Here is a 112,569-nt window from a genome sequence, read left to right as displayed (position 1 = left end):
CGAGCGGGCCTTCGAAGCGCAGGATGTCGCGTTCCTTCATCGCGCCGAACACGTGGTCGGTGAACTTGCCGCCCGGCATGTGGCGGATGTGCAGCTCGATCGGGCCTTCCTCGTGCGGCGCGTTCGCCATCGAGTAGCTGCGGCGCGAGCCGTCCTTCAGGATGAACTCGACGTACTGGCCCGCGAGGTATTGCAGGCGCTCGTTGGCCGGCAGCTGCAGCTTCACGACCATCACGTCGTCGGCGCGGCGCTCGAGCGCGGCGATCCGGCACGGCAGCTTCTTCACCTGCACGCCGTCGACACCGGCGATTTCACGCACGTCGATCTCGAGGTCGCATTGCGCCTTCGAGCAGCACAGCAGCGCGAGGCCGCGCGTGCGCTCGTCGTTGGACAGTGCCGACGCGGCGTGCGGGCCCTGTTCGATCTGGCCCGACACGATCTGGCCCTTGCAGGAGCCGCACGCGCCGTTCTTGCACCCGTACGGCAGATGGACGTTCTGGCGCAGCGCCGCCGCCAGCACGGTTTCGTCCGACTCGACCTGGAACTGCCGGCCGCTTTGCTTGAGAGTAACGTTGAATGCCATAGAACCAAATAGAACAAAATGTGGGGACCGTGCATATCGCGCACGGCAGCTACAATGCAAACCCGTTGCGCGCCGCGCAACGGTGGCTACTGATTTCGCAACCAACATGATCGCGACTCGAATCCTGCGCCGGCCGCGCGTCCTGATCGTCGGCTGCGGCGACGTCGGCCTGCGCTGCGTCGCGCAATGGCGCGATGCGCGCCGCAACCTGCGCATCGTCGCGCTGACGAGCCATCCGGGCCGCCGCGACGAACTGCGCGCGGCAGGCGCGACGCCGCTCGTCGGCGACCTCGATCGCCGGGCGACGCTCGGACGTATCGCGGGCCTCGCCCGCACGATCCTGCATCTCGCGCCGCCGCAATCCGACGGCCGCGACGATCGCCGCACCCGTGCGCTGATCGCCGCATTGTCCGTGCCTGCGCGGCGGCCGTCCGCACCGGCGGTGTCGTCGGTCGGCCGGCTCCGCACGCTGCGCGCCGCGACCCGACAGGCCGGCGTGCCGGTGCGGGAAGCGCGTATTGTACCCGACGCCCTTCGCGCGCCGACGCTCGTCTACGCCAGCACGACGGGCGTCTACGGCGACTGCGGCGGCGCGCGAATCGACGAAACGCAGCCGCTGCGCCCCGCGAATCCGCGCGCGTTCCGGCGCGTCTCGGCCGAGCGTCAGCTGCGGGCGGCGACGGTGCGCGGCGTGCTGTCCGCGCGCATCGTGCGCATTCCCGGCATCTACGCGGCGAACCGGCTGCCGCTCGCGCGGCTCGAGCGCGGCACGCCGGCACTCGACGCGGCCGACGACGTCTACACGAACCACATCCACGCCGACGATCTCGCGGCGATCCTGCGTCGTGCGGCCGTGCGGGGCAAGCCGGCGCGCGCCGTGCACGCGTCGGACGACAGCGAACTGCGGATGGGAGAGTATTTCGACCGGGTCGCGCAGGTGTTCGGCCTGCCGCCGCCGCCGCGGATCAGCCGCGCGGACGCCGAGCAGCAACTCGAGCCGGCGCTCCTGTCGTTCATGCGCGAGTCGCGGCGCCTGTCCAATGCGCGGCTCAAGGCCGAATTGTGCGTGACGTTGCGCTATCCGACCGTAGACGAATTCCTTCAAACGCTCGCGCCGCGCGGCGCGTCAGGTCAGCGCCGGTAACGCCTCGATCAGCAGGAAGCACAACAGCGCGCCGATCAGCGCGCCGATCAGGTTCGGATGGTATTTGTGCTTCATGTGCATCGCGGCCAGCAGCGCGCCGATCACGATGGCGCCCACGACCGCGAACGCGATCGTCACGTACGACAGTTCGAAAGAATGGTTGAAGTTCATGATGTCTCCCCTGCATTGCTGCTCGTACAGCTTGTGATTTCAGTATAGCGGGGGATCGGGCGGCCGCGACGCGGCCCGACATCGAACGATCGTGCGGATTTTCCCTTACAGGGTTTTGACGGGATTGCGCAGGGCTGAAAGGTCGTCTTCCCCGAGCCAGCGCCACGCGCCCGGCGCCAGGTCGTCCGGCAGCGTGAACCCGCCGATGCTTTCGCGGTGCAGCGCCTCGACGCGATTGCTCGCGGCCGCGACCATGCGTTTCACCTGATGATATTTGCCTTCGAGGACGGTCAGCGCGAGCGCGTGCGTGTCGCGCGCGTCGGCGGCGACCGCCGCGATCGGCTTCGGCTCGCCGTGGAGCTGCACGCCGGCGCGCAGCGCGTCCAGCTGCGTGTCGTCGAGCGGGTGGCGCACGGTGGCGACGTAGGTTTTCGGCACCTTGCGCTTCGGCGACGTGTACGCGTGCACGAACTGACCGTCGTCGGACAGCAGCAGCAGGCCCGTCGTGTCCTGGTCGAGGCGGCCGACGCATTGCACGCCGCGTGCGACGAGCGGCGCGGGCAGCAGGCTGAACACGCTCGCGTGGTGTTGCGGCTCGCGCGAACACTCGTAGCCGGCCGGCTTGTTGAGCGCGAGATACGCGCGGGCGTGGAACGGCCACGCGGTGTCGTCGACCGTGAACACGAGGCCGTCGGTGTCGAACGACGCGTCGGGGTCGGTCGCGCTCGCGCCCGCGACGGTGACGCGGCCCGTTTCGATCAGGCCGCGGCACTGGCGGCGCGAGCCGAAGCCCTGCGTGTAGAGAATGCTTTCGAGATCCATAGCGCGCGCATTCTATCAAGCCACGCGCCGGCACCGGCACGAACCCGCCCGCGCTGGTAAGCTGCCGGAGCGCCGCGCCGCACGTTTGTTCTTCACGGAAAGTGGACGTCGCATGCAAGGGGCGTACGGCTTCAGCGTGAAGTCGCGCCACGACGGCGGCACGCCCGTACCCGGGCTATCGCCGTCTCCATCCGACACGGAGTTCGCCGCATGAATCCGACGACGCTCGATGCACTCGCCGATTTCCCCCGTCAGCTCGAAGCCCATTTCGCCGCCGTGCCGGACGGCTACGCGCGCTGGACCCCCGACGACTGGAGCGGGATCCCGAGCGAGCATTTCTCGCCGCTCGGGCAGCTCTGCCACGTGCGCGACATCGAAATCGACGGCTACCACGTGCGGCTGCGGCGGATGCTCGACGAAGATCACCCGCTGCTCGTGTCGGTCGACGGCGATGCGCTCGCGCTCGAGCGCCGCTACGACGCCGCGTACGCGTCCGACGTGCTCGCGGCGATTCGCGACGCGCGGCGCGAGACGCTCGACCTCGTGTCGCGCCTCACGCCCGGGCAGTTTGCGCGCACCGGCGAGTTCGAAGGCTACGGCGCGCTGACCGTGCGCGGTCTCGTCCATTACCTGTGCAGCCACGACCAGCAGCATCTGGCCGGCATGCAGTGGCTGCTTGGCAAGATCGACGCGGCGCTGTACGCGCGCTGAACCGTACGGCCCGGCGGCCGTGCATCGTGTCGCGTCGAGCGGATTTCGTCGCGTTCGTCGGTGGGGCAGCCCACCGTTCCGGATGCCTGATTGGATCGTTTTTCTGGATAATTCATCCAGCCGTGCCCGGCTGACCGGCACGTCGCGCGTGCCTACACTCCTAGCTTCATTCAACGCAAACAGGAGTCAACCGTGGCTACTCATACGCTCGCAGACAAGGTCGTCCTGATCGCAGGCGGCGCCAAGAATCTCGGCGGGCTGATCGCCCGGGACCTGGCCGGCCACGGCGCGAAGGCGGTGGCGATTCACTACAACAGCGCGGCATCGCAGGCGCAGGCCGAAGAGACGGCCGCTGCCGTGCGCGCGGCCGGCGCGGAAGCCGCGACGTTCCAGGCCGACCTGACGACGGCCGCCGCGGTCGAGAAGCTGTTCGGCGATGCGAAGCAGCGCTTCGGCAAGATCGACATCGCGATCAATACCGTCGGCAAGGTGCTGAAGAAGCCGTTCACCGAAATCACCGAGGCCGAGTACGACGAGATGTTCGCGGTGAACAGCAAGTCGGCGTTCTTCTTCATCAAGGAAGCGGGGCGGCACCTCGAGGATCACGGCAAGCTCGTCACGCTCGTGACGTCGCTGCTCGGCGCGTTCACGCCGTTCTATGCAGCCTACGAAGGATCGAAGGCGCCGGTCGAGCACTTCACGCGCGCGGCGTCGAAGGAGTACGGCGCGCGCGGCATCTCGGTGACGGCGGTCGGGCCCGGCCCGATGGATACGCCGTTCTTCTACCCGGCCGAAGGTGCCGACGCGGTCGCGTATCACAAGACGGCCGCCGCGCTGTCGCCGTTCAGCAAGACGGGCCTCACCGACATCGAGGACGTCGTGCCGTTCATCCGTCATCTCGTGACCGACGGCTGGTGGATCACCGGGCAGACGATTCTGATCAACGGCGGCTATACGACCAAGTAACCGACGCGGTAACGGGCCGTGCCGGCGGTCGTCGTGTGCGCGGCGACCCGCAATGGACCGTTTGCATGGACAATGGACGGGCGCGCGGACACAACGCCGCGCGCCCGTTTCATCTGTGCCGCCGGAATCGGCCGCGACGCGCGGCGCCTGCCGGCCGCGGTCGTCCGAACCCACGTTCTCTGCCTGCCGATGGACAAGCTGGATCAGGTCAGAATCTTCCTTCAGGTTGCCGAGATGGGCAGCTTCATCAAGGCCGCCCACGCGCTCGACGTGCCGCGCGCGACCGTGTCGGCCGCCGTCCAGCAGCTCGAGACCGCGCTCGGCACGCGCCTGTTGCACCGTACGACGCGGCAGGTCCAGCTGACTGCCGACGGCGCGCTGCTGCTGGAGCGTGGCCGGCGCCTGCTCGCGGAAGCCGACGAGCTCGACCGGCTGTTCCGGCGTCGCGATCGCGACGTGATCGGGCGGCTGAACGTCGATGCGCCGAGCCGGATCGCGCGCCGCGTGATCGCCCCCGCGCTGCCGTCGCTGTTTCGCCGCTACCCGAAGCTGCAACTGTCGCTCGGCTCGACCGACCGCTCGATCGATCTCGTGCAGGAGGGTGTCGACTGCGCGATCCGGGTCGGGCGGCTCGCGGACAGCAGCCTCGTCGTGCGGCCGCTCGGGCAGTTCGCGCTGATCAACTGCGCGAGCCCCGACTACCTGCGCGAATGCGGCGTGCCCGAGCATCCCGATGCGCTTGCGCACGGGCACTGGGCGATCGGCTATGCGTCGCCGACGACCGGCCGCGAGCTCGGCTGGGAATACTGCGCGGACGGCGGGCGGCATACGCTGACGCTGCCGAGCCGCGTGATCGTCAACAACGCTGAAACCTATATCGCGAGCTGCATCGCAGGCATGGGGCTGATCCAGATTCCGCGCTTCGACGTCGTGCATCTGCTCGACAGCGGAGCGCTGGTCGAGGTGATGCCCGGCCATCGGGCCGCGCCGATGGACGTGTCGGCCGTATATCCGCATCGGCGGCACCGGTCGAGACGGCTCAACGCGTTCATCGAATGGTTCGGGGAGTTGATGGCGGATGCATTGAACGACACGGGCGCGGCCGGCAGCGGCGACTGAAAGCGGCGTCGTGGCCGCAACTGCGGGCCGCCCGCCATTCGCCGGCCGGTGACGCCGATCGATCGGCGTCGGTGCGACGCGGCATGCGCGGTACGTCCGGCACGTGCGGCCATCGCGTCGCGCACTCAGGCGGCGAACTGCCGCGTGCGCCCGGTCGCCCGCACCGCGTCGATCAGCGCGGCGCAGGCGCCGTCGGGCTTCGACGCGAACGCGTAAAAGCACGCGGCCGGCAACGCCGGCAGGCCGTCATTCGCCCCACATGCGCGCAGGCCGTCGCGCAGCTGGCTGCGCGCGAGCGCCGTGACCGCGAAGCCGGCCAGCGCGGCCGATATGCAGCCGGCCATGCTGGCGCTTTCGAACAGCACGCGAAACGGCCGCAGCGCGGCGGCGAGCGAGGACACCGCGGCTTCCCGGTACACGCACGGCTCCGGGAACAGCGCGAGCGGCACATCGCCTTCGGTGTCGATTGCCATATCCGACGCGAACGCCCATACCAGTGGTTCTTCCCACAGCAGTTCGCCCGGCGCGTCGACCTGCCTGCATTGCTTGCCGAACACGACGTCGAGCCGGCCCAGCGTCTGCTCGCGCAGCAGCGCCGCGGTGATCCCGACCTTCAGTTCGATCGATGTGCGCGGATGACTGTCGCGAAACGTGCGCAGCACCTGCGGCAACCATGCGCCCGCGAAATCCTCCGACGCGCCGACCCGCAGCCGGCCATGCGCCGGCGCGCCGCGCAGCCTCGCGCGCACTTCGCGCTCCATGTCGACGATGTTGCGCGCGTACGCGTACAGCGTGTCGCCGGCCGGCGTGAGCGCGATGCGGCGCGTCGTGCGCGCGAGCAGCACCGTGCCGGCCGCCTGCTCGAGCCGCTTGATGTGGCCGCTGACCGCGGACGGCGTCAGCGCGAGGCGCTCCGCGGCCGGCGCGAAGCCGCGGCTGTCGACGACTTCGAGGAAGGTACGCAACAGCGCGATGTCGAGCGCGGTCGACGCGGGATCGGTCAGCGGTTCCATCGGTTGATTCACCACGATACTTGAAGAATGAGTCATGATACGCCGCGAATCGTGATGAGAGACGGGCCTACTATCGGGCATTCAGGCTGACCAACCGGAGTGCACATGACCGCTTACCGCTATGCGACAACCGCGTCGCTCGAACTCGCCTATCTCGAATGGAACCCGCGCGGCGAACGCGTGGCCGTGCTGCTGCACGGCTGGCCGGACAGCCCGGTCGGCTGGGAGGCCGTGGCTCGAACGCTGGCCGCACGCGGCTACCGCGTGCTCGCGCCCGCGCTGCGCGGTTTCGCGCCGACCCGCTTTCGCGATCCCGCGACGCCGCGCAGCGGCCGGCTCGCAGCGCTTGGCCGCGACTTGCTCGAATTCATCGACGCGCTCGGCATCGAGCGGCCCGTGCTGGTCGGGCACGACTGGGGTGCGCGCGCGGTTGCGAACGCGTGCGGGTTGCGCGACGGCGCGGCCTCGCATCTGGTGATGCTGTCGGTGGGATACGGCACGAACGACCCGGCCCAGCCGTTGTCGCTGCCGCAGGCGCGCAACTACTGGTACCACTGGTTCCTGGCGACGCCGCGCGGCGAGCAGGCGCTGCGCGACGATCGCCGGGCGTTCGCGCGCCTGATGTGGGATACGTGGTCGCCGGCCGGTTGGTACGACGAACGCGACTTCGACGCGGCCGCGACTGCCTTCGACGGCCCGGACTGGATCGACGTGGTGCTGCACTCGTACCGTTATCGCTGGGGATTCGTCGACGGCGGGGCCGCATACGCGGAAGACGACGCGCAACTGATACCCGCACCGGTGCTGTCGGTGCCGACGCTCGTGCTGCACGGCGGCGCGGACGCCTGCACTGCACCGGAGACCTCTGCAGGGCGCGAGCGGTTCTTCACCGGCCGCTACGAGCGCGTCGTGCTGGACGGCGTCGGGCATTTTCCGCAGCGCGAGGCGCCGGCGGTCGTTGCCGACGCGATTCTGCGGTTCTGCGAGCGCGGTTGACGGGCCGGCCGGCGCGGCGCGCAAACGGCGCTCAACCGCCGACCCGGGGCGCGAGCAGATCGGCGAGCCCGATATTCCTGAACATTTCGCGGCGGATTCGATCGCCGATGCGGAACACTTCCTCCGCGCCGTCCTGCGACGGATCGACGAATACGCGGTAGGGGCGCTTGCCGGGCTGCGCCGCGACGAGCTCGACAATCGCCGTCGCGACGGCGCCGGCGTCGGCGTCCGCCGGTTCAAGCGCGGCGAGGCCGCTCAACGCCTGATCGGCGACGCCCGCGTACGGCCCGCTGTCGTAGGCAGCCTGCACGGCGGTATCGGCCGGCTTGCCCGCATGGAGGAAGTGATTCGTGCCGCGGGTGAACGCGCCCGGCACGACGATCGATGTTTCGATACCCCAGCGGGCGAGTTCGGCGGCGTAGGACACCGCGAGCGAGTCCATCGCGGCTTTCGCGGCGAAGTAAGGGGCAAGGAACGGCGGGGTGCCGCCGCGCGCCGACGACGACGAAACCCACACGAGCAGACCGCGGCCCTGACGGCGCAGGTGCGGCAGCGCCGCGCGGTTGACGCGCTGGGTCGACACGACGTTGACGTCGTAGAGCTGCGTGAGCTGCTCGGGCGTGAATGCTTCGGCCGGCCCGAACGCCATGTGGCCGGCGTTGTGAATGACGACGTCCAGACGATCGTTGTCGGCGATCACGCGGTCGATTGCTGCGCCGACCGATGCGTCGTCGCCGACGTCGAGTTCGAGGCTGCGCAGGTCGACGCCGTGTTCCTGCGCATAGGCAGCGATGGCGGCGACGCGCGGCGCATTGCGCCCGGCGCTCTCGCGCATCGATGCATAGACCGTGTGACCGGCGCGGGCGAGCGCCTGGGCCGTCAGCAAGCCGAAGCCGCTGGACGCGCCGGTGACGAGGACAACTTGCTTCATGAGCGATCTCCTGGAGGAAAGCGAGGCGGCTGCGAGCGGTCCGTCAGCACATCCCGCCGTTGGCGCGGAGGATCTGGCCGTTGATCCACGCGCCGTCCGGGCTGGCGAGGAAGGCGACGACGCGCGCGATGTCGTCGGGCTGGCCCAGCCGCTCGAGCGGGTTCAGCTTCGCGAGCCGATCGACCAGCTCGGGGCTCTTGCCCTGCAGGAACAGTTCGGTGGCGACCGGCCCCGGCGCGACGGCGTTCACGCGGACACCGCGCCCGCGCATTTCCTGCGCGAGTACCTGCGTGAGGCTTTCGACCGCCGCCTTGCTTGCCACGTACACGCCGTAAGTCGGCATGCGCATGCCGATCACGCTGGTCGACAGGTTGATGATGCGTCCGCCGTCGCGCACGCGCCTTGCCGCTTCGCGGCATACGTTGAACGCGCCTTTCACGTTGATGGCGATTGTTTCGTCGAAGAGCGCATCGTCGCAGTCGGCGATCGCCGCCAGCTTCATCACGCCCGCGGAATTGACCACCACATCCAGGCCGCCGAATGCCTCGTGGGCGGCGTCGAACAGCGCGGCCACGGCCGCCGGGTCGGCGACGTTCGCCTGCACGGCGACGGCATGGCCGCCGTCGGCGAGGATCGCATCGACGACTTCGCGGGCCGGCCCGGCGCCGCCGGCATAGTTGACGACGACCCGGAAGCCGTCCCGGGCGAGCTGGCGGGCGATTTCCGCACCGATGCCGCGCGACGAACCTGTGACGAGGGCGACCTGTTCCGATGTGCTCATTTCCTGCTCCTGATGAGGGTTGAATGCCGTTCCATCCGGCGACAGGACTAATGTAGGCTTCTTCGATCAATAAAAATAATGAATAATGGTCAGTCAATGAATGACTGGAAGTATGTCTTATGGGGTTCGACAGCAGGCTGCTCAGCGGTATCGGCGTGCTCTCCGCGGTGATCGAGGCCGGCACCTTCGCGCGGGCAGGCGAGGCGATGGGACTGACCCAACCGGCAGTGAGCCGCGCCGTCGCCCGACTGGAACAACGCGTCGGCATCCGCATCTTCAACCGGACGGCGCGTGCGATCACGTTGACCGACGAAGGGCGACGCTTTTACGAGGCGGTCGCGCCGCTGCTGGCCGGCATCGAGGAGGCGGCGCTCGACGCCGGCCAGTCGAAGGCGCGCGTGAGGGGGCGGCTGCGCGTGAACGTGGACGGCACGTTCGGCCACTACGTGCTCGCGCCGCGGATGGCGGAATTCCTCGACCGCTTTCCCGACCTGTCGGTCGAGATCAGCGCGCGGGATCGGATGGGCGACCTCGTCGCCGACGGATTCGATGTGGCAGTGCGCTTCGGCATCCCGGAGCCGTCGTCATATCGTGCGCGACTGCTGCTCGAGACGCGCGTGCTGACCTGCGCGTCGGCCGCGTACGTCGCGCGTCATGGCGAACCGCGACACCCGCGGGATCTCGCGGCCGGTCACCGGTGCGTGCTGATTCGCGATCCGGTGACGGGGCGACCGTACGAATGGGAATTTCATCGCGGCAAGGAAGTCGTGCCGGTCGACGTCGCCGGCAGACTGATGGTGAATGACACCGGCGGGTTGCTCGGCGCGTGCGTTGGCGGCGTCGGCATTGCGCAACTGCTGGAACTCTATGCCCGCGACGTCGTGGCCGAAGGGCGGTTGGTCCAGCTGCTGCCGGAATGGGCGGACGAGACGTTCCCGCTTTATGCGTATCACCATGCGTCGAACCTCGTTGCCGCGAAAGTGCGGGTGTTTCTGGAGTTCGTCCGCGAGTTGATGGCCTGAGTGCGTCGGGCGGCGGGGCGCCATCGGTTCACTCGGTGCGGTGCGGGATGCTGTCCGGGAACGGGTAGGGCGCGTGCGGCCCTGGCCAGTCGGGCACGGGCGGCTCGCGCAGCAGGTCGCATCCGCCCAGCATGATCGACAACAGCGCGGCAAGCACGCAGCGGCGGATCGGGCTCGAAAAGAAGACGCGCGTGGACATGAGCGGCCTCCGTGCTTGCGTGTCCTGATGCTTGGACCGCCGGGCAAGGGCGTGCGTTGCGGCGTGCGTGGCGCGCGCAACAAACAAAAAACCCGCGAAGCGGCGAGCTTGCGCGGGTTTCGACAGTGCAGCGCATTGACGCTGCGAAAGACTGGTGCCCAGGGCCGGAATCGAACCGGCACGCCTTGCGGCGGGGGATTTTGAGTCCCCTGCGTCTACCAATTTCACCACCTGGGCTTTGATCCTGGCCGCGCGTGCGATTCGTACGGATTGTGCGCGGCGAAACGCGAATTATGGCGGAAAACGGGGCACCGGGCAAGCTGTCCGGCGACCGCCCGTGCGTTACTGGCTCAGATAGACGAATCGGCCCTGCTTCACGATCCCCATCACGCTCGCGCGCTGATCGAGCCCCACGTGATCCTTGTCGCTGGTGTTGACGACGCCGTTCGGCACGACGAGTTCGTGCGCGCGTTCGAGTTCGCGCCGCAGCGCCGCGCGGAAGCCCGGCGTGCCGGGCTGCGCGGCCTTGAGCGCGCGGCCGACCGCGTCGGCGAGGCGCGGGTACACGCCCGCCGCGTCGCCCGCGAACTGGGTGACCGTGCCGGCGCCGTATTTCGCTTCATACGCATCGACGAACGCGAGCGCGGCCTTGCGTGCCGGATGGTCGGCAGGCAGCGTGCGCGCGACGACCACCGGCTGGGTCGGGAACAGCGTCCCGTCGACGTCCTTGCCGCCGAGCTTGATGAATTCCGGCGTGGCGATCCCGTGCGTCTGGTAGATCGCGCCCTTGTAGCCGCGCTCGATCAGCGTGCGTTGCGGCAGCACGGCCGGCGTGCCCGAGCCGGCGATCAGGATCGCGTCGGGCTTCGCGGCGATCAGCTTCAGTGCCTGGCCGGTGACGCTCGCGTCGGTGCGGTTGAAGCGTTCCGTCGCGATCACGCGGATCTTGCGGACTTCCGCGAAGCGCGTGAATTCGTTCAGCCAGCTGTCGCCATAGCTGTCCGCGAAGCCGATGAAGCCGACCGTCTTCACACCGTGGTTGGCCATGTAGCGCGTCATCACGTCGGCCATCGCGCTGTCGCTCTGCGCCATCTTGAATGCCCAGGTCCGCGCGCCTTCCTGCGGCTCGACGATCGCGCCGGAGCCGACCAGCGTGATCATCGGCGTCTGGGCGGCGGCTACCGCGTCGAGCGCCGCGAGCGCGGCCGGCGTGATGTTCGGCCCGACCACGACGTCGACGCGATCCTCGTCGACCAGCTTGCGGATGTTGCGCACGGCCGCGCCCGGGTCGGACGCGTCGTCGAGCACCGTCACCTGCACCGGCTGCCCGGCGATCGTCTTCGGCCACATCAGGATTGCGTTCTTGCTGGTGATGCCGATCGCGGCGGCCGGGCCGGTCGACGACAGGTCGACGCCGACCTTCAGGTCGGCATGCGCGGCCGCGCAGGCGAGCATGAGGGCGGCGCCGGCGGCGCGGCGCAACAGGGCGGGAAGCGTCATGCGGAAATCTCCGTCGGGCAATAAAAAGGGGCGCGATTTGCGCCCCTGTCGTTATACCTGTCTGTCAAAGCTCGTACGATTCGGATTCGCCCTTGAGCGCCTGCTCGATCAGCTTGCGGTTCAGCGTCGGCGACAGCAGCTCGACGAGCGTATACACATAGCTGCGCAAATAGGCGCCCTGCTTGAGCGCGACACGCGTCACGTTGCTGCCGAACAGGTGGCCGACCGGAATCAGCCGCAGGTTGCGGTCGCGCTCCGGGTTGAATGCGATGTCGGCCATGATCCCGACGCCCAGGCCGAGTTCGACGTAGGTCTTGATCACGTCGGCGTCGATCGCCTCCAGCACGATGTCCGGCGACAGCCCGCGCAGCGCGAACGCATGATTGATCTTCTTGCGGCCGGCGAACGCGTCGTCGTACGTGATCAGCGGGTACTGCGCGAGATCGTCCAGCGTGACCGGCTTGCGTTCGAGTAGCGGATGGTCGGCCGGCACCACGGCCGCGTGATGCCACTGGAAGCAGGGCAGCGACACGAGTTCCTTGTAGTCGGCGATCGCCTCGGTCGCGATCGCGAGATCGGCCTGGTCGTGGATCACCATCTCGGCGACCTGCGTCGGGCTGCCCTGCAGGATCGACAGGTGCACCTTCGGGAAGCGCTTCTTGAACTCGGCGATCGCGGCCGGCAGCGAGTAGCGGGCCTGCGTGTGGGTGGCGGCGATCGTCAGGTTGCCCTGATCCTGCGCCGCGTAATCTTTTCCGACCCTTTTAAGGCTTTCAACTTCCTGCAGGATCCGCTCGACCGATGCGAGGATGATCCTGCCCGGCTCGGTGAGCGAGCGCACGCGCTTGCCGTGCCGCGTGAAGATCTCCACGCCGAGCTCGTCCTCGAGCTCGATGATCGCCTTCGACACCCCCGGTTGCGACGTGTAGAGCGCCTTGGCGGCCTCGGTGAGGTTGAAATTCTGCCGGACGGCCTCGCGCACGAAGCGAAATTGGTGCAGGTTCATTTATAACCCTTCCGCATATCAACAGAATTTTTTAGTCGTTTGAAATATAAGGCGAGTTTATTACGATTCACCGGAGTTTTTCAAATATGGATATCTGTTTTCGTCATTAGCAATCCAGCCGGGCCGCGCAAGGCCGGCGATGGCGGCGGAACGGAGATTCGGGCGCGACGTGGCTAGGACGTCGCGCGGTCACCACGAAAACCCCTGGGGTCCCCGAATGTATCAGTACGACCAATACGACCAGACGATCGTCGACGAGCGTGTCGCGCAGTACCGCGATCAGGTGCGCCGCCGGCTGTCGGGCGAGTTGAGCGAAGAAGAATTCCGTCCGCTGCGCCTGCAGAACGGCCTGTACATGCAGCGCCACGCATACATGCACCGCATCGCGATTCCGTACGGCAACCTGCGCAGCGACCAACTGCGGATGCTGGCGCGCATCGCCCGCGAACACGACCGCGGCTACGGCCACTTCTCGACCCGCTCGAACATCCAGTTCAACTGGATCCAGCTCGAGGAAACGCCGGAGATCCTCGCGAAGCTCGCGTCGGTGCAGATGCACGGCATCCAGACCTCGGGCAACTGCATCCGCAACATCACGGCGGACCAGTTCGCGGGCGTCGCCCAGGACGAGGAAATCGATCCGCGTCCGTGGTCGGAAATCCTGCGCCAGTGGTCGACGTTCCATCCCGAATTCGCGTGGCTGCCGCGCAAGTTCAAGATCGCGGTGTCGGGCTCGACGCACGACCGCGCGGCCGTGCAGATCCACGATCTCGGCGTGTACCTGAAGAAGAACGCGCAGGGCGAGGTGGTCGCGAGCATCCTCGCGGGCGGCGGCCTCGGCCGTACGCCGATCATCGGCGCGGTGATCAAGGAAGACCTGCCGTGGCAGCACCTGCTCACCTATTGCGAAGCCGTGCTGCGCGTATACAACCGCTACGGCCGCCGCGACAACCTGTACAAGGCGCGTATCAAGATCCTCGTGAAGGCGCTGTCGCCCGCGAAGTTCGCGCAGCAGGTCGAGGAAGAGTGGCAGCACCTGAAGGACGGCCCGTCGACGCTCACGCAGGCGGAAGTCGACCGCGTGTCGCAGTACTTCCAGCCGCCCGTCTACGAGAAGCTGGCCGACACCGACGCGTCGTTCGAACAGCACCTGCTCGAGAACAAGGCGTTCGCGCGCTGGGTCGAGCGCAACGTCGCGCCGCACAAGGTGCCGGGCTATGCCGCGGTCACGCTGTCGCTGAAGGACCACCGCGTCGCCCCGGGCGACGCGACCGACGCGCAGATGGACCTGGTGGCCGACTGGGCAGACGCGTACTCGCTTGGCGAACTGCGCGTGTCGCACGAGCAGAACCTGATCCTCGCGAACGTGAAGAAGCGCGACCTGTTCACGGTGTGGGAAAAGGCGAAGGCGGCCAGCTTCGCGACGCCGAACGTCGGCCTGCTGACCGACATCATCGCGTGCCCGGGCGGCGATTTCTGCTCGCTCGCGAACGCGAAGTCGATCCCGATCGCGCTGGCGATCCAGCAGCGTTTCGAAGATCTGGACTACGTGTACGATCTCGGCGACCTGTCGCTGAACATTTCCGGTTGCATGAACTCGTGCGGTCATCATCACGTGGGCAACATCGGCATCCTCGGCGTCGACAAGGACGGTGCCGAGTGGTACCAGGTGTCGCTCGGCGGCGAGCAGGGCACGGGCCGCAACGGCGCGCGCCTCGGCCGCGTGATCGGGCCGTCGTTCTCCGCGGAGGAAGTGCCGGGCGTGATCGCGAAGCTGATCGACACGTTCGTCGAGGCACGCATCGACGGCGAGCGCTTCATCGACACGTACGACCGCATCGGCATCGCTCCGTTCAAGGAGCGCGTGTATGCGGCGCGCCAGGCAGTCAACGCGTAACCAACCGGGTAGAAGGAATTTGCAGATGGCTTCGATTATCAAGAACCGCGCAGTGATCGACGACGCATGGCAGGTCGTGCGCGCGGCGGAAGACGGTGCGCTGCCCGCGGTCGACGCATTGCCGGCCGGCAAGGTGCTGGTGCCGTTCACCCTGTGGCAGGCCGAGCGCGCGGCGCTCGTCGCCGCGAAGACGAAGGACGAACTCGGCGTGTGGCTCGCGCCGGACAGCGAGCCGGCCGATCTCGTGGCCGACTTCGGTGCGATCTCGCTGATCGCCGTCGATTTCCCGCGCTTCGCGGATGGCCGCGGCTACAGCATCGCGCGCCTGCTGCGCGAGCGCCACGGCTGGACCGGCGAGCTGCGCGCGATCGGCGACGTGCTGCGCGACCAGCTGCTGTACATGTCGCGTTGCGGCTTCGACGCGTTCGCGGTGCGTGCCGACAAGGACATCCACGATGCGCTGAACGCGTTCGGCGAATTCACGCAGCGTTACCAGGGCGCATTCGACGAGCCGGCGCCGCTGTTCCGCCGCCGCGCGGCCGCGGCCGACGCGAAGGTGAGCGCATGAGCGCCGCGACCGCACTGACGCCCGAACTGGCCGCGAAGGTCGAGCGCCTCGACGCGCTGCTCGCGCAGATCGGCGCGCGCCACGAGAAGGTGAAGTTCGCGAGCAGCCTCGCCGCGGAAGACATGCTGCTCACGCACGCGATCCTGTCGAAGGGCGTGTCGATCGGCATCTTCTCGCTGAACACCGGCCGCCTGCATGCGGAAACGCTGGGCATGATCGACCGCGTGCGCGAGCGCTACGGCTACGAGATCGAGCAGTTTCATCCGCAGCAGGACGCGGTCGACCAGTACGTCGCCGAGCACGGCCTGAACGCGTTCTACGAAAGCGTCGAGCTGCGCAAGTCGTGCTGCCACATCCGCAAGGTCGAGCCGCTGAACCGCGCGCTGGCCGACGTCGGCGCGTGGGTCACGGGCCAGCGTCGCGAGCAGTCGGTCACGCGTGCGGAGCTGCACGAGGAAGAACAGGACGAAGCGCGCGGGATCGCGAAGTACAACCCGCTCGCAGACTGGACGGAAGCCGACGTGTGGGCGTACCTGAAGGCGTTCGACGTGCCGGTCAACCCGCTGCACGCGCGCGGCTATCCGAGCATCGGCTGCGAGCCGTGTACGCGCGCGATCCGCCCGGGCGAGGACAGCCGGGCGGGCCGCTGGTGGTGGGAGTCGCGCGACACGAAGGAATGCGGGCTGCACATCACGATCACGCCGATTCCCGCGAACGCCGAAGCCGGCGCCGCGCACTGAAAGCCGACAAGAAACCGAATATTGCGCCGCCCGCGACAGCGGGCGGCACGAACCCAGAAGAGAAGGACTGAAATCATGAGCACGACGCTCGAGCAATCCGCCTTTGCCCCGCCCACCGGTGCCGACGACCGCATGGGCCACCTCGACTGGCTCGAAGCCGAGTCGATCCACATCCTGCGCGAACTCGTTGCCGAATGCAGCAAGCCGGCGCTGTTGTTCTCGGGCGGCAAGGACTCGGTCGTCGTGCTGCACCTTGCGCTGAAGGCGTTCGGCCTCGGCGCGAACCGCAAGACGACGCTGCCGTTCCCGCTCGTGCACATCGACACGGGCCACAACTACGAGGAAGTGATCGACTTCCGCGACCGCCGCGCGCAGGAGCTCGGCGCCGAGCTGGTGGTCGGCCACGTCGAGGATTCGATCAAGCGCGGCACCGTCGTGCTGCGCCGCGAAACCGATTCGCGCAACGCCGCACAGGCCGTCACGCTGCTCGAGACGATCGAACAGCACGGCTACACGGCGCTGATCGGCGGCGCGCGCCGCGACGAAGAGAAGGCGCGCGCGAAGGAGCGGATCTTCTCGTTCCGCGACGAATTCGGCCAGTGGGATCCGAAGGCGCAGCGCCCGGAACTGTGGAGCCTGTACAACGCGCGCCTGCACAACGGCGAGCACCTGCGCGTGTTCCCGATCTCGAACTGGACGGAACTCGACGTGTGGCAGTACATCGCGCGCGAAAACCTCGAACTGCCGTCGATCTACTACGCGCACCAGCGCGAGATCGTGCGTCGCAACGGGCTGCTCGTGCCGGTCACGCCGCTCACGCCGATGCGTGACGGCGAGACGAGCGAACTCGCGCAGGTGCGCTTCCGCACGGTCGGCGACATCAGCTGCACGTGCCCGGTCGAGAGCGACGCGGACGACGTCGAGAAGATCATCGCCGAGACGGCGGTGACCGAGATCACCGAACGCGGCGCGACCCGGATGGACGACCAGGCATCCGAAGCCGCGATGGAACAGCGCAAGAAGCAAGGTTATTTCTGAAGCACACGAGGACATTCACATCATGAGCATCATCGAGAACACCGAAGACCTCGGCGTGTTGCGTTTCATCACGGCGGGCAGCGTCGACGACGGCAAGAGCACGCTGATCGGCCGCCTGCTGTACGACAGCAAGGCCGTGTTGTCGGACCAGCTGTCCGCGCTGTCGCGCGCGAAGAACAAGCGCACGGTCGGCGACGAGATCGACCTCGCGCTGCTGACGGACGGGCTCGAAGCCGAGCGCGAGCAGGGCATCACGATCGACGTCGCCTACCGCTATTTCGCGACCGCGAAGCGCAAGTTCATCATCGCCGACACGCCGGGCCACGAGCAGTACACGCGCAACATGGTGACGGGCGCATCGACCGCGCATGCGGCGATCATCCTGGTCGACGCGACGCGCGTGACGATCGAGAACGGCGTGGCGGAACTGCTGCCGCAAACGAAGCGTCACAGCGCGATCGTGAAGCTGCTCGCGCTGCAGCACGTGATCGTCGCGATCAACAAGATGGACCTGATCGACTACAGCGAAGCACGCTTCAACGAGATCCGCGACGCGTACGTCGCGCTCGCGAAGCAGCTCGGCCTGAAGGACGTGCGTTTCGTGCCGGTGTCGGCGCTGAAGGGCGACAACATCGTCGGCGCGAGCGAGCGCATGCCGTGGTACGCGGGCGAGCCGCTGCTCGACGTGCTCGAATCGCTGCCGGTCGAGACGCAGGCGCATGACGCGCTGCGCTTCCCGGTGCAGTGGGTCGCACGCCAGGACGGCAGCTCGGCCGACGATTTCCGCGGCTACATGGGCCGGATCGAATCGGGCGAGGTGAAGGTCGGTGACGAAATCGTCGTGCTGCCGTCGAACCGCACTGCGACGGTCGCCGAGATCATCGCGCCGGTGCCGGGCGGCACGGCGGCGGTCGCGCACGCGTTCGCGGGCCAGACGGTGACGATTCGCCTCGAACAGGACGTCGACGTGTCGCGCGGCGACATGTTCGTCACGACCGCCGAGACGGTCGCGCCGGCGAAGAAGCTCGAGGCGGACCTGTGCTGGTTCGACGAGACGCCGCTGTCGCCGCAGCGCAAGTACCTGCTGAAGCAGACCACGAGCACGGTGTTCGCGAAGATCGGCGCGGTCAAGGAAGTGCTCGACGTGCATACGCTGTCGCACGCGACCGACCGCCAGGAACTGAAGATGAACGACATCGGCCGCGTCGCGCTGACGCTGCAGAAGCCGATCGTCTGCGACACCTACGATGCGCACCCGGGCACGGGCGCGTTCGTGCTGATCGACGAGGCGACGCACCACACGGTCGCCGCCGGCATGATTCGGGCGTTCTCGGCGTAACGGGCTTAACCGGCGGTCAGCGCCGCCCTCGCGGCGGCGCGGGCCGGCCGCCGTCCGCACGAGCAGGACCCCAAGCGAAGCGACAAACATGGGCAAGGTATATCTGATCGGAGCAGGGCCGGGCGCCGCGGACCTCATCACGGTGCGCGGCATGCGGCTGCTCGAACAAGCCGACGTCGTGCTGCACGACGCGCTCGTCGAGCCGGCGATGCTCGACTACGCACCGAACGCGCGCAAGATCGCGGTCGGCAAGCGTTGCGGGCAGCGTTCGACCGCGCAGCATTTCATCAACAAGCAGATCGTCGACGCGGCGCGCGAGCACGCGTGCGTGGTGCGCCTGAAGGGCGGCGACCCGATGCTGTTCGGTCGCGCCGAAGAGGAAATGCGCGCGCTCGAAGCGGCGGGCATCGACTACGAGGTCGTGCCGGGCATCACCGCGGCGCTGGCCGGCGCGGCGACGCTGAAGCGCTCGCTGACGTTGCGCGGCGTGTCGCGCAGCGTCGCGTTCGCGACGCACAGCCGCGCACCGGGCAGCGACGAGATTCGCGAGGCCGCGCGCGCCGATTCGATCGTCTACTACATGGGCCGCGACAGTGCGCCGGGCATCGCGCAGGAACTGATCGACGCGGGCCGTGCGAGCGCGACGCCGGTGGCGATCGTCGAGGCTTGCAGCACCGCGCGCGAGCGCACGCTGACGCTGACGCTCGGGCAGATGGCGGCGGGCGGCGCGCAGGCGTGGCTCGACCCGGCGGAACCGAGCCTGCTGATGATCGGCGATGCGTTCGCCGAACGCGTGCGGCACGTGAAAGAGGGCGGTGCGTTGCAGGATGCGGCCTGAGTCAAACGTGCGATCCGCAGGCAAAAAAAGCGCCGGCTTCCGAAGCCGGCGCTTTTTCGTTTGGGCTCGCCGCTTCGGCCAGCGATGCGCTTACGCGTCGCGGCCGACCTGGTCGATGCAGTAGCGCGCGATCGCATCGAGCACGCCGTCGTCTTCCCCGACAGCCGTCGCGCAACGGATCTCGACGCCCGGATGCGTGGCGCGGCACGCGTCGACGAGCTGCGGCAGGTCGCGGCGGACGTGCCCGCCCTGACCGAAGAACACGGGCACCACGGTGATGCGCGTGCAGCCGGCCGCGACTTGCGCGGCGACGGCCGTATCGAGCGACGGCGTCATCAGTTCGAGAAACGCGAGCGACACGTGCGGAGCAGGGGAGCCGGCCCCGCGCAGCCGCGCGGCGAGCCGCTCGAACGGCTCGGCCCAGCGCGGATCGCGTGCGCCGTGGCCGAACAGGACGATGCCGTGCGAACTCATGTCGAAGCCTCCGTCGTGACCGCGCTCAGTGCCGGTCGACCCACTTGAGCGCGAACAGGCCGAGCGCGAGATAGATGAGGCCCGGCGTCGCCGCGGTCAGCGGCGCGGGCCACGTGTTCAGCGTGCCGATGTGCGAGAACAGCGTGTTGAGCAGCTGGAAGCTCATGCCGAGCATGATGCCGCCGAACACCTTCACGCCGACCACGCCGGCACGCGTGTGCAGGTACGCGAACGGCAGCGACAGCACGAGCATCACGAACACCGCGAACGGGTAGAGCAGCTTGCGCCACAGCGCGATGTCGTAGCGCTGCGTGTCCTGCTGGTTTTCGCGCAAGTGCTGGATGTAGCGGAACAGGTTGATGAGCGACATCCGTTCCGGCGACACGAGCAGCACCGACAGGATCTGCGGCGTCAGGTCCGAGCGCAGCCGGTATTCGGGCAGCGTCACCTGCTGCGACCGGTACACGGGGTTCAGCGCGTCGGCCGGTTCGCCGCCGATCGGCTTGATCGGCGTCAGTTCGGTTTCCGTGACGCCCTTGAGCAACCAGTGGCCGGGCGGCTCGTAGCGGCCCGTCTGCGCGATCCGCACGTTCTGCAGCTGGAATTTCGAGTCGAACTCGTAGATGCGCACGTTGCTGATCGTCGAGTCGGGCGACAGGCTGCCGACGTTCACGAAGCGCGTGACCTGCTCGCCGTTCTCGCGGGCCGCGAGCGTGTCCTTCACCCACACGCCCGACTGGAAGTTCGACGACACCGACGCGCCGAGCGCCTGCAGCCGCACGCGTTCGGACAGCTGGTCGGCGTACGGGCCGACGAACTCGCCGATCAGGTAGGTGATGATCACGAGCGGGACGCCGATCTTCAGCAGCGAGCGCAGCGCCTGGTTGGTCGCGAGGCCCGACACGCGGAAGATCGTGAATTCCGAGTTCGCGGCCATCTGCGCGAACACGTAGATCGCGCTGATCAGCGCGGCGACCGGGATGATCTCGTAGAAGCGCGACGGGGTTTGCAGCGCGACGCGCAGCACCGCGTAGCCGAATTTGTAGTTGCCGTGCCCGACCGAGTTCAGTTCGCTGATCAGGTCGAAGAAGAAGAACAGGCCCGAGAACGCGAACAGGATGAAGATGAACGTGACGTAGATCTGCCGCGCGAAGTATTTTTCATAGAGCCGCATCGATCATGCTCCCGAGCGGCCGAACAGCGCGCGTGTAAACAGCGGACGATTGCGCACGCGCAACCAGAAGATGAACGCGACGATCGCCGCGACGACCAGGTGCAGGCCGACGAGGCCGACGCCGAACGACATCTTGCCCTGCTCGATCTGTGCCTGCACGACGTTCAGCAGGTTCGAGTACGTCAGGTAGATCAGCACGGCCATCACGAGGTTGATCGTGCGGCTGCGGCGTGGGTTCTGGTACGACAGCGGAATGCCGAGCACCATCAGGTTGATCGCGATCAGCGGCAGCCCCGCGCGCCACGCGAATTCCGCGAGGTTGTCGCGCGTCGGGTTGCGCAGCAGGTCCGGTGTCGGCGTGCTGTTGGTGGTCGGCACGTTGGTGACCGGGGTGCTCGTGATCTTCACGCCGTAGCGCTGGAACTCCATGATCTTGAAGTTCGGCTGGCCGGGCGTGCCGTCGTAGCGGCGGCCGTCTTCCAGTACGACGAAGCGATCGCCGTCCTTCGTTTCGGTATGGCCGGTGTGCGACACGACGACGTTGACCTTGCCGTTCTCGGTCGACGTGACGAACACGTTCTGCACCTTGCTCTGGTCCGGCGACATCTTCTCGATGAAGAACACGCGATGGTTCGAGGCCGATTCGCGGAACTGGCCCGGCGCGAGCAGCGAGATCTCGTCGCGCTGCTGGAAGCGCGCCTTGATCATCTTGCTCTGCTGGTTCGACCACGGCCAGCCGACGAACGCGAAGAACGCGATCAGCAGGACGATCGGCGTGGCGAACACGCCGATCGGCTTGATCAGGCGCGTGAGGCTCACGCCGGATGCAAGCCAGACCACCATTTCGGAGTCCCGGTACCACCGGGTCAGCACGAACAGGATCGACACGAACAGCGTGACGACGAGCATCACGGCGAGGTAGCCGATCACGGTCAGGCCGATCAGCACGAGCACGTCGCGCGGATCGATTTCGCCGGACGCGGCATAGCCGACGATGCGGATCATCATCGTCGTGAGCATGATCGTGAGCAGCACCATGAACACGGCGCCAGCCGTATACGCAAGCTCGCGCTGGAGGGAGCGTTCGAAGATCATTCTTGATGAGAAGAGGGCGGGAGGCTGCGCACGCGTGGTGGAGCGCTCGCGCCGCCACGGGAAAAATAGCGGATAATTGCGGCTTTCATCCTTAGCCCAGATTTTATCCGAGGACAAGCGCGATGGACTTTAGCATAAAAGGCTGTGATTGGAGCAAAGGCGAGGCCAAGGGGTTCCTGACCGGGAAGTCCGACTGCATCGTGCTCGGCATCTTCGAGGCGCAGACTCTCTCGGGCGCGGCGCTCGACATCGACACGGCCACCAAGGGGCTGATCTCGCGCGTGGTGAAGGCCGGCGACATGGACGGCAAGCGCGGCAAGACGCTGTTCCTGCACGAAGTGTCGGGCATCGGCGCATCGCGCGTGCTGCTCGTCGGCCTCGGCAAGCAGGATGCTTTCAATCAGAAAGCCTACAACGACGCAGTGACGGCCGCATGGCGCGCGCTGCTCGCGACCAAGGTCGGCCAGGTCACGTTCTCGCTCGCGCAACTGCCGGTCGACGAGCGCGGCTCCGACTGGGGTGTGCGGGCGGCGATTCTCGCGCTGCGCAACGAGACCTACCGCTTCACGCAGATGAAGAGCAAGCCGGAACCGGCGTCGCACACGCTCAAGCGCGTCGTGTTCAGCGTCGATCCGGCCGATGAGAAGGCCGCCAAGCTGGCGGTCAAGCAGGCCGTCGCGCTGGCGAACGGGATGGATCTCACGCGCGACCTCGGCAACCTGCCGGGCAACGTGTGCACGCCGACCTATCTCGGCAACACCGCGAAGAAGATCGCGAAGGATTGGGGTCTGAAGGTCGAGGTGCTCGGCCTGAAGCAGATCCAGGCGCTCAAGATGGGCTCGTTCCTGTCGGTCGCGCGCGCGTCGGTCGAGCCGCCGCAGTTCATCGTGCTGCACTACCAGGGCGCCGCCGCGAAGGCCGCGCCGGTCGTGCTGGTCGGCAAGGGCATCACGTTCGACACGGGCGGCATCTCGCTGAAGCCGGGCGAGGGCATGGACGAGATGAAGTACGACATGTGCGGCGCGGGTTCGGTGCTCGGCACGATGCGTGCGGTCGCCGAAATGGGCCTGAAGATCAACGTCGTCGCGATCGTGCCGACCTGCGAGAACATGCCGGGCGGCAACGCGACCAAGCCGGGCGACATCGTCACCAGCATGAAGGGGCTGACGATCGAGGTGCTCAACACCGACGCCGAGGGCCGCCTGATCCTGTGCGACGCGCTCACTTATGCGGAGCGCTTCAAGCCAGCCGCGGTGATCGACGTGGCGACGCTCACGGGCGCCTGCGTGATCGCGCTCGGCGCCCACAACAGCGGCCTGTTCTCGAAGGACGACGCACTCGCTGGCGAACTGCTCGACGCATCGCGCGAAGCGAACGATCCGGCATGGCGCATGCCGCTCGACGATGAGTACCAGGATCAGCTGAAGTCGAATTTCGCGGACATCGCGAACATCGGCGGGCGTCCGGCCGGTGCCGTGACGGCGGCGTGCTTCCTGTCGCGCTTCACCGACAGCTATCCGTGGGCGCACCTGGACATCGCCGGCACCGCATGGAAGGGTGGCGCGGCGAAGGGCGCGACCGGCCGTCCGGTGCCGCTGCTCGCGCAGTTCCTGATCGACCGCGCCGGCCAGTGATGGCAGGTCTCACGACGATGCGGGTACGCGGGCAATGACGCGAATCGATTTCCATTCGAACGTCGGCGATTCGCTCGCATACGCATGCCGGCTGCTGCGCAAGGCCTACCAGGCCGGGCAGCCGGTCGTCGTGCTCGCGGAGCCCGCGCGCCTGCGTGCGCTCGACGAGCGGCTCTGGACGTTCTCGCCGCTCGATTTCATTCCGCACTGCGGCGTCGACAGCGCGCACGCGGCCGGCACGCCGATCGTGCTGGCCGCCGATCTCGACCAGGCGCCGCATCATCATGTGCTGCTGAACCTCGGCGCGGCCGTACCCGCGCAGTTCGCCCGCTTCGAGCGCCTGCTCGAAGTGGTCGGCAATGCGCCGGACGAGCTGGCCGCGGGCCGCGACCGCTACCGCTTCTATCGCGATCGCGGCTACGCGCTGAACAACTACAAGCAGGGCAGTTAGCCGAAACCGTCGACGGAGCGTTCCCGTGACACAAGCCGAATCCTCTTCGATCCCGACGCTGACCGACGTGCTGGTGCCGGGCAAGCCGGTGCCGGCGCGTTCGTCCGCGGCCGACGCGCCGCCGCACGACGTTGCCGCGGTGCCGGTGCTGACCGACGTGCTGGTATCAGGCCATCCGGCTCGGGCGTCCGCCGCGCCGGAGCAGCCGGGCACCGACCCCGAGTTCGTGGTGGTCGAGCCGGTGCCGACGCCGGACATCCCGACCGTCGAATTGCCGGGCGACAGCGATGCGCCGGCGCAACCCGGTGCCGCCGGGCACGTCGTCGCCGAGGAGTCGGCCGCGGCGCAGGCGCCGCTGCGCTCCGCGCTGGCCGCCGACGACGCGCAGCAGGCCGGCGTTGCCGCGATGCCGCGCGATGCTGGCGAAGCGATGCTGTCCCACGTGATTGCACCGGCTGCCGGCGGGCTGGCTACCGCTCAACTCACCGGCGCGTCGCATCCGGACGCGCATGTAGCCGCCGCGCTGACGGTGGAGGACACGCAGCATATCGCCGAGCGTCTGCGCAATCGGCTGACGAATTATCTGACCGGCGAAGGGCGCGAGGCCATCGAGGCCCGCTGTCGCGACGCGTTGCACGACCATACGGCCTGGCTCGTCGGCCAGATCACGCGCGAAGTGGCGCTGGCGCTCGAAACCGAAGTGATGGAGTGGGTTCGCGACGCGGTCGATGCGGAGATCGCCCGCCGCCGGACCGGTCATTCAGGCTGAGCCCGCCGCACGTTTCGTGCGCAGGGGCCGCGGGCGCGGCTCCAGTCATCGTCGCTGACGATTGCCGGCCGGTTGCAACGACAAGCGCGGAACGCTGCCGGGCGCAAGGCGCGGTGTACGCATCCGGTCATCCGGTTCAGCGCAGCGACAGCACCCATTGCGAGAGCGTGTGCGCTTCTGCGCTCGTCAACTGCGTATTGGCGGGCATCGGCACGCCACCCCACACCCCGACGCTGCCTTTCACGATCGATTGCGCGAGGTAATCGACGGCGTCGGTGCGCGCCACGTACTTGCCGGCGATGTCGTGGAACGACGGGCCCATCAGCGGCTTGCCGACCGCATGGCAGGCCATGCAGTTCTTGCGCTGCGCGAGCGCGAACCCGTCGCCGGCCGAGTCGGCGTGTGCCGCCGCCGCGCTGCCGGTCAGCAGCGCCACGAGCAGCGCGCGCAATATCGTCTGTTTCATGCGGTTCTCCGCCGGCGGAGACGGCCGGCTTCACGGTCCGCGCATTATAAAAGCAAAGGGAAAGCGCGTTTTGCGCGTTTCCCCGGCGGCCGTTCGCAATGGGGTCGCATGCCCCGCGCGCCGCATCAGCCGGTGACGGCGCCCTGGTTCGCCGGACGCGCGAGCGCCGCGAACTTGGCGAGCACGCCGCGCGTGTAGCGCGGCGCCGGCTGCTTCCACGCGGCGCGCCGGCGCGCGAGTTCCGCATCGTCGACGTTCAGCTGCAGCACCAGCCGGTGCGCGTCGATCGTGATCGAGTCGCCTTCCTGCACGAGCGCGATCGTGCCGCCGACGAACGCTTCGGGCGCGACGTGCCCGACCACCATCCCCCAGGTGCCGCCCGAGAAGCGGCCGTCGGTGATGAAGCCGACCGATTCGCCGAGCCCCTTGCCGATGATTGCCGACGTCGGCGCGAGCATTTCCGGCATGCCGGGGCCGCCTTGTGGGCCGAGATAGCGCAGCACCAGCACGTCGCCCGCGCGGATCCGGTCGCCGAGGATCGCGTCCATCGCGCTTTGCTCGTCGTCGAACACGCGCGCCGGGCCCGTGATCACCGGGTTCTTCAGACCGGTGATCTTCGCCACCGCGCCGTCTTCCGCGAGATTGCCCTTCAGGATCGCGAGATGGCCTTCCCTGTACAGCGCGCGATCGATCGGGAAGATCACTTTCTGGTCCGCGCGCGGCACGCCCGGCACGTCCTTCAGCTCCTCGGCGATCGTGCGGCCGGTGATCGTCATGCAGTCGCCGTGCAGCAGCCCCGCATCGAGCAGGATCCGCAGCACCTGCGGGATGCCGCCGGCCTGGTGCAGGTCGGTCGCGACGTACTGGCCCGACGGTTTCAGGTCGCAGATCACCGGCACGCGCTTGCGGATGCGCTCGAAGTCGTCGATCGTCCAGTCGACCTCGGCCGCGTGCGCGATCGCGAGATAGTGCAGCACCGCATTGGTCGAGCCGCCGGTCGCCATGATCAGCGATACCGCGTTCTCGATCGACGCCTTGGTGATGATGTCGCGCGGCTTCAGGTCGCGCTTCACGGCCTCGACCAGCACGCGTGCCGATTCGGCGGCCGAATCGACCTTCTCCTGATCGGGGTTCGCCATCGTCGACGAGTACATCAGCGACATGCCGAGCGCCTCGAACGACGAGCTCATCGTGTTCGCGGTGTACATCCCGCCGCACGAGCCCGACGTCGGGCACGCGTTCTTCTCGACCCCTTCGAAGTCTTCCTGCGACATCCGGCCCGCGGTGAACTCGCCGACCGCCTCGAACGACGACACGATCGTCAGGTCGCGGCCCTTCCAGTGGCCGGGGCGGATCGTGCCGCCGTACACGTAGATGCCCGGCACGTTCAGGCGCGCGAGCGCGATCATCCCGCCCGGCATGTTCTTGTCGCAGCCGCCGACCACCACCACGCCGTCCATCCACTGGCCCTGTACGCAGGTCTCGATGCAGTCGGCGATCACCTCGCGCGACACCAGCGAGTACTTCATCCCCTCGGTGCCCATCGACATGCCGTCCGAGATCGTCGGCGTGCCGAAGATCTGCGGGTTGGCATCGGCCGCCTTCACCGCCGCGACGGCGGCATCGGACAGCCGCTGCAGGCCCGAGTTGCACGGCGTGATCGTCGAGTGGCCGTTCGCGATGCCGATCATCGGCTTGTCGAAATCGTCCTTCTGGTAGCCGAGGGCGTAATACATCGAGCGGTTCGGCGAACGGGCCACGCCTTGCGTGATGTGCTTCGAGCGACGGTTGTACGGCATGGGGGACTCCATCGTTGTATTGGCGACGCCCGCGATCGGCGCACCGGTTCGGATCAGTCAAGCATGGAGTTTCCGGTTTGGGATGTCCAATATATTATTTGTCGCTTATTAAGTCGTTTTACGAATGAGTGAGAGATGGCCGAACCGACGCCGGACCTGCGCCAGTGGCGCTATTTCGTGACCGTGGCCGACGAGCGCCATTTCGGCCGCGCGGCCGAGCGCCTGTCGATGACGCAGCCGCCGCTGTCGCAGGCGATCCGGGCACTGGAGGACACGCTCGGCGTCGCGCTGTTCGCGCGCACCAAGCGCTCGGTCGCGCTGACGGCGGTCGGTGCGGCGCTGTTGCCCGACGTGCGCCGGCTGCTCGCGTCGGCCGACGCGCTGCCGCCGCTCGCACGGCGCCTCGCGCGCGGCGAAGCCGGTTCGCTGTCGCTCGCGTTCGTGTCGACCGCCGATTACGGGCTGCTGCCGTCGCTGCTGCGCGCGTTCGGCGCGCGTTATCCGCAAGTGCGGCTGCAGCTCGCGGAGGCGACGAGCGACGTGCAGATCGACGAACTCGTCGCGGGCCGCATCGACGCGGGGCTCGTGATTCCGCCGGTGCCGCCGCGCCACGCGGCTGGGCTGTCGTACCTGCCGGTCGTGCGCGAGCCGCTGGTGGTCGCGATGCCGGCGGCCGCGGCGCACGGCGTGTCCGAAGACGAACCCGTGCATCTGGCCGACCTGGCCGCGCTGCCGCTCGTGATCTTCCCGCGTCGTTTGGCGCCCGGCTTTTATGACATCATTACGGGCTGCTACGGCGCGGCGGGGGAAACCCCGCGCATCGGCCAGGAGGCGATCCAGATGCAGACGATCGTCAGCCTCGTGTCGGCCGGCATGGGTGTCGCACTGGTGCCGCAGTCGCTGCGTAACCTGCGGCGCACCGGCGTGGTCTACCGGCCGCTCGCCGGCGACGCGCCGGTCGTCGAAACCGGCCTCGTGTGGCGCACGGGCGACGTCAGCCCCGTGCTCGCCGGCTTCATCGACGTCGTGCGCGCGCAGGGGCTGGCCACGTGACGCGAACGATGGCGCGCCGGCGCCGTCCAATGCGCGGTGCGGCGCCGGTGCGAGCGCCGTACCGCATTCGAAAACTTCATCGCTAACCCATGATCATTCACCCGAATTTCGACCCCGTAGCGATCCACCTCGGGCCGCTGGCCGTGCGCTGGTACGGCCTCATGTATCTCGTCGGCTTCATCGCGGCGATCGTCGTCGGCCGGATCCGCCTGAAGCTGCCGCACGTCGCGGCGCAGGGCTGGACCGCGAAGGACATCGACGACATGATGTTCTACGGCGTGCTCGGCACCGTGCTCGGCGGCCGGCTCGGCTACGTGCTGTTCTACAAGGCCGACTTCTACTTCTCGCATCCGCTCGACGTGTTCAAGGTGTGGGAAGGCGGGATGTCGTTCCACGGCGGCTTCCTCGGCGTGACGCTCGCGATGGCGCTGTTCGCATGGCAGCGCAAGCGCCACTGGCTGCAGGTCACCGACTTCGTCGCGCCGATGGTGCCGACCGGGCTCGCGGCCGGGCGGCTCGGCAACTTCATCAACGGCGAGCTGTGGGGCCGCGTGACCGATCCGAACGCGCCGTGGGCGATGCTGTTCCCGGGCGCGATGCGCGATGACGCGGCATGGCTGCCGAAGCATCCGGCGCTCGTCGAGAAGTGGCATCTGGCCGACGTGTTCATGCAGTACCAGATGCTGCCGCGCCATCCTTCGCAGCTCTACGAAATCGCGCTCGAAGGCATTGCGCTGTTCTTCGTGCTGTTCTTCTTCTCGCGCAAGCCGCGGCCGATGGGTGCGATCTCCGCGCTGTTCCTGATCGGCTACGGGCTCGCGCGTTTCACGGTCGAATTCGCGCGCGAACCGGACGACTTCCTCGGCCTGCTCGCGCTCGGCCTGTCGATGGGGCAGTGGCTGTCGTTGCCGATGATCCTCGCGGGCGTCGCGTTGCTGGTGTGGGCGTATCGCCGTCGCGCGGCGAATGCGGTCGCGTGATGTCGCGGCGTGATGCGGTTGCGTCACGTGCGAGTCGTGTGATGCATGGCACGTGATGCGTGATGCCTGATGCGATGCGGACGCGCACGATCGGCGTGCGCGTCGATCGCAGGATCGCAAACGAAAAACGCCGGCCCGAGGGCCGGCGTTTTCACATCTGCCGCGTGTTGCGCAATGCGCGTTACTTCATCTGCACCGAGCCGTTGACCGTGACCGACACGGTCGCCTTGCCGCCTTCGACCGAAATCGGCGCGCTCATCTTCGCGCTGTCCATCGGTGCGGCGGCCATCGCCATCATGCGCGGGTACGGCTGCACGTTGCGGCTGCCGCCGACGTTCACGTCGCGAATCGAGTAGCTGTTGTAGCCGAACGCCTTCGCGGCTTCGTCCGCGCGTGCGCGGAACGACTTGATCGCTTCGGTCGTGAGCTTCTGCTCGGCCGCGCGCTGCGCTTCGGGTGACAACGAGAACTCGACGTTCGCGATCTGCATCTGGTTCGACAACTGGCCCGCGAGCTTCGACGCCGCCGCGAAATCGCGCGATTCGAGCACGACTTCGGTACGACCGCGCCATGCGGAGATCTTCCCGTCGCGATCGGTGCTCGGATAGACGGAGAACGCGCCGGTGTGCGCGGTGACGCCCGACACGCCCTTCGCCTGCGCGAGCGCGGCGTCGGCGCGCTGGTTCAGCGCCGACGTCAGGCTGCCCGGGTCTTTCGCCTGCTGTTCGTAGAACAGCGTGATGTGGATGATGTCCTGCGGCACGTCGGCGCTGGCCTGCGACGACAGCGACAGCACGCCCGCCGGCTCCGGGAAGTGCGGGTTCGCGGTCTGCGCATGCGCGGCGGGCGACGCGAGCGTCAGCGCGACGGGCACGGCGGCGGCGAGGGCGAGCGACAGCGCGAGTGCGGATTTCTTGGTCATTGTTGGACTCCTTGTGCGAGGGCGCGCACGCGGATCACGCGTGCGCGACGCGGGCGTACCGCGCGACGAAAAACGGCCGCCGCCCGATCGCGGCGACAGCGGTTGCTTAGGCTGCGCGAACGCGCCGCGAGTTCCGTGGCGGTGGCGCGTGTTGACCGGATTTGACCTTTGGCGTGTGCTTGCTGCGTACGCCTACTTCATCAGCTTTTCGGTGATGAAGCGCCACTCGGCACGCGTGACGGGCGTGATCGACAGCCGGTTGCCGCGTGCGAGCACGCGCATGTCGGCGAGTTCGTCGTGTTCGCGCAGCGCGGCGAGCGGCACGAGCGGCGACTTCTTCACGAAGCGCACGTCGACGAGCAGCCAGCGCGGTGCCTCCTGCGTCGACTTCGGATCGTAATACGGGCTTGCCGGATCGAACTGGGTGGGGTCGGGGTAGGGCGTCGACGAGACTTCGGCGAGGCCCGCGATGCCCGGTTCCGGGCAGCTCGAATGATAGAAGAGCACGCCGTCGCCGATCTTCATCGTGTCGCGCATGAAATTGCGCGCCTGATAGTTGCGCACGCCGGTCCACGGCAGCGAGTGCTGCGGCGCGTGCGCGAGATCGTCGATGCTTGCTTCGTCCGGTTCGGACTTCATCAGCCAGTATTGCATGGATCGTGATCGACGCAGAAAGGGCTGCTGCAAAAGGAAACGGCATCGGGACTTCCCGATGCCGTTGAATAGGCCCCCGCCTTGGCCGCTAGGCCGGCATCCTGAACCTGGGGTTCAGAATTGGTCGCAGTTAGCAGCACTTCGGGTACATCAGACAGAGTGACGCGCGCGCCCGTGCTACAAATTTCCGCAACCGTGCACATGGCATTGGTTCAAGGAATATATGACCTTGGCGAACCAGGCAGGGAAGCTGACTGAACTGTGTTTCGTTGCGCCAATTTGACCACCGTTGATCGCCGAGATCAAGGGGAATCGACGCATCGATCAAACGTTACTGCGTCTCGTGCTGTGCGAGCACCGCGCCGAGTTGTTCGTTCATCTGGTGCATTGTACGACGGATTTCTTCCGCCGGAAATGCTTCACCGTGACGCACGCTCGTTTGCAGCCGCAGCAATTCGGACGCGAGCGACAGCGCGGCCATGACCGCGATGCGGTCGGTGCCGCGCACCGAGCTGTTCGCGCGGATCTTCGACATTTCTGCGTCGACGCGTGCGACGGCCTCGAGCAGCGCCGCTTCGGTCTCGGCCGAACAGGCGAGCCGATAGGGCTGACCGAGAATCGAGACTTCGATCTGCTTGGTGCTCATGCATGTTCTCCGTGGCTGGCCGCGTCGTCGCTGTCCGTGCGCGCCTGCGCATCCAGCAGGTCGAGCTGGTTGTCGGCTTGCTCCGCGCTCTTCGTGCGCGGCAGCTTTTCGAGAATCGCATTCAGTTTGACCTGGGCGTCGTCGATCTTTGCCGACAGCGTGTCGCGCTCGGCCGCGAGCGCATTGCGTTCGTCGCGCAGTTGCGCGAGTTCCGCGCGGACCGTGTCCGCTTCCGCGCGCAATTGCGCGACCTGCTCCTCGAGCGCGAGCCGTTCCGAGTGATAGCGCTTGTTCAGCGAGATCAGACGGCCAATATTTTGAGATAAAGTTTCGAGTTCGTTGAGCATTTGCTGCGTCCTCTAAAGACCCAGCATTTTAGCGCGGAATAACGCGCATTCCGACATCTGTAACGTTTCCAGTCGTAACACCCCCGCTTCTTGCCGCGAATACACGGGTCCGGCACGTGTTCCGCATGCGTCCGGACGCTTCCTTGACGCTCGCGCGGCCCGCTCCTAAACTGGCGCCGCCTCGGTGCTCGCGCGTGCGTCGCGCGGTTAAACGGGAAGCAGGGCGCGTGCTCCGCCCGGAGTTCGCCAACCTGCGCTGCCCCCGCAACGGTAAGCGGCCGCGTCGCATGACGCAGGCCGGCTCGGGTGCGTTTCGCGTGCAGGTCGCACGCTGGCGCGGGCCACTGCGCGTGATACGCGCGGGAAGGCGAGCCGGTACGCCGCCAGCCCGGATACCGGCCGAGGCGAGGAGCCTGCACGGCTTCATGACGCACGGCCCGCGGGGAAGCGGGGCGCGCAGTGCTTCACGGGACTTGTCTTCGATGCTGACCCCAATCGTTCGCACGGCGTGCGGCGCACGCTGCGCAATGTCGCCTGCCGCCATCGCGCGGAGCGCAGCGCACGCCGATTCGTCCGGATCGGCGACGACGCCGGTCGTCGCGGCACCGCGCCCGGTCGCGTGGCGCGACGCTGTCCCCTTGCTGCCGGCCGCCGTGGTTGCCGCACCGAGCGTGCCTGACGGTGACGCAAGCGCGATGCCGATCGACCCGCTGCGGCGGCTTCCACTATATTGCGCAGAACGTGGGCCGTGCGAGGATGCGGCGCGACGGATCGCGCGCGTGTCACGTCGGTGCGACCGGCACGCGGCCGGCCGCCGCATCGCGGGTCCCGGGCGACGAAATGCGGAATCCGGGTGCCGATCGTCGCGCGCGGTATGGGGCGTCGCCGGCCGTGAATCATGCGTCATGCCGCGCATGGCATCCTGACCGTGCGTGCGATGACATCACCGGGCACGGTTCGTCCGTGCACGCATCAACAACCTGTTCGACGAGGATGACGAGCTTGCGTATGCCTACGACACGCCGGAGCGCGACGCCGGTGCCGCGCCCGGCCGGCCATGACGGTCAGCGAAAGCGTCACGCGTCATGCGCGATGCCGTGCGGCGCATGAGCGCCGCACGTGCCGCCGCGATCTGGGTCGCGCTCGCGGCCGTGGTCGCGTTGCTGTTCGTCGCGTCGCTGTCGATCGGCAGCGTGCCGATGTCGCCGTGGCAGGCGCTCGCGTCGCTCGTGCCGCACGGCGGCGACGCACTGCTCGCCGACATCGTGCGCACGTTGCGGCTGCCGCGTGCGCTCGCGGGCTTCGCGTGCGGCGCGCTGCTCGCGCTGGCCGGTGCGCTGCTGCAGGTGCTGTTGCGCAATCCGCTCGCGGAACCGTACGTGCTCGGCGTGTCGGGCGGCGCGGCCGGCTTCGCGCTCGTCGCGATGATCGCGGGCGCCGCGTGGTGGCTCGTCGATGCGGCCGCGTTCGCCGGCGCGCTCGTGTCGGTCGCGCTCGTGCTCGGGCTTGCGCGCCGCGAACTGTGGCGCGGCGATGCGCGCGACGCGTCGCCGCGGCTGCTGCTCACGGGGGTCGTGATCGCGGCCGGGTGGGGCGCGCTCGTCACGCTGCTGCTGTCGCTCGCGCCCGACGCGCGGCTGCGCGGCATCATCTTCTGGCTGACGGGCGATCTGAACGGCGTGACGGCGCCCTGGTTCGCATGGGGCGCGCTGCTGCTGGCCGCCTGCGTCGCGCTGCCGGCCGCGCCGCAGCTCAACGTGCTGCTGCGTGGCGACGCGACCGCGCTCGCGCTCGGCGTGCCGGTCGCGCGGCTGCGCATGCGGATCTACCTCGTCGCGTCGCTGGCCGCCGCGGCCGCGGTGACGACGGCCGGCACGATCGGTTTTGTCGGCCTCGTCGTGCCGCACGCGCTGCGGCTCGCATTCGGCAACGACCAGCGCATGCTGCTGCCCGCCGCGATGCTCGCGGGCGGCGGCGGCGTGATGGCGGCCGACCTGCTCGCGCGCACCGCCATCGCGCCCGCGCAATTGCCGGTCGGCGTGATGACCGCGTTGATCGGTGTGCCGGTGTTCCTGTGGATGTTGCTGAGGAGACCGATGCGATGACGCATGTCTCGCCGCACACCGCCGGCGACATGACCTATGCGGCGCTCGACCTCACGCTGAGGGCCGGCGCACGGACCCTGCTCGACGGCTTCACGCAGGTGTTCCGGCCCGGCGAGATCTGGTGTGTCGCGGGGCCGAACGGCGCCGGCAAGACGACGCTGCTCGCGACGCTGGCGGGCCTGCAGCGGCCCGCCGGCGGGCAGGTCGAGATCGACGGCCGGCCGCTCGCCGCCTGGCCGCCCGAACAGCTCGCCCGGCGCCGCGCGCTGATGCCGCAGCAACTGCACGACGCTTTTAGCGCGACGGTATTCGACACGGTGCTGCTCAACCGCTTTCCGTATCTCGGCGGCTGGGGCTGGGAGCGCGAGGCAGACCGCGCGGCAGCGCGCGACGCGCTCGCGACGTTCGGGCTGAGCGCGCTCGCGTCGCGCGACGTGCTGTCGCTGTCGGGCGGCGAGCGGCAGCGTGTCGCGCTGGCCGCGACGCTGTGCCAGGACGCGCCGCTGATGCTGCTCGACGAGCCGCTCGCGCATCTCGACCTGCATCACCAGATCGACGGCCTGACCGCGTTGGCCGCGTGGCTCGACGCGGGCCCGCGCACGGTGCTGTTCTCGTGTCACGACCTGAATCTCGCGCGGCGTTTCGCGACGCACGCGCTGTTGCTCGACGGCCGCGGCCATGCGTGGGCGGGCCCCGTGCTCGACGTGCTGACGCCGGCGCGCGCGAGCGACGCGTTCGGCTATCCGCTCGTGCTGATCCGCGAGAACGGTCGCGATGCGCTGCTGCCCGCGTGGCCCGAGCGACGATGAACTTCCTTCTTTCGATGCGCGGCAGCGGCCGCACCAACGAGGCAACCTTCCGATGACGAACCCGACCGACTTCCCGCCCGCGATCGCGCCGCTCGACGACACGCTGCGCAAGCGTCTGCAGCATGTGATCGATCACAAGACCAAGCCGCCCGGCAGCCTCGGCCAGCTCGAGGCGCTCGCGCTGCAGATCGGCCTGATCCAGCGCACCGAGCGGCCGCACGTGCAGCGTCCCGTGACGATCGTGTTCGCCGGCGACCACGGGATCGCGGCCGAGGGCGTGAGCCCGTATCCGCAGTCGGTCACCGCGCAGATGGTCGCGAACTTCCTGGCCGGCGGCGCGGCGATCAATGCGTTCTCGGGCGTCGCGCAGAGCGTGCTCGAGATCGTCGATGCGGGCGTCGCGTCGCCGCTGCCGGTGTCCGACCGGCTTGTGTCGCTGCCGGTCGCGCGCGGCACGCGCAATTTCGCGGTCGAACCCGCGATGACGCACGACGAGGCGAAAACGGCGCTCGCCGCGGGTGCCGCGCGCGTGCGCGTGCACGCGTCGCTCGGCACGAATGTGATCGGCTTCGGCGAAATGGGGATCGCGAACACGTCGTCGGCCGCGTGCCTGATGAGCCGTCTGCTCGACGTGCCGATCGACGCGTGCGTCGGGCGCGGCACGGGTCTCGACGACCAGGGGCTCGCGCACAAGCGCGCGGTGCTCGGCCGCGCGCTCGTCCGGCATTCGCATGCGATCGCGCCGCTCGACGTGCTCGCGACGTTCGGCGGCTTCGAGATCGCGATGATGACGGGCGCGTATCTCGCGGCTGCGAGCGAGCGGATGACGATCCTAGTCGACGGCTTCATCGCGACGGCCGCGTTGCTCGTCGCCGAGCGCATCGCGCCCGGCGTGCGCGACTACTGCGTGTTCTCGCATGCGTCGCACGAGGCCGGGCACCGGCGCATGCTCGAGCATTTCGGCGCGAAGCCGCTGCTCGCGCTCGACCTGCGGCTCGGCGAGGGCACGGGCGCCGCGCTCGCGCTGCCGCTGGTGCGCGCGGCGGCTGCGTTCCTCACCGAGATGGCGAGCTTCGAATCCGCGGGCGTCGACAATCGTGACGCCTGAACGCGCGCAGGGCGTACGCGCCGAACTGCGCTACTTCTTCGTCGCGCTCGGCTATTTCACGCGCGTGCCGGTGCCGCGCGCGATCGGCTACGCGGCCGGCGATCTCGATCAGGCCGCACGCTACTTCCCGCTGGTCGGTGCGTGCGTCGGCGCATGGGGCGCGCTCGTCTATCTCGCGGCGCTGCGCGTGCTGCCGGCGTCGATCGCGGTCGGGCTGTCGATGGCCGCGACGCTGCTCGCGACCGGCGCATTCCACGAGGATGGCCTGGCCGACAGCTGCGATGCGTTCGGCGGTGGCTACGCGCGCGACGACGTGCTGCGGATCATGCACGATTCGCGCATCGGCACGTTCGGCGCGGCCGCGCTCGTGATCGCGCTCGGCCTGAAATGGCAGGCGCTCGCGGCCATGCCGCCGCTGCGCGCCGCGTGGACGATGATCGCCGCGCATGCGGCGAGCCGCGCGGCGGCCGTGAGCCTGCTGATGTCGCTCGACTACGTCCGGCCGGAAGGCAAGGCAAAACCGGTTGCACAGCGCATGGGCGCGCGCGCGGCCTGCGTCGTGGCCGCATTCGGGTTGCCGTGGCTGTTCTGGCCGGACTGGCGCGCGGGCGTCGCGGCCGTCGTCGCGCTCGTGCTCGTGCGCGCATGGGCGGCCCGCTATTTCGTGAAGCGGATCGGCGGTTATACGGGCGACTGCCTCGGCTTCGCGCAGCAGTTGAGCGAGCTGGCGATCTATCTCGTGGTGCTCGGATGGATCTCGTCCTGATTCGCCATCCGGCCGTCGCTGTCGAGCAGGGCGTGTGCTACGGACGCAGCGACGTGCCGCTCGCCGCACCGGCCGAGGCGGGGGCGCGGACCATGCGCGAGCGTCTGGCGGCGCTCGGGGCGCCGTTGCCCGCGCAGGTCTGGACGAGTCCGCTCACGCGTTGCGCGTCGGTCGCCGAGCGGCTTGCGCACGCGTTCGACGTGCCGCTGCGGCGCGACGCGGGCTGGCAGGAAATGGACTTCGGCGCGTGGGAACTGCAGCGCTGGGACGACATCGACCGCGCCGCGCTCGATGCGTGGGCGGCCGACCTGATGCATGCGTGCGCGCATGGCGGCGAAAGCGTCGCGCGGTTCGTCGAGCGCGTGGCGCGCGTGGCCGGCGAGGTCGCACAGGCCGACGCGCCGCAATGGGCGATCACGCACGCGGGCGTTATTCGCGCCTTCGCATCGCATGCGCTGCGCGTGCCGCTCGATACGCTGCTGTCACGACCGGTGCCGACGGGCGGCGTCGTCTGGTTGCGCATGGAGGATGCCGCCCGCACGTGGGAAGTCGTCCACTGGGACGCGTAGGCAGTCGCGTGCTCGTCTGACGCGGGCGAGCGCATCAAGGCCCGAAATCAGCGCGCCGGCCGCCGCGTCCGCGCCGCGTCGAGATCCTCGCACAGCGCGGCCGCGCCTTGCGCGATCCGCGGCGACGGCCGCGTCAGCAGATCGCCGTCGATCGCGAACAGGTTGTTGCGCGCCACGGCCGTCAGCGCGGGCCATGCACGCCAGCGCGCGAGGCTCGGCAGCGGCGCGTCCGAGCGTGTCGCGCCGGCGCTCGTCGTCACGATCGCTTCCGGATTCGCCGCAAGCACGGCCTCGTCGGTGACGGTCGGCGCGAGCGGCTTCAGCGCCGCGAACACGTTACGGCCGCCGCACAGCGTGACGACGTCGTTGAACAGATGCGCGCCGTTGAGCGTCGTCAGCGGCCGGTCCCATACCTGGAAGAACATCGTGACGGGCGGGCGCGCCGCGTAACGCGCGCGCAGCGCCGCGATGTTGCGCGAAAACGATGCCGCGGCCGCGTCGGCGACCGGTTCCGTGCCGAGCAGCGTGCCGAGACGGCGCAGCGACGTCGCGACGTCGTCGAGATGCTTCGGTTCGCTGAAGAACAGCGGAATGTGCAGCGCACGCAGCGCATCGGTCTGCCGCTCGGCATTGCCGTGCCGCCAGACGACGATCAGGTCGGGCTTCAGTGCGGCGATCCGCTCGAGGTCGAGCGCCTTGTTGTCGCCGACGCGCGGCACGGCCTGCGCGGCGGGCGGGTAGTCGCTGTACGTGACCGTGCCGACCAGCTTCGTGCCGCCGCCGGCCGCATAGACCAGTTCGGTCGCATGCGGCGCGAGGCTGATCACGCGTTGCGCCGGTGCGGGCAGCGTGACGGCATTGCCTGCATCGTCGCGGGTCGTGATGTCGGCGTGAGCGAAGGGCGCGAGCGCGACCAGCATCGCGAGCGCCGGCAACCGGCGCAACGGGCGGGCGTTCATGCGGATGCCCGTTGCAGCGTCGGCACGCACTGCGCGAGCGCGTCGGCGACGCGCAGCCATTCGGCTTCGTTGCCCGGCAGGCCGACGCGCACGCTCGACGGTTGCGCGAAGTGCCGCGTCCAGATTCCGTGCGTGGCGAGTGCCGTATGCAGCGCGGCGGCGCGCGGGTCGTCTGTCCAGCTGAACAGCGGCGTCGCGTGCACCGCGAAGCCGTGTGTGCGCAGCAGCGCGGCGAGGCGTGCGCCGTCGGCCGCGAGCCGCTCGCGCGCGGCGGCCTGCCATGCGCGGTCGGCGAACGCGGCGGCGACCGCGTGACGCGCGGGGCCGCTGACGGTCCACGCGCCGAGCATGTCGCGCAGCGCGGCGATCAGCTCGGGACGCGCGAGCACGAAGCCCGCGCGAATGCCGGCGAGCCCGAAGAACTTGCCGACCGAGCGCAGCACGACGAGGCCCGGACGATCGGCGTACTGCGCGAGCGATGGCGTGGCGCCCGTATCCGCGAAGGCCTCGTCGACGATCAGCGTGCCGCCGCGTGCCGACAGTTGCGCATGCCAGCCGAGCAGCCGTTCGGTCGGAACGAACTCGGCAGTCGGATTGTTCGGATTCCCGACGATGACGTGACGCAGCGTCGCAGGCAACGCGTCCGAGGCGATGTCGAGCGGGACGACACGATGGCCGTGGCGCGCGAAGGCAGGCGCGTATTCGCCGTACGCGAGCGGCGCGACGCCGGCGTCGCCGGCCGGCAGCAGCGCGGGCAACGCGCGGATCGCGGCCTGGCTGCCGGCGACCGGCAGCACGTGCGCGGCATCGGGTGCGCCGTAGTAGCGGGCCGCGCATGCGGCGAGCGTGTCGCCGTCGTCGGGCAGCCGGCGCCATGCGTCGGCCGGGACCGGCGGCACCGGATAGCCGACCGGATTGATGCCGGTCGACAGGTCGAGCCAGGCGTCATACGGAATGCCGTGGCGGCGCGCGGCTTCGTGCAGGTTGCCGCCGTGCGGGATGCGTGCGTCAGACATGATGGGTTGCGAGGATGAGTGCGCCGCTCGCGACGAGCAGTGCGAGCCACAGCGCGAGCGTGCGCGTGACGAGCGACAGCGCGGCGACGACGTGCGCGGCCGTCGCCGGTGCGCCGGTGCCGAGCGCGGGACGGTCTTCGATTTCGCCGTGATAGACGGCCGGGCCGCCGAGCTGCACGTTCAGGCTGCCGGCGCCCGCGGCCATCACGGGGCCCGCGTTCGGGCTGTCCCAGTGGCGCGCCTGCGTGCGCCAGCAGCGCCACGCGGCGGCCGTGTCGCCGAGCAGCGCGTAGCTCGCGGCGGTGACGCGTGCGGGAATCCAGTTGAGCGCGTCGTCGAGTCGCGCGGCGGCCCAGCCGAAGGTCAGGAAGCGCGGCGTGCGATAGCCCCACATCGCGTCGAGCGTGTTCGCGAGCCGGAACAGCAGCGCGCCGGGGCCGCCGGCGACGACGAACCAGAAGAGCGCGCCGAAGATCGCGTCGTTGCCGTTCTCGAGGGCCGATTCGACGGCCGCGCGCGACAGCGCGCCTTCGTCGGCTGCGCTCGTGTCGCGCGACACGATCCGTGCGGTCAGCGCGCGTGCGGCATCGAGATCGTGCCGCAGCAGCGCGGCGGCGATCGGCGCGACGTGGTCGGCGAGGCTCTTCGCGCCGAGCGCGAACCACAGCAGCGCGACGTGCAGCGCGGCCGCGAGCGGCCAGGGCAGCACGGCCGCGAGCCACGCGGCGACGGCCACCGGCGGCACCACGGCCGCGACCCATGCGGCGACGCCGACCACGCGGCCGCGCCGGCCCGTGTTCAGCGCGCCTTCGATGCGCGCGGCAAGCCGGCCGAACGCGACGAGCGGATGCCAGCCGGCCGGTTCGCCGATCACACGATCGACGATCGCGGCCGCGACCGCGAGCATCGCGACGAGCGGCAGCGACAGCATCAGCATGACGGCGCTCCGGCCTTGAGTTCGAGCGGCAGCCCGGCGACCAGCAGCGTCACGCGCGTCGCGAGCGCGGCGACGCGCTGGTTCAGGCGCCCGAGTTCGTCGACGTAGCGGCGCGTGACCGACCCGAGCGGCACGACGCCGAGCCCGATTTCGTTGCTGACGACGATCACCTTCGCACGCGCGCCGCGCAATGCGTGCTCGAGCCGCCCGACCTGCGCCGCGTACTGCGCATCGTCGAGCGGTTCGCCGTCGAGCGGGCACAGCAGGTTCGTGAGCCACAGCGTCAGGCAGTCGACGAGCAGGCACGCGTGCGGATCGTCGAGCCGCGCGAGCGTGCCGGCGAGGTCGACGGGCGCGTCGGCGAAACCCCAGTCGGCCGGCCGGCGCGCGCGGTGATGCGCGATGCGCCGTTCGAATTCGGCGTCGGCGGCCGTCGCGGCCGCGGTCGCGATGTAGGTGACGGGGCGGCCGCTGTCGGCGGCGAGCCGCTCGGCGTGCGCGCTCTTGCCCGAGCGCGCGCCGCCGAGGACGAAGGTGAGGTCGTGCGGAATCATCGCGTGATTGTAACGGCGCGGGCGGCCGCACGCGGGCGATAATGCGCGTTTGCTTCGCCACGACTTTGCACACGATGAACGCACCCGAACCGCAGCCGCACGGCACGTTGATGATCCAGGGCACGACGTCCGACGCGGGCAAGAGCACGCTCGTCGCGGGCCTGTGCCGCCTCGCGCGCCGTGCGGGCGCGCGGGTCGCGCCGTTCAAGCCGCAGAACATGGCACTGAACAGCGCGGTGACGGCCGACGGCGGCGAGATCGGCCGCGCGCAGGCGCTGCAGGCGCTGGCCGCCGGCGTCGCGCCGCATACGGATTTCAATCCGGTGCTGCTGAAGCCGACCAGCGACCGCGGCGCGCAGGTGATCATTCACGGCAAGGCGCGCATGAACCTCGACGCGCGTGCTTACCACGACTACAAGCCGGTCGCGTTCGACGCGGTGCTCGAGTCCTACGCGCGGCTGCGCGCCGGCTACGACACGGTGCTCGTCGAAGGCGCGGGCAGCCCGGCCGAAATCAACCTGCGCGAAGGCGACATCGCGAACATGGGCTTCGCCGAGCGCGTCGACTGCCCGGTCGTGCTGGTGGCCGACATCGACCGCGGCGGCGTGTTCGCGCACCTGGTCGGCACGCTCGCGTGCCTGTCGGACAGCGAGCGCGCGCGCGTGCGCGGCTTCGTCATCAACCGCTTTCGCGGCGACATCAGGCTGCTCGAACCGGGCCTCGACTGGCTGCGCGCGCAGACGGGCAAGCCGGTATTCGGCGTGCTGCCGTACCTGCACGGGCTGATGCTCGATGCCGAGGACATGCTGCCGTCGCAGGCGCGCAGCGCCGCCGCGCGCGGCGATGCCGGCGTGCTGCGCGTGGTGGTGCCCGCCTTGCCGCGGATCAGCAACCATACCGATTTCGACCCGCTGCGTGCGCATCCGCAGGTCGAGTTCACGTACTGGAAGAGCGGCCCGGTGCCGGACGCCGACCTGCTGATCCTGCCCGGCTCGAAGAGCGTGCAGCGCGATCTCGCGTGGCTGCGCGACGCGGGCTGGGACGCGGTGATCCGCCGGCACCTGCGCTATGGCGGCAAGGTGATCGGCATCTGCGGCGGGATGCAGATGCTCGGCCGCACGCTGGACGATCCGCTCGGCCTCGAAGGGGCGCCCGGCAGCGTGGCGGGGCTCGGGTTGCTCGATTTCGACACGACGCTGCAGCCGGACAAGACGCTGAAGAACGTGACCGGGCAGCTCGCGCTGCCGGGCGCGGCCGCGGTGCACGGCTACGAAATCCACATGGGCGACACGCGCGGGCCCGCGCTCGCGGCGCCCGCGCTGGAACTGGCGACGGGCGACGCACCGGGCGGCGTGCGCCCGGACGGCGCACGGTCGGCCGACGGGCAGATCCTCGCGACCTACGTGCACGGGCTGTTCGACGCGCCCGACGCGTGCGCGGCACTGCTCGCATGGGCGGGGCTCGACGGCGCGGAACGCATCGACTATCCGGCGCTGCGCGAGGCGTCGCTGGAGCGGCTGGCCGATTCGTTCGCCGAGCATCTCGACCTGCGCGCGCTGTACGCCGAGTTCCGCTGACGCATGGCGTGCCGGCCTGGCATTTTGCGGCGGATCGCGTACAACTCAGATGGGCGGAGGTCCGCCCGAAGGAGCGCGACGATGAAGGGTCGATGGTGGTTGAGTGTGCTGCTCGCGGTGCTGCTGGGCGCGTCGGCGTTTGCGCACGCGTGTGATTCGTATGCACCGGGCGGCGGGCCGGCCGGCTCGGGCGACGCCGCCCAGGGCAAGAGCGGCGGCTGAGGTTCGCAGGGGTGCAGGCATCGGGGCATGATCGGTCATGCCCTTTTTCATGATCCGATTCGTTCCATTCGGGAATCAGTTAAAGCCGAAATGCATATTTATTGGTCGAATCGATTCGAATAGAGTGCGATCCATTCCCATCCACTCACGAAGGAATTCGCCATGAACCCCAATCGCCTGAACGATCTCGGCGCGACGCTGCTGCGTGTCGCACTCGGCGTGCTGTACCTCGCGCACGTCGCGCAGAAGGTGTTCGTCTTCACGCTGCCCGGCACCGCGCAGTTTTTCGCGTCGATCGGCCTGCCGGGCTGGCTCGCGTATGTCACCACCGTCGTCGAACTGGCGGGCGGCCTCGCGCTGCTCGCGGGCTTCCGCGTGCGGATCGCCGCACTCGTGCTGCTGCCGTTCATGCTCGGCGCGGTGTCCGCGCATCTGCCGAACGGCTGGAGCTTCGCGTCGCCGAACGGCGGCTGGGAATACCCGGCGTTCTGGGCCGTCACGCTGGCCGTGCAGGCGCTGCTGGGCGGCGGTGCGTTCGCGCTCGGCGCACCGCGCGCCGCGACGCGGACCGCATAAACGGGGGGGCTTCGGCGCAACCCGTTCCGGTGACACCCCGTTTGCCGATATCATCGCTCCCTGTATCCGCAATCGAGCGGCGCCTGCCAGGGCGGCAGGCGCCGCACGGCTTTTTCGGGGGAATTCATGACGGTCATCGTGGTGGCGAATCCGAAGGGCGGCGTGGGGAAGAGCACGCTGTCCACCAATCTTGCCGGCTATTTCGCGGCGCAGGGCGCATGGGTCGCGCTCGCCGATCTGGACCGGCAGCAGTCCGCGCATGCGTGGCTCGACCTGCGGCCGGCCGGCCTGCCGCCGATCGAGGCGTGGGAGCTCGACCCGGATGCGCCGTCGAAGCCGCCGCGCGGCCTCGAATATGCGGTGATCGACACGCCGGCCGGGCTGCACGGCAACCGGCTCAACGTCGCGCTGCAGCTCGCCGACAAGGTGATCGTGCCGCTGCAGCCGTCGATGTTCGATATTCTCGCGACCCAGCAGTTTCTGGAGCGCCTCGCCGGCGAGAAGGCCGTGCGCAAGGGCAGCGTCGAGGTCGGGATCGTCGGGATGCGGGTCGACGCGCGCACGCGCTCGTCCGACCAGCTGCACCGTTTCGTCGAAGGGCTCGGGCTGCCGGTGCTCGGCTACGTGCGCGACACGCAGAACTACGTGCAGATTGCCGCGCACGGCCTGACGCTGTGGGACGTCGCGAAGAGCCGCGTCGAGAAGGATCTCGAGCAGTGGCGGCCGATCGTCGAATGGGCCGAGCGCCGTGCACCGAAAGCGGAGAAGGTCGCGAAGGCGTCCTGAGCGCGCGAGGCGAACCCGCGCGGCGCAGCCGGTCGAATTCGGTCGGTTCCCGCTCCAATGAAGAAGGGCCTGATTCGGCAGCGTGCCGGATCAGGCCCTTCGTACGTATGCGGCTGCGCGGCTTCGGCCGCCCCGGCGCGCGGGGCGCCGCGGCAGCGATCCGGCGCGCCGCGATACGCCGGCCGCCGCGTGAATCAGGTCCAGTTCTGCGTCGGCACGTGGTCGCGGTGGCCCTTGATCTTGTTGCCTTCGTCGATGAACACGAGCTTCGGCTTCCAGCCGGCCTGCAGCTCGGCTTCGTCGACCATCGCGAACGCAGCGATGATCACGAGGTCGCCGAGTTGCGCGCGGCGCGCGGCCGAGCCGTTCAGCGAGATCATCCCGCTGCCGCGCTCGCCCTTGATCGCGTAGGTCGAGAAGCGCTCGCCGTTGTTGATGTTCCAGATGTCGATCCGTTCGTTTTCGATCAGGCCCGCCGCTTCGAGCAGGTCTTCGTCGATCGCGCACGAGCCTTCGTAATGCAGCTCGCAGTGCGTGACGGCCGCGCGGTGGATCTTCGATTTGAGCATGTGGCGCTGCATGGTATCTCCGTGATGCGTGTGAGGCGAGGGCGGGCGGCCCGTCAGATTTCCAGGTTGTCGATCAGGCGCGTCGCGCCGAGCTTCGCGGCCGCGAGCACGACGAGCGGCTCGCCGGCTTCGAGCTCGGCGGCGCTCGGCGCGATCAGGTTCGCGCGGCGGCGGATCGCGATGTAGTCGGGCGCCCAGCCGCGCTCGGCCAGATGCGTGCGCGCGTGCTGCTCGAGCGTGCCGAGGTCGCGCTCGCCGCCGAGCACGCTCTCGCGCACGCGTTGCAGCGTCTTCGCGAGCTCGGGCGCTTCCTTGCGCTCGTCGGTCGTCAGGTAGCGGTTGCGCGACGACAGCGCAAGGCCGTCCTCGTCACGCACGGTCTCGGCCGCGATGATCTCGACCGGCAGCGCGAGCTGCTGGCACATGCGGCGCACGATCATCAGCTGCTGGTAATCCTTCTTGCCGAACACGGCGACGCGCGGCTGCACGCAGGACATCAGCTTGGTGACGACCGTGCACACGCCGGCGAAGAAGCCGGGGCGGAACTCGCCCTCGAGAATCCCGCCGAGGTCGTCGGGCGGCAGCACGCGGTACTCCTGCGGCTCCGGATACATGTCGCGCTCGGTCGGCGCGAACAGCACGTAGACGTTTTCCTTCTGCAGCTTCTCGATATCGTCCTGCAGCGTGCGCGGATATTTGTCGAAATCCTCGTTCGGGCCGAACTGCAGCCGGTTGACGAAGATGCTCGCCACGACCGGGTCGCCGTGCTGGCGCGCGAGGCGCATCAGCGACAGGTGACCTTCGTGCAGGTTGCCCATCGTCGGCACGAACGCCGTGCGGTTCTGTCCGCGCAACTGGTCGCGCAGTTCCTGGATCGAGCTGATGACTTTCATGATCGGGTAGCGGGTTCCTCGCGCAGGCGCGCGTTGGCGCCGCAACAGCGGCGTCGGGGTCGAAGCGGAGAACGCCGGCGCGCGGGCGGCGCATCGGGCGTCGGCGGATTGTAGAGGATTTGGCCGCCGGACGCATCGAAAAAAGTACGATCGTTCACTTTTTACGCGGGCGCGCCGCAGGCAGTCCGCGCGGGCGGGCCCGGCGGCGGGATGCGGCGTGTTTCGGTGTGCGGGGTGAGGCGGGGGCGGCGGGCGCCTTACGCGGGCAGGTACGCGAGGCGCACGTAGATCGGCGCGAACGGTTCGGGCTGCGTGATCTCGACGAGCGATTCGCGCGCGAGTTCGAGCATCGCGATGAAGTTCACGACCACGACCGGCACGCCGCGCGACGTGTCGAACAGGTCGGCGAACTCCATGAAGCGTGCGTTCTGCAGCTTGCGCAGGATCAGGCTCATGTGTTCGCGCACCGACAGCTCCTCGCGGGAGATCTTGTGGTGCTGGACGAGCTTCGCGCGCTTGAGCACGTCGGCCCACGCGGCGCGCAGGTCGTCCGAGTTCACGTCGGGAAAGCGCGGCGTGATGCTCTGCTCGATGTAGACCTCGGCGCGCAGGAAGTCGCGGCCGAGCTGCGGCAACTGGTCGAGACGTTGCGCGGCGAGCTTCATCTGCTCGTATTCGAGCAGGCGGCGCACGAGTTCCGCGCGCGGATCCTCGGCTTCCTCGCCCGTGTCGGCCTTCTTGACCGGCAACAGCATCCGCGACTTGATCTCGATCAGCATCGCGGCCATCAGCAGGTATTCGGCGGCCAGCTCGAGGTTCGACGTGCGGATCTGGTCGACGTAACCCAGATATTGCGCGGTGACCTGCGCCATCGGGATGTCGAGCACGTTGAAGTTCTGCTTGCGGATCAGGTACAGCAGCAGGTCGAGCGGGCCTTCGAACGTCTCGAGGAACACCTCGAGCGCATCGGGCGGGATGTAGAGGTCCTGCGGCAGCTTGAAGAGCGGCTCGCCGTACAGGCGTGCGAACGCCGCGACACCGTCGACCGTGTCGGGCGTCGAATCGGCGCCCGCGGGCGCGGCGATCGCGTCGTCCTGCCGGGCGGCGCTGGCCTCGTCGGCGGCGCTCACGTCGTCAGAAGTTCTGGTAGTAGACGTAGGACGTTTGCTTCACGCGCGATTCCTGCTGCTCGGCACGCTCGTCGAGGTCGATCGGCTGCTTGTCCCACAGCAGGGAGCGGCCCTTGCGCTGCTCTTCTTCGAGCGTCGGCTTCTGTTGCTTGAGCTGGTTCAGGAATTGCGTGACGTCGGACTGGTACGGCATGGCTTGGCTTTCCGTTTCGGGCGGCGCACGATGCGCCGGATTCGCGATGGCGGGATTTTACCGCATCGCGGGGAACAGCCGGCGGCAATCGCGCGTCGAATCCGCTGGCCGGTGCCCGCGGCGCGGCCGGCCGCGCCCGTGCGCGCGTCGTTGCGCGCAAGCGTCAAAGCGGGGCCCGCGCGGGCAGGGCCGCCGCCTTGTGGTCAAATACAGGGTTTTCCACGGAATCACGACAACCGAGGGTGAGGTCATATTTGGCGGGTCACGCGAACCAGCAAGCACACACGACGCATGAGACGAGCCCGCGCGCGGCCCGACACCCCGGTCGTCGCGCACGGCGCGGCGCCGGTGCGGCGGCCCGGGCAGCCCTCGTCGGCTGTCTCGCCGCGTTCGTCGTGCTGCCGGCCTACGCGAAGTACGACGTCGACATCGACGCGCCGCGCTCGATCCGCAAGCTCCTCAAGGCCCATCTCGACATCGCGCGCTTCGCGAAGCGCGACGACATCAGCGACGACCAGTTCGACTTCCTCGTGACCGCGACACCGCAGCAGGTGCGCGACCTGACCGCGACGGCCGGCTATTTTTCGCCGGTCGTGCGCACCGACGTGCGCACGCGCGACGGCAAGCGGGACGTGCGCGTCGCCGTCGATCCGGGGCCGCAGACCGTCGTGTCGACGGTCGACCTGACGTTCAAGGGCCCGGTCGGCACCGAGGATCCGAAGCAGGAGGCCGCGACCCGCTTCGCGTTTTCGCTGAAGCCGGGCGACCCGTTCACGCAATCGGACTGGGACGTCGCGAAGGGCGCGGCGCTCAGGCAATTGCAGGCGCGCCGCTACCTGGGCGCGAAGATCGCGTCGTCGGAGGCGCGCATCGACCCGCGCACGCAGCGCGCGACGCTGGCCGTCACGTTCGACAGCGGCCCGACATTCACGATCGGCAAGGTCGATGTCGATGGCGTGCGCCGCTACCCGGAGAAGATCGTCACGAACGTCAATCCGCTGTCGGAAGGCGAGATCTACGACGTGCAGCGGATCACCGAGCTGCAGCGGCAACTGCAGAACACGCCGTACTACGCGAGCGTCGCGATCGACGTCGGCGACGATACGTCGAAGCCCGAGCGTACGCCCGTGCACGTGAAGGTCAGCGAGTTCCCGTACAACAACATTCGCGGCGGCGTCGGCTACGCGACCGATACGGGCCCGCACGTGCAGGGCTCCTACACGTATCTCGACACGTTCGGCGCCGCGTGGCCGTTCACCGTGTCGGGCCGGCTCGACCAGATCCAGCAGTACGGCCAGGTCCAGCTGTCGATGCCGCCCGGCGCGAAAGGGTGGACCAACAGCGTGCTCGCGTCGTACACGAACACCAACGTGTCGGACACGCGCATCTACAGCGCGCGGGTCGGCGTGCAGCGCACGCGCACCGGCCAGTTCATCGACTACGCGTACTCGCTGATGTTCTACCAGGACCGGCTCGACCAGAACGGCGCCGGCCCGACCACGAGCCGCGCGCTGGTGCCGCAGTGGGCATGGACGCGCCGCAACGTCGACGATCCGCTGTTCCCGCGCTCGGGCAACCTGATCCACGCGGAGGCCGGCTTCGCGATCAAGGGCGTGTTGACCGACCAGACCTTCATCCGCGGTTACGCGCGCGGCCAGCAGTACGTGCCGATCGGCAAGCGCGACCTGTTCGTGTTCCGCGCGGAGCTCGGCGGCGTGTTCACGAGCGGCAGCTCGACCGGCGTGCCGGCATCGCTGCTGTTCCGCGCGGGCGGCTCGAACTCGGTGCGCGGCTACGGTTACCAGAGCATCGGCAACAGCGTCGCCGGCTCCGTGCTGCCGACCAAGTACCTGATGACGGGCACCGCCGAATACCAGCACTGGTTCAACCGCGACTGGGGCGCCGCGACCTTCTTCGACATCGGCACCGCGACCGATGCGTGGGGCGAGCGCGTGTTCTACCCGGGCGTCGGCATCGGCGCGCGCTGGCGCAGCCCCGTCGGCCCGATCAACGTCGACGTCGCGTACGGACTGCGCAACCACAGCGTGCGCCCGTACCTGACGCTCGGCATCGCCTTCTGACCTTGTTGCACGAGCCACGACGAACCGCATGACGAAGGACCCGAACGACACGCCGCCGCCGAACGATCCGGACTCGCCCGAGCGCGCGCCCGGTGCGCCGCCGCGCGGGCCGCGGCGCGGGCGTGCGGGCCGGATCGTCGCGTGGACGCTCGTGACGGCCGTGCTGCTCGTCGTGCTGGCGGCCGGGCTCGTGCTGGCCGCGGCGACGACCGAGCGCGGCACGCGGCTCGCGTGGCAGACGGCCGTGCGCGTACTCGGCGGCCGGCTGGCGGGCACGCTGGACGGCGGCGCGCTCGCGACCGGCGTGCGGCTGCGCGGCTTCGCATGGACGAGCCCCGGCGGCACGAGCACCGAAGTGCGGATCGACCGGCTCGAGGGCCGCTGGGTGCTGACCCGCGCGCCGTGGCGGCTGTCGGTCGCTTACCTGCGCGCGGGCACGGTCGACGTGCGGATCGTGCCGGGGCCGTCGAAGCCGGCCGCGACGCCGCAGGACCTGAGCCTGCCGCTGCAGTTGCGGATCGACGACCTGCGTGTCGACCACCTGGCGATCCACGAAGGCGGCTCGACGACGCAGCTCGACCATCTCGCGCTGAACGGCCGCAGCGACGGCCGTCACCATGAACTCGCGCTCGATGGCGTCGACACGCCGTACGGCGCGCTGACCGCGCGCGCGAAGCTCGACGGCGCGAAGCCGTTCGCGCTGACGGGCAACGCGACCTACGTGGGCAAGCTGGCCAACGAAGCGGTCAACGCGAGCGCGAACGTATCGGGTTCGCTCGAAGCGCTCGTCGCCGACGTGACCGCGAGCGGGATGAAACTGAACGGCCGCGCGCACGTCGAGGCCGCGCCGTTCGGCACGGTGCCGCTCACGCGCGCGTCGCTCGCGTTCGATCACGTGAACCCGCAGGCGATCGCGCCGGGCGCGCCGGCCGCCGATCTCGCGGTGCGCGCGGAGCTGGCGCCCGTGACCGCGCCGGCCGGCACTGCCCCGGCGAAGGGGTTCGCGGTGACCGGCCCCGTGTCGATCGTCAACGCGAAGCCCGGCACGTTCGGCGAGCACCTGCTGCCGGTCGTCGACGCGCATGCGACCGTCCATCTCGACGCGCACGCGCAGCGAATCGACGGCCTCGCGCTGAAACTGATCCGCGACGGCAGCGTGACCGGCAACGGCACGCTGACGGGCGGCAAGGGCCGCTTCGACCTGAAGGTCGCGAATCTCGACCTGAACGCCTTCATTGCCGAGTTGCGGCCGATGCGCCTGGGCGGGCCGCTCGGCGTGACGCTCGCCGGCGACGTGACGACCGTCGATTTCGACCTGAACGATCCGAAGCTCGCGCTCGGCGCGCGTGCGAAGGTCGCGCTGACGCCGCAGCAGACGGTGCTGACCGATGCACGCGTGACGGCGGGCAAGGGCCGTATCGACCTGACCGGCGTGTTCCGTCACGATGCGCATTCGAGCTACGACGCGAAGGCGACGCTGACCGCGTTCGATCCGCTGCTGCTCGCGGCGATGGGCGCGCCGAAGGCCGGTAGCGGCAAGCCGGCGGCAAAAGTGGCCAAAACAGCGACCAAAACAGCGACCAAAACCGCCGCCGCGGCCAAGGCGCCGGCCAGGCGCGGCGAGACGCGCGTATCGGGCACGCTGACGGCATCCGGCGCGTTCGCGCCGCAGGTGTCGACGAAGGCGACCTTCAAGCTCGGCGACAGCCTGTACGACGGCGTGCCGCTGACCGGCGCGGGCGTCGTGCAGTTCGCCGGCTCGCGGATCCTGCCGAGCAATGCGACGCTGTCGATCGCGGGCAACCACGTCGATCTGCGCGGCAGTTTCGGCGCGCCGGGCGACCGGCTGCGCTTCGTCGTCGACGCACCGGAGCTCGACCGGCTCGGCTTCGGCGTGCAGGGGCTCGTGCAGGCGCAGGGCGAGCTGACCGGCAGCTTCGCGCATCCGAACGTGACGGCCACCTACAAGGCCCAGCACGTCGTGGTCGGCTCGAACCGGATCGGTGCCGCGCAGGGGCGCGCCGACATCCGCGACGGCGCGCACGGCGCGCTCGTATTCACGGCCGACGCGACCGACATCGCACTCGGCTCGCTGCAACTGAAATCGCTGCGCGCGAACCTCGACGGCACGCGCGCGAAGCACACGCTCGACGCGTCGGCGATGGGGACGGCCGGCGGCCGCGTGATCGACCTGACGCTCGCGGCGAACGGCGGCGTGGTCGAGAGCCGCGACGGAACGCGCTGGGACGGCACCGTCACGCGCCTCGCGAACCGCGGCACGCCGGCGGTGGCGCTGCAGGCGCCGCTTGCGGTGTCGGCCGGCGCCGGCCGCGTGACGCTCGGCGCGACGCGGCTCACGCTCGAAGGCGCGGCGATCGACCTGAAGTCGTTCGTGTTCGACCACGGCCAGATGCGCTCGGCAGGTGCCGTGCGCGATGCATCGGTCGCCCGTTTCCTCGAGATCCGCCAGGAACTGACGGGCCAGCGGCCGCCGGTGCGCACCGACGTCGTGCTCGATGCCGACTGGGATTTCTCGCTCGGCGCGAACGCGACGGGCTACGTGCAGGTGAAGCGGCGCGGCGGCGACGTGACGATCGAGACCGGGCGCGGTATTGCGTCGCTCGGGCTGACCGACCTGTCCGCGCGCGCGAGCTTTGCACCCGGCAACCGGCTCAACGTGGTGGCGCTCGCGAAGGCGAACCGGGTCGGCACGCTCGACGCGAACGTCACCGTGCCGTTCGCGCTGCGCGACGGCGTGTTCGGCGTCGTCGACGACGGCCCGCTGTCGGGCCGCATCGACGCCGACATTCCGTCGCTGAAGGCGACCGGCAACCTGTTCGGGCCGAGCTACCTGCTCGGCGGGCGCGCGGCGTTGAAGCTGACGGTCGCGGGCACGCCGGTGAAGCCGAACGTGTCGGGGATGCTGACCGGCGACGACCTGTCCGCGACGCTCGTCGATCAGGGCGTGCAGCTGAAGGACGGCATCGTGCGCGTGAAGCTCGCGGAGAACCTCGTCGAATTCCAGCAGGTCGAGTTCCACGGCGGCGACGGAACGCTGCGCGCGATCGGCCGCGTGCGTCTCGACGGCGAGGCGCCCGACCTGACCGCGAGCATCGTCGCGGACAAGCTCGAGCTGTTCGCGGCGCCGGATCGCAAGCTGTCGCTGTCGGGCAAGGCGACCGTCGCGAACGACGGGCCGCGCGGCGCACTGTCGATCGACGGCAAGTTCGTCGTCGACCGCGCGCTGTTCGACCTGCCGGAGGAGTCGGCGCCGCACCTGTCCGACGACGTCGTGATCGTGCGCCCGGACGGCACGGTGCGCGGCGACGTGCAGACCGGTACGGCGGTCGCGAAGCCGCAGAAGGTCGAGGACAAGCCGGCGCCGTCGCTCGCGCCGCGCGCGAACATCGACATCGGGCTCGGCAACAACTTCCGCTTCAAGGGGCACGGCGCGGATCTCGGCCTGCGCGGCACGATCACCGTGATGAGTGCGCCGGGCGTGCCGCTGCGCGCGGTCGGCAACGTGCGCGTGACGGAAGGCTCGACGTATACGTCGTTCGGCCGCAAGCTCGCGGTCGAGAACGGCTTCTTCACGTTCAACGGCCCGGTGTCGAATCCGGGCGTGAACATCCTCGCGATGCGGCGCAACCAGGAGGTCGAGGCTGGCGTGCAGGTCACCGGCACGATCCAGTCGCCGACGGTCAAGCTCGTGTCCGAGCCGAACGTCACCGACAACGAAAAGCTGTCGTGGCTGCTGTTCGGGCACGGCACCGACCAGGGCAACAACGTCGGTCAGCAGAACGCGATGACCGCCGCGCTCGGGCTGCTCGGCAGCGCGACCGGCAAGCGCGTCGCGCAGAGCATCGGTCTCGACGAATTCTCGATCGGCCGCAGCGACGTCGGCCTGACCGATGCGCAGGTCGTGCAGATCTCGAAGGCAATCAACGAGCGCTTCGTGCTCGGTTACGAGCAAGGGCTGCAATCGGCGAGCAACGCGTTCAAGGCGACGATCAACCTGACGCGCTTCTGGTCGGTGTCCGCGTACGGCGGCACGTTCCAGGGCGTCGACCTGAACTACACGCGGCGTTTCGATCGCTGGTTCGGCCAGCGGTGACGAAGCGGGCGCCTGGCCGGTCGGCCACGCGCGCCGGCGCTCCGGTTCGCGCGTGCGCACGCGCCGAAGCCTGCCCGCGTAGCGGCGAGCGTCACGCCGACCTGCAACCACCGGCCGCGGCGCCGCTCGCGGCCGCCCATGAAAAAGCCCCGCACGTGGTGCGGGGCTTCTTGTGCAAGCAGCGGCGCGTGCGGCTTACTTAACGCGCATGCCGGGCTTCGCGCCGCTGTGCGGCTCGAGGATGTAGAGGCCCGGCTCGGCCTTCTCGTCGGCCGCCGACGCGGCGAGCACCATCCCTTCGGACAGCCCGAACTTCATCTTGCGCGGCGCGAGGTTCGCAACCATCACCGTCAGCTTGCCGACGAGCTGCTCGGGCTGGTACGCGGACTTGATGCCCGAGAACACGTTGCGGGTCTTTTCCTCGCCGACGTCGAGCGTGAGCTGCAGCAGCTTGTCGGAGCCCTCGACGGCCTGGCACGCGACGATCTTCGCGATGCGCAGGTCGATCTTCGCGAAATCGTCGATCGAGATCGGACCGTCGTCGGCGCCGTTCGCCGCAGCCACCTTCGCGTTCGCCTTGGCGTTTTTCGCGTCCTTCGCGGCGTTGGCGGCGGTTGCTCCCGCGGCAGCGGCGCCGGCGGCCTCGGCCTGCAGCGAATCGCGGTTCGCGGCGAGCAGCGCGTCGATCTGCTTCGGATCGACCCGCGTCATCAGGTGCTGGTACGCCTTGATCGGCTGCGCGGACGACAGCGGCTTCGCGGCGTCGGCCCACGTGAGCGGCGCGATCCCGAAGAAGGCCTCGACGGCTTCGGCCACGCGCGGCATCACCGGCTTCAGCGCGAGCGACAGCAGGCGGAACGCCTCGAGGCTCACGCTGCAGGTTTCGTGCAGCGCGACCGCGTTGGCCGGATCCTTCGCGAGTTCCCACGGCTTCGCGCCGTCGACGTACGCGTTCACTTCGTCCGCGAGCTCCATCGTCTGGCGCAGCGCGCGGCTGTATTCGCGCGCTTCGTAGTGCGCGGCGATCGCCGGAATCGCGTCGCGCAGCGTCGCGACGAGCGGATGGTTCATCGCGCTGTCCTGCACGCGGCCGTCGAAACGCTTGAGCAGGAAGCCGGCCGCGCGGCTCGCGATGTTCACGTACTTGCCGACGAGGTCGCTGTTCACGCGCGCCTGGAAATCGTCGAGGTTCAGGTCGATGTCTTCCATCGTCGCGTTCAGCTTCGCGGCGAAGTAGTAGCGCAGCCATTCCGGGTTCAGGCCCGTGTCGATGTAGCTCTGCGCGGTGATGAACGTGCCGCGCGACTTCGACATCTTCGCGCCGTCGACCGTCAGGAAGCCGTGCGCGAACACGTTGGTCGGCGTGCGATGGCCCGAGAACTCGAGCATCGCCGGCCAGAACAGCGTGTGGAAATACAGGATGTCCTTGCCGATGAAGTGGTACTGCTCGGCCTTCGTGCCCGGGCGGATCCACGCATCGAAGTCGATGCCGTTGCGGTCGCACAGGTTCTTGAAGCTCGCGTAGTAGCCGACCGGCGCGTCGAGCCACACGTAGAAGTACTTGCCGGGCGCGCCCGGGATCTCGAAGCCGAAGTACGGCGCGTCACGCGAGATGTCCCAGTCGGCGAGCCTGGCCTCGCCGGCGTCGCCGAGCCATTCACGCATCTTGTTGGTCGCTTCGGGCTGTGCGAGTCCGCTGACCCATTCGCGCAGGAACGACTCGCAGCGCGGATCGGACAGGCGGAAGAAGTAGTGCGTCGAGGTCTTGCGCACCGGCGTCGCACCGGACACGACCGAGTACGGGTTCAGCAGTTCGGTCGGCAGGTAGGTCGAACCGCACACTTCGCAGTTGTCGCCGTACTGGTCCTTCGCGTGGCACTTCGGGCATTCGCCCTTGATGAAGCGGTCCGGCAGGAACATTTCCTTGACCGGGTCGTACGCCTGTTCGATCTCGCGCTCGGCGATCAGGTCGTTTTCCTTCAGCGCGAGGTAGATCTTCTCGCTCAGCACGCGGTTCTCGTCCGAGTCGGTCGAGTAGAAGTTGTCGAACGACACGCCGAAGCTGTCGAAGTCGCGCTTGTGCTCGGTCCACACGCGCTCGATCAGCTGCTTCGGCGTCAGGCCTTCCTTCTCCGCGCGCAGCATGACCGGCGTGCCGTGCGTGTCGTCGGCGCCGATGTAGTAGACCTCGTGACCGTGCATTCGCAGCGTCCGCACCCAGATGTCGGTCTGGATGTACTCGACCAGGTGGCCGATGTGGATCTGGCCGTTGGCATAGGGCAGTGCGGACGTAACGAGGATCTGGCGGCTGCCTTGCGGCGCCGCAGCCTGCACGGAAGTGAGGTCGGATGCGGACATAGGGTCTGTAGAAGAACGGCGGAAACGACGGAAACTGCGATTCTAGCAGGGGCGCGCGCAGGTCAGCCGGCGTGGGCGCCGTGGATCGGGCGCCGGAAGGGGCGGGGCCGCGGCGGCGGCGTGCCCGGCGGTGCGATGCTGCGATGCAGCAGGCGAATTCCGGGCAAAAAAAACCGGGGCGAATTCGGCCCCGGAGCAACAACGACAAGAGGAGAATGGTGACGCGCCGGCAGCGCCAGCCGCGTACCGTAAAGACAGACCGCGGGTCGCGACAGAAGTTCGAAATTTTTTTCGATTTGTTACGGAGCCCGCTGAAAGCCTTGTGCGGCGGGGGCGCGCGCCCGGCGCGCGACCCCGTTTCCTCTCGCGACGATGCTTACTGCTGGGCCGCGCGCAGGTAGATCTCGACGCGGCGGTTTTGTGCGCGGCCGGCTTCGGTCGCGTTGTCCGCGATCGGGTTCGACGGGCCCATGCCCTGTGCCGCCAGGCGGCCGCCGGCGACGCCACGCTGCACCAGCGCGTTGACGACGCTCTGCGCACGGTTCTGCGACAGCGTCTGGTTCAGCTGCTGCGAACCCGTGCTGTCCGTGTAGCCGACGACCGACGCCGTCACTTGCGGGTTCTGGTTCAGCGTCGTCGCCAGGTCGTTCAGCAGCGGCGTGAAGGCCGGCGTGATCGCGTACTGGTTGGTCGCGAACGTCACCGAGCTCGGCACGTTCAGCTTCAGCGAGCCGTCCGGCTGCTCGGTCACCTGCGTGCCCGTCTTGGCTGCCGACGGCGCGAGCTTGTTCTTGATCGCCTGCCAGTTGTAACCCGTCACGCCGCCGACCAGTGCGCCGACGCCCGCGCCGATCGCCGCGCCCTTGCCGCCGCCGGCCAGCGCGCCGATGCCTGCGCCGAGCGCTGCGCCCGTGCCGGTCCCGACGGCCGTGTTGTTGCCTTGCTGCGTGGCGCAGCCTGCCAGCAGTGCGCCGGCCAAGGCGAAGACGGACAGGCGAGTCGCGATTTTCATGTTCATCTTGAATTCCTCTCTTGGTTGAACGAGTCGACAACGACGACAAACAACAGTTACGGCTCCCGGCACGGACGCCCGAAAAAGGTGGGCAGGCCCGTGCCCGCGGCAGCCGCCGAGGCGGCTGCATGCCCTGTTCGCCAGCGTGGCTGTTCCGGACAGGGTGATGCGTCAGCCTCTACAATATAGGCGGTTCGTGGCCGATTTGGCCCCATAGCATGCCGCACGCGAAGATTGCTCCGCCGCGCGCGTTCGCGCAATGGCGTGCAACAGATTCTTTCACTTTTCCCGATTTTCGCAGCGTTATTTGATATTTCTTGACGTTTGCGCGAGAGAAAAACGTTTTCACGGAGTTTCGATGAGCATTGACCGGGCACAAGTCGACGCCGCATTGGCGGCTGTCGTCGACCCCAATACGGGCCGTCCTTACGCGGCGAACAAGGGCGTGCGCAACGTCGCGATCGACGGCGACGCCGTGGCGGTCGACGTGGTGCTCGGCTATCCCGCGCGCAGCCAGCACGACGACGTGCGCGCGCGCATCGCCGCTGCGCTGAAGGCCGTGCCGGGCGTGCGTGACGCACGCGTCGCCGTGTCGCAGGAGATCGTCGCGCACACGGTGCAGCGCGGCGTGAAGCTGCTGCCGAACGTGAAGAACGTCGTCGCGGTCGCGTCGGGCAAGGGCGGCGTCGGCAAGAGCACGACGGCCGTCAACCTCGCGCTCGCGCTCGCCGCGGAAGGCGCGTCGGTCGGCATTCTCGACGCCGACATCTACGGTCCGTCGCTGCCGACCATGCTCGGCATTCACGGCCAGCGGCCCGAGTCGCCCGACAACCAGTCGATGAACCCGCTGGTCGGCCACGGGCTGCAGGCGAACTCGATCGGCTTCCTGATCGAGGAAGACAACCCGATGGTGTGGCGCGGCCCGATGGCGACGTCGGCGCTCGAGCAGCTGCTGCGACAGACCAACTGGCGCGAGCTCGACTACCTGATCGTCGACATGCCGCCGGGCACGGGCGACATCCAGCTCACGCTCGCGCAGCGCGTGCCGGTGACCGGCGCCGTGATCGTCACGACCCCGCAGGACATCGCGCTGCTCGACGCGAAGAAGGGCCTGAAGATGTTCGAGAAGGTCGGGATTCCGATCCTCGGTATCGTCGAGAACATGAGCATCCACGTGTGCTCGAACTGCGGCCACGAAGAGCACATCTTCGGCGCGGGCGGTGCCGAGCGGATGGCGCAGGACTACGGCGTGACCGTGCTCGGCAGCCTGCCGCTCGACATCGCGATCCGCGAGCGCGCCGACAGCGGCACGCCGACGGTCGCGGCCGAACCGGACGGCGCGCTGGCGCGGCGCTATCGCGACATCGCGCGCGGGGTCGCGCTGGCGATCGCCGAGCGCGCACGCGACATGACGTCGAAGTTCCCGTCGATCGTTGTTCAAAATACGTAAAACCCTTGCGGGGCGGGGCCTCACGCTGTTTACGGCGCCGCGAGGCGCGGTATCATGGCGACTTTTCCCGGGTCCCTTTACCCGCCCGGCATGGCCGCCGTGTCAAATGGCCGCCAGCCGGCATGAGGATCGAATGAACCAACGACATCACGGCGTGCGCGCCGGCCGCGCGCGGCGCGCGCTGCTGGCCGCCGCCGCGCTGGGCCTGCTGGCCGGCTGTACCTCTTTTTCCTCGTCGCACGAAAAGCGTGCCGACGCGCAGTTGCAGCCGACCGTCGGCTCGCAGGCGCGCGGCGCGGTGACGTTCGTCGAACGCCCGGATGGCGTCCAGGTCACGTACAACCTGGCCGGCCTGCCGCCGAACAGCGATCACGCGCTGCAGGTGCACGAGCGCGGCGACTGCAACGCGGGCGACGGCTCGAGCGCCGGCCAGGTGTTCGCGCCGGCCGCCGACCGGCTGCGCGCGGGCGCGCGGGTCGCCGGCGATCTCGGCAACATCCATGCGGATGCGAACGGCGTCGCGGCCGGTTTCATCGTCGCGCCCGATCTGGCCCTCGACGGCGTGCGCTCCGCGCTGAACCGCGCGGCGCTGGTCCACCGCGACCCGAGCGATCCGGCGTTTCCGCAGCATGGCGCGGGACCCGCGCTCGCCTGTGGCGTGATCCGTTGACGGCCGCCGCGTACGCGAGCCGATGATCGCGTAAAATGTGCGCCTTTCCGGGTCGCCGCGTCGCGAGCGACCCTCCCTGACTGTCACGCAGCGTTTCCTGGCGCCCCGATATGAAACGACCCCAACGCTCACTTCGTCCGCTGTCCCCCGCGGGGACGGCCAGCCTTCTTGGGACGGCCCGGCGGAGGCTGGCATGAGCATCAAGTCCGACAAGTGGATTCGGCGCATGGCCGAAGAACACAAGATGATCGAGCCGTTCGTGCCCGATCAGGTCCGCGCGTCCGAGGACGGTCGCCGGATCGTCAGCTACGGCACGTCGAGCTACGGCTACGACATCCGCTGCGCGGACGAATTCAAGATCTTCACGAACATCAACTCGACGATCGTCGATCCGAAGAACTTCGACGAGGGTTCGTTTGTCGATTTCAAGGGCGACGTGTGCATCATCCCGCCGAACTCGTTCGCGCTGGCTCGCACCGTCGAATATTTCCGCATCCCGCGCACCGTGCTCACCGTCTGCCTCGGCAAGTCGACCTACGCGCGCTGCGGGATCATCGTCAACGTGACGCCGTTCGAACCCGAGTGGGAAGGCTACGTCACGCTGGAATTCTCGAATACCACGCCGCTGCCCGCGAAGATCTACGCGAACGAAGGTGTCGCGCAGGTGCTGTTCTTCGAAAGCGACGAAGTGTGCGACGTGTCGTACGCCGATCGCGGCGGCAAGTATCAGGGTCAGCGCGGTGTCACGCTGCCGAAAACCTGATCTGGTTGCATAACGTCTCACCAGTTTCCGGGTGACCGCTGCGCGTGACGCGCCGCGGTCGTTCTTTTTGGAGAATCGCCCATGAAGTTTCGTTTCCCCGTCGTCATCATCGACGAAGATTTCCGCTCCGAGAACATCTCGGGCTCCGGCATCCGGGCGTTGGCCGAAGCGATCGAGAAGGAGGGCGTCGAAGTCCTCGGCCTCACGAGCTACGGCGATCTGACGTCGTTCGCGCAGCAATCGAGCCGCGCGTCGTGCTTCATCCTGTCGATCGACGACGACGAACTCATGCTCGGCGAAACGGGCCCGGACGGCGAACTGCCCGAGCTCGCGACCGCGATCATCGAGCTGCGCGCGTTCGTCACCGAAGTGCGCCGCCGCAACGCGGACATCCCGATCTTCCTGTACGGCGAGACGCGCACGTCGCGGCATCTGCCGAACGACATCCTGCGCGAACTGCATGGCTTCATCCACATGTTCGAGGACACGCCGGAGTTCGTCGCGCGCCACATCATCCGCGAGGCGAAGGTCTATCTCGACTCGCTCGCGCCGCCGTTCTTCAAGGAACTGGTGAAGTACGCGGACGAAGGCTCGTACTCGTGGCACTGCCCGGGCCACTCGGGCGGCGTCGCGTTCCTGAAGAACCCGCTCGGCCAGATGTTCCACCAGTTCTTCGGCGAGAACATGCTGCGCGCCGACGTCTGCAACGCGGTCGACGAACTCGGCCAGCTGCTCGATCACACGGGCCCGGTCGCGGCGTCCGAGCGCAATGCGGCGCGCATCTTCAGCGCGGACCACCTGTTCTTCGTGACCAACGGCACGTCGACGTCGAACAAGATCGTCTGGCACGCGACGGTCGCTCCCGGCGACATCGTGCTGGTCGACCGCAACTGCCACAAGTCGATCCTGCACGCGATCACGATGACGGGCGCGATTCCCGTGTTCCTCACGCCGACGCGCAACCACTTCGGCATCATCGGGCCGATCCCGCGCGACGAATTCAAGCCGGAGAACATCCGCCGGAAGATCGAGGCGAACCCGTTCGCGCGCGAGGCGATGCGCCAGAACCCGGACATGAAGCCGCGCATCCTGACGATCACGCAGAGCACGTACGACGGCGTCGTCTACAACGTCGAGATGATCAAGGACCTGCTCGGCGACCTGCTCGACACGCTGCACTTCGACGAAGCGTGGCTGCCGCACGCGACGTTCCACGACTTCTACCGCGACATGCACGCGATCGGCGACGGCCGCCCGCGCACGGGCGCGCTCGTGTTCGCGACGCACTCGACGCACAAGCTGCTCGCCGGCATCTCGCAGGCGTCGCAGATCGTCGTGCAGGATTCGGAGAACCGCACGTTCGACAAGCATCGCTTCAACGAGGCGTACCTGATGCACACGTCGACGAGCCCGCAGTACGCGATCATCGCGTCGTGCGACGTCGCGGCCGCGATGATGGAGCCGCCGGGCGGCACCGCGCTCGTCGAGGAATCGATCGCCGAGGCGATCGACTTCCGCCGCGCGATGCGCAAGGTCGACGCCGAGTACGGCGACGACTGGTTCTTCAGCGTGTGGGGTCCGGACGACCTGTCGGAAGAAGGCATCGGCTCGCGCGACGACTGGATGCTGAAGCCGAACGACCACTGGCACGGCTTCGGCCCGCTGGCGGAAGGCTTCAACATGCTCGACCCGATCAAGGCGACGATCATCACGCCGGGGCTCGACGTCGACGGCGAGTTCGGCGAGACGGGCATTCCGGCCGCGATCGTCACGAAGTACCTGGCCGAGCACGGCATCATCGTCGAGAAGACCGGCCTGTACTCGTTCTTCATCATGTTCACGATCGGCATCACGAAGGGCCGCTGGAACTCGATGGTGACCGAGCTGCAGCAGTTCAAGGACGACTACGACAACAACCAGCCGCTGTGGCGCGTGCTGCCGGAATTCGTCGCGCAGCATCCGCGTTACGAGCGCGTCGGCCTGCGCGACCTGTGCACGCAGATCCACGACGTGTACCGCGCGAACGACATCGCACGCCTGACGACGGAGATGTACCTGTCGGACATGGAGCCGGCGATGAAGCCGTCGGACGCGTTCGCGAAGCTCGCGCACCGCAAGATCGACCGCGTGCCGCTCGACGAGCTCGAAGGCCGCGTGACGAGCATTCTGCTCACGCCGTACCCGCCAGGCATTCCGCTGCTGATCCCGGGCGAGCGCTTCAACAAGACGATCGTGAACTACCTGCGGTTCGCGCGCGACTTCAACGAACGCTTCCCGGGCTTCCACACCGATATCCACGGCCTCGTCGCGGAAGAGGTGAACGGGCGCGTCGAGTACTTCGTCGACTGCGTGCGCGACTGATGGCGACGCAGGGACGAATCCGGACGATACGCGCGGCGCTGGCCGCGCTCGTCGCCTGGGCGAGCTGGTCGGCAGGGCCGGCGGGGCTGAGCGTCGCGCATGCGGAAGTGGCGGCGGCCGACCCGATCGACGTCGCGATGCGGCAGTGTCTCGCGCGGCGCGACCGGTCGTCGACGGCCGGCCAGATCCAGTGCATGGGCGAAGCGCAGCAGCAGTGGCAGGCGGTGATGGACGGCGCGTACCAGCGCCTGTCGAACGACGCGCCGGCCGACGCGAAGCGCGGCTGGCAGGACAGCCAGCGCCGCTGGGTCACGTGGCGCAAGGATGAAATTCATCTGCTGAAGGCCGTGTACGACACGACGCGCGGCACGTCGTACGCGATGTCGAGCGCCGACATGCAGCTGCAGCCGGTGCGCGATCGCGCGTTGGCGCTGCGCGCGGCGGCCGACCGTTATGCACCGCCGCCTGCCGCCGTGCCGGTGGCGGCCACGAGCGGTGCGCAGGGCGGTACCCGTGGCGCGGCGGTCGCGGCGCCAAGCGCCGCCGCGGCAGCCGGCGGCAAGCCGGCGAACGCGCCGCGCGATCCGGCGGTCCGCCGCGTGCGGCCGTGCGTGCAGGATGCCGCATGCGAGCACGCGCTGTTCGACTTGAACCGCTATTACCAGAAGCTGCGTCGCAAGATGCCTGCGCATTCGGCCGCGACGCTCGTGCGCGCGCAACGCGCGTGGGAGGCGTTCCGCGATTCGACTGCGCCGCTCGTCGGCGAGGACGGCCGCGTCGACCTGATCGGCGCGCGCATCGCGACGATGAAGCGGCTGTCGGAGACGGCCGGCAACGACTGAGGATCGCCGCGATGCCGGTCATCCGGCGCGGCAACGCAAAACGGGCACCCGCGGGTGCCCGTTTGCATGTGGCGCGCCGCGTGGCGCTTACGCGGGCTGCTGCGTGTCCAGCCGGCCGAACCACGACGGCACGAGCGCGACCGCATCGTCGAGCGACGCGAGCACGTGCAGGCTCAGCGCGATGATCTCGGGCGTCGGCGCCTTCAGGTCGGGCACGGTGACGACCGATGCGCCGGCGCCGGCGGCCGATTGCGCGCCGAAATCGCTGTCCTCGAACGCGACGCACGCGTGTGCCGGCACGCCGAGGCGTTCGGCCGCGAGCCGGTACACGGCCGGGTCGGGCTTGCCGCGCGCGACTTCGTCGCCGCCCGCGATCGCGCGGAAGAACGGCAGTACGCCGACCGCGTCGAGCCGCGCACGGATCACGTCGCGCGCTGACGACGACGCGACCGCGCACGGAATGCCGGCCTGCGCGAGCGTCTCGAGCAACGCCAGCGCGCCGGACTTCAGCGGAAACTTCGGATGGGGTTCGGGCGCGGCGAGTTGCTCGCGCACGCGGATGCGCACGGCGTCGAACGTGTCGGGATGGCCGATCAGCCGCGCGAGAATCACCTGGCCTTCGGCGAACGAGCGGCCGACGATCTGCAGGTAGTCGATCTCGGTCAGCACGACGCCGTGCGCGTTCGACACGTCGATCCACGTGTTCATGATGGTCCGCTCGGAATCGACGAGCAGGCCGTCCATGTCGAAGAGCGCGGCGGAGAAGGTCATCGGCGGTGTCCGGAAACGGGAAAACGGAACAGCGGGGAAGGCGTCGGGCGGCGCGACGGCCGCCCGAATGAAGAACGGACGCCGAAGGCGTCCGCTCGTGACAGCGTGCTTACTTGCCGAGCGCGGCGCGCGCGGCCTTGACCGCCGCACGCACCTGATCGGGGGCCGTGCCGCCCGGGTGGTTGCGGCTCGCGACCGACCCTTCGAGCGTCAGGTAGCCGAACACGTCGTCGCCGATCAGGTGCGCGACGTTCGGCAGCTCCTGCTTCATTTCGTCGAGCGTCAGGTCGGCGAGATCGATCCCGCGGTCGTCGCAGATCTTCACCGCGTGCGCGACGGCTTCGTGCGCGTCGCGGAACGGCAGGCCGCGCTTCACCAGGTAGTCGGCGAGGTCGGTGGCGGTGGAGAAGCCCTGCAGCGCGGCCGCGCGCATCGCGTCCGGCTTCACGGTGATGCCCGCGACCATCTCGGCGAAGATCCGCAGCGTGTCGGCGACGGTGTCGACCGTGTCGAACAGCGGTTCCTTGTCTTCCTGGTTGTCCTTGTTGTACGCGAGCGGCTGGCCCTTCATCAGCGTGAGGAGCGCCATCAGGTGGCCGTTCACGCGGCCCGTCTTGCCGCGCGCGAGCTCGGGCACGTCCGGGTTCTTCTTCTGCGGCATGATCGAGCTGCCGGTGCAGAAGCGGTCGGCGATGTCGATGAAGCCGACGCGCGGGCTCATCCACAGCACGAGTTCCTCGGAGAAGCGCGACACGTGCGTCATCACGAGCGCGGATGCCGCCGTGAATTCGATCGCGAAGTCGCGATCCGACACCGCGTCGAGCGAGTTCGCGCAGATGCCGTCGAAGCCGAGCGTCTTCGCGACCGCGTGGCGGTCGATCGGATAGCTGGTGCCGGCGAGCGCGGCCGCGCCGAGCGGCAGGCGGTTCACGCGGGTGCGGCAGTCGCGCATGCGCTCGGCGTCGCGCGTGAACATCTCGACGTACGCGAGCAGGTGGTGGCCGAACGTGACCGGTTGCGCGACCTGCAGGTGCGTGAAGCCCGGCATGATCGTGTCCGCGTTCTGCTCCGCGAGGTCGATCAGCGCGCCGCGCAGGTCGTTCAGGAGGCCGCCGATGCGGTCGATCTCGCCACGCAGCCACAGACGGATGTCGGTCGCGACCTGGTCGTTGCGCGAGCGGCCCGTGTGCAGGCGCTTGCCGGCGTCGCCGATCAGCGCGGTGAGGCGCGCCTCGATGTTCAGGTGGACGTCCTCGAGATCCAGCTGCCATTCGAATTCGCCGCGCTCGATCTCGCCCTTGATCTGCGTCATCCCGCGTTCGATCGCGGCGAGGTCGTCGGCGCTGATGATCTTCTGCGCCGCGAGCATGCTCGCGTGCGCGAGCGAGCCGGCGATGTCGACGAGCGCGAGGCGCTTGTCGAAAAACACCGACGACGTGTAGCGCTTGACCAGCTCCGACATCGGTTCCGAGAAGCGGGCCGACCAGGCCTCGCCCTTTTTGTGCAGTTGGGACGTCATGGCGATTCTTCGAAGGGGAGTTGGGCGGCGTGCGCCGCCGAGGGAATCCCGCAATTCTAGCATTCGTGGGGCGGGCGGCCGACGCGTGCGCCGGCCGCGAACGGGCGCGGCTCACGGGGGGCTGCACGTCAGCGGTCCGATCCGCGGCAGCGTGCCGTCGTCCGGGCGCCGATACGCGAATGCGACGGCGCAGCCGCGGCCGTCGCCGGAGATTTCGAGGTGATTGTTCGCGACGAGGCCGTCGACGAAGGTCAGGCCGTCATAGCCGACGATCGTGCGCTGGCCGCTTTCGACGTGGCGAACCTCGAGCCCGGGCGGCAGCGGCGTGCCGTCCGGCGCGCGCAGCGCGATCGACGCGGCGCTGTAGCGGGTCACCGCGAAGTGCGCGAGCACGCCGGAGCGCGCCTGCGGCACGACGTCGAGCGTCGTGTCGGCGATCCGTGCGTCGGCGGGCAGCGCGGTGCCGTCGATCGCGACGCGATTGCTCTGATAGGCATTCAGGTCGGGCACGAGCAGGTAGCCGGCCCGGTCCGTCTCGCCGATCAGCCGGTTCTGGTGCAGCACGGGGACGCGCCCGGTGTCGGTCGAGACGAGCGCGAAACCGTCGTCGACGCGGCGCGCCGTCATCAGCCGGCCGTCCATCAGCACGAGCGCGCCCGTGACGTCGACCGACGCGTTGCCGCGCCCGTCGAACGATTGCGCGAGCAGCGCGACCTGGCCGGCGCGGCCGAGATACTGCAGTTGCCCCTGCGCGTAGCGGACGCCCGCGTTGGCGCCCGCCTGCACGTTCCAGCCGCCGCCGCCGCCGTAGTCGGGCGGCCGTGTCGCGTTCAGCGTGTAAGTCGAATCGCCGTTCTGCCGTCCGGCGTTCGTCGAGACCGACGTGTTGCCGTCGAGCCCGACGCTCAGGCTCACGAAGAAGCCGCGTGCGTCGTGCTGCCGGAAGTCCTGGAAGCCGCTGAACGTGATCGATGTCAGCCCGCCGAGATTGACCAGGTACGCGATCGAGCCGATGCGCGACGCGGCGACGCCGGGATACTTGAGGGCGAGATAGCTGAACGACAGGGTCTGCGCGCGCAGGAACGGGAACGAGATCGTGACGCGGTCGGTGGCGCGCGAGACCGGCACGCCTTCGCGGCTGCCGAGGTCGCTGTAGTCGCCGAAGGCGCGCAGCGTCTGCGCATCGATCGAGAAGCGCGGCGTCACGTACTGGTAGCCGACGCCGGCCTGCACGCCCGCGCGGCCCGGGGCGCTGACCGCGAGCGACGCATTCGCCACGCCGCGTTCGCCGAGGCGCGCGAGCGCGCCGGCACCTGCGTTGTAGACGCCGGCCGTCGCTTCCGCATGCGCCTCGACGGTCAGCCGCTCGCTGATGCCGTAGCGCAGCGAGCCGCTCGCCGCCGGTGTGCGCGCATAGTCGAACGAATCGTCGCCATAAGCGCGGCGCAGGAACCCGGCTTCCGCCGAATAGCTGGCGAGGCCCGGCGCGAGCAGGCGCGTATCGACGTACAGCGGAATGGACGTCGCGATCGAGCGGCCGAGCGCGTCGCGCGTGACGACCGTCGCGTTGCCGGCGCCGGTGATCCCGGGCACGCTGTTGATCACGAACGGCCCGCTCGGCACGTCGCCGCTGAACTGGCGCACGTTGTTCACGTACAGGTCGACCGAGGTCGGCACGACCGCGCTGCCGGACAGCGCAGGTACCGGAAACGTGACGAGGTCGGGGCGCAGGCCGAAGTTGCTGCGCCACTGCACGCCGCCGAGGCGCAGCGAGCGCGTCCATGCCAACGACGACGAAATCGTGTCGCCGATCTGGGTCGTCGTGAGCGTGCCGGGGTTCGAGTGGCTCCACGACGTGTCGTAGCGCACGTAGCGCCGGCGGTCGTCGTACAGGTACGCGATGCCGGTGCTGCTGAACACGCCGGCCGGATCGAAATAGCGCGCCTCGCTCCAGACCGCGAGCGGCGCATGGGCGACGGTCTGCGCGTAGGCGTCGTAGTTCAGCACGAAGCCGCGGCCGGAGGTGGCGGGCGGCGCGGCCGCGAGCGCGCGCGTATCGAACGTGTGCGGGATGCGCAGCGCGTCGGGCACCCGCAGGTCGAGCGTCTGCCGGCCCGCGTCGTAGTCGTAGCGCAGCCCCGCGAGCGTGTCGAGCGCGACGGGCGTGTTCGACGGCGCGGTCGCCCGGTCGCCGGTCGCGATGCCCAGGTCGTTCAGGTCGGCGGACGCCGCGTACAGCCGGCCGTCGATTTGCTGGAAGCGTGCGATCCGGTGCGTCGGTTCACCGTTGAGCGACACGTCGAGAAACAGGGTGTCCTGAGCAGGCGCGGGGGCGGCTGCCGGTGCCGCCTGCGGCGCCGTCTGTGCGCATCCGGCACCTGCGTGCACGGCCAGCGTGAGTGCAAGTGAAAACGCCAGCGAAAGCGCAGCAGCGGCGGGCCGGGCATGTCGCGCGGGGCAGGCAGCCCGGAGGGCCGTGCTCGTCGTCGGAACGGGCAACGTCGTGCGATCCTCCGGCGTGGATCAGGGCGATGTCAGCCGGGCCTCGACCGGCTGCGCGTTGACGGTCGCCTGGATCCTGACGAATCCCGCCGCGCCCGCATCCAGCTTGAGCGGCCAGCGTCGCGTGCTGCCCGCGAGCGCGTAGCCGAGCAGGCCGCGCGTGACGTCGTGCACGGTGCCGCGCGCGTCGACGAGCCGAACCGCGGCAATCTGCGCACGGCGTTCGCCGCGGTTGGCGACCGCGAGCCGCGTGCCGGACCCGTCGCGCTCGACGCGCCAGTCGAGGCGCGGCGCTGCCCGGGTGCCTTCGGGCTCGACGAATACGGGCACCGAATAGCGCAGCCGGATCGTGATGCCGTTCTCGACCGGCGTACCGGGCGACGGCAGTTCGTCGATCAATACGCGATAGCTTTCCTCGGCGGCCGGCGCGCCGCGCCCCGTGCGTACGAGCCGGATCAACTGCTCGGCGTTCGCGCCGATTTGCAACAGCGGCGGCGAGGCGGCGAGCGCATCGGTCGGCGTCATCACGTCGTCGCCGTTTTCCTGCGTCCAGCGATAGGCGCGGACCTGGCCGTAGATCGGCTGTCCGCCCGGATTGCTGAGCGTCATGCTCGCGGCGGCGGCCGACGGCGGCAGCTCGATCGTCACGGGCATGATCTGCAGCGTGGCGCCGCAGGCGGCCGCGGACGCCGACGCCACGCACAGCGCGGCCAAGGCGCGCGAGAACGGTGCCACGGCGCGTCAGAAATACACGGTGGCCGTGACGGTGGCCTGGTAGGTGTCGGGCTTCGGCGTCGCTTGCGTCGGCACCTGTCCATACACGCTCAGTATCTGCGCGGAACCGTTGCCGGTGCCGCCGACCGTGTCGGTGCCTTGCGTGTTGCCCCAGATCGTCGTGTGGCTCGAGTCCTGGTAGAGCTGGTAGCCGACCGTCGTGCCGGTATTGCCGCTCGTCGTCCCGCCCATCAGCCGGCTGGCGACCGTCGAGCCGCTGACCGAGCCGGCGTCGAGTCCGATGTTGTATGGCGTCGAGTTCGAGCAGGTGACGGAGACCGTGGTCTGCTGGTTGAGTGCCGACGTGAGCACGCCGGACGTGCCGAATGCAAGCGGGTTCGCGGCGATTGCGCAGTTGGCCTGGATCGTGAGCGTGACGTTGAACTGGGCGGTGGCGGTGCCGTTCGAATAGACTGCGGCAACGGTGACGGGCTGCAGCGCGGGCGCGAATGCGAAGGTGGCCGCGAGCATGGCTGAAAGAACACGACGTCGGGAATCGTTCATTATGATTGTCTCCTGCCGTTTAATGGGGTCGCCCGGCCGCGGAGTGCCTGCCGCGTGGTCTGTCGCCGGTCGCCGTTACCGCTCTGTCGTTGGTGCAAGACTACTCCACGGACTCGGTCGCGCGCATTGGAGAAAACGCCGATCCGGAGCGCATTGTCCGCGGTTCCTCGCGGAATGCCATCGGCGCTTTTGACATGGATCAAGCAACAATGCGAATGATCGCTGCGCGGACGGATACCATGGGGGCGCTGCCCGGGCTGGAAGCCGGATCGAACGGGCGGGCAATTTCGGGGGAATGCATGGCGGATCAAGGAGTCGACACGGCGCGCCGCTGGATGCGCGCGCTATCGTGCCTGTTGCTGGCCGCGCTGCTCGGCATGCCGTGGCTGCCGGCTCGCGCGGACACGTGTTCGGTGACGCCGCCGGTGCCGAGCTTCGGCTCGGTCAGCCCGATTACGCAACAGGCCTATACGACCAACAGCACGATGACCGTGAGTTGCACGTGGGACGTGCTGAGCCTGAACACCGGCGTGCTCGTATGCGTGAATCTCGGCGGCACGAGCCCGCGCTACCTGAGCAACGGGGCGAACCAGATGCAGTACGACCTGTATCAGGACGCGGGCTATTCGCAGCCCTGGGGCGCCGTCAGCACCGGCACGACGCCGATATCCGTCTCGTTGACGAAGCCGCTGCTCGGCACGTCCGCCAGTACGAACGTGACCATCTATGGCCGCATTGCGTCGAACCAGCCCACCGTGCCGACCGTGAACAATGCCAGCACGGTCTATTCGCAGAGTTTCAGCGGCAACCAGGCCGCCTACAGCTACAGTTTTTCGCTGCTCGGCGTGCTGCCGACGCCGTGCGCGTCGCAGTCGACGGCCGGCACGATGACCGTTACGGCCACGGCCACCGTCATCAACAACTGCATCATCAGCGCGACCGGCGTTGCGTTTCCGGCGTCGGGCGTGCTGGCGTCGGCGCTGACCGCGAGCGGCTCGATCAGTGCGCGGTGCACGAACGGCGATGCATTCCAGATCGCGTTGAACGGCGGCGCCAGCGGCAGTGTCACCGCTCGGACGATGCAGCGCACGGGCGGCGGCTCGGTCGCCTATCAGCTCTATCAGGACAGCGGCCACACGCAGCCGTGGGGCGACGGCACCGGCGGCACGACGATGGCGACCGGAACCGGCAGCGGATTCGAGCAGGCGATCGCGATATACGGCCGCGTACCTGCACAGGCGACACCGGCACCCGGCAACTACAGCGACACCATCACCGCGACGATCAGCTTCTGAGCCGCGTCAATCGCGCACGAGCACGACCAGCTTCAGGTCCTCGCGGTGCGCGGGTTTCAGCGTGATCTGCTGGTACACGAGGCGGCCGTCGGCCGGATGGTCGAATTCGCGCAGGCCGCCTTCGCGCTCGAACACGTCCTGCGACGCCCAGTACTGCGCGAAGGCATCGCTGCCGGCCATCAGCGCGTCGATCAGCGCGCGGGTCGGCGCATCGGCGAGGTGGCGGATCGAGTCGGCGCGGAATTCGGCCGCGAGCCGGCGCGCGCGGGTTTCCCAGTCGACGATCAGCGTGCGCGCGGCCGGCGCCATGAACGTGAAGCGCAGCAGGTTGCGGTCGTGCTCGTCGTCGAGCCAGCCCGTGAATAGCGCGGCGGCCGGCGCGTTCCATGCGAGCGCGTTCCATTGCCGGTCGAGCACGTACGCCGGCGTGGCGATCGCGGCGACGGTGGCGGCGAGCGTCGGCGGCAAGTCGCCGGCCGCGACGTCGGGCTCGGCCGGATCGCGCTGTGCGGCCAGTTCGAACAGGTACGCGCGTTCGGCTTTCGACAACTGCAGTGCGACGGCGATCCGCGCGAGCGCGTCGGCCGACGCCGACACCGGGCGGCCCTGCTCGATCCACGTGTACCAGGTCGGGCTGACGCCGCACAGCTGCGCGACTTCCTCGCGCCGCAGCCCCGGCGTGCGGCGGCGCGGGCCGGGCGGCAGGCCGACGGCCTGCGGCGACAGCCGCTCGCGGTGTGCGCGGATGAATTCGCCGAGCGCGCGGGCGGGCGTCGCATCGAGGGGCGGGGTGGGGGCGGACGACGGCTGGTTCATGCGGAAACGGCTGAAAAGGGGCGCTGAGTGCGCGGCAAGGATCAGGCAGGTGTAACAAATACCAGAATAACTGCTTAACTTGTACTGGTACAAGCGCGGCCCTATTGTAGCGATTCGCGCGCTGACAGGCAGCGAGCACCCCACCCAAGGAAGGAGCGAACGATGAAACACCACGACCAGGTCGCCGACGCATTCGGCACGACGGCCGCCGCCTACCTGACGAGCACGGTCCACGCGACGGGTGCCGATCTGCAGGCGCTGGCCGACGCCGTGCGCGCGACGCCCGAAGCCGCGGTGCTCGATCTCGGCTGCGGCGCCGGCCACGCGAGCTTCGCGGTTGCTCCGCACGTGCGCGACGTGGTCGCGTACGATCTCGCCGCGCCGATGCTCGCGACCGTCGATGCCGCCGCGCGCGCGCGCGGGCTCGCGAACATCCGTACGCAGCAGGGCCCGGCCGAGCAACTGCCGTTCGACGGGGGCACCTTCGACTGGGTGGTCAGCCGGATGAGCGCGCACCACTGGCACGACGTGCGCGCGGCGCTTGCCGAGGTGCGCCGCGTGCTGAAGCCCGGCGGCCGCGTGCTGATGATCGACATCGCGGGCAACGACCATCCGCTGCTCGACACGTATCTGCAGGCCGCGGAAGTACTGCGCGATGCGTCGCACGTGCGCGACTACCGTGCCGACGAATGGCTCGCGATGTTCCGCGGCGCCGGGTTCGACGCGCACGTGCAGAGCCGCTGGCGCCTGCCGATCGAATTCGCTACGTGGGTCGAGCGGATCCGCACGCCGGCCGACAGCGTCGCGGGCATTCGTGCGCTGTGGGCGCATGCGCCCGACGAGGTGCACGGCTACTACGCGGTGCAGCCTGACGGCTCGTTCGAGCACGACGCGTTGCTGATCGACGCGCAATGAGCGCGAGGGACGGCACGGCGGCCGGTGCCGTCGCGCCGTTCGATGAAAAAAGCCGCGATACGCGTGGTCGCGTATCGCGGCTTTCGTTTTGCGGCTTTCGTTTCGCGATGACGGCGCGGCGCGGGGCAGGCCCGCACCGCGCTCGGATCAGCCCGTGTTGCGCAGGCCGGCCGCGATCCCGTTGATGGTCAGGTGAATCCCGCGGCGCAGCCGCGCGTTCGAGTCGCCCGCGCGGTGACGCTTGATCAGCTCGACCTGCAGGTGGTTCAGCGGATCGAGATACGGGAAGCGGTTCTTGATCGAGCGCGCGAGCAGCGGGTTGGTCGCGAGGCGGCCTTCGTGCCCGGTGATTTCCGCGAGCGCCTGCGACGTGCGCTCCCATTCCGCGACGATCCGCTCGAACACGTGCTTGCGCAGCTTGCGGTCGGCGACCAGCTGCGCGTAGCGCGACGCGACCGCGAGATCGGTCTTCGCGAGCACCATGTCCATGTTCGACAGCAGGTTCGCGAAGAACGGCCAGGTCTTGTTCATCTTCCTGAGCAGCGCGACGCGCTTCGCGCGCTCGGCCGCGTCCTGCGCGCCGTCGAGATACGCGCTCACCGCGCTGCCGAAGCCGTACCAGCCCGTCAGCAGCAGCCGGCACTGGCCCCACGAGAAGCCCCACGGGATCGCGCGGAGATCCTCGATCCTGCGGTTCTTCGGATCCTGCAGCTTGCGCGAGGCCGGGCGGCTGCCGATGTTCAGCTCGGCGATCTCGGTGATCGGCGTCGACGAGAAGAAGTAGTCGGTGAAGCCGGGCGTTTCATAGACGAGCGCGCGATACGACGCCATCGCGGCGTCGGACAGCGTCTGCATCGCGGCTTCGAACGCGGGCAGTTGCGCGGGCGCGTTCGATTGCGGCAGCAGCGACGCCTCGAGCGTCGCGGCGACCACCGTCTCGAGGTTGCGCCGGCCAATCTCGGGGTTCGCGAACTTGCTCGCGATCACCTCGCCCTGTTCGGTCAGGCGGATCTGGCCGTTCACGGTGCCCGGCGGCTGCGACAGGATCGCCTGGTAGGTCGGGCCGCCCCCGCGGCCGACCGTGCCGCCGCGGCCGTGGAACAGGCGCAGCGTGATCTTGCGTTCGCGGAACAGGTCGACGAGCGCGAGTTCCGCGCGATACAGCTCCCAGTTCGACGTGAGGAAGCCGCCGTCCTTGTTGCTGTCCGAGTAGCCGAGCATCACTTCCTGTTCGGCACCCTGGTGCGCGATCAGCGCGTCGATGCCCGGCAGTGCGAAGTATTCGCGCATGATGCGCGCGGCGTCGCGCAGGTCGGGAATCGTCTCGAACAGCGGAATCACCATCAGGCCGTTCTTCGCATGGTGGCCGAGCGTGCCTTCGAGCAGGCCCGTTTCCTTCTGCAGCAGCAGCACCTCGACGAGGTCGCTGACGGTTTCCGTGTGCGAGATGATGTAGTTGCGCACCGCACGCGCGCCGAATTGCGCGCGTACCTCGCGGGCTTTCTCGAACACGCCGAGCTCGCTCTGCGCGAGCGCCGAGTATTCGAGGTACTGCGAGCGCAGCGGGCGGGGATCGGCAAGCGCGGCCAGCAGCACGCGCAGCTTGTCTTCCTCGGCGAGCGCCGCGTAGTCGGCTTCGACGCCGGCGCGCGCGAACAGCTCGGCGACCACGGCTTCGTGGATGTCGGAGCTCTGGCGCAGGTCGATGCTCGCGAGATGGAAGCCGAACACTTCGGCCGCGCGCACGAGCGGCGCAAGGCGCGGTGCGGCGAGCGACGCGCCGTGATGTTCGTCGAGCGAGGCGGTCAGCACCTTCAGGTCGGCGACGAAGGCCTCGGAGTCGGCGTACGGCACCGCGCGCACCGGCGGCGCGCCGCGGCCGGCGCTGCGTACCGGCACCGTGCCTTCGCCGAGCCGCACGCGCGCGCTTGCGGCGAGCCGCGTGTAGATGCCGATCAGCGCACGGCGATACGGTTCGTCGACGCGATGCGGCGACTGGTCGGGCGACGCGGCCGCGAGCGCCTTCACCGCGTCGTTCGCGCCGACCAGCAGGTTCGATACCGACAGCTCGGCGCCGAGCTTGTGCACCTGTTCCAGATAGTGTTCGAGGATCACCGCGGATTGGCGGTTGATCGCTTCTTCGAGGGTCGGGGCGGTCACGTTCGGGTTGCCGTCGCGATCGCCGCCGATCCAGCTGCCCATCTGGAAGAACGCCGGTACACGCGCGGACAGGCCGTGCTCGGCGAGCGCGGCCTCGATGTCGCCGTACAGCGCGGGCAATTCGTCGAGGAACGTCGCGCGGTAGTACGACAGCGCGTTCTCGATCTCGTCGCCGACCGTCAGGCGCGCGTCGCGCAGCATGCGGGTCTGCCACAGCGCGGTCACGCGCGCGCGCAGCATCGATTCGTTGTACTGGCGCTCGCGCGCGGTCAGCTCCTGGTCGCGCTCGGCGAGCAGGCGCGCGATGTCGTGCTGCGCGTCGAGGATGCTCTTGCGCTGCACTTCGGTCGGGTGCGCGGTCAGCACCGGCACGATCAGCGCATCGTCGAAGAAGCGCTGCAGCAGGCGCTTCGACGCGTTGCCGGTCGTCTTCAGCTGCTCGAGCGCGTATGCGACGGTGCCGGGCTGCGGCGCGGAGCCGGCCAGCGCGTGGATGCGGCGGCGGCGGTTGTGGTGGCGGTCTTCCGCGATGTTCGCGAGGTGCGAGAAATAGCTGAACGCGCGCACGACGCTCACCGTCTGCTCAGGCGTCAGCTTGCGCAGCTTCTTCTCCAGCGTTTGCGCGGCCTCGCTGTCGTCCTCGCGGCGAAACTTCACCGCCGTCTGGCGAATGGTCTCGACGACGTCGAACACGGTGTCGCCTTCCTGTTCACGCACCACGTCGCCGAGCAGGCGGCCGAGGTAGCGGATGTCCTCGAACAGCGGACCGTCCTTGTCCTCGCGCGTGCGGGCGCCGGGCTTCGCCGCGCCGGCCTTGCGGGCGGCCGGGGCGGCGGATTTGATCGCGCGTTTTGTCTGACGTATCGGGTCTTTCGGTTTCGTTGCCGTTTTCGCACGGCCGTTCGCGGCGGTGGCGATGGTGCCCGTCGGGGCATCGGAGGAGGGCAGGGCAGCATTGCGGCGCGCCGTACGCGCCGATCCGGAAGACTTCACGATGGGTTTCCTTGGGAAAGCTCGAGTCAAAAGGGACTGCGGGGACTGCGGAAACTACGGGAACTGCGGTCAAGCAACCAGCTACGTGCGGCACATCCGCGCATCGGTGTCGCCGCCTGCGCCGAAGCGCGGCGGGCGCAGGCTCCGGGCCCGGGCGGGCCGGGGCGTGCGTGCTACCATTGTTCGATCTTCAATCCCGTCCTTCGATGTTCCAGCAATGAATTCCGAGACTCTTGCGGCACAAGCTCCCGCGACGCTGACGATCGCTTCGCGCGAGAGCCGCCTGGCGATGTGGCAAGCCGAACATGTGCGTGATGCGCTGCGCAAATTATATCCAGCTTGTGACGTGAAAATCCTCGGGATGACGACCCGTGGCGATCAGATTCTCGATCGCACGCTGTCGAAGGTCGGCGGCAAGGGCCTGTTCGTGAAGGAGCTGGAGAATGCGCTCGCCGACGGCCGTGCCGACCTCGCCGTGCATTCGCTGAAGGACGTGCCGATGGCGCTGCCCGACGGTTTCGCGCTGACCGCGATCATGGAGCGCGAGGATCCGCGCGACGCGTTCGTGTCGAACGACTACGCGTCGCTCGACGCGCTGCCGGCCGGCGCCGTCGTCGGCACGTCGAGCCTGCGCCGCGAGGCGATGCTGCGCGCGCGCTATCCGCACCTCGACGTGCTACCGCTGCGCGGCAACCTCGACACGCGCCTGTCGAAGCTCGATCGCGGCGATTACGCGGCGATCATCCTCGCGGCCGCGGGCCTGAAGCGTCTCGGCCTCGAAGCGCGGATCCGCGCGCTGATCGACGTCGAGGACAGCCCGCCGGCCGCCGGCCAGGGCGCGCTCGGCATTGAAATCGCCGCGCACCGCACGGACGTCGCCGGATGGCTCGCGCCGCTGCACGACCCGCAGACCGCGCTCGCGGTCGAGGCCGAGCGGATGGTGTCGCGCGCGCTCGGCGGCAGCTGCGAGGTGCCGCTTGCCGCGCACGCGGTGTGGCGCGCGGGCGAGCTGTACCTGACGGGCCGCGTGTCGACGACCGACGGCCGGCGCGTGCTGACCGCCGAGGAGTGCGGCGCAGTGATGACCGTCGCCGATGCGCTCGCGCTCGGCCGCGCGGTGTCCGACGAGCTCGAGGCGCAGGGTGCGCTCGACATCGTCAACGCACTGCTCGCCGGCTCGCAGGCCGGCAAGGGCGACGCCTGATGGCAGGCGGCGCGCGTGCGTTCACCGCCGTCCTGACGCGCCCCGACGGCCAGTCGGCCGCGCTGGTGGCCCAACTGGCCGAGGCCGGCTGCGACGTGCTCGAATTCCCGCTGATCGACATCGCGCCGGTCGACGATCCGGCGCCGCTCGATGCCGCGTTCGCGGCGCTCGCGGACTACGCGCTCGTGATCTTCGTATCGCCGAACGCGATCGACCGCGCACTCGCGCAGTACGGCGCGATCTGGCCGAATGCACTGCCGGTCGGCGTCGTCGGGCCCGGCAGCGTCGCGGCGCTCGAGCGCCACGGCATCGCGGCGCCCGCGCATCGCGTGATCGCGCCGCAGGCGCCCGCCGACGGCGGCGTCCCGCATTACGATTCGGAAAACCTGTTCGCGAGCATCGAGGCCGCGTTCGGCGGCGCGCAGGCGCTGGCGGGCAAGCGCGTGCTGATCGTGCGCGGCGACGGCGGGCGCGAATGGCTCGCCGAGCGGCTGCGCGAAGCCGGCGCGGACGTCACGCTGGTGGCCGCGTACCGGCGCGTCGTGCCCGAGCCGCGCGTCGGCGCGTGGGAGCGCGTGCATGCGCTGCTCGCCGGCGCGCCGCACGCGTGGCTCGTCACGAGCTCGGAGGGCGTGCGCAACCTGCACGAACTCGCGCGCACGCACCTGAACGACGCCGAGATCGAGGCGCTGAAGCACGCGCCGCTCGTGACGCCGCACCCGCGCATCGAGCAGACCGCGCGCGCACTGGGTTTTGATAGGATTACGCTGACCGGCGCGGGCGATGAGCGCATCGTCCGCGCGTTTCGAACGATGGCCGACGAGGCCGTCCAACCGGCGACAGCCGCACCGGTGACTAAACGCATGACAGATACCAACGATTCCAAAAGCGTCGCTTCCCAGCCGGCCGCTGCTTCCGCACCGCCGTCCCGTCCCGCCTATATGGCGTCCGAACCGCCTGCGCGCCGCGGCGGCAGCGCGGTGCTGTGGTTCGTCGTCGTCGTGCTCGGCTGCGCGGCGGGCGCCGGCGGCTATGCGCTGAACCGCAAGGTCGACCGGCTCGACGATTCGTTCGTCGCACGCCAGAAGGCGCTCGATGCGCAGACGGCCGAGATCCGCATGAAGACCGAGCAGGCGCTCGCGGGCACGCACCAGGTCGACACGCAGCTCGCGCAGCTCGACGGCAAGCTCGCCGACGCGCAGAGCGCGCAGCAGGCGCTGCAGCAGCAATACCAGGACCTGTCGCGCAACCGCGACGCGTGGATGCTCGAGGAAGTCGATCAGATGCTGTCGAGCGCGAGCCAGCAACTGCAGCTCACCGGCAACACGCAGCTCGCGCTGATCGCGCTGCAGAATGCCGACGCGCGACTCGCGACGTCGCAGAGCGCGCAGGCCGTCACGGTGCGCAAGGCGCTCGCGCAGGACATCGAGAAGCTGAAGGCCGCGCCGTCGGCCGACCTAACGGGCCTCGCGATCAAGCTCGACGACGCGATCGCGAAGATCGACGCGCTGCCGCTGTCGGGCGAGGCGACGGTTCCGCACGCGTCGCCGAAGGCCGCTCCGGCCGAGGCCGCGTCGCCGGTGGCAGCCGACACGCCGCGCTGGAAGGTGTGGTGGCATGACTTCTCGGCCGGCCTCGGCGAGCAGCTGAAGGGCCTCGTGCAGGTGCGCCGGATCGACAATGCCGACGCGATGCTCGCGTCGCCCGACCAGGGCTACTTCGTGCGCGAGAACGTGAAGCTGCGCCTGCTCACGGCGCGGCTGTCGCTGCTCGCGCGCAACGACGGCGCGATGAAGGCCGACCTGCACGCCGCGCAGGCGTCGCTCGGCAAGTATTTCGACCAGGCATCGAAGGACACGCAGACCGTCGAGGATCTGCTCAAGCAGGTCGACGGTGCATCGCTGACGGTTGCGGTGCCGAACCTGAACACGAGCCTGAACGCCGTTCAGCAGTTCAAGAGCCGGGGGTAACGATGACGCTTCGAGGAATCGTCTGGCTCGCGATCCTGTTCGCGATCGCCGCGGCACTCGCCACCGTCGGCCATTTCGACGCGGGGCAGGTGCTGCTCGTCTATCCGCCGTACCGGGTCGACGTGTCGCTGAACCTGTTCGTGATCTCCATCGTCGTGCTGTTCATCGTCGTGTACGCGCTGCTGCGCATCGTGCGCAACATCTGGCGCATGCCGCAGCGGGTCGCCGCGTATCGTGCGCGTTCGCGCAACGAGAAGGCGCAGGCGTCGCTGCGCGACGCGATCGCGAACCTGTACGCGGGCCGCTTCTCGCGCGCCGAGAAGGCTGCGCGCGACGCGCTCGCGGTCGATGCGAACCAGGGCGCCGCGAGTCTCGTCGGGGCCACCGCCGCGCACCGGATGCACGAGTACACGCGCCGCGACGACTGGCTGTCGAAGGTCGACGCGCCGGAATGGCAGGACGCACGGCTGCTCGCCGCGGCCGACATGCGCGCGGATGCGCGCGATGCCGACGGCGCGCTCGCCGCGCTGGCCGACCTGCAGGCGGGCGGCAAGCGCATCCATGCGCAGCAGGTCGCGCTGCGCGCGCAGCAGCAGTTGAAGAACTGGGCCGAGGTGCTGAAGCTCGCAAAGGCGCTCGAGAAACGCGAGGCGCTGCATCCGGCCGCGGCCGTGCGGCTGCGCCAGCAGGCGGCGGAGAACCTGCTGCGCGAACGCCGGCACGACCCGGACGCACTGCTCGAGGTGTGGCAGTCGCTGTCGCCGCTCGAGCGCCAGTCGCCACGCCTGGCCGATCTCGCGGCCGAGCTGCTGGTGACGCTCGAGCGCCGCACCGAAGCGCGCCGCATCGTCGAGGACGCGCTCGCGCACAACTGGGATGCGCGCCTGCTGCGCCGCTATCCGGACACGGCCGGCGGCGATGCGCTGCCGCTGATCCAGAAGGCCGAAGGCTGGAGGAAGGATCACCCGGACGATGCCGACCTGCTGTTCGCGCTCGGCCGTCTCTGCCAGCAGCAGCAGCTCTGGGGCAAGGCGCAGTCGTTCCTCGAAGCCGCGCTGAAGCAGGCCGACAACGAGGCGCTGAAGGTGCGTGCGCACCGTGCGCTCGCACGCCTGTTCGAGCACCTCGGCGAAACCGACAAGGCGGCGAAGCACTACCGCGAAAGCGCGCTCGCGATCACCGTGGTCTGACGCGGCGGCGCTCGCCCGCCGCGCGTAAAAAAGCCCCGAACGCCGGATGGCCTTCGGGGCTTCTCTTATGCGCTCTCGCCTCGCCGGACTGGACGCTACGCGCGGAGCCGGCGCGGCAAGTCGTTTTCGCCCGCGACGAACGGCATCGCGGCGCGCCGCGTCACGTCACTTGTCGACGAGCCGCTTCGGCACCGACAGCGCGAGCAGCCCGCCAAGCACGAGGAACCCGGCGAGCATGTACATGCCCGCGTCGTTGGCGCCCGTCGCCTGCTTGAGCCAGCCCATCATGTACGGGCTCAGGAAGCCCGCGAGGTTGCCGATCGAGTTGATCATCGCGATGCCCGCCGCGGCCGCCGCGCCGCCGAGGAACGCGGTCGGCAGGCTCCAGAACAGCGGCAGCGTCGTCAGGATGCCCATCGTCGCGAGCGTGAGGCCGAGCATCGCGAGCGCCGTCTGGTGCGCCCAGATCACCGACAGCACGAGCCCGAGCGCGCCGAACGCGGCCGGAATCGCCAGGTGCCAGCGTCGTTCGCGGCGCTTGTCCGCGCTGCGCGCGATCAGGATCATCGCGACCACCGCCGCCGCATACGGAACCGCCGACAGCAGCCCGATCATGAACGTGTCGGTCACGCCGGTCGCCTTGATGATCGTCGGCAGCCAGAAGCCGACGCCGTACAGCCCCATCACGAACGAGAAGTAGATGAGCGCCATCAGCCACACGCGCGGGCTCGCCATCACCGCGCCGAGCGGCAGGTCTTCCTTGGTCGCTTCCTCCGCGTCGACGTTGCGCGCGAGCAGCGCCTTTTCGTCGTCGGTGAGCCATTTGGCCTTCGCGATCCGGTCGTCGAGCGCGAAGAACACCAGCACGCCGGCCAGCACCGACGGGATCCCTTCGAGCAGGAACAGCCATTGCCAGCCGTGCCAGCCGCTCACGCCGTTGAACGCCTTCAGGATGAAGCCGGAGATCGGCCCGCCGATCACCCCGGACAAGGCGACTGCCGTCATGAAGAACGTCGTCATCCGGCCGCGCCGGTGCGCGGGATACCAGTAGGTGAGGTACAGGATCACGCCGGGGAAGAAGCCGGCCTCGGCGACGCCGAGCAGGAAGCGCATCACGTAGAACATCGCGGGCGTCGTGACGAACATCGTCAGGATCGAGATCACGCCCCACGTCGCCATGATGCGCGCGATCCAGACGCGCGCGCCGACCTTGTGCAGGATGATGTTGCTCGGCACTTCGAACAGGAAGTAGCCGAAGAAGAAGATCCCGGCGCCGAGCCCGTAGACGGTATCGCTGAGATTCAGGTCGCTCGCCATCTGCAGCTTCGCGAAGCCGACGTTCACGCGGTCGAGATACGCGACCACGTAGCACAGCAGCAGGAGCGGCGTGAGCCGCCAGGACACCTTGCGGTAGGTTGCTTCCTCGAATGCGCCGGACGAGCCCGGCAGCGACTGCGTCGATGTTGCCATGTTGTCTCCTGTCCTTTCTTGTGGTGGCCGGAGCCGGCGCGGCGGCGCCCGATCCGGTGTCGTGCGAAGCAATGACGATGCGTGGATGCGGCGCCGGCCGGCGCTGCCGGCGCGGCGCCATCACGGCCGTGCGGCTAGATGCAGCGCCCGCCGTCGACTTCGAGACAGACGCCGGTGATGAACTCGGCTTCGTCGGATGCGAGGTACAGGGCCGCGTTCGCGATGTCCTGCGGCGTCGAGAAGCGGCCGAGCGGAATCGTCGCGAGGAACCGGCGGCGATTCTCCGGCGTGTCCTCGCAGCCCATGAACTCGGTCATCAGGCCCGTCTCGCCGAGCACCGGGTTGATGCAGTTCACGCGAATCCGGTCGGCGCCGAGCTCGGCCGCGAGCGACTTGCTCGCGGTGATCATCGCGCCCTTCGTGCTGTTGTACCAGACGAGGCCCGGGCGCGGCCGCACGCCGGCCGTCGACGCGACGTTCACGAACACGCCGCCGCCCTGCGTGCGGAAATACGGAACGAAGGTCTGCACGCTCCAGAACAGGCTCTTCATGTTGACGGCGTACACGCGGTCGAACTCGGCTTCCGTCACGTCGAGCACCGGCTTGTTGCGATGGGTGGTGCCGGCGTTGTTCACGACGATCTGCACCGAATGGAAATCGTCGAGCGCGGCCTGCAGCAGCGCGCGCCAGTCGGCGTCCTTCGACACGTCGCCCGCGACCGCGATCGCCTTGCCGCCCGCCAGCGCGATCTCGCTCGCGACGCGCTCGGCCGCCGCACCGTTCAGGTCGTTGACGACGACGTTCGCGCCTTCGCGCGCATAGGTCTTCGCGATGCCTTCGCCGAAGCCCGAACCGCCGCCCGTGACGAGGGCCGTCTTGCCGCTCAACCGCATGGTGTGTCTCCTGTGCTGGATGCGTGCAGGGTGCTGCGGGACACGGCCGGTCCGTTGCCGGCCGCGTTCGTCTGGTTCAGCCGTGCCGGATCGCGATCGTCTTCAGCGTCGTGAAACCGTACAGCGCCTCGAAGCCTTTCTCGCGGCCATGGCCCGAGTGGCCGACGCCGCCGAACGGCAACTCGACGCCGCCGCCCGCGCCGTAGTTGTTGATGAACACCTGGCCGGCGCGCAGGCGGCGCGCGAGACGCAGCTGGCGTGCACCGTCGCGGGTCCAGATGCCCGCGACGAGGCCGTACGGCGTGCCGTTCGCGAGTGCGACCGCTTCGTCTTCGTCGACGAAGCGCATCGCGGCGAGCACCGGGCCGAACACTTCCTCCTGCGCGAGCCGGTGCGACGCCGGCACGTCGCGCAGCAGCGCGGGCGCCTGGTAGAAGCCGCTTTCGGGCGCGTCGGCGACGACCTGGCCGTGCCCGGCCATCGGAATGCCGTCGTGCTGCGCGTCGGACAGGAAATCCCACACGCGCTGCTGCTGCTTCGCGTTGATCAGCGGGCCACAGTCGAGATCGGCGCGGCTCGGGCCGACCCGCAGCCCGTTGAACGCGGTGGCGAGCCGTTCGACGAGCGGCTCGTAGACCGCGCGCTCGATCAGCACGCGGCTGCCGGCCGAGCAGGTCTGCCCGCCGTTCTGCACGATCGCCGACACGAGCACGGGCAGCGCCGCGTCGAGATCGGCGTCGGCGAACACGATCTGCGGCGACTTGCCGCCGAGTTCGAGCGTGACGGGCACGTGGTTCTCGGCGGCCATCTGCGTGACCAGCTTGCCGGTCGCGGGCGAGCCGGTGAACGAGATGTGGTCGATGCCGGGATGGCGCGCGAGTGCCGCGCCCGCTTCATGGCCGTAGCCGGTGACGATGTTCAGCGCACCGGCCGGCAGCCCGGCTTCGGCGGCGAGTTCGGCCACGCGCAGCACCGACAGGCACGCATCCTCGGCCGGTTTCACGACGCATGCGTTGCCGGCCGCGAGCGCCGCGCCGACGCTGCGCCCGAAGATTTGCATCGGGTAGTTCCACGGCACGATGTGGCCGGTGACGCCGTGCGGCTCGCGCACCGTCAGTACCGTGTAGCCGGCCTGATAGGGGAGGGTTTCGCCGTGCAGCTTGTCGGCGGCGCCCGCGTAGAACTCGAAGTAGCGGGCGAGCGCGGCGGCGTCGGCACGCGCCTGCTTCAGCGGCTTGCCGGTGTCGCGTGCCTCGATCGCGGCCAGTTCCTCGAGATGGTCGGCGACGCGCGCGGACAGCCGCATCAGCACGCGGCCGCGCTCGGCGGCGCTGGCCGCGCCCCACGGGCCCGCGAACGCGTCGCGGGCGGCGGCGACCGCGCGTTCGATGTCGGGCGCGGTGCCGCGCGCGATCGTCGCGAACGGCTGGCCGTCGGACGGGTCGACGACCGGAATCGTCTCCAGTTGCGCGGGCAACGTCCATTCGCCTGCGATGAAGTGCTTCGCTTCTTCCATGCGTGCTCCTGTCGACCCGAGTTGGCGCTTTAGCGCCTACTCGGGTCCCATGCTTCGCGGTCGACCCGGCTTGGCGTTTCAGCCCGTGCTCGGCTTCCATGCAACATCACCCGGGGTTCGATGGCCGGACATCCGGAACGATTATCGCGCCGATCGTCATCCGGACGCCACCGGTCGATTGGCTATAATGGCGCATTCCCTGCGGGGACGCCCGCGGCGGTGCAACGGCCGCGGCGCCCCTGTCCCGAATTCCATCGACCAACAGAGAGCGCTATGAGCTTCAATCATGTTCCGGCCGGCAAGGACCTGCCGCACGATTTCAACGTGATCATCGAGATCCCCGCGCAAAGCGATCCGGTGAAGTACGAGGCGGACAAGGAGCTGGGTCTCCTCGTCGTCGACCGCTTCATCGGTACCGGCATGCGCTATCCGGTGAACTACGGCTACATCCCGCAGACGCTGTCGGGCGACGGCGATCCGGTCGACGTGCTGGTGATCACGCCGTTCCCGCTGCTGGCCGGCTCGATCGTGCGTTCGCGCGTGCTCGGCATGCTGCAGATGACCGACGAGTCGGGCGTCGACGCGAAGCTGGTTGCGGTGCCGCACGACAAGGTCTGCCCGATGACGGCGAACCTGAAGTCGATCGACGACGTGCCCGAGTACCTGAAGGACCAGATCAAGCACTTCTTCGAGCAATACAAGGCGCTCGAGAAGGGCAAGTGGGTGAAGGTCGAAGGCTGGGCCGGCATCGACGCCGCGCACAAGGAAATCGCCGACGGCGCCGCGAACTACAAGAAGTAAGCCGGCTGGCCGGCCTCGCGGCCGGTTCGTTCGGAACGCAAACCGCGCGTGTCTCCTCAGGAGGCCGCGCGGTTTTGTTTTGTGCGCGGTTTGGCGCCGGTGGTGGTGCTCTTTCGCGTGCGGGCGGGCGCGGGCTGGGAGCCGGCGTTCGGCGAGGTTTTCGTACGCTTCGCTCGCGTTGAGTCGGTTGAGCGAATTGCGCCCGTTGCGCCGCGCTCGGTGGTGGCCGGAGCAGCGGCTTCGACGGCTTCGGTTCTGGCCTTTCCGGCCGCCGACGTACCGCGGCGCCCCGGCGATGTCGAAGCGCTGCCGGCGCGTGCCTTCGCGACGGACTTGCCGCCGGCGGCCGGCGCTTTCCGTTTCGGCGTCGAGTTGACGGCAGGCTCGTCCTGCTTTGCCGCCGTGCTGCGCGACGAGGCCTTTTTTGCTTCGGCGGCGTCGCCGTTCGTCGCGCGCTTGCTGGCTGGAGCTGCTTTCGTCTTCGCACGAGCCTGCGCGCTTTGCCCGGACTTCGAGGTCTTGCCGGACCGCGATGCTTTCCCGTCACTACCGGCCTTCGCGGCTTTCTTCACGGGTTGTTCCGTTTCGGCCGCCTGCATCGTGATTTCGGCGGGCTGCGGCGCCTTCTTCACTTTCTTCCGCCGCCGCGTGCCGGCCTTCAAACCGTCCGCATCGACTTCCCCGTCGATCGTCACCACAGCCGGCAGCACCGATTCCAGCGTCCGCAATCCTGCCGCCAGTTCGCGCTTCTGCGCGGCGGTCAGCCGCTTCACCCAGTACTCGGCGCGCGACGCGATCGAGCGGTCGGGCAGCGGGAACGACGCGAGCACCGCGCGCGGCTTGCGCGAGCGCGTATAGCGCGCGCCCTTGCCGGATGCGTGCTCGTCGAAGCGCGCAGCGACGTCGGTCGTGATGCCGGTGTAGACGCTGTCGTCGGCACACTCGATCAGATACAGAAACCAGGACATGGGCAGGCGGCGGGATGCGAAGCCGTCAGTGTCTCAGAATTGGCGCGTGCCGCCGCAAGCGACATGATTCGCGCCCGCCGTCACGGCCCTCGCCGGAACGGATCGTGCTCGCGCAGCTCGTCGACGTACGCGTGGATATGCTCGGTCTCGCGTTCGAGAAAGCGCGCGACCGCATCGGAGAACGCCGGGTGCGCGAGCCAGTGCGCGGAATGCGTGACGGTCGGCAGGAAGCCGCGCGCGAGCTTGTGCTCGCCCTGCGCGCCGCCCTCGAACGTGTCGAGCCCGGCCTCGATGCAGAATTCGAGCAACTGGTAGTAGGCCGTTTCGAAATGCAGGCAGGGCACGTGTTCGAGCGCGCCCCAGTAGCGGCCGTACAGCGTGCCGCCGCGGCCGTGCGCGCCGCGCCGGTAGACGGCGAGCGAGCTCGCGATCGGTTTGCCGTCGGCTTCGGCGATCACGAGCAGCAGGTTCTCCGGCATCGTCGCGCCGATCGCGCGGAAGAAGTCGAGATTCAGGTAGGGGCTCGAATAGTGCTCGCGATAGGTCTGCCGGTAGCAGCGCGAGAAGAAGCGCCAGTCGGCGTCGGTGATCTGCTCGCCGGCGAGCCGTCGGAACGTGACGCCGGCATCGCGCACCTTGCGACGTTCCGCGCGGATGTTCTTGCGCTTCTTCTGCTCGAGCGTGCCGAGGAAGTCGTCGAAGTCGCGGTAGCCGTCGTTGAGCCAGTGGAACTGCACGCCTTCGCGCAGCATCATCCCCATCGACTCGAGCAGCCGCGCCTCGTCGCCGGTCGGGAACAGCACGTGCAGCGACGACACGTCGCTTTGCTCGGCGAACGCGAGCAGTGTGGCCGCGAGCCGGCGGCGCGCGTCGTCGTCGGCCGCGAGCAGGCGCGTGCCCTGCACGGGCGTGAACGGCACCGCGCACAGCAGCTTCGGGTAGTAGGACAGCCCGTTGCGCTGGTACGCGTCGGCCCACGCCCAGTCGAACACGTATTCGCCGTACGAATGCTGTTTCGCATAGACGGGCGCGGCCGCCGCGAGCCGGCCGGTGCGCGCGTCGGTCAGCGTGACGAAGTGCGGCGACCAGCCGGTGTCGTCGACCGCGCAGCGCGCGACGTGCAGCGCGTCGAGGAATTCGTGGCGCAGGAACGGCGTCGGCTGCGCGTCGCGCTCGAGCAGCGCGTTCCATTCGTCGGCCGGCACCTCCGCGGGGGACGACAGGATGCCCGTGCGATAATCGATGCGTTCGTGTTTCAAGCGTGAATCCGTACAGTTGGATGCCGCCGGATGCGTGCCGCCGTGGCCCGCTTCCGAGGCGTTTTCGTCAGCCGTTCAGGGCGCGCCGCCGGGCTGCGCCGATCCCGTCATGAAGACCCGACTCGCTCTCGCCCAGATCAACGTCACCGTCGGCGATTTCGCCGGCAACGTCGCACGGATCGTCGCGGCCGCCCGCGCCGCGCACAACGATGGTGCGCGCCTGATGATCGCGCCCGAACTCGCGCTGTCCGGCTATCCGCCGGAAGACCTGCTGCTGCGGCCCGCGTTCTACACGGCGGCGGCGGCCGCGCTCGACGCGCTCGCCGATGCGCTGCGTGCGTTCGACGGGCTCGCGGTGCTGGTCGGCCATCCGTTGCGGAGCGCGGGCGGCGGTCCGTCGGGCGGCGCTCCGCACGCGCCAGCCGTCGATGGTAATGCAAACCGCCCGATCGAGCGCGGCGTGCCGCCGGCCGACACCTACAACGCGGTGTCGCTGATCGTCGGCGGCGAGATCGTCGGCACCTACCGCAAGCAGGATCTGCCGAACGCCGACGTGTTCGACGAGAAGCGCTACTTCGCGACCGACACCGAGCCGCTCGTGTTCGAGCTCGACGGCGTCAGATACGGCGTGATCATCTGCGAGGACGCATGGCATGCGTCGGCCGCGCAGATCGCGAAGGCCGCCGGCGCGCAGGTGCTGCTGATCCCGAACGGTTCGCCGTACCACATGAACAAGGAAGCGCTGCGCATCGACATCCTGCGCGCGCGGATCCGCGAAACCGGGCTGCCGATGGTGTACGTGAACCTCGTCGGCGGCCAGGACGAGCTCGTGTTCGACGGCGGCTCGTTCGTGCTCGACGGCGAGGGCGCGCTCGTCGCGAAGATGCCGCAGTTCGACGAAGGGCACGCGATCGTCGAGTTCGACGGCGCGCGCCCGCTGCCGGGTGCGATCGCGCCCGAGCTGCCGGTCGACGCGCAGGTCTATCGCGCGCTCGTGACCGGCGTGCGCGACTACATCGGCAAGAACGGTTTCCCCGGCGTGCTGATCGGGCTGTCGGGCGGCGTCGATTCGGCGCTGGTGCTCGCGGTCGCCTGCGACGCGCTCGGGCCCGAGCGCGTGCGCGCGGTGATGATGCCGTCGCGCTACACGGCCGACATCTCGACCACCGACGCGGCGGAGATGGCGCGGCGCGTCGGCGTGCGCTATGACGAGATCGCGATCGCGCCGATGTTCGACGCGTTCCGCGCGGCGCTCGCGGGCGAATTCGCGGGCCGCGCGGAGGACGCGACGGAAGAGAACATCCAGGCGCGCATCCGCGGCACGCTGCTGATGGCGCTGTCGAACAAGTTCGGCTCGATCGTGCTGACGACCGGCAACAAGAGCGAGATGGCGGTCGGCTACTGCACGCTGTACGGCGACATGGCCGGCGGCTTCGCGGTGATCAAGGACATCGCGAAGACGCTGGTCTACCGGCTGTGCCGCTATCGCAACGCCACTGCGGACTACGGGCTGCGCGACGTGATCCCCGAGCGGATCCTGACGCGCGCGCCGTCGGCCGAGTTGCGCGAGAACCAGACGGACCAGGACAGCCTGCCGCCGTATGACGTGCTCGACGCGATCATGCGGATGTACATGGAGGAGGACCGGCCGCTCGCGGAGATCGTCGCGGCCGGCTATGCGGAGGCCGACGTCGCGCGCGTGACGCGGCTCATCAAGATCAACGAATACAAGCGCCGCCAGGCGCCGATCGGCATTCGCGTCACGCATCGCGCGTTCGGACGCGACTGGCGCTATCCGATCACGTCACGCTTTACCGAACGTCTCGACTGAGCCGCGCCGCGCTGTGCGCGGCCGGCCGGCTTACGGCTTACACTTACGGCTTAAAATCGGGATTGCGATTTTTCATCCAAACGAGCATTAAGGGACAACCATCATGAAACGCATCACCGCCATCATCAAGCCGTTCAAGCTGGACGAAGTCCGCGAAGCGCTCGCCGAAGTGGGCCTCACCGGCCTGACCGTGACGGAAGTGAAGGGCTTCGGCCGCCAGAAGGGGCACACCGAGCTGTATCGCGGCGCCGAATACGTGGTCGACTTCCTGCCGAAGATGAAGATCGAGGTGGTCGTCGCGGAAGCGCAGGTCGACCAGGTGATCGACGCGGTGATCGGCGCGGCGCGCACGGGCAAGATCGGCGACGGCAAGATCTTCGTGTCGGACGTCGAGCGCGTGATCCGCATCCGCACCGGCGAAGAGAACGAAGCGGCGGTCTGAGCGCCGCATCCGGCCCGTTCGGCAGGGCAGATCGGGCCGCGGATCGCACGATCCCGGACCGCCAATAAAAAACGGTGCGGATACCCGGGAGGGTACCGCACCGATACGCGCCTCTCGCAGCAGCGTGGAAAGTGTTGTCGAATCGTTCTCTGGACGGCGCCTGATCAGAACAGGTGCTGGATGCCGGCGTAGACGCCGGTCTGGCTGCCGCCCGGATGCGGGTTGCCCGTCGACACGGCGGTGCCTGCACCGTTCGCGTTCAGGCCGAAGTTGGCCGTCGAGCTGTTGCGCACCGTCGCGACCTGCACGTCGAACAGCGTGCGCTTCGAGATGTTGTACGAACCGCCGACCGTGTAGATGTTCGCGTTGCCGCCGCCGTGGTTGGCGTTCACGTGGTACACGGCCGCGATCAGCGCTGCCGCCGGCGTGGCCTGCCACGTCACGCCGCCCCAGACCTGCTGGGTGCCGGTGATGCCGTTGTTGACGGCCGGGCCGCCGCTGCCGTCAGCATGCGACGACTGGTAAGCCGCCTGCAGCTTGAACTGGCCGAGGAACACGTTCAGGCCCGCGAAGTATTCACGCGAGTAGTTGAACACGTCCGAGAAGCGGCCGTTGCTGTCGCGCGTTTCGTCGTAGATGCCGCGCAACTGGAACAGCGAGTTCGTGTACGTGACCTGTGCGCCGGCTGCACGACCAGGCTGGCCGGCCGTCGTGTTGCCGTTGAAGCTGGTCGAGTTCGAGAACGCGAACTGGCCGTAGAAGTCGAGGCCGTAGAACTGCGGCGACTGGTACGACACGTTGTTGCTGGTCTTGTTCCAGTTGCGGCCGCGCACGAGCGATGCCGACGACCAGCTCGACTGGCCCAGCGGATCGAAGTCCCACACGCCGTTCGCGATCGCGAGTTCGCGACCCAGCAGCAGCGTACCGTAGCGGTCGTTGGAGATGCCGACGGTCGCGAAACGATCCCAGATCGAGCCGCTGAAGCCGCCCGTCATCGTGTTGAACGCGCCTTCGAGGTGGAACAGGACCTTGTTGCCGCCGCCGATGTCCTCGCTGCCCTTCAAGCCCCACAGGCTCGTGCCCCAGTCGCCACTTTCCGCGCGCACTTGGTGGCCGTTCTGCAGGCCGTTCAGGTACTCGAGGCCGGCATCCAGGCGACCATACAGCGTGACGCTGCTCTGCGCGTGCGCCGTAACCACCCCAGCAGCCATCAGCGCGGCCGCGACCAAAGCTTTCTTCATCATCTCCTCCATACCCTGTCAAAAAGTCAACCCAGACTGCACGAGATGCCCGGAGCAGCGAGCGCCGGGCAAAAGCGAAAAGCGGGATAACCAGGGAGACCTCGTGCAGGGCCGGTAAGCGCGGCACGCGGGCAAGCGGACGGAAAACCGTTGAGCGGTCCCGCGCGGCCGGGTCGGCTTGCGGGGTCTCCTTGTTGTGTCGTGAAGCTAAACTACATTTCACGAACTTCGTTTTGCTACTTTGGTTACTAATTTAGCAAAAATACAATTTTGTGGCGATGGAAATCGTTGTTTGACTAACACGTGTCGCCAATTTGCCATGCAACACAGTGCGCAGCGGGTGCCCAAGGGGCCGTCGATTCCCGGAAAACCCTTGTGAGACAAGGGAGACACGGATTCGGCGCCGGTGGGTCAAGGATTGTCACTATTGACGTTGCCGGGGCGCGAGCGTAAGCGCCGGACGCGCGGAATTGGTAAGTATTTCGTAATGAGTTGGCGGTGGTCCGCCGCCGCCCGGGCGCCGGAAACGCTGGTGCGGCGGGCGCCCCGCGCGCCGCACCGGAGCGTCGAACTCAACCGCCCGTCGGCCGGACGTCGAGCAGCTGCGCGCGCAGCCACCGGTGCGCGTCGGTGCGCGCATGCTTCGCGTGCGAGTAGACCTTCACCGTGTAGCGCGGGATCTCGAACGGCGCGGGGAAGATGCGGATCGGCGCCGCGTGGCGCAGCGCCTGCGCGGCACGGTTCGGCACCGTCATCAGCAGTGCCGATTCCGAGATCACGAACGGTGCGGCCAGCACGCTCGGCAACTGCACGGCGACCTGCCGCGTGAGGCCGAGCCGGTCGAGCACGTAGTCGACGACGCCGCGCGACTCGTTCCACGGCGTGACGACGACGTGGCGTGCCGCGAGGTACTGGTCGAGCGTCAGCCGGCGGCGGATGTCCGGATGCGTGGCGCTCGCGATCACCACGTAGTCGTCCGAAAACCAGTCGAAATCCTCGATGCCCGGTGCGTCGGCGGCCGACTCCTCGTGATAGCCGAGCGCGAAGTCGATGCGGCCGGCCGCGAGTTCGTCGATCGAGATCTTCCGGTCGGAGTGGACGACGCGGATCCGCAGCCGCGGCGCGACCTGCTCGATACGCGCGAGCAACGCCGGCAGCACGGCGAACGCCGTGTAGTCGCTCGCGGCGAACACGAACGTGCGGTCGCTTTGCGCGGGATCGAAGCGGCGTGCGCGGGCGAGCCCCTTCGACATCGTGTCGAGCGCATCACCGGCCCAGGTGGCGATGTCGTCGGCGCGCACGGTCGGCTGCATCTCGTTGCCGAGGCGCACGAACAACGCATCGCCGATCGCTTCGCGCAATCGGGCGAGCGCGTGACTGAGCGCGGACGGGCTCATCGCCAGCTCGTGCGCGGCCGCGGCGACCGAGCGGTGGCGGTACAGCGCGTCGAACGCGAGCAGCAGGTTCAGGTCGAGACGGCGCAGCTCTGGATGCATCATGTTCATGTCAGGATGAAGAAACTGCACTTCCTGCAGTTGTTTCGTGAACGTAGCATGTCGATCCGGGCGGCGTCACGCGCGATTGCGCGAGCGAGCGCCGCCGCATCTCGTTTTCAGTCCGGGCCGAAGGAGGGCTCCCCACCGTGCAAATCGACATCCGTTCGGCCACCGTCGCCGACGTGCCGCAGATCCTGCGTTTCATCACCGAGCTCGCCATCTACGAGAAGGCGGAGCATGAAGTGGTCGCGACGCCTGCATCGCTCGAGCGCAGCCTGTTCGGCGAAGGTTCGCCCGCGCGTGCGCTGATCTGCGAGGTCGACGGCGAGCCGGCCGGCTTCGCCGTGTATTTCTTCTCGTATTCGACGTGGCTCGGCCGCCAGGGCCTGTATCTCGAGGATCTGTACGTGTCGCCGCGCTTTCGCGGCGCGGGCGCCGGGCTGCGGCTGCTGAAGGCGCTCGCGCGCGTCGCGGTGGATACCGGCTGCGGGCGTTTCGAATGGAGCGTCCTCGACTGGAACGAGCCGGCGATCCGCTTTTACGAAAGCGTCGGCGCCGCGCCGCAGAGCGAATGGGTGCGCTACCGACTCGCGGGCGACGCGTTGCGTGCATTCGCCGACGGCGCGCCGGTGGACGTCGCGTAAACGCAAGACGGGCGCCGCATGGCGCCCGTTCGTGCAGTGCGACGCGGAGGAGCGCGCGTTACTTGAGGCTGCCCGACAGGAACCCGCGCAGGCGTTCGCTCTTCGGGTTCGCGAACACCTCGGACGGCACGCCTTCTTCCTCGACGCGCCCCTGGTGCAGGAACATCACGTGGTTCGACACGTTGCGCGCGAAGCCCATCTCGTGCGTGACGACGATCATCGTGCGGCCTTCCTCGGCCAGCTTCTGCATCACCTTCAGCACTTCGCCGACCAGTTCCGGGTCGAGCGCCGACGTCGGCTCGTCGAACAGCATCACGTCCGGATGCATCGCCAGCGCCCGCGCGATCGCGACACGTTGCTGCTGGCCGCCCGACAGGTGCGACGGATACTGCTTCTCGACGCGCGGCGCGAGACCGACCTTCTCGAGATACTCGCGCGCGCGGTCTTCAGCTTCCCTCTTCGGGATGCCGAGCACGTTGACGGGCGCTTCCATCACGTTCTCGATCACGTTCATGTGCGACCAGAGATTGAAGTGCTGGAACACCATCGACAGCTTGGTGCGCACGCGCTGCAGCTGCTTCGAATCCGCGGCGCGCAGCGCGCCCGTCTTGTCGAGCGCGGTGCGCACTTCCTCGCCGTCGACGAAGATGCGGCCGGAGTTGGGCTGTTCGAGGAAGTTGATGCAGCGGAGCATCGTGCTCTTGCCGGAACCGGACGAGCCGATCACGCTGATCACGTCGCCCGAGTTCGCCTTCAGCGATACGCCCTTGAGCACCTCGTTGTCGCCGTACCGCTTGTGCAGATCGTCGACGAAAAGCTTCTGAGTCTGGGAATTCATGAATAGTCCTGCGGAAACTTACTTGCCTTGCGGGCGCAGATACGCGAGCCAGCGACGCTCGGCCTGGCGGAACAGCCACACGAGCGCGAACGAGATCACGAGATAGAGCAGGGCGGCGATGCCGAACGCGTGGAACGACATGTAGGTCGCCGAGTTCACGTCGCGCGCGATCTTCAGGATGTCCGGCACGGTCGCGGTGAACGCGACGGTGGTCGCGTGCAGCATCAGGATCACTTCGTTGCTGTAGAGCGGCAGCGCGCGGCGCAGCGCGGACGGCAGGATCACGCGGCGATACATCGTGAAGGTGGACATCCCGTACGCGCGCGCGGCCTCGATCTCGCCGTACGACGTCGCCTTGATCGCGCCCGCGAAGATCTCGGTGGTGTACGCGCAGGTGTTCAGCGTGAACGCGAGCAGCGTGCAGTGCATGCCGTCGCGGAAGAACGCGTCGAGCAGCGGCGTGCCGCGCACGACCTGCAGGCTGTAGAGGCCGGTGTAGCAGAGCAGCAGCTGCACGTAGAGCGGCGTGCCGCGGAACACGTACGTATAGAGCCACACGGCGCTCGACAGCCACTTCCTCTTCGACACGCGGGCCACCGCGAGCGGCACCGACAGGCAGAAGCCGAGGCCGATCGACACGACCAGCAGCCACAGCGTGATCGCGACGCCGGTGATCCGGAAGCCGTCGGTGTAGAGGTAGTTGCGCCAGTATTCTTGGATGAGTTCGATCATAGGTCAGCCTTGCGGACACCGGTCGAGTAGCGCTTTTCGAGCCACATCAGCACGAAGTTCGAGATCGTCGTGATGGCGAGGTAGACCGCACCGGCGATCAGCGTGAAGAAGAAGAACCGCAGCGTGCCCTTGCCGGCGTCCTGCGACGCCTTCACGACGTCCGCGAGGCCGATGATCGACACCAGCGCGGTCGACTTCACGAGCACCTGCCAGTTGTTGCCGATGCCGGGCAGCGCGAAGCGCATCATCTGCGGGAACATGATCCGCGTGAACACCTGCCAGTTGGTCATCCCGTACGCGCTGCCGGCCTCGAGCTGGCCGCGCGGCACCGACAGGAACGCGCCGCGGAACGTCTCGGTGAAGTACGCGCCGTAGATGAAGCCGAGCACGAGCACGCCGGCGAGGAACGGGTCGATGTCGATCTGGTCCCAGCCGAGCGCGTCGGTCGCCATGTTCAGCCAGATCTGCAGGCTGTAGAACAGCAGCAGCATCAGCACGAGGTCGGGCACGCCGCGGATCAGCGTCGTGTAGACGGTGCCGGCGCCGTTCGTGAAGCGGTTGCGCGACAGCTTCGCGCCCGCGCCGAGCAGGCCCAGCAGGAACGACAGCGCGAGCGAAAGCACCGCCAGCTTGACGGTTTGCCAGGTGCCGGCGAGGATCAGCGGGCCGTAGCCTTGTAGAAACATATGTGGTCCCTGGTGTGGTCCCGGACGGCGCACGCGGTGCGCCGCGAAAGACGCGCCCGCCAAGCTGCGCGGAACGCCCCGTACGTATCATGACCGTCCGCCCCGGCAACGGTGCCGGACCAGCCCGTCGCGCGAGCGGCGGGCGAGGGGGCGGGCGGCGCGTGGTTGACTGCCTGTCGTGCCGGACGCGGGGCCGCCCCCGCATCCGCTTCCCGGTATTGTCGGCGCTCAGCGCGCCGAGTAGACGCTGAACGAGAAATACTTGTGCGACAGCCGGTCGTACGTGCCGTCCTTGTGCATGTCGGCCAGCGCCTTGTTGATCTTGAGCTTCAGGTCCGTGTCGTCCTTGCGCAGGCCGATCGCGGTGCCGTCGCCGATCGTCTTCGGATCCTTCACCTCCGGGCCGGCGAACGCGAAGCCCTTGCCGCGCGGCGTGCGCAGGAAGCCGTAGTCGGCCTGCAGTTCATCCTGCAGCGTCGCGTCGAGGCGGCCCGAGCCGAGATCGGCATAGACCTGGTCCTGGTTCTGGTAAGGAACGATCGTCACGCCCTGCGGTTCCCAGTACGCCTTCGCGTAGGATTCCTGCGTCGAGCCCTGCTCGACGCCGACGTGCTTGCCCTTGAGCGATGCGACCGTCGGCAGCAGCGGCGAGCCGGCCTTCGCGATCATCCGCGCGGGCGCGTCGTACACCTTGTCGGAGAAGTCGATCTGCTCGCGACGCTTGTCCGTGACGGTCAGCGACGACACGATGACGTCGTACTTCTTCGCCTTCAGTGCGGGAATGATTCCGTCGAGATCCTGCGCGACCCACACGCATTTCACGTTGATCCGCTTGCAGATTTCCTTGGTGAGATCGACGTCGAAACCGACGATCTCGCCGCTCGGCGCGGTCGACTCGAACGGCGGGTAGCTGGCATCGACACCGATCCGCACGGTCTTCCACTCTTTCGCGAAGGCGCTGCCCGCCACGAGGGCGAGGGCGGCGCACAGGGCGGCCTTCTTCATTTCCATCCTTTTGTCGCTCACTTCCGGGGAGGCGCTCGCGGCCGGTCGGGCCGGGCGCCGCGGCGTATTCTAGACGGCCAAAATTCGTGTTTCGGCGCGCAGGCAACGGCGCTCGCCGGACGGGCGAACGCCAAAAGGGCGGTATTTTACCCGAACGCGATACCCGGAAAACGGCAATCCGGCGCGACCGATCGATTCTTCGATTCGGGCGTTGCGGCAATCGCGGTATTCGCAACGAGCATTACACCGATTGGGTTCGTGGGTGCAACGATGCGGTGCGCGGGCGGCGGATTGTGGCGCGCCCGGCACGCCCCTACAGTGCAGGTAAACCCGAAGAAAGAATATCTGCCTGCCGGAGTGCCCGCCCCATGTTCCAGATCCGCCGCGCCGCCGACCGCTGCCACACGCGCCAAGGCTGGCTCGAATCGAGCCACAGCTTTGCGCTTGCCGGCGCCGCCGGGGCCGCGCATCCGCCGTTCGGCGCGCTGCGCGCGCTGAGCGAGGACCGGATTGCGCCGACGCGCGGCTTCGGGATGCAGCCGCGCCGCGACCTCGAAATCGTCACCTGCGTGCTCGACGGCGCGCTCGCGCATCGCGACAGCCTCGGCAACGGCGCCATCGTGCGGGCCGGCGGCGTCCAGCGGATGAGCGCCGGCACGGGGCTGATGCACAGCGAAACCAATGCGTCGCGCGACCGGGTGCTGCATCTGCTGCAGATCTGGCTGCAGCCGGCGGAGCGGGGCGGACGGCCCGGCTACGCGGAGCGGCATTTCGCCGACGACGAGAAGCGCGGCCGCCTGCGGCTCGTCGCGTCGCCGGACGGCGACGACGGTGCGCTGTCGATCCGTGCGGATGCGCGGATCTTCGCGGGGCTGATCGATGGCGACGAGGCGGCGGCATTGGCCGTGCCGGCCGGGCGCAGCACCTATGTGCACGTGGTGCGCGGCGACGTGGAGGTCAACGGCCACGCGCTGGCCGCGGGCGACGGCGCGCGGATCGCCGGGGTAGAAGCGGTCGCGTTCGCACGCGGCCGGGCGGCCGAGGTGCTGCTGTTCGACGTCGCCTGAAATGAAACGGGGGACGCGGGCCGGGTGCCCGCGTCCCCCGCGATGCCGCCCGGGGAGGCGGCCCGCCGGCTTACTGCGCCGGTGCCGACGCGCCCTTGGCCGCGCGGTGCTGCTCCCAGCGTTCCTTCATCTTCTCGTGACGCTGCTCCATCCGCGCGAACTGCTGCTTCAGCGCGGTGCTGACCGTCGTCTTCTGCTGGTCGTTCAGCCCGTTGTAGAACGCGAGCCACGCGGCCGAGCTCTGCTCGCGCAGCTGCGCGTTCTGCTGCTCGGCCTGCTGACGGGCGGCGTGCATCGCGTTCAGGTCGAGGATCGGCTGGTTCTGCTGCGCCTTGAACTGCTCGCGCATCTGCTCGTGGCTCTTGCGCATCGCTTCATGGTTCTGCTTCATCGTGTTGACGGCCGTCTGCCACTGCTGTTCCTGCGACGCGTTGAGCTTGAGCTGGTCGTGCAGCTTCATGATCACGCCGAACGGGCCGCCGTCATGGCCGCCGTGCATCTGGTGCATGCCGGGGCCGCCCGGCGGCGGCATGTCGTTGGGCTGCGCGGCATGCGCGGTGCCGAATGCGAGAGCGAGCACGGTGGCGGCCGCAATGGCCACGCGGGAAGTGTTCTTATACATTTCAGAAACTCCTTGTATCCAAAGGGTCCGGCGATGCGGCGCGCGGAGTGACCCGGGTGCCGCATCCGGTAAGACGCAGGTTAGCGGCGCGTGCTCGGGCCGGTGTTACGCGGGATGGCTGCCGGGTTACGGCGCATTACAGTTCCCTTGCGTCGTAACCCGCAGTAACCCTTTCGCCCCTTTGTTTCGTTCTTCGACTCCGCGCTCGCGCGCTAAACTTCGAGCCATGACTACCCAGATCCTCATCGTCGACGACGACCAAGAACTCCGAGACCTGCTGCGCGACTATCTCGTGCGCCAGGGGATGGAAGTGTCCGTGCTGCACGACGCGGCGACGCTCGAGAAGCGCCTCGAGCGCGAGCGGCCCGACCTGATCGTGCTGGACCTGATGATGCCGGGCGTGGACGGCCTGACCGCGCTGCGCCAGCTGCGCGCGGCCGGCGACGACATCCCCGTGATCATGCTGACCGCGCGCGCGGACGACGTCGATCGCATCGTCGGGCTCGAGCTCGGCGCGGACGACTACCTCGGCAAGCCGTTCAACCCGCGCGAGCTGCTCGCGCGCGTGCAGGCCGTGCTGCGCCGCCGCCGCGCGACGCCGTCGGCGGCGGCGCCGGAGCAGCGCGAGCCGTTCGCGTTCGGCCGTTTCGTGCTCGACTTCCAGGCGCGCACGCTGTCGGTCGACGGCAAGCCGGCGACGCTGTCGAGCAGCGAATTCGCGCTGCTGAAGATCTTCGTGAATCACGCGCTGCGCACACTCACGCGCGAACGGCTGCTCGAGCTGCTGCACGGGCCCGAGTACGACGGCACCGACCGCGGCATCGACGTCCAGGTATGGCGCCTGCGCCGCATCCTGGAAACGGATCCGTCGACGCCGCGCTTCATCCAGACGGTCCGCGGGCGCGGCTACGTGTTCGTGCCCGACGGCGAGGCCCATGCGCAAGCCCATTGATTCGCTGTTCGGGCGGCTGGCGCTGCTGGTCGTCGGCGTGTTGCTCCTGTCGCACTTCGCGTGGTTCTTCGCGATGCGCCTCGAGCGCAACCAGATGCAGACGCGTTATGCCGTCGAGGAGGCCGCGTTCCTCGTCGACGCCGTGCGCCAGCACGTCGAGCGCACGCCCGACCAGCCGCTGCCGTCGCGGGTGCGGCTGGTGTCGCCGGACAGTCCCGATGTGCCGAAAGACGCCGATTCGAACCTGGCGGCGCCGCTCAAGCGTTTCCGCGACGACGTGAGCGAGCGGATGCCGCCCGGCACGCTGGTCGAGATCGGCGCGCCGGGCCATCCGCCGGTGCTGTGGGTCAAGGAGCCGAGCGACCGCAACTGGATCGTGGTGCCGGTGCAGCCGCTGCGCCCGCCGCGCTCGCTCGACCGGATGCTGCTGTGGCTCGGCACGATTTTCTCGGCCGGCGTGATCGCCGCGCTGTTCGCGGCCTGGCAGCTGCAGCAGCCGCTGCGCTCGCTGGCGCGCGCGGTCGCGCGCTTCGGCCGCGGCCAGCCGGTGCCGCCGTTGCGCGAGCGCGGCCCGCGCGAGCTGCGCCAGCTCACGCACGGCTTCAACCAGATGGTGGAACAGGTGTCGCAGGCCGAGAGCGACCGCGCGGTGATGCTGGCCGGCGTCGCGCACGACCTGCGCACGCCGCTCGCCAGGATGCGCCTGCGCGCGGAAATGATGGACGACGCGCGGCTGCGCGACGGCGTGGTGCGCGATGTCGACTCGATGTCGCACATCGTCGACCAGTTCCTCGTGTTCGCGCACGGCGGGGCGGACCGCAGCGAGCCCGTGCCGGTCGACCAGGCCTGCGAGCGGATCGCCCGCAGCTATCGCGCGGTCGCACCGAACGCACCGGCTGTCCAGACGCATCTGGCCGCCGACGAAGGCTTCCGCCTGCCGACCGCGACGCTCGACCGGATCCTGTCGAACCTGCTGGACAATGCGCATGCGTACGGCGCGCCGCCCGTGCTCATCGAGACGGCGCGTACGCCGGCGGGTTACGTGCTGTCGGTCAGCGACAGCGGCGGCGGGATTGCGCCGCGCGATCTGGCGGCCGCGACACGGCCGTTCGTGCGGCTCGACCCCGCGCGCGGCGGGAACGGCCACAGCGGGCTCGGGCTGGCGATCGTCGAGCGGCTGGTGCTGCGGCTGGGCGGGGCGTGCGAGATCGGCAATCGTCCCGAGGGCGGCCTGCGCGTGGCGATGACGTTCCCGTTCGACGTGGTGCCGAAGGACGAACTTCACGCCCAGGCCGCGTAAGCGGCGCATGCGGCGCCTGCCGGGCAGGCGCCGCGCGGCATCATTCGCCGAACAGCGTGCCGAGCGTCTCGGCGGCGTTGCTGTCGATGGTGTTGTAGGTCACGCTCGTGGCCTCGAAGATATAGACGGTCGTATAGCGGCCGAGGCGCTCCAGGATCTCCTCCTGCAGCGATTCCGGCACGACGTTCATGTTCAGGTACCACGCCGTCGACGACAGCCGGGTCTGGAACGACCCGTACTCCTGCATCAGCTCGTAGAACGCATCGGCGTCCTGATCGCGGCAGACGATCACCAAGTTTCCTGCCATTCGCTTCCTCCCGCTGGTCGGTCGATCCCTGGCGGCTATGGGGCTAGCGACGCCAGGGGCTAGCCCCGATCATACCTGCTTCGCCGCAATCGTCCGCTGACGTCCTGCATGGTTTGTGTCCGTGTGCGGCGGGCGGGTTCCCGGCCGGCCCGGATCACGGCATAATTCGGGGCCTGCATGCCGGCCGCACGACCGCGGCCGGGCTGCTCCGCACCGCACGCCTGCCGTTCGCCCGCGTGCCGGGCACGATCCGTGCGCCGCCCGCGCGCCGCGCCGAGCCGAGCCGGCCCCGGACGGTTGAACCTGAAATACAGGTTGGTGTAGTGTCGTGCCGTCGCGGCCCGACTCGCCGCGCCCGGAGGGCGCAGCTTGCACGCACGGCGCCTCGCGCCGGCGTGAAATCGTGAATCAATCGAATTACCGCGTCGAATTACCGCGCCCGTGCGCTTTGCCATGAATCAACATCGTCTGCCGGCTTCGTTCGGCCTTACCGGGGAGGGCGCCTGATGGACGTCGGATTCTTCAATCCGAACCGGACTGCCAACGCGTCCGCGTGGCGCGTCCTGCCGAACCGGTGGGACTTCATCGCGTTTCCGCTGATCATCTGCCTGATCGCGATGGCGGTCGTCGGCTTTCATGAAACGATGGCGCCGATCGGGACCCTTCAGACCCAGAAGATCTCGCTCGACCCGTCGAACCTGCCCGAATACGCGTTGCGCACCACGCTGCGGATGCTCGCCGCGATGGTCGCGTCGCTCGCGTTCACGCTGGTGTACGGCACGCTCGCCGCGAAAAGCCGCCGCGCCGGCATGGTGCTGATCCCGATCCTCGACATCCTGCAGTCGGTGCCGGTGCTCGGCTTCATCTCGTTTACGGTCACGTTCTTCCTCGCGCTGTTCCCGAGCCGCGTGCTCGGCGCCGAGCTCGCGGCGATCTTCGCGATCTTCACGAGCCAGGCGTGGAACATGACGTTCAGCTTCTACCAGTCGCTGCGCACGGTGCCGCGCGACCTGGACGAAGTGTCGCGCGGCTTCCACCTGACGTCGTGGCAGCGCTTCTGGAAGCTCGAGGTGCCGTTCTCGATGCCGGGGCTGATCTGGAACATGATGATGTCGATGTCGGGCGGCTGGTTCTTCGTCGTCGCGTCGGAGGCGATCACCGTCGGCAACCAGACGATCACGCTGCCGGGCATCGGCGCGTATCTTGCGCAGGCGATCTCGGACAAGAACCTCGGTGCGATCGGCTGGGTGATCCTGACGATGACGGTCGTGATCCTGGCCTACGACCAATTCCTGTTCCGCCCGCTGATCGCATGGGCCGACAAGTTCCGGATGGAGAACACCGCATCGGGCGATGCGCCGCAATCCTGGCTGCTCGACCTCGTGCGTCGCACGCGCCTGATTCACCAGCTGCTCGTGCCGGCCGGCTGGTTCTTCGCGAAGGCGGCGCGGATTCCGCTGCGCCTGCCGCTGTCGGGCGCGATGCGCTTCTCGCTGCCGAAGGTCGAGAAGAAGGCATCGCGCACGGTCGACATCGCATGGGCGGCGCTCTTGCTGCTCGGCACGGCCTATATCGTGTGGCGCGTCGTCAGCTTCGTGTCGACCGGCGTGACGATGGGCGAAGTCGGGCACGTCGTCGCGCTCGGGCTCATCACGCTGCTGCGCGTGGTCGTGCTGATCTCGATCGCGTCGGTGATCTGGGTGCCGATCGGCGTGTGGGTCGGGCTGCGCCCGAAGCTGGCCGAGAAGCTGCAGCCGCTCGCGCAGTTCCTTGCCGCGTTCCCGGCGAACCTGCTGTTCCCGGTGTTCGTGATCGTGATCGCGCGCTTCCACCTGAACCCCGACATCTGGCTGTCGCCGCTGATCGTGCTCGGCACGCAGTGGTATATCCTGTTCAACGTGATCGCCGGCGCCACGTCCTATCCGAACGACTATCGCGAAGCCGCGACGAACTTCCGGATCCGCGGCTGGCAGTGGTGGCGCCAGGCGATCCTGCCCGGCATCTTCCCGTACTACGTGACCGGCGCGATCACCGCCTCGGGCGGAGCATGGAACGCGAGCATCGTGTCGGAAGCGGTGCAGTGGGGCTCGACCAAGATCGAGGCGCACGGCCTTGGCGCGTATATCGCGCAGACCACCGCCGCCGGCGACTTTCCGAAGATCATCCTGGGCATCGCCGTGATGTCCCTGTTCGTCACCCTGTTCAACCGCCTGCTGTGGCGCCCGCTGTATGCCTTCGCCGAAGCGAAGCTGCGGCTCGACTGAGACCGATTGAGAGCGAAACGCGATGCACAATCCGAATGCTGTAAACGCCCCCGTCCAGACGTCCCAGCCGCCGCGCCTCGGTGAGGAAATCCTGCGCGTCGATCACGTCTGCCGCGGCTTCAACAAGACGCAGGGCGAGTTGCTCGTGCTCGACGACGCGAACCTGTCGCTGCGCGAGGGCGAGATCGTCGGGCTGCTCGGCCGTTCGGGCTCGGGCAAGTCGACGCTGCTGCGGATCATCGCCGGGCTGATCGAGCCGACCGGCGGTGACGTGACCTATCTCGGAAAGCCGCTGCGCGGCCCGGCCGAAGGCGTCGCGATGGTGTTCCAGACCTTCGCGCTGTTTCCGTGGCTGACCGTGCTGCAGAACGTGGAGGCCGGGCTTGAGGCGCTCGGCGTCGGCGCACGCGAGCGGCGCGAACGCGCGCTCGCCGCGATCGACCTGATCGGTCTCGACGGCTTCGAGAACGCGTACCCGCGCGAGCTGTCGGGCGGCATGCGCCAGCGCGTGGGCTTCGCGCGCGCGCTCGTGGTCGACCCGACGATCCTGCTGATGGACGAGCCGTTCTCGGCACTCGACGTGCTGACCGCCGAGACGCTGCGTACCGACCTGCTCGACCTGTGGACGCAAGGCCGCATGCCGATCAAGTCGGTGCTGATCGTCACGCACAACATCGAGGAAGCGGTGTTCATGTGCGACCGGATTCTCGTGCTGTCGTCGAACCCGGGCCGCGTGATCGCCGAGATCAAGGTGCCGTTCAAGCATCCGCGCAACCGGCTCGACCCGGCCTTCCGCAAGCTGGTCGACGACATCTACGCGAAGATGACGGCCCGCCAGACCGGCGAGGCGACGAAGAAGGGGCTCGAGCTCGGCAGCTGGCTGCCGCAGGTGTCGACCAACCTGATGGCCGGCCTGATCGAGACGCTCGCGATGGCGCCGTACCACGGCCGTGCCGACATGCCGGAAATCGCGCGCACGCTGCATCTGGAGGTCGACGACCTGTTCCCGATCGCCGAAGTGCTGCAGTACCTCGGCTTCGCCGACGTGCGCGAAGGGGACGTGTTCCTGACGCCGCCGGGGCGTGTGTTCGCGGAATTCGGCACGCAGGAGCGCAAGCTGATGTTCGCGGATCACCTGCTGAAGCACGTGCCGCTCGCCGCGCGGATCAAGAAGGTGCTGAACGAGCGCCCGGGCCATCGTGCGCCGCGTGTGCGTTTCGAGCAGGAGCTGGAGGATTTCCTGTCGGACGGCGCGGCGGAGGAAACGCTCGACGCGGTGATCGACTGGGGTCGTTACGGCGAGATCTTCTCGTACAACGACCAGACCGAAATCTTCAGTCTCGAGGACGTCGAGTCCTGAGCCGTCGAGCCGGGCCGTCTGGCCCGGCATCCGCACGCACGGCGCCTGCCAGGCGTCGCGCATCGCATCGTTACTGCAGGTTACCCCACCGGTCGACCGCCGGTTCGGCCGACGCCCACTTCCAGTGCGTGCCTTGCTGGCACGCATTCGCGAAATACCAGTCGGCCTTGTCGCCGTCCTTCACTGAGAACGCGAATTCCTTGCACAGCGCAAGCGCCGTCGAGTACGCGCGCGTGACGCGCACCTCGCCCTCGCCGTTTTCGAGCGGCAGCGTGTTCTTCACGTTCCACGGCTTCACTTCGCCGACGGCCAGGCTGCCGGCCGCCTTCGCGATCGCGTCCTGCTGGTTCTGATGGAGCTGTTTCATCGTGCGGTTGACGGCCTCGTCGGTCGCCGCCTGCACGGCGATCCCGACACCGACGCCGACGGCCGGGTTCGCCGTGACGAGGCCCGTCGCCGCGCCGGCGAGCGCGCCGCTCGCCGCGCCGACCGAGCCGCAGCCCGACAGCGCGGCGCTGGCCGCGCACAGCGCGCCGATCGCGGCGATTCGGATCGCGACGGTCATTGCAGCGCGCCCCAGCGTTCGGTCGCCGGTTCCGCCGACGCCCATTTCCACACGGGACCGTCGCGGCAGATCGTGGCGACGTAGAACGCCGATTGCGCGGCCTTGTCGGCCTTCGCGGGCGTGTCGACCGCGAACACGATTTCCTTGCAGTCGAGCGGGCCGATGCTGATCATCCGGCTGACCGTCACGCGGCCCTGTTCGTCATCCTCGATCGGAAACGAATGGTGCGTCGTCCACGGCGCGACGCCGCCGACGTCGAGCGGGCCGGCCGCCTTCGCGATCTGTTCCTGCGTGTAGCGGTGCGCGACGCGCTGCGTGTACTGGACGCCCGCACGCGCACCGGCGACGGCGCCGAGGCCGATGCCTGTCGCGACGGCGGCATTGTTGGTGACCTTGGAGGCGATCGCGGCGCCCGCGATACCGGCGCCGGCGGTCGCGCCTTCGCTGTACAGCGAGTTGCAGCCGGACAGCAGTGCGGCGGTGGCGAGCGCGGCCAGCACGATGCGCGCCGGCGTGGCCCGGCGCGGCGGTTCGAAACCCATGTTCATCCCTGAGTGCAAGTCCTGTCTGGGTGAGCGGCGACGCATGCGCGCCCCCTTGCCGCGTCATTGTTTCGCAATGGTCATAGGAAAACTGCAAAGCTTTGACAAATGGCCGGCGGCGGGTCGCGCGCGTACGCGCGGCGCTATTGTCGGACAGATGGCGGAGCCGGGGTCAAAACGTTACAAATTGAAGGTAATTGTTACCGCGGCGTGCGAGGAAGCGACCTAGACTGTTTTGTTATGGAATGTTTCTACGACGGCTCCGAGCCGCGCGCCATATGAGACACCCAGCCATGCGCCGTTCGAAACGGTTTTCTCCCCGGCCGCCCGATGCAGGTGCCGAGCGCCCGCGTCCGCAGACCGACGCGCCGGCCGGTGCGCCCGACGAGACGCCGTCCGACGGCGATCACAACCAGGGCGGCGCACGCCCGGAAGGGCTCGACTATCAACGCGACCTCGGCCAGGAGCAGGACGCTTGAGGCTGTCGCCGCTGTATTCCGCTGCCGCATTTCATTGCGCGCCTTGTTGCATCGCTCACATCTGAATCGCCGCGCGACTGCCTTCGGGCCGTCGCGTCCGCCTTGGCGCGCGCTGCGCGTCATTCAATCGAATCGAGGAGGGGAAGCCGCATGAGCAGATTGATCGTGGTATCGAACCGTGTCGCCGCCGGCGAGGACACGCGCCCGAGCGCAGGCGGTCTCGCGGTCGGCGTGATGGATGCGCTGAAGGAAACCGGCGGCGTCTGGTTCGGCTGGAACGGCGAGATCGTCGGTACGCCCGACACGCAACCGGCGATCCAGCGGGACGGCAACGTCACCTATGCGACGGTGGGGCTGACCCGGCGCGACTACGATCAGTACTACCGCGGTTTCTCGAACGCGACACTCTGGCCGGTGTTTCACTACCGCAGTGATCTCGCGCGCTTCGACCGGCAGGAGTACGCCGGCTATCTGCGCGTGAACGCGATGCTCGCGAAGCAGCTCGCCGCGCTGCTGCGGCCCGACGACCTGATCTGGGTGCACGACTATCACCTGCTGCCGTTCGCGCATTGCCTGCGCGAGCTCGGCGTGAAGAATCCGATCGGCTTCTTCCTGCACATTCCGTTTCCGTCGCCCGACATGCTGCGCGTCGTGCCGCCGCACGACGAGCTCGTGAAGTTCATGTGCGCGTACGACATCGCGGGTTTCCAGACCGACGCCGACAAGCAGGCGTTCACCGACTACATCGAGCGGCGCGGCATCGGCGCGGCGAGCGACGACGGGATGCTGCATGCGCACGGCCGCGTCGTGAAGGTCGCCGCCTATCCGATCGGCGTGCATCCGGATGCGATCGCCGAGGCGGCCGTCCAGTATGGCTCGCGCAAGCCGGTGAAGATGCTGCGCGACGCGCTCGGGGGCCGCAAGCTCGTGATGAGCGTCGACCGGCTCGACTATTCGAAGGGGCTCGTCGAGCGCTTCCAGTCGTTCGAGCGGATGCTCGCCAACCAGCCGGGCTGGCAGGGGCGCGTGTCGCTCGTGCAGATCGCGCCGCCGACGCGCTCCGACGTGCAGACCTACCAGCGCATTCGCGAGACGCTCGAAGGCGAGGCCGGCCGTATCAACGGCCGCTTCTCGCAGCTCGACTGGACGCCGATCCAGTACCTGAACCGCAAGTACGAGCGCAATCTGCTGATGGCGTTCTTCCGGATGTCGCAGGTCGGCTACGTGACGCCGTTGCGCGACGGGATGAATCTCGTCGCGAAGGAATACGTCGCGTCGCAGGACCCGGCCGATCCGGGCGTGCTCGTGCTGTCGGAGTTCGCGGGCGCGGCGGCCGAGCTGAGCGGCGCGCTGCTCGTCAATCCGTACGACCTGTCGCAGATGGCCGATGCGCTCGAGCGCGCGCTGTCGATGCCGCTCGCCGAGCGGCGGGCGCGGCACGAGGCGAACCTCGCGCGGCTGCGCGAGAACAACCTTTCGGTCTGGCGCGACACGTTCGTCGCCGACCTGCGCAGCGTCGCGGCGGCCGCGTCGGTCACGCGGCGCGCGGGCCGGCGGGCCGCGCATGTCTGAGCGGATGTCCGAGCGCGTGGAGGAGGGTGGCGCGGCGGACGATGCGGCCGCCCGCTTCTTCATCGTCACGGGCGGCCCCGGCTCCGGCAAGAGCACGTTGCTCGATGCGCTCGAGCGTACCGGTTTCGCGCGCTCGCACGAGGCCGGGCGCGGCGTGATCCGCGACCAGATGGCGATCGACGGCCCGGCGCTGCCGTGGCGCGACCGGGCCGCATTCGCCGAGCAGATGCTGAACTGGGAGATGCGTTCGCACCATCTCGCGCGAGGCGCGCGCGGGCCCGTGTTCTTCGATCGCGGCGTGCCGGACGTGATCGGTTACCTGCGCCTGACGGGCCTTGCGGTGCCCGCACACGCGGAGGCCGCGGCGCGGCGCTTCCGCTATCACCGGCGTGTGTTCATCGCGCCGCCGTGGCCCGAGATCTACACGCACGACACCGAGCGCCGGCAGGATTTCGCGGAGGCCGTGCGCACCTACGACGCGATGGTCGACTGCTATACGGCGTATGGTTATCGGCTGATCGAGCTGCCGCGCGTGAGCGTGAAGGCGCGCGTGCGCTTCGTGATGGACGCGCTCGACGCTGCCTGAGTTGCGGGCGCGGCGCGCTGCGGCGTCAGGTCGCAGCGTGAAGTCGCCGCATCAGGCCGCAGCGTCGGGGCGCGGCGACGCGATGCGCAGCATGCTGACCACCGCGGCGACCGCCGCGAACACCGTGGCGACATAGAGCGCGATCGTCGGACCGCGGTCGGGCGCCAGCCCGAAAATCAGCGCGACGAGCGCGGCACCGAGCGTCTGGCCCGTCAGGCGCGCCGTGCTCAGCATCCCGCCGGCGCCGCCGCTGCGCTCGCGCGGCGCCGACGACAGCATCGCGCGATTGTTCGGCGACTGGAACAGCCCGAAGCCCGCGCCGCACAGCGCCATCCGCCACACGATGTCGACGGTACCCGGGTGCGCGCCGATCGTCGCGAGCGACAGCAGCCCGGCCGCGAACAGCGCGAGCCCGATGCCGCCGAGGATGCCGGCCGAATAGCGGTCCGACAGCACGCCCGCGAGCGGCGCGGCGAATACGATCACGAGCGGCCACGGCGTCATGTAGAGGCCGGTTTCGACCTGGGAGAAGCCGAGCGAATGCTGCAGCCAGAACGGCAGCGCGACGAACGCGAGCATCTGCGACGTGAACGACGCGACCGACGTGCAGATCGACAGCGCGAACATCGGGATGCGCATCAGGTCGACCGGCAGCAGCGGCGCCGGCTGCGACAGCTGGCGCTTCACGAAGAAGTAGCCGACGCCGAACGCGACGGCCAGCTCGGCCGCGACGTACGCGTGGCTTTCGCCGTGACCGAGCCCGTCGACGGCCATGATCAGCAGGCCGAACACGCAGGCGTTCATCAGCGCGCTCGGGAAATCGTACGGCGCGTCGTGCAGCGGGTTGGCCGGCAGCGCACGCAGGCCGCCGAACACCGCGGCGATGCCGATCGGCACATTGACCGCGAACAGCCAGGGCCACGACGCGAACGACAGGATCGCCGATGCGACCGTCGGGCCGATCGCCGACGACAGCGCGACCACCATCGCGTTGATCGACAGCCCGCGCCCGAGCATCGACGACGGGTAGATCATGCGCACCAGCGCCGCGTTGACGCTCATGATGCCGGCCGCACCGAACCCCTGGATCACGCGCATCACCGCGAGCGTCGGCAGCGAGCCGGCGAGCGCGCAGCCGAGCGACGCCGCGGTGAAGAGCGCAAGACCCGCGATGTAGATGCGGCGATAGCCGACGCGTTCGCCGAGCGACGCGAGCGGCAGCAGCGTGATCGTGACCGCGAGCTGGTACGCGTTGACGATCCAGATCGATGCGGCATCGGACGCGTGCAGGTCGCGCGCGATCGTCGGCAGCGCGACGTTCGCGATGGCGCCGTCGAGCACGGCGAGCGTGATGCCCAGTGCGACGCAGACGATCGCCCAGTAGCGTTGCGGAAGCGGCAGGCCGGTATCGGCGTTCATGGCGGGAGCGAAAGCGTGGTTGTCCGCGTGCCCGGGTGCCGGTTGCGTGCGCAACCATGCTTGCGGGTGGAGGCGGCGGTGGACGGTCCGGCCAGCCTGGCGGCGCCGGCGCGGGGCCGGTCGAGTGTATCACCGGGCCGAATCGCGCGACGCCGACACCGCCGCCGGCCGGCGCGCGTTCAGCCTTCGAAATCGAGGCCGCCGAGCCGCACGAGCGGGTCGGCCTGCGTGCGCGACGCGAGGTCGATGTCGCGCGCGCCCTCCCATGCGCTCAGCTTCCTCGGCAGCGCGCTCAGATAGTGCTCGAACCGCATGGGCCCGTCGGGCTCCATCAACCGTTCGATCTCGTCGGTGTCCCAGGTCAGTTCGAGGTTCAGCGGATGCACGAAGCCGCTCACGTGCTCGTGCGGCGCGCTGCGGATCTGCACGCGCGTCGGTTGCCCGTGGCCGCCGTACGGGACGACGTCGGTCAGTACGTGATCGGCGAAGAAGGCGGCGATCGCCTGCGCGATGCGCGGCGCGAATTCGGTATCGAAACGGCGGGCGGTTTCGGGCTGCATGAAGGCGTCTCCAGTGTGCCGAAAATCGTAGCACGGCCGTGCCGCGTTTCGGCGTGCGTGATACCCGTAATGGCGCGTTACCACTTGCTGCATCTATTACGGCCGGGCGCGGCCACAATGCATCGCATCCAGTACCACTTCGCGTGGGAGTCCATCATGAAAAAGATTGCCGCTGTATGTGTCCTCGCCGGTTCGCTCGCCGTGGCGGCCCGGCGTCCGCGCATGGCCGCGACGGGGGCGCCGTCATCGGCGCGCTGATCGGCGGCGCGGTGCTCGGGGCGATCGTGACGTCGGCGATGAATCCGCCCGTCGCGTATCAGGCGCCCGTGTATCAGGCACCGGCCTATCAGCCGCCGACGTACTACCAGGCACCGGCCTACCAGCAGCCGGCTTATCCGACCTACCAGCAGGCGCAATACCAGGACGACGGCCCGAGCTATTGCTACGACCGTTATCAGCGCGCGTACGTGTGCGGCGCGCCCGTGTCGGGCGGCTATGCGCAGCCGGCGGGGTGGTAAGAAGCGGGCACGCGCATGAGGCGCGGGCAGGTTCGGCGTTGCGTAGCCGGCCGCCCCGGTTTCCGGTGGAGCGGACGACAAAAGGCCCTCGCGGTGATGCGAGGGCCTTGCTTTTTGACGGTCGTCTATCGGCTCGTATCGGCCTCGCGCGGGCCGTGCGTGGATACAAACGGTTGCAATTGCGTCAGTGGCGATGGCCGCCGCCGTTGCCTTGGCCGCGCCCGCCGCCGTCGTCATTCCAGTCGGCGCGGCGTCCGTCGCCGCGGCCCCAGCCGCCGTGACGGGCGCGTTCGCTGCGGTCGCGATCCCAGCCGCCGCGGTCACGATTCCAGCCCTCGCGTCCGCGATCCCAGTCGCGGCGTCCGCGGTCCCAGTCGCGCCCGCCGCCACCGCCCCAGATGTTGACCGTCCCGTACACGGGCGACGCCCCGTAGGCCGGCCCGTACGCGTAGCCGGGATCGGAATAGTAGGGCTGTCCGTAGCCGTATCCGGCGTCCGGACCGACGACGCACCCGGCCAGCAGCGTGGCGACGCCGGCGGCAGCAATGAGCTTCAGCATGATGATCTCCGTTGGTTTCCGTATAAGTACCGCGCGCGGGGATCGCCGGCTGTATGCAATTGTGTCGTGAAATTACAGCGCCGTAAGGTCTTGGAGCGAAAGTGTTAGCATCCAGGGCCTATTTGTTTTTCAGGAGCACATCGATGAAATTCGCGATCCGGGCCGTCCTGGCCGCCCTTTGCGTGACGACCGCCGCCGCCTGCGCGGCCGGGCCCGCATCGGCGCCTGCCGTGCCGGCCGAGTCGATCAAGATGTTCCCGCAGCCGACGGCCGGCCAGCAGCGCGCGGTGATCGCGCTGCCCGCGCTCGAGAACGAAGGCGACGCGCGCGTCGAGCTGATGATCGGCAAGACGCTGCAGACCGACTGCAACCAGCAATGGTTCGGCGGGGAACTGACCGCCGAGGACGTGAAGGGCTGGGGCTATACGTACTATCGCCTGACCGACGTGAAGGGGCCGGCGTCGACGCTGATGGCCTGCCCGGGCCAGGCGCCGCAGCAGCGCTTCGTGCAGGTGCGCGGCGACGGCCAGCTGCTGCGCTACAACAGCCGCCTGCCGCTCGTCGTGTACGTGCCGGACGGTTTCGACGTGCGCTACCGCGTGTGGCATGCGTCGAAGGACGTGCAGCACGCCGTGACGCAGTAATGCATCGGCGCGGTCGTGCAGGGGCGCTTGCCGCTGCACGGTCGCGTGTGGTTTCGCTTGCGGGCTTCTTTCCGAGGTCCGCCGTTTTATCCGCCGCTCGCGTGTGCGAGCACAGCATGCGGCCAGCGCGGCTTGCGCGACCGCCTCCAGATCGCGACGGCTCGCACCGTCGCGCGCCCGAATCGACATCCCCTGTTGCACCGTCACGTAGTAGCGCGCGATCGCGTCGAGGTTCGCATGTGCCGAGAGCTCTCCGGTCGCAACGCTTTCGCCCAGCCGCGCGTCTAACGCGGTGACGGTCTGCTCGCGCATCGCGATCAGCATTTGCCGGACCGTGTCCGAGCGCTCGGCCGGATGCAGTGCCGATAGCACGATCAGGCAGCCGGCGGGTCTCGAGCGGCGCGTGAAGACGCGCGCCGTCTGCATCAGGTAGTCCTTGATGGCGTCGTGTGCCGCATGTCACCGTGATGGCGCGATGATGAATGGAAGAGGATAACGAACGGTTTTGCAGGCGCACGGCGGAATTCATTTACAAAGTAATCAAGCGTACTTACGATGACGCCAATCTGGGCTAGCGGAACTTCGTATGCGTACGGTCGATCAGGCGATGCTTGCCGCGCTGTGCCTTTGGCTTGCTGCATGCGGCGGCGGTGACGGCAGCGCGGCTCCGGCATCGCAAACCGTTGCGGGCACATCGACATCGTCCGTCGCACCTGCCGGCGCTGCATCCGGCGCATCGGCTGCATCGACGAATTCCGGCAGCCCGGCACCGACCGCTGCGCCGGCCGGTTCCGCGTCCGGCACGACGCTTCTGCCGTCCAGTGGCGCCAAACCGATTCTGGTCGCCGATGTGACGGTCTCCCCGGCTGCCGACGGCAGCGACCAGGCCGACGCGTTGCAGAAGGCATTCGACAGCCTGCGTGCCGGCCAGCGCCTGGTCATCGCGCCGGGCCGCTACGTCGTCGGGCATTCGCTTGCCGTGACGGTGCCGCAGGCGGTGATCTCGGGATACGGCGCGACGCTGGCCGCGACGAATCCCGCCGACCAGACGATCGTGATGAGCGGCGCCGGCTCGACGCTCGTCGGCGTGACGCTGGCCAGCACCGGCACCGCGCGGCTCACGACGCCCGAGTCGACCAAGGTCGAGGTCACGGGCTCGGACGTTCAGGTGCTCGGGGTGACGATCCAGGGCGGCGCGAGCGCCGGGATCTTCGTGTTCGGCGGCAACCGTATCGCGATCGTGGGCAATACCGTGCGGGCGACGCTGGCCGACGGCATTCATACGACCTACGGATCGACCAACGTGCTGGTGCAGAACAATACGGTGACCGGCACCGGCGACGATCTGATCGCCGTGGTCAGCTATCTCGGCGACGGCCGCCTGAGCAGCAACGTGCTGATCGACCATAACGCGGTATCGGGCAATTCTTGGGGGCGCGGCATCACCGTTGTCGGCGGGCAGGCGGTGACGATCTCGAACAATACGGTCGACGGCGTCGAGAAGGCGGCGGGGATTCTGGCCGCGCAGGAGGACAGCTGGAAAACCTACGGGGCTTCGAACGTCGTCATCACGGGCAATACCGTGACCAACATCCAGAACGCGAACGTGAACAACGGATTGCAGCCGACGCAGCAGGGCGCGATCGAGCTGGATACCTGGTCGGGAGCGGTGTCGGACGTCACGGTGGCGAACAACCGCGTGTCGGGTTCCGGATATGCGGGGTTCCGGGCGTACGGAAACGTGTGTTCTTTCAGCGTGACGGGCAACACGTTCTCGTCGATCGCCGGGTTGCCGGTCTCGTTGCTGACGAACGGTTGCGCGTCGAGCCAGATCGTCGTCGATGCGAACCGGCTCGCGGACGGCAGTGTGCTGGCGCTGCCGGCGGGGGCGTCGTCGACGGGGACGTTTGCCGTGACGGGCGCGAATGCGAGTCTGATGCCGCAGGTCAGGACGGGGTTGATGCGGTGACGGGGCGGTCAGGGCTCAGGCCTGGCGGCCATTGGCTGGCACAGCACGGCATACGCGGCTTCGGCGGAACACGCGGCCAAGCGTGAGCGTGGGCACCCGACGTTCGGACGCTGTGCGTGCCGACGGTGCGATTTTCAGGCTGGGGCGGAATTTCGGGAAATTGCTGGTCCCCGACAGAATTCATGCTGGTCCGCCGGTTATGGGAATAGCCGACAACCTTTGAAGAAATACCCCCAAAAATACCCCCAGGGGTGATCTGTAGAGGGGTTCGGGCAGGACGATGCTTGGCACATTCTGACGTTGGCCCAAATCCGCCTCGTCGCGACGCAAGATGCCGCGGGCATATTGCGGACCAAATCTGCTCATCTGTCGACATGCTATTCATTGCTGGTCCCGACCGAGACGCACAGGAGCGGGCTGCCGTGGGCGGGAGCGTCGGGCGGTTCAAGTCGCAGCAGAAAGTCGAAGTACCGTCCGGTGAGCTTCCCGAGTTGTTCCTGTACAGCGCCGAGCCGGATCAGGCATTGGGCGTCCCAGTTCATGCCCACGACGAGCTCGCTCGTTTCGCAGTTCCACTCGCT

General features: G+C 68.7%; 105 protein-coding genes, 1 tRNA gene, 1 other RNA gene, 3 pseudogenes and 1 riboswitch (1 of these 111 only partly in view). Of the genes and pseudogenes, 53 read left to right on the top strand and 57 right to left on the bottom strand.

Annotated features, from left to right (window positions below; all coding sequences use genetic code 11):
- On the bottom strand, positions 1–583 hold the 5' portion of the coding sequence (locus tag DIE12_RS26580; RefSeq protein ID WP_044845608.1) for a CDP-6-deoxy-delta-3,4-glucoseen reductase. Its footprint begins 449 nt before the window's first position; the window shows 583 of its 1,032 coding nt (coding positions 1–583); its start codon is at positions 581–583; its stop codon lies off the left edge, out of view.
- Between the two features lie 106 nt (positions 584–689).
- Between DIE12_RS26580 and DIE12_RS26575 the strand changes: the two genes are divergently transcribed.
- Positions 690–1,727 (top strand): NAD-dependent epimerase/dehydratase family protein, encoded by a 1,038-nt coding sequence (locus DIE12_RS26575; protein ID WP_124521609.1) that lies wholly within the window; start codon positions 690–692, stop codon positions 1,725–1,727.
- Here DIE12_RS26575 and DIE12_RS26570 read toward each other — a convergent pair.
- A complete protein-coding gene (locus tag DIE12_RS26570) occupies positions 1,710–1,898 on the bottom strand; it encodes a hypothetical protein (RefSeq protein ID WP_124521520.1) in 189 nt (62 codons plus the stop codon). The genes DIE12_RS26575 and DIE12_RS26570 overlap by 18 nt on opposite strands.
- A gap of 105 nt (positions 1,899–2,003) precedes the next feature.
- Positions 2,004–2,720, bottom strand: a complete 717-nt coding sequence (locus tag DIE12_RS26565) for a pseudouridine synthase (RefSeq protein ID WP_124521522.1) — start codon at positions 2,718–2,720, stop codon at positions 2,004–2,006.
- Positions 2,721–2,930: 210 nt separating this feature from the next.
- On the opposite strand from DIE12_RS26565, the gene DIE12_RS26560 reads away from it, so the two are divergent.
- The 3 genes from DIE12_RS26560 to DIE12_RS26550 all read left to right on the top strand — a co-directional run bounded on the left by DIE12_RS26560 (position 2,931) and on the right by DIE12_RS26550 (position 5,516).
- A complete protein-coding gene (locus tag DIE12_RS26560; RefSeq protein ID WP_044845612.1) occupies positions 2,931–3,431 on the top strand; it encodes a DinB family protein in 501 nt (166 codons plus the stop codon).
- 192 nt (positions 3,432–3,623) lie between these two features.
- Positions 3,624–4,397: an SDR family oxidoreductase gene (locus DIE12_RS26555; protein ID WP_044845613.1), complete on the top strand. Its 774-nt coding sequence runs from the start codon at positions 3,624–3,626 to the stop codon at positions 4,395–4,397.
- Positions 4,398–4,586: 189 nt separating this feature from the next.
- Positions 4,587–5,516, top strand: coding sequence for a LysR family transcriptional regulator (locus DIE12_RS26550; RefSeq protein WP_124521524.1), 930 nt, complete (start codon positions 4,587–4,589; stop codon positions 5,514–5,516).
- 125 nt (positions 5,517–5,641) lie between these two features.
- Here the strand turns inward: DIE12_RS26550 and DIE12_RS26545 are convergent, their stop codons facing one another.
- The gene (locus tag DIE12_RS26545) at positions 5,642–6,529 is read right to left on the bottom strand and encodes a LysR family transcriptional regulator (RefSeq protein WP_124521526.1); all 888 of its coding nucleotides are present in this window, start codon (positions 6,527–6,529) and stop codon (positions 5,642–5,644) included.
- Between the two features lie 105 nt (positions 6,530–6,634).
- Between DIE12_RS26545 and DIE12_RS26540 the strand changes: the two genes are divergently transcribed.
- Entirely contained in the window at positions 6,635–7,525 is an 891-nt protein-coding gene (locus DIE12_RS26540; RefSeq protein ID WP_124521528.1) for an alpha/beta fold hydrolase, read from the top strand.
- 31 nt (positions 7,526–7,556) lie between these two features.
- On the opposite strand, the gene DIE12_RS26535 is transcribed toward DIE12_RS26540, so the two are convergent.
- Complete coding sequence (locus tag DIE12_RS26535) at positions 7,557–8,456, bottom strand: SDR family oxidoreductase (protein WP_124488480.1); 900 nt, start codon at positions 8,454–8,456, stop codon at positions 7,557–7,559.
- 43 nt (positions 8,457–8,499) lie between these two features.
- Entirely contained in the window at positions 8,500–9,237 is a 738-nt protein-coding gene (locus tag DIE12_RS26530) for an SDR family oxidoreductase (RefSeq protein WP_124488479.1), read from the bottom strand.
- A gap of 119 nt (positions 9,238–9,356) precedes the next feature.
- Between DIE12_RS26530 and DIE12_RS26525 the strand changes: the two genes are divergently transcribed.
- Positions 9,357–10,259, top strand: a complete 903-nt coding sequence (locus DIE12_RS26525; protein WP_124488478.1) for a LysR family transcriptional regulator — start codon at positions 9,357–9,359, stop codon at positions 10,257–10,259.
- A 28-nt stretch (positions 10,260–10,287) separates the two neighbouring features.
- On the opposite strand, the gene DIE12_RS38225 is transcribed toward DIE12_RS26525, so the two are convergent.
- From DIE12_RS38225 to DIE12_RS26510, 4 genes are all read right to left on the bottom strand, one after another.
- Positions 10,288–10,458, bottom strand: a complete 171-nt coding sequence (locus DIE12_RS38225) for a hypothetical protein (RefSeq protein WP_185500424.1) — start codon at positions 10,456–10,458, stop codon at positions 10,288–10,290.
- A 152-nt stretch (positions 10,459–10,610) separates the two neighbouring features.
- A tRNA-Leu gene (locus tag DIE12_RS26520) sits at positions 10,611–10,695 on the bottom strand.
- Between the two features lie 105 nt (positions 10,696–10,800).
- Positions 10,801–11,958: an ABC transporter substrate-binding protein gene (locus DIE12_RS26515; RefSeq protein ID WP_124521530.1), complete on the bottom strand. Its 1,158-nt coding sequence runs from the start codon at positions 11,956–11,958 to the stop codon at positions 10,801–10,803.
- 64 nt (positions 11,959–12,022) lie between these two features.
- Positions 12,023–12,964: a CysB family HTH-type transcriptional regulator gene (locus DIE12_RS26510; RefSeq protein WP_009689198.1), complete on the bottom strand. Its 942-nt coding sequence runs from the start codon at positions 12,962–12,964 to the stop codon at positions 12,023–12,025.
- Between the two features lie 217 nt (positions 12,965–13,181).
- On the opposite strand from DIE12_RS26510, the gene DIE12_RS26505 reads away from it, so the two are divergent.
- The 6 genes from DIE12_RS26505 (at position 13,182) to cobA (ending at position 19,384) form a co-directional block, all read left to right on the top strand.
- The gene (locus DIE12_RS26505) at positions 13,182–14,861 is read left to right on the top strand and encodes a nitrite/sulfite reductase (RefSeq protein ID WP_044845617.1); all 1,680 of its coding nucleotides are present in this window, start codon (positions 13,182–13,184) and stop codon (positions 14,859–14,861) included.
- A gap of 25 nt (positions 14,862–14,886) precedes the next feature.
- On the top strand, positions 14,887–15,429 hold the full coding sequence (locus DIE12_RS26500; RefSeq protein WP_044845618.1) for a DUF934 domain-containing protein: 543 nt from the start codon (positions 14,887–14,889) through the stop codon (positions 15,427–15,429).
- Positions 15,426–16,169, top strand: coding sequence for a phosphoadenylyl-sulfate reductase (locus DIE12_RS26495; RefSeq protein WP_044845619.1), 744 nt, complete (start codon positions 15,426–15,428; stop codon positions 16,167–16,169). Before DIE12_RS26500 ends, DIE12_RS26495 begins: the two co-directional genes overlap by 4 nt.
- Before the next feature lie 75 nt (positions 16,170–16,244).
- On the top strand, positions 16,245–17,207 hold the full coding sequence (gene cysD / locus DIE12_RS26490; protein ID WP_044845620.1) for a sulfate adenylyltransferase subunit CysD: 963 nt from the start codon (positions 16,245–16,247) through the stop codon (positions 17,205–17,207).
- A gap of 22 nt (positions 17,208–17,229) precedes the next feature.
- Positions 17,230–18,546, top strand: coding sequence for a sulfate adenylyltransferase subunit 1 (locus tag DIE12_RS26485; RefSeq protein ID WP_124488475.1), 1,317 nt, complete (start codon positions 17,230–17,232; stop codon positions 18,544–18,546).
- 88 nt (positions 18,547–18,634) lie between these two features.
- Entirely contained in the window at positions 18,635–19,384 is a 750-nt protein-coding gene (gene cobA / locus DIE12_RS26480; RefSeq protein ID WP_124521532.1) for a uroporphyrinogen-III C-methyltransferase, read from the top strand.
- Between the two features lie 90 nt (positions 19,385–19,474).
- Here cobA and DIE12_RS26475 read toward each other — a convergent pair whose 3' ends face one another.
- From DIE12_RS26475 to lptF, 3 genes are read right to left on the bottom strand one after another with little or no spacing between them, the layout of a single operon-like run.
- A complete protein-coding gene (locus DIE12_RS26475) occupies positions 19,475–19,858 on the bottom strand; it encodes a sirohydrochlorin chelatase (protein WP_124488473.1) in 384 nt (127 codons plus the stop codon).
- A gap of 25 nt (positions 19,859–19,883) precedes the next feature.
- On the bottom strand, positions 19,884–21,032 hold the full coding sequence (gene lptG, locus DIE12_RS26470) for an LPS export ABC transporter permease LptG (protein ID WP_124488472.1): 1,149 nt from the start codon (positions 21,030–21,032) through the stop codon (positions 19,884–19,886).
- Positions 21,033–21,035: 3 nt separating this feature from the next.
- Entirely contained in the window at positions 21,036–22,127 is a 1,092-nt protein-coding gene (gene lptF / locus DIE12_RS26465; RefSeq protein ID WP_044845625.1) for an LPS export ABC transporter permease LptF, read from the bottom strand.
- A gap of 122 nt (positions 22,128–22,249) precedes the next feature.
- On the opposite strand from lptF, the gene DIE12_RS26460 reads away from it, so the two are divergent.
- From DIE12_RS26460 to DIE12_RS26450, 3 genes are read left to right on the top strand one after another with little or no spacing between them, the layout of a single operon-like run.
- Positions 22,250–23,761 (top strand): leucyl aminopeptidase, encoded by a 1,512-nt coding sequence (locus tag DIE12_RS26460; protein WP_124521534.1) that lies wholly within the window; start codon positions 22,250–22,252, stop codon positions 23,759–23,761.
- A 34-nt stretch (positions 23,762–23,795) separates the two neighbouring features.
- Positions 23,796–24,212 carry a DNA polymerase III subunit chi gene (locus tag DIE12_RS26455; protein WP_006757287.1) on the top strand — a complete coding sequence of 139 codons (417 nt, stop codon included), beginning with the start codon at positions 23,796–23,798 and terminating at the stop codon, positions 24,210–24,212.
- 25 nt (positions 24,213–24,237) lie between these two features.
- Complete coding sequence (locus DIE12_RS26450; RefSeq protein WP_124521536.1) at positions 24,238–24,981, top strand: DUF2486 family protein; 744 nt, start codon at positions 24,238–24,240, stop codon at positions 24,979–24,981.
- A gap of 136 nt (positions 24,982–25,117) precedes the next feature.
- On the opposite strand, the gene DIE12_RS26445 is transcribed toward DIE12_RS26450, so the two are convergent.
- A complete protein-coding gene (locus tag DIE12_RS26445) occupies positions 25,118–25,447 on the bottom strand; it encodes a c-type cytochrome (RefSeq protein WP_124488469.1) in 330 nt (109 codons plus the stop codon).
- A gap of 125 nt (positions 25,448–25,572) precedes the next feature.
- Positions 25,573–27,246 carry a dihydroxy-acid dehydratase gene (gene ilvD / locus DIE12_RS26440; RefSeq protein ID WP_124488468.1) on the bottom strand — a complete coding sequence of 558 codons (1,674 nt, stop codon included), beginning with the start codon at positions 27,244–27,246 and terminating at the stop codon, positions 25,573–25,575.
- Between the two features lie 135 nt (positions 27,247–27,381).
- Here ilvD and DIE12_RS26435 point away from each other — a divergent pair, with 135 nt between their 5' ends.
- Together DIE12_RS26435 and lgt are read left to right on the top strand one after the other, a co-directional pair.
- Positions 27,382–28,299, top strand: a complete 918-nt coding sequence (locus DIE12_RS26435) for a LysR substrate-binding domain-containing protein (RefSeq protein ID WP_044845631.1) — start codon at positions 27,382–27,384, stop codon at positions 28,297–28,299.
- Between the two features lie 89 nt (positions 28,300–28,388).
- Positions 28,389–29,279, top strand: coding sequence for a prolipoprotein diacylglyceryl transferase (gene lgt / locus DIE12_RS26430; protein ID WP_044845632.1), 891 nt, complete (start codon positions 28,389–28,391; stop codon positions 29,277–29,279).
- A 181-nt stretch (positions 29,280–29,460) separates the two neighbouring features.
- On the opposite strand, the gene DIE12_RS26425 is transcribed toward lgt, so the two are convergent.
- From DIE12_RS26425 to DIE12_RS26405, 5 genes are all read right to left on the bottom strand, one after another.
- The gene (locus tag DIE12_RS26425; protein ID WP_044845633.1) at positions 29,461–30,201 is read right to left on the bottom strand and encodes an SIMPL domain-containing protein; all 741 of its coding nucleotides are present in this window, start codon (positions 30,199–30,201) and stop codon (positions 29,461–29,463) included.
- A gap of 192 nt (positions 30,202–30,393) precedes the next feature.
- Positions 30,394–30,855, bottom strand: coding sequence for an EVE domain-containing protein (locus DIE12_RS26420; RefSeq protein WP_044845634.1), 462 nt, complete (start codon positions 30,853–30,855; stop codon positions 30,394–30,396).
- A gap of 69 nt (positions 30,856–30,924) precedes the next feature.
- Positions 30,925–31,106, bottom strand: a non-coding RNA gene (gene ssrS, locus DIE12_RS26415) — 6S RNA.
- Between the two features lie 80 nt (positions 31,107–31,186).
- Positions 31,187–31,501 (bottom strand): cell division protein ZapA, encoded by a 315-nt coding sequence (locus tag DIE12_RS26410; RefSeq protein WP_011885730.1) that lies wholly within the window; start codon positions 31,499–31,501, stop codon positions 31,187–31,189.
- A complete protein-coding gene (locus DIE12_RS26405; protein ID WP_044845635.1) occupies positions 31,498–31,848 on the bottom strand; it encodes an ATPase in 351 nt (116 codons plus the stop codon). The genes DIE12_RS26410 and DIE12_RS26405 overlap by 4 nt, the downstream gene beginning before the upstream one ends.
- Positions 31,849–32,013: 165 nt before the next feature.
- A riboswitch (cobalamin riboswitch) is annotated at positions 32,014–32,267 on the top strand.
- A 687-nt stretch (positions 32,268–32,954) separates the two neighbouring features.
- Here DIE12_RS26405 and DIE12_RS26400 point away from each other — a divergent pair.
- The 5 genes from DIE12_RS26400 to cobC are packed head-to-tail and all read left to right on the top strand — an operon-like array spanning position 32,955 to position 37,205.
- Positions 32,955–33,953: an iron ABC transporter permease gene (locus tag DIE12_RS26400; protein WP_124488465.1), complete on the top strand. Its 999-nt coding sequence runs from the start codon at positions 32,955–32,957 to the stop codon at positions 33,951–33,953.
- Entirely contained in the window at positions 33,950–34,762 is an 813-nt protein-coding gene (locus DIE12_RS26395) for an ABC transporter ATP-binding protein (RefSeq protein ID WP_124521539.1), read from the top strand. The genes DIE12_RS26400 and DIE12_RS26395 overlap by 4 nt, the downstream gene beginning before the upstream one ends.
- 52 nt (positions 34,763–34,814) lie before the next feature.
- Positions 34,815–35,870, top strand: coding sequence for a nicotinate-nucleotide--dimethylbenzimidazole phosphoribosyltransferase (cobT, locus tag DIE12_RS26390; RefSeq protein WP_124488463.1), 1,056 nt, complete (start codon positions 34,815–34,817; stop codon positions 35,868–35,870).
- On the top strand, positions 35,860–36,636 hold the full coding sequence (locus DIE12_RS26385) for an adenosylcobinamide-GDP ribazoletransferase (protein ID WP_124521541.1): 777 nt from the start codon (positions 35,860–35,862) through the stop codon (positions 36,634–36,636). The genes cobT and DIE12_RS26385 overlap by 11 nt, the downstream gene beginning before the upstream one ends.
- Positions 36,621–37,205 (top strand): alpha-ribazole phosphatase, encoded by a 585-nt coding sequence (gene cobC / locus DIE12_RS26380; RefSeq protein WP_124521543.1) that lies wholly within the window; start codon positions 36,621–36,623, stop codon positions 37,203–37,205. The genes DIE12_RS26385 and cobC overlap by 16 nt, the downstream gene beginning before the upstream one ends.
- A gap of 47 nt (positions 37,206–37,252) precedes the next feature.
- Here the strand turns inward: cobC and DIE12_RS26375 are convergent, their stop codons facing one another.
- The 4 genes from DIE12_RS26375 to cobU are packed head-to-tail and all read right to left on the bottom strand — an operon-like array spanning position 37,253 to position 40,671.
- A complete protein-coding gene (locus tag DIE12_RS26375) occupies positions 37,253–38,164 on the bottom strand; it encodes a cobalamin-binding protein (protein ID WP_124521545.1) in 912 nt (303 codons plus the stop codon).
- Positions 38,161–39,180, bottom strand: a complete 1,020-nt coding sequence (gene cobD, locus DIE12_RS26370) for a threonine-phosphate decarboxylase CobD (RefSeq protein ID WP_124488459.1) — start codon at positions 39,178–39,180, stop codon at positions 38,161–38,163. The genes DIE12_RS26375 and cobD overlap by 4 nt, the downstream gene beginning before the upstream one ends.
- Positions 39,173–40,117, bottom strand: a complete 945-nt coding sequence (gene cbiB, locus DIE12_RS26365; protein ID WP_124521547.1) for an adenosylcobinamide-phosphate synthase CbiB — start codon at positions 40,115–40,117, stop codon at positions 39,173–39,175. The genes cobD and cbiB overlap by 8 nt, the downstream gene beginning before the upstream one ends.
- Positions 40,111–40,671, bottom strand: coding sequence for a bifunctional adenosylcobinamide kinase/adenosylcobinamide-phosphate guanylyltransferase (cobU, locus tag DIE12_RS26360; RefSeq protein WP_124488457.1), 561 nt, complete (start codon positions 40,669–40,671; stop codon positions 40,111–40,113). Before cobU ends, cbiB begins: the two co-directional genes overlap by 7 nt.
- Positions 40,672–40,745: 74 nt before the next feature.
- On the opposite strand from cobU, the gene DIE12_RS26355 reads away from it, so the two are divergent.
- From DIE12_RS26355 to DIE12_RS26345, 4 genes are all read left to right on the top strand, one after another.
- Positions 40,746–42,248 (top strand): cobyric acid synthase, encoded by a 1,503-nt coding sequence (locus DIE12_RS26355; RefSeq protein ID WP_124488456.1) that lies wholly within the window; start codon positions 40,746–40,748, stop codon positions 42,246–42,248.
- Between the two features lie 81 nt (positions 42,249–42,329).
- Positions 42,330–42,470 carry a hypothetical protein gene (locus tag DIE12_RS38220; RefSeq protein WP_185500425.1) on the top strand — a complete coding sequence of 47 codons (141 nt, stop codon included), beginning with the start codon at positions 42,330–42,332 and terminating at the stop codon, positions 42,468–42,470.
- Between the two features lie 162 nt (positions 42,471–42,632).
- Positions 42,633–43,046 carry a DoxX family protein gene (locus DIE12_RS26350; protein ID WP_044849223.1) on the top strand — a complete coding sequence of 138 codons (414 nt, stop codon included), beginning with the start codon at positions 42,633–42,635 and terminating at the stop codon, positions 43,044–43,046.
- A gap of 126 nt (positions 43,047–43,172) precedes the next feature.
- Entirely contained in the window at positions 43,173–43,832 is a 660-nt protein-coding gene (locus DIE12_RS26345; protein WP_044849222.1) for a ParA family protein, read from the top strand.
- 194 nt (positions 43,833–44,026) lie between these two features.
- On the opposite strand, the gene panD is transcribed toward DIE12_RS26345, so the two are convergent.
- The 4 genes from panD to DIE12_RS26325 all read right to left on the bottom strand — a co-directional run bounded on the left by panD (position 44,027) and on the right by DIE12_RS26325 (position 46,617).
- On the bottom strand, positions 44,027–44,413 hold the full coding sequence (panD, locus tag DIE12_RS26340; protein WP_006484038.1) for an aspartate 1-decarboxylase: 387 nt from the start codon (positions 44,411–44,413) through the stop codon (positions 44,027–44,029).
- Between the two features lie 41 nt (positions 44,414–44,454).
- Positions 44,455–45,294 carry a pantoate--beta-alanine ligase gene (panC, locus tag DIE12_RS26335; protein ID WP_124521549.1) on the bottom strand — a complete coding sequence of 280 codons (840 nt, stop codon included), beginning with the start codon at positions 45,292–45,294 and terminating at the stop codon, positions 44,455–44,457.
- A gap of 257 nt (positions 45,295–45,551) precedes the next feature.
- Positions 45,552–46,424 (bottom strand): ScpA family protein, encoded by an 873-nt coding sequence (locus DIE12_RS26330; protein ID WP_044849220.1) that lies wholly within the window; start codon positions 46,422–46,424, stop codon positions 45,552–45,554.
- Between the two features lie 4 nt (positions 46,425–46,428).
- The gene (locus DIE12_RS26325; protein WP_044849219.1) at positions 46,429–46,617 is read right to left on the bottom strand and encodes a DUF3460 family protein; all 189 of its coding nucleotides are present in this window, start codon (positions 46,615–46,617) and stop codon (positions 46,429–46,431) included.
- A 254-nt stretch (positions 46,618–46,871) separates the two neighbouring features.
- Between DIE12_RS26325 and DIE12_RS26320 the strand changes: the two genes are divergently transcribed.
- Complete coding sequence (locus tag DIE12_RS26320; RefSeq protein WP_124521611.1) at positions 46,872–48,698, top strand: autotransporter assembly complex family protein; 1,827 nt, start codon at positions 46,872–46,874, stop codon at positions 48,696–48,698.
- A gap of 28 nt (positions 48,699–48,726) precedes the next feature.
- Entirely contained in the window at positions 48,727–52,812 is a 4,086-nt protein-coding gene (locus DIE12_RS26315) for a translocation/assembly module TamB domain-containing protein (RefSeq protein WP_124521551.1), read from the top strand.
- A gap of 195 nt (positions 52,813–53,007) precedes the next feature.
- Here the strand turns inward: DIE12_RS26315 and metG are convergent, their stop codons facing one another.
- Both metG and DIE12_RS26300 read right to left on the bottom strand, forming a co-directional pair.
- Positions 53,008–55,170: a methionine--tRNA ligase gene (gene metG, locus DIE12_RS26310; protein WP_044847721.1), complete on the bottom strand. Its 2,163-nt coding sequence runs from the start codon at positions 55,168–55,170 to the stop codon at positions 53,008–53,010.
- Positions 55,171–55,546: 376 nt separating this feature from the next.
- Positions 55,547–56,188 carry an OmpA family protein gene (locus DIE12_RS26300; RefSeq protein WP_044847722.1) on the bottom strand — a complete coding sequence of 214 codons (642 nt, stop codon included), beginning with the start codon at positions 56,186–56,188 and terminating at the stop codon, positions 55,547–55,549.
- 352 nt (positions 56,189–56,540) lie between these two features.
- Here DIE12_RS26300 and apbC point away from each other — a divergent pair, with 352 nt between their 5' ends.
- The 5 genes from apbC (at position 56,541) to DIE12_RS26275 (ending at position 62,268) form a co-directional block, all read left to right on the top strand.
- The gene (gene apbC / locus DIE12_RS26295; protein ID WP_124521553.1) at positions 56,541–57,632 is read left to right on the top strand and encodes an iron-sulfur cluster carrier protein ApbC; all 1,092 of its coding nucleotides are present in this window, start codon (positions 56,541–56,543) and stop codon (positions 57,630–57,632) included.
- A gap of 133 nt (positions 57,633–57,765) precedes the next feature.
- Positions 57,766–58,302 carry a superoxide dismutase [Cu-Zn] gene (gene sodC / locus DIE12_RS26290; protein WP_044847724.1) on the top strand — a complete coding sequence of 179 codons (537 nt, stop codon included), beginning with the start codon at positions 57,766–57,768 and terminating at the stop codon, positions 58,300–58,302.
- 193 nt (positions 58,303–58,495) lie between these two features.
- Positions 58,496–59,065: a dCTP deaminase gene (gene dcd / locus DIE12_RS26285; RefSeq protein WP_006398615.1), complete on the top strand. Its 570-nt coding sequence runs from the start codon at positions 58,496–58,498 to the stop codon at positions 59,063–59,065.
- A gap of 81 nt (positions 59,066–59,146) precedes the next feature.
- Positions 59,147–61,426, top strand: a complete 2,280-nt coding sequence (locus DIE12_RS26280) for an arginine/lysine/ornithine decarboxylase (RefSeq protein ID WP_044847725.1) — start codon at positions 59,147–59,149, stop codon at positions 61,424–61,426.
- Entirely contained in the window at positions 61,426–62,268 is an 843-nt protein-coding gene (locus tag DIE12_RS26275; protein WP_124521555.1) for a lysozyme inhibitor LprI family protein, read from the top strand. Before DIE12_RS26280 ends, DIE12_RS26275 begins: the two co-directional genes overlap by 1 nt.
- A gap of 87 nt (positions 62,269–62,355) precedes the next feature.
- Here the strand turns inward: DIE12_RS26275 and DIE12_RS26270 are convergent, their stop codons facing one another.
- The 5 genes from DIE12_RS26270 to DIE12_RS26250 form a co-directional block, all read right to left on the bottom strand.
- Positions 62,356–63,039: an HAD family phosphatase gene (locus DIE12_RS26270; RefSeq protein WP_124521557.1), complete on the bottom strand. Its 684-nt coding sequence runs from the start codon at positions 63,037–63,039 to the stop codon at positions 62,356–62,358.
- A gap of 109 nt (positions 63,040–63,148) precedes the next feature.
- Positions 63,149–64,558 (bottom strand): argininosuccinate lyase, encoded by a 1,410-nt coding sequence (argH, locus tag DIE12_RS26265; protein ID WP_044847728.1) that lies wholly within the window; start codon positions 64,556–64,558, stop codon positions 63,149–63,151.
- Between the two features lie 111 nt (positions 64,559–64,669).
- On the bottom strand, positions 64,670–67,057 hold the full coding sequence (locus DIE12_RS26260; RefSeq protein WP_124521559.1) for a fimbria/pilus outer membrane usher protein: 2,388 nt from the start codon (positions 67,055–67,057) through the stop codon (positions 64,670–64,672).
- Between the two features lie 24 nt (positions 67,058–67,081).
- Positions 67,082–67,795 carry a molecular chaperone gene (locus DIE12_RS26255; RefSeq protein WP_124521561.1) on the bottom strand — a complete coding sequence of 238 codons (714 nt, stop codon included), beginning with the start codon at positions 67,793–67,795 and terminating at the stop codon, positions 67,082–67,084.
- Between the two features lie 6 nt (positions 67,796–67,801).
- Positions 67,802–68,338 carry a spore coat U domain-containing protein gene (locus DIE12_RS26250; protein WP_124521563.1) on the bottom strand — a complete coding sequence of 179 codons (537 nt, stop codon included), beginning with the start codon at positions 68,336–68,338 and terminating at the stop codon, positions 67,802–67,804.
- Between the two features lie 299 nt (positions 68,339–68,637).
- Between DIE12_RS26250 and DIE12_RS26245 the strand changes: the two genes are divergently transcribed.
- A complete protein-coding gene (locus DIE12_RS26245) occupies positions 68,638–69,633 on the top strand; it encodes a spore coat U domain-containing protein (protein ID WP_124521564.1) in 996 nt (331 codons plus the stop codon).
- A 6-nt stretch (positions 69,634–69,639) separates the two neighbouring features.
- On the opposite strand, the gene DIE12_RS26240 is transcribed toward DIE12_RS26245, so the two are convergent.
- Positions 69,640–70,449, bottom strand: a complete 810-nt coding sequence (locus DIE12_RS26240) for a helix-turn-helix transcriptional regulator (protein ID WP_044847729.1) — start codon at positions 70,447–70,449, stop codon at positions 69,640–69,642.
- A gap of 162 nt (positions 70,450–70,611) precedes the next feature.
- On the opposite strand from DIE12_RS26240, the gene DIE12_RS26235 reads away from it, so the two are divergent.
- Positions 70,612–71,364, top strand: a complete 753-nt coding sequence (locus DIE12_RS26235) for a class I SAM-dependent methyltransferase (RefSeq protein ID WP_124521565.1) — start codon at positions 70,612–70,614, stop codon at positions 71,362–71,364.
- Positions 71,365–71,511: 147 nt separating this feature from the next.
- Here DIE12_RS26235 and ppc read toward each other — a convergent pair whose 3' ends face one another.
- Positions 71,512–74,517, bottom strand: a complete 3,006-nt coding sequence (ppc, locus tag DIE12_RS26230; RefSeq protein ID WP_124521566.1) for a phosphoenolpyruvate carboxylase — start codon at positions 74,515–74,517, stop codon at positions 71,512–71,514.
- Positions 74,518–74,734: 217 nt separating this feature from the next.
- Here ppc and hemC point away from each other — a divergent pair, with 217 nt between their 5' ends.
- The 3 genes from hemC to DIE12_RS26215 are packed head-to-tail and all read left to right on the top strand — an operon-like array spanning position 74,735 to position 78,881.
- Positions 74,735–75,721 carry a hydroxymethylbilane synthase gene (gene hemC / locus DIE12_RS26225; protein ID WP_044847732.1) on the top strand — a complete coding sequence of 329 codons (987 nt, stop codon included), beginning with the start codon at positions 74,735–74,737 and terminating at the stop codon, positions 75,719–75,721.
- Entirely contained in the window at positions 75,721–77,691 is a 1,971-nt protein-coding gene (gene hemDX / locus DIE12_RS26220) for a fused uroporphyrinogen-III synthase HemD/membrane protein HemX (RefSeq protein ID WP_124521567.1), read from the top strand. The genes hemC and hemDX overlap by 1 nt, the downstream gene beginning before the upstream one ends.
- A 2-nt stretch (positions 77,692–77,693) precedes the next feature.
- Positions 77,694–78,881, top strand: coding sequence for a heme biosynthesis protein HemY (locus DIE12_RS26215; protein ID WP_124488443.1), 1,188 nt, complete (start codon positions 77,694–77,696; stop codon positions 78,879–78,881).
- A gap of 165 nt (positions 78,882–79,046) precedes the next feature.
- On the opposite strand, the gene DIE12_RS26210 is transcribed toward DIE12_RS26215, so the two are convergent.
- From DIE12_RS26210 to DIE12_RS26200, 3 genes are all read right to left on the bottom strand, one after another.
- A complete protein-coding gene (locus DIE12_RS26210) occupies positions 79,047–80,351 on the bottom strand; it encodes an MFS transporter (RefSeq protein WP_124521568.1) in 1,305 nt (434 codons plus the stop codon).
- Positions 80,352–80,485: 134 nt separating this feature from the next.
- Complete coding sequence (locus tag DIE12_RS26205; protein WP_044847736.1) at positions 80,486–81,244, bottom strand: SDR family oxidoreductase; 759 nt, start codon at positions 81,242–81,244, stop codon at positions 80,486–80,488.
- A gap of 76 nt (positions 81,245–81,320) precedes the next feature.
- Complete coding sequence (locus DIE12_RS26200) at positions 81,321–82,760, bottom strand: aldehyde dehydrogenase family protein (RefSeq protein ID WP_124488441.1); 1,440 nt, start codon at positions 82,758–82,760, stop codon at positions 81,321–81,323.
- Between the two features lie 273 nt (positions 82,761–83,033).
- On the opposite strand from DIE12_RS26200, the gene ppa reads away from it, so the two are divergent.
- Complete coding sequence (gene ppa / locus DIE12_RS26195) at positions 83,034–83,561, top strand: inorganic diphosphatase (RefSeq protein WP_011885693.1); 528 nt, start codon at positions 83,034–83,036, stop codon at positions 83,559–83,561.
- A 56-nt stretch (positions 83,562–83,617) separates the two neighbouring features.
- On the opposite strand, the gene DIE12_RS26190 is transcribed toward ppa, so the two are convergent.
- Both DIE12_RS26190 and DIE12_RS26185 read right to left on the bottom strand, forming a co-directional pair.
- The gene (locus DIE12_RS26190; protein ID WP_124521570.1) at positions 83,618–84,529 is read right to left on the bottom strand and encodes a GIY-YIG nuclease family protein; all 912 of its coding nucleotides are present in this window, start codon (positions 84,527–84,529) and stop codon (positions 83,618–83,620) included.
- Between the two features lie 80 nt (positions 84,530–84,609).
- A complete protein-coding gene (locus DIE12_RS26185; protein WP_124521571.1) occupies positions 84,610–85,788 on the bottom strand; it encodes a GNAT family N-acetyltransferase in 1,179 nt (392 codons plus the stop codon).
- A gap of 109 nt (positions 85,789–85,897) precedes the next feature.
- Between DIE12_RS26185 and DIE12_RS26180 the strand changes: the two genes are divergently transcribed.
- Entirely contained in the window at positions 85,898–87,619 is a 1,722-nt protein-coding gene (locus DIE12_RS26180; RefSeq protein ID WP_124488438.1) for an NAD+ synthase, read from the top strand.
- A 103-nt stretch (positions 87,620–87,722) separates the two neighbouring features.
- Complete coding sequence (locus DIE12_RS26175; RefSeq protein ID WP_006398637.1) at positions 87,723–88,061, top strand: P-II family nitrogen regulator; 339 nt, start codon at positions 87,723–87,725, stop codon at positions 88,059–88,061.
- Positions 88,062–88,225: 164 nt separating this feature from the next.
- Here the strand turns inward: DIE12_RS26175 and DIE12_RS26170 are convergent, their stop codons facing one another.
- On the bottom strand, positions 88,226–89,305 hold the full coding sequence (locus DIE12_RS26170; protein ID WP_044847749.1) for a porin: 1,080 nt from the start codon (positions 89,303–89,305) through the stop codon (positions 88,226–88,228).
- 569 nt (positions 89,306–89,874) lie between these two features.
- Positions 89,875–90,801 (bottom strand): LysR family transcriptional regulator, encoded by a 927-nt coding sequence (locus tag DIE12_RS26165; protein WP_124521573.1) that lies wholly within the window; start codon positions 90,799–90,801, stop codon positions 89,875–89,877.
- 143 nt (positions 90,802–90,944) lie between these two features.
- Between DIE12_RS26165 and DIE12_RS26160 the strand changes: the two genes are divergently transcribed.
- Positions 90,945–91,442: a GNAT family N-acetyltransferase gene (locus DIE12_RS26160; protein WP_124488436.1), complete on the top strand. Its 498-nt coding sequence runs from the start codon at positions 90,945–90,947 to the stop codon at positions 91,440–91,442.
- Positions 91,443–91,500: 58 nt separating this feature from the next.
- Here the strand turns inward: DIE12_RS26160 and DIE12_RS26155 are convergent, their stop codons facing one another.
- The 4 genes from DIE12_RS26155 to DIE12_RS26140 form a co-directional block, all read right to left on the bottom strand.
- On the bottom strand, positions 91,501–92,280 hold the full coding sequence (locus DIE12_RS26155; RefSeq protein WP_124521574.1) for an ABC transporter ATP-binding protein: 780 nt from the start codon (positions 92,278–92,280) through the stop codon (positions 91,501–91,503).
- An 18-nt stretch (positions 92,281–92,298) separates the two neighbouring features.
- The gene (locus tag DIE12_RS26150; RefSeq protein WP_044847742.1) at positions 92,299–93,012 is read right to left on the bottom strand and encodes an ABC transporter permease; all 714 of its coding nucleotides are present in this window, start codon (positions 93,010–93,012) and stop codon (positions 92,299–92,301) included.
- Entirely contained in the window at positions 93,009–93,698 is a 690-nt protein-coding gene (locus DIE12_RS26145; RefSeq protein WP_044847743.1) for an ABC transporter permease, read from the bottom strand. The genes DIE12_RS26150 and DIE12_RS26145 overlap by 4 nt, the downstream gene beginning before the upstream one ends.
- 228 nt (positions 93,699–93,926) lie before the next feature.
- Positions 93,927–94,703 (bottom strand): ABC transporter substrate-binding protein, encoded by a 777-nt coding sequence (locus tag DIE12_RS26140; RefSeq protein ID WP_044847744.1) that lies wholly within the window; start codon positions 94,701–94,703, stop codon positions 93,927–93,929.
- Between the two features lie 368 nt (positions 94,704–95,071).
- Here DIE12_RS26140 and DIE12_RS26135 point away from each other — a divergent pair, with 368 nt between their 5' ends.
- Complete coding sequence (locus tag DIE12_RS26135) at positions 95,072–95,770, top strand: pirin family protein (RefSeq protein WP_124521612.1); 699 nt, start codon at positions 95,072–95,074, stop codon at positions 95,768–95,770.
- Between the two features lie 70 nt (positions 95,771–95,840).
- Here DIE12_RS26135 and DIE12_RS26130 read toward each other — a convergent pair whose 3' ends face one another.
- Positions 95,841–96,392: a Spy/CpxP family protein refolding chaperone gene (locus tag DIE12_RS26130; protein WP_044847746.1), complete on the bottom strand. Its 552-nt coding sequence runs from the start codon at positions 96,390–96,392 to the stop codon at positions 95,841–95,843.
- A gap of 226 nt (positions 96,393–96,618) precedes the next feature.
- Here DIE12_RS26130 and DIE12_RS26125 point away from each other — a divergent pair, with 226 nt between their 5' ends.
- Positions 96,619–97,344: a response regulator gene (locus DIE12_RS26125; RefSeq protein WP_006755678.1), complete on the top strand. Its 726-nt coding sequence runs from the start codon at positions 96,619–96,621 to the stop codon at positions 97,342–97,344.
- The gene (locus DIE12_RS26120; protein ID WP_124521576.1) at positions 97,328–98,644 is read left to right on the top strand and encodes an ATP-binding protein; all 1,317 of its coding nucleotides are present in this window, start codon (positions 97,328–97,330) and stop codon (positions 98,642–98,644) included. The genes DIE12_RS26125 and DIE12_RS26120 overlap by 17 nt, the downstream gene beginning before the upstream one ends.
- Before the next feature lie 40 nt (positions 98,645–98,684).
- Here DIE12_RS26120 and DIE12_RS26115 read toward each other — a convergent pair whose 3' ends face one another.
- Positions 98,685–98,951, bottom strand: coding sequence for a hypothetical protein (locus tag DIE12_RS26115; protein WP_027786765.1), 267 nt, complete (start codon positions 98,949–98,951; stop codon positions 98,685–98,687).
- A gap of 506 nt (positions 98,952–99,457) precedes the next feature.
- Between DIE12_RS26115 and DIE12_RS26110 the strand changes: the two genes are divergently transcribed.
- Positions 99,458–101,215, top strand: coding sequence for an ABC transporter permease subunit (locus DIE12_RS26110; RefSeq protein WP_124488434.1), 1,758 nt, complete (start codon positions 99,458–99,460; stop codon positions 101,213–101,215).
- A 22-nt stretch (positions 101,216–101,237) separates the two neighbouring features.
- Positions 101,238–102,575, top strand: coding sequence for an AAA-associated domain-containing protein (locus DIE12_RS26105; protein ID WP_044846385.1), 1,338 nt, complete (start codon positions 101,238–101,240; stop codon positions 102,573–102,575).
- Between the two features lie 70 nt (positions 102,576–102,645).
- On the opposite strand, the gene DIE12_RS26100 is transcribed toward DIE12_RS26105, so the two are convergent.
- Together DIE12_RS26100 and DIE12_RS26095 are read right to left on the bottom strand one after the other, a co-directional pair.
- Complete coding sequence (locus DIE12_RS26100) at positions 102,646–103,140, bottom strand: hypothetical protein (protein ID WP_124521578.1); 495 nt, start codon at positions 103,138–103,140, stop codon at positions 102,646–102,648.
- Positions 103,137–103,688: a hypothetical protein gene (locus tag DIE12_RS26095; protein ID WP_044846387.1), complete on the bottom strand. Its 552-nt coding sequence runs from the start codon at positions 103,686–103,688 to the stop codon at positions 103,137–103,139. The genes DIE12_RS26100 and DIE12_RS26095 overlap by 4 nt, the downstream gene beginning before the upstream one ends.
- Before the next feature lie 287 nt (positions 103,689–103,975).
- Between DIE12_RS26095 and DIE12_RS26090 the strand changes: the two genes are divergently transcribed.
- From DIE12_RS26090 to DIE12_RS26080, 3 genes are all read left to right on the top strand, one after another.
- On the top strand, positions 103,976–104,161 hold the full coding sequence (locus DIE12_RS26090; protein ID WP_059527452.1) for a hypothetical protein: 186 nt from the start codon (positions 103,976–103,978) through the stop codon (positions 104,159–104,161).
- 150 nt (positions 104,162–104,311) lie between these two features.
- Complete coding sequence (gene otsA, locus DIE12_RS26085) at positions 104,312–105,733, top strand: alpha,alpha-trehalose-phosphate synthase (UDP-forming) (RefSeq protein ID WP_124521580.1); 1,422 nt, start codon at positions 104,312–104,314, stop codon at positions 105,731–105,733.
- 4 nt (positions 105,734–105,737) lie between these two features.
- Entirely contained in the window at positions 105,738–106,319 is a 582-nt protein-coding gene (locus tag DIE12_RS26080) for an AAA family ATPase (RefSeq protein WP_124521613.1), read from the top strand.
- 51 nt (positions 106,320–106,370) lie between these two features.
- On the opposite strand, the gene DIE12_RS26075 is transcribed toward DIE12_RS26080, so the two are convergent.
- Positions 106,371–107,738, bottom strand: a complete 1,368-nt coding sequence (locus DIE12_RS26075; protein ID WP_124524067.1) for an MFS transporter — start codon at positions 107,736–107,738, stop codon at positions 106,371–106,373.
- Between the two features lie 179 nt (positions 107,739–107,917).
- Positions 107,918–108,298 carry a DUF5594 family protein gene (locus DIE12_RS26070; protein ID WP_044846392.1) on the bottom strand — a complete coding sequence of 127 codons (381 nt, stop codon included), beginning with the start codon at positions 108,296–108,298 and terminating at the stop codon, positions 107,918–107,920.
- Positions 108,299–108,454: 156 nt separating this feature from the next.
- On the opposite strand from DIE12_RS26070, the pseudogene DIE12_RS26065 reads away from it, so the two are divergent.
- Positions 108,455–108,816, top strand: a pseudogene (locus tag DIE12_RS26065) (hypothetical protein).
- Positions 108,817–109,000: 184 nt separating this feature from the next.
- On the opposite strand, the gene DIE12_RS26060 reads toward DIE12_RS26065, so the two are convergent.
- Complete coding sequence (locus DIE12_RS26060; protein WP_124521581.1) at positions 109,001–109,375, bottom strand: hypothetical protein; 375 nt, start codon at positions 109,373–109,375, stop codon at positions 109,001–109,003.
- A 143-nt stretch (positions 109,376–109,518) separates the two neighbouring features.
- Between DIE12_RS26060 and eco the strand changes: the two genes are divergently transcribed.
- The gene (gene eco / locus DIE12_RS26055) at positions 109,519–110,019 is read left to right on the top strand and encodes a serine protease inhibitor ecotin (protein WP_044846395.1); all 501 of its coding nucleotides are present in this window, start codon (positions 109,519–109,521) and stop codon (positions 110,017–110,019) included.
- A 117-nt stretch (positions 110,020–110,136) separates the two neighbouring features.
- On the opposite strand, the pseudogene DIE12_RS38750 reads toward eco, so the two are convergent.
- Positions 110,137–110,475 (bottom strand): annotated as a pseudogene (locus tag DIE12_RS38750) (TetR family transcriptional regulator C-terminal domain-containing protein); the annotation flags it as partial.
- Between the two features lie 394 nt (positions 110,476–110,869).
- Here DIE12_RS38750 and DIE12_RS26045 point away from each other — a divergent pair.
- Positions 110,870–111,988 carry a right-handed parallel beta-helix repeat-containing protein gene (locus DIE12_RS26045; protein WP_124524065.1) on the top strand — a complete coding sequence of 373 codons (1,119 nt, stop codon included), beginning with the start codon at positions 110,870–110,872 and terminating at the stop codon, positions 111,986–111,988.
- Positions 111,989–112,365: 377 nt separating this feature from the next.
- Here the strand turns inward: DIE12_RS26045 and DIE12_RS38410 are convergent.
- Positions 112,366–112,569: pseudogene (locus DIE12_RS38410) on the bottom strand (hypothetical protein); the annotation flags it as partial.

This window comes from Burkholderia sp. Bp9015 (assembly GCF_003853505.1).
GTDB lineage: Bacteria > Pseudomonadota > Gammaproteobacteria > Burkholderiales > Burkholderiaceae > Burkholderia.
The sequence above is the reverse complement of the archived record's forward strand: the minus strand, read 5'-3'. Positions and strand labels throughout refer to the sequence as shown.

Coding starts and splice junctions, on each gene's coding strand:
- DIE12_RS26575 (WP_124521609.1), top strand. CDS start 690: ATGATCGCGACTCGAATCCTGCGCCGGCCGCGCGTCCTGATCGTCGGC.
- DIE12_RS26570 (WP_124521520.1), bottom strand. CDS start 1,898: ATGAACTTCAACCATTCTTTCGAACTGTCGTACGTGACGATCGCGTTC.
- DIE12_RS26565 (WP_124521522.1), bottom strand. CDS start 2,720: ATGGATCTCGAAAGCATTCTCTACACGCAGGGCTTCGGCTCGCGCCGC.
- DIE12_RS26560 (WP_044845612.1), top strand. CDS start 2,931: ATGAATCCGACGACGCTCGATGCACTCGCCGATTTCCCCCGTCAGCTC.
- DIE12_RS26550 (WP_124521524.1), top strand. CDS start 4,587: ATGGACAAGCTGGATCAGGTCAGAATCTTCCTTCAGGTTGCCGAGATG.
- DIE12_RS26545 (WP_124521526.1), bottom strand. CDS start 6,529: ATGGAACCGCTGACCGATCCCGCGTCGACCGCGCTCGACATCGCGCTG.
- DIE12_RS26540 (WP_124521528.1), top strand. CDS start 6,635: ATGACCGCTTACCGCTATGCGACAACCGCGTCGCTCGAACTCGCCTAT.
- DIE12_RS26535 (WP_124488480.1), bottom strand. CDS start 8,456: ATGAAGCAAGTTGTCCTCGTCACCGGCGCGTCCAGCGGCTTCGGCTTG.
- DIE12_RS26530 (WP_124488479.1), bottom strand. CDS start 9,237: ATGAGCACATCGGAACAGGTCGCCCTCGTCACAGGTTCGTCGCGCGGC.
- DIE12_RS26525 (WP_124488478.1), top strand. CDS start 9,357: ATGGGGTTCGACAGCAGGCTGCTCAGCGGTATCGGCGTGCTCTCCGCG.
- DIE12_RS38225 (WP_185500424.1), bottom strand. CDS start 10,458: ATGTCCACGCGCGTCTTCTTTTCGAGCCCGATCCGCCGCTGCGTGCTT.
- DIE12_RS26515 (WP_124521530.1), bottom strand. CDS start 11,958: ATGACGCTTCCCGCCCTGTTGCGCCGCGCCGCCGGCGCCGCCCTCATG.
- DIE12_RS26510 (WP_009689198.1), bottom strand. CDS start 12,964: ATGAACCTGCACCAATTTCGCTTCGTGCGCGAGGCCGTCCGGCAGAAT.
- DIE12_RS26505 (WP_044845617.1), top strand. CDS start 13,182: ATGTATCAGTACGACCAATACGACCAGACGATCGTCGACGAGCGTGTC.
- DIE12_RS26500 (WP_044845618.1), top strand. CDS start 14,887: ATGGCTTCGATTATCAAGAACCGCGCAGTGATCGACGACGCATGGCAG.
- DIE12_RS26495 (WP_044845619.1), top strand. CDS start 15,426: ATGAGCGCCGCGACCGCACTGACGCCCGAACTGGCCGCGAAGGTCGAG.
- cysD (WP_044845620.1), top strand. CDS start 16,245: ATGAGCACGACGCTCGAGCAATCCGCCTTTGCCCCGCCCACCGGTGCC.
- DIE12_RS26485 (WP_124488475.1), top strand. CDS start 17,230: ATGAGCATCATCGAGAACACCGAAGACCTCGGCGTGTTGCGTTTCATC.
- cobA (WP_124521532.1), top strand. CDS start 18,635: ATGGGCAAGGTATATCTGATCGGAGCAGGGCCGGGCGCCGCGGACCTC.
- DIE12_RS26475 (WP_124488473.1), bottom strand. CDS start 19,858: ATGAGTTCGCACGGCATCGTCCTGTTCGGCCACGGCGCACGCGATCCG.
- lptG (WP_124488472.1), bottom strand. CDS start 21,032: ATGCGGCTCTATGAAAAATACTTCGCGCGGCAGATCTACGTCACGTTC.
- lptF (WP_044845625.1), bottom strand. CDS start 22,127: ATGATCTTCGAACGCTCCCTCCAGCGCGAGCTTGCGTATACGGCTGGC.
- DIE12_RS26460 (WP_124521534.1), top strand. CDS start 22,250: ATGGACTTTAGCATAAAAGGCTGTGATTGGAGCAAAGGCGAGGCCAAG.
- DIE12_RS26455 (WP_006757287.1), top strand. CDS start 23,796: ATGACGCGAATCGATTTCCATTCGAACGTCGGCGATTCGCTCGCATAC.
- DIE12_RS26445 (WP_124488469.1), bottom strand. CDS start 25,447: ATGAAACAGACGATATTGCGCGCGCTGCTCGTGGCGCTGCTGACCGGC.
- ilvD (WP_124488468.1), bottom strand. CDS start 27,246: ATGCCGTACAACCGTCGCTCGAAGCACATCACGCAAGGCGTGGCCCGT.
- DIE12_RS26435 (WP_044845631.1), top strand. CDS start 27,382: ATGGCCGAACCGACGCCGGACCTGCGCCAGTGGCGCTATTTCGTGACC.
- lgt (WP_044845632.1), top strand. CDS start 28,389: ATGATCATTCACCCGAATTTCGACCCCGTAGCGATCCACCTCGGGCCG.
- DIE12_RS26425 (WP_044845633.1), bottom strand. CDS start 30,201: ATGACCAAGAAATCCGCACTCGCGCTGTCGCTCGCCCTCGCCGCCGCC.
- DIE12_RS26420 (WP_044845634.1), bottom strand. CDS start 30,855: ATGCAATACTGGCTGATGAAGTCCGAACCGGACGAAGCAAGCATCGAC.
- DIE12_RS26410 (WP_011885730.1), bottom strand. CDS start 31,501: ATGAGCACCAAGCAGATCGAAGTCTCGATTCTCGGTCAGCCCTATCGG.
- DIE12_RS26405 (WP_044845635.1), bottom strand. CDS start 31,848: ATGCTCAACGAACTCGAAACTTTATCTCAAAATATTGGCCGTCTGATC.
- DIE12_RS26400 (WP_124488465.1), top strand. CDS start 32,955: ATGAGCGCCGCACGTGCCGCCGCGATCTGGGTCGCGCTCGCGGCCGTG.
- DIE12_RS26395 (WP_124521539.1), top strand. CDS start 33,950: ATGACGCATGTCTCGCCGCACACCGCCGGCGACATGACCTATGCGGCG.
- cobT (WP_124488463.1), top strand. CDS start 34,815: ATGACGAACCCGACCGACTTCCCGCCCGCGATCGCGCCGCTCGACGAC.
- cobC (WP_124521543.1), top strand. CDS start 36,621: ATGGATCTCGTCCTGATTCGCCATCCGGCCGTCGCTGTCGAGCAGGGC.
- DIE12_RS26375 (WP_124521545.1), bottom strand. CDS start 38,164: ATGAACGCCCGCCCGTTGCGCCGGTTGCCGGCGCTCGCGATGCTGGTC.
- cobD (WP_124488459.1), bottom strand. CDS start 39,180: ATGTCTGACGCACGCATCCCGCACGGCGGCAACCTGCACGAAGCCGCG.
- cbiB (WP_124521547.1), bottom strand. CDS start 40,117: ATGCTGATGCTGTCGCTGCCGCTCGTCGCGATGCTCGCGGTCGCGGCC.
- cobU (WP_124488457.1), bottom strand. CDS start 40,671: ATGATTCCGCACGACCTCACCTTCGTCCTCGGCGGCGCGCGCTCGGGC.
- DIE12_RS26355 (WP_124488456.1), top strand. CDS start 40,746: ATGAACGCACCCGAACCGCAGCCGCACGGCACGTTGATGATCCAGGGC.
- DIE12_RS38220 (WP_185500425.1), top strand. CDS start 42,330: ATGAAGGGTCGATGGTGGTTGAGTGTGCTGCTCGCGGTGCTGCTGGGC.
- DIE12_RS26350 (WP_044849223.1), top strand. CDS start 42,633: ATGAACCCCAATCGCCTGAACGATCTCGGCGCGACGCTGCTGCGTGTC.
- DIE12_RS26345 (WP_044849222.1), top strand. CDS start 43,173: ATGACGGTCATCGTGGTGGCGAATCCGAAGGGCGGCGTGGGGAAGAGC.
- panD (WP_006484038.1), bottom strand. CDS start 44,413: ATGCAGCGCCACATGCTCAAATCGAAGATCCACCGCGCGGCCGTCACG.
- panC (WP_124521549.1), bottom strand. CDS start 45,294: ATGAAAGTCATCAGCTCGATCCAGGAACTGCGCGACCAGTTGCGCGGA.
- DIE12_RS26325 (WP_044849219.1), bottom strand. CDS start 46,617: ATGCCGTACCAGTCCGACGTCACGCAATTCCTGAACCAGCTCAAGCAA.
- DIE12_RS26315 (WP_124521551.1), top strand. CDS start 48,727: ATGACGAAGGACCCGAACGACACGCCGCCGCCGAACGATCCGGACTCG.
- metG (WP_044847721.1), bottom strand. CDS start 55,170: ATGTCCGCATCCGACCTCACTTCCGTGCAGGCTGCGGCGCCGCAAGGC.
- DIE12_RS26300 (WP_044847722.1), bottom strand. CDS start 56,188: ATGAACATGAAAATCGCGACTCGCCTGTCCGTCTTCGCCTTGGCCGGC.
- apbC (WP_124521553.1), top strand. CDS start 56,541: ATGAGCATTGACCGGGCACAAGTCGACGCCGCATTGGCGGCTGTCGTC.
- sodC (WP_044847724.1), top strand. CDS start 57,766: ATGAACCAACGACATCACGGCGTGCGCGCCGGCCGCGCGCGGCGCGCG.
- dcd (WP_006398615.1), top strand. CDS start 58,496: ATGAGCATCAAGTCCGACAAGTGGATTCGGCGCATGGCCGAAGAACAC.
- DIE12_RS26280 (WP_044847725.1), top strand. CDS start 59,147: ATGAAGTTTCGTTTCCCCGTCGTCATCATCGACGAAGATTTCCGCTCC.
- DIE12_RS26275 (WP_124521555.1), top strand. CDS start 61,426: ATGGCGACGCAGGGACGAATCCGGACGATACGCGCGGCGCTGGCCGCG.
- DIE12_RS26270 (WP_124521557.1), bottom strand. CDS start 63,039: ATGACCTTCTCCGCCGCGCTCTTCGACATGGACGGCCTGCTCGTCGAT.
- argH (WP_044847728.1), bottom strand. CDS start 64,558: ATGACGTCCCAACTGCACAAAAAGGGCGAGGCCTGGTCGGCCCGCTTC.
- DIE12_RS26250 (WP_124521563.1), bottom strand. CDS start 68,338: ATGAACGATTCCCGACGTCGTGTTCTTTCAGCCATGCTCGCGGCCACC.
- DIE12_RS26245 (WP_124521564.1), top strand. CDS start 68,638: ATGGCGGATCAAGGAGTCGACACGGCGCGCCGCTGGATGCGCGCGCTA.
- DIE12_RS26240 (WP_044847729.1), bottom strand. CDS start 70,449: ATGAACCAGCCGTCGTCCGCCCCCACCCCGCCCCTCGATGCGACGCCC.
- DIE12_RS26235 (WP_124521565.1), top strand. CDS start 70,612: ATGAAACACCACGACCAGGTCGCCGACGCATTCGGCACGACGGCCGCC.
- hemC (WP_044847732.1), top strand. CDS start 74,735: ATGAATTCCGAGACTCTTGCGGCACAAGCTCCCGCGACGCTGACGATC.
- hemDX (WP_124521567.1), top strand. CDS start 75,721: ATGGCAGGCGGCGCGCGTGCGTTCACCGCCGTCCTGACGCGCCCCGAC.
- DIE12_RS26215 (WP_124488443.1), top strand. CDS start 77,694: ATGACGCTTCGAGGAATCGTCTGGCTCGCGATCCTGTTCGCGATCGCC.
- DIE12_RS26210 (WP_124521568.1), bottom strand. CDS start 80,351: ATGGCAACATCGACGCAGTCGCTGCCGGGCTCGTCCGGCGCATTCGAG.
- DIE12_RS26205 (WP_044847736.1), bottom strand. CDS start 81,244: ATGCGGTTGAGCGGCAAGACGGCCCTCGTCACGGGCGGCGGTTCGGGC.
- DIE12_RS26200 (WP_124488441.1), bottom strand. CDS start 82,760: ATGGAAGAAGCGAAGCACTTCATCGCAGGCGAATGGACGTTGCCCGCG.
- ppa (WP_011885693.1), top strand. CDS start 83,034: ATGAGCTTCAATCATGTTCCGGCCGGCAAGGACCTGCCGCACGATTTC.
- DIE12_RS26190 (WP_124521570.1), bottom strand. CDS start 84,529: ATGTCCTGGTTTCTGTATCTGATCGAGTGTGCCGACGACAGCGTCTAC.
- DIE12_RS26180 (WP_124488438.1), top strand. CDS start 85,898: ATGAAGACCCGACTCGCTCTCGCCCAGATCAACGTCACCGTCGGCGAT.
- DIE12_RS26175 (WP_006398637.1), top strand. CDS start 87,723: ATGAAACGCATCACCGCCATCATCAAGCCGTTCAAGCTGGACGAAGTC.
- DIE12_RS26170 (WP_044847749.1), bottom strand. CDS start 89,305: ATGATGAAGAAAGCTTTGGTCGCGGCCGCGCTGATGGCTGCTGGGGTG.
- DIE12_RS26165 (WP_124521573.1), bottom strand. CDS start 90,801: ATGATGCATCCAGAGCTGCGCCGTCTCGACCTGAACCTGCTGCTCGCG.
- DIE12_RS26155 (WP_124521574.1), bottom strand. CDS start 92,280: ATGAATTCCCAGACTCAGAAGCTTTTCGTCGACGATCTGCACAAGCGG.
- DIE12_RS26150 (WP_044847742.1), bottom strand. CDS start 93,012: ATGATCGAACTCATCCAAGAATACTGGCGCAACTACCTCTACACCGAC.
- DIE12_RS26145 (WP_044847743.1), bottom strand. CDS start 93,698: ATGTTTCTACAAGGCTACGGCCCGCTGATCCTCGCCGGCACCTGGCAA.
- DIE12_RS26140 (WP_044847744.1), bottom strand. CDS start 94,703: ATGAAGAAGGCCGCCCTGTGCGCCGCCCTCGCCCTCGTGGCGGGCAGC.
- DIE12_RS26135 (WP_124521612.1), top strand. CDS start 95,072: ATGTTCCAGATCCGCCGCGCCGCCGACCGCTGCCACACGCGCCAAGGC.
- DIE12_RS26130 (WP_044847746.1), bottom strand. CDS start 96,392: ATGTATAAGAACACTTCCCGCGTGGCCATTGCGGCCGCCACCGTGCTC.
- DIE12_RS26125 (WP_006755678.1), top strand. CDS start 96,619: ATGACTACCCAGATCCTCATCGTCGACGACGACCAAGAACTCCGAGAC.
- DIE12_RS26120 (WP_124521576.1), top strand. CDS start 97,328: ATGCGCAAGCCCATTGATTCGCTGTTCGGGCGGCTGGCGCTGCTGGTC.
- DIE12_RS26115 (WP_027786765.1), bottom strand. CDS start 98,951: ATGGCAGGAAACTTGGTGATCGTCTGCCGCGATCAGGACGCCGATGCG.
- DIE12_RS26110 (WP_124488434.1), top strand. CDS start 99,458: ATGGACGTCGGATTCTTCAATCCGAACCGGACTGCCAACGCGTCCGCG.
- DIE12_RS26105 (WP_044846385.1), top strand. CDS start 101,238: ATGCACAATCCGAATGCTGTAAACGCCCCCGTCCAGACGTCCCAGCCG.
- DIE12_RS26100 (WP_124521578.1), bottom strand. CDS start 103,140: ATGACCGTCGCGATCCGAATCGCCGCGATCGGCGCGCTGTGCGCGGCC.
- DIE12_RS26095 (WP_044846387.1), bottom strand. CDS start 103,688: ATGAACATGGGTTTCGAACCGCCGCGCCGGGCCACGCCGGCGCGCATC.
- DIE12_RS26090 (WP_059527452.1), top strand. CDS start 103,976: ATGCGCCGTTCGAAACGGTTTTCTCCCCGGCCGCCCGATGCAGGTGCC.
- otsA (WP_124521580.1), top strand. CDS start 104,312: ATGAGCAGATTGATCGTGGTATCGAACCGTGTCGCCGCCGGCGAGGAC.
- DIE12_RS26080 (WP_124521613.1), top strand. CDS start 105,738: ATGTCCGAGCGCGTGGAGGAGGGTGGCGCGGCGGACGATGCGGCCGCC.
- DIE12_RS26075 (WP_124524067.1), bottom strand. CDS start 107,738: ATGAACGCCGATACCGGCCTGCCGCTTCCGCAACGCTACTGGGCGATC.
- DIE12_RS26070 (WP_044846392.1), bottom strand. CDS start 108,298: ATGCAGCCCGAAACCGCCCGCCGTTTCGATACCGAATTCGCGCCGCGC.
- DIE12_RS26060 (WP_124521581.1), bottom strand. CDS start 109,375: ATGCTGAAGCTCATTGCTGCCGCCGGCGTCGCCACGCTGCTGGCCGGG.
- eco (WP_044846395.1), top strand. CDS start 109,519: ATGAAATTCGCGATCCGGGCCGTCCTGGCCGCCCTTTGCGTGACGACC.